This window comes from Pseudomonas sp. GM79 (assembly GCF_000282495.1).
Taxonomy (GTDB): Bacteria; Pseudomonadota; Gammaproteobacteria; order Pseudomonadales; family Pseudomonadaceae; genus Aquipseudomonas.
The window spans coordinates 1-115,343 of sequence record NZ_AKJE01000039.1 but is presented as its reverse complement, the minus strand read 5'-3'; the positions used below and the strand labels follow the sequence as shown (position 1 = coordinate 115,343).

Sequence of the window (115,343 nt, the reverse complement as noted above, 5' to 3'; positions counted from 1 at the left end):
CGCACGGGTGTACCGCAGCGGTGACCGGGTGCGCCGCAATCGTCAGGGCGCGCTGGAGTTCATCGGGCGTGCCGACGATCAGGTCAAGGTGCGCGGCTATCGGGTGGAGCCGGCGGAAGTCGCCCGCGTACTGCTGGGGCTGAGCGGCGTGAGCGAGGCCGCGGTGTTGGCCTTGCCGCTGGACGGTGATGAAGCGCGCCTGCAACTGGTGGCGTACTGCGTGGCCGCGCCTGACCTGGCGTTGAATGTCGACGACTTGCGCCAGCAGTTACAGGCCTGCCTGCCGGAGTACATGGTGCCGGCGCAGATCGTGGTTCTGGAGCGTCTGCCGCTGACCGCCAACGGCAAACTGGACAAGCGTGCCTTGCCGACGCCGGGCTTGGTCACGCAGCAATTTGTCGCCCCGGTGGGCGAGGTCGAACAGAAGCTTGCCGCCATCTGGGCCGATGTCCTCAAGCTTGAGCAAGTGGGTAGCACCGACAACTTCTTCGAGCTGGGCGGTGATTCGATTCTCAGTTTGCAAATCATCGCTCGAGCCAAACGCCAGGGCATCAAGCTGAGCCCCAAGCAACTGTTCGAGAAGCAAACCATCGCTCAGTTGGCGGCGGTGGCCAAGTTGATCGAGAGCAAGCCGGCGGCCAGCGTCGCGCAAAAAATCAGCGGCGAGTTGCCGTTGTTGCCGATCCAGGCACGCTTCTTCCAGACCGACATTCCCCGGCGCCATCACTGGAACCAGTCGGTGATGTTGCAACCGCAAATCCCCCTCGACGCGACCCATCTGCACAACGCGTTGATGGCCCTGATCGAGCAGCACGATGCGCTGAACCTGAGTTTCCAAGCGTCGGGCGAGATTTGGCAGGCGACATTCCAGGCGCAGCGCAACACGGACCTGTTGTGGGTGCGGGCACTGGACGACCTTGCCGATTTGCCCGCGCTGGCCTCCGAAGCCCAGCGCAGTCTCGATCTGCAACAAGGCCGGCTGGTGCGCGCGGTGCTGGTGAACTTGCCTGACGCAACACAACGTTTGCTGTTGGTGATCCATCACCTGGTGGTGGATGGCGTGTCCTGGCGAGTATTGCTGGAGGATTTGCAGCAAGCCTATACCGCGTTGGCGGCTGGCAAGGCGATGGTCCTGCCGGGCAGAAGCAGTTCGCTCCAGGCCTGGGCGCAACACCTGCACCGTTACGGGCAAAGCGATGCCTTGAAGGCCGAGCGCGATTACTGGCAGCGCACGCTGGAGGGCGGTAACAGCGACTTGCCGAGGGATTTTCCCGAGACCGTCCAGACTCGTCGTCAGGCCGCTCGGGCCACTTCACGCCTGAACAAGACACTGACCCACGCGCTGCTCAAAGTGGCACCGGCCGCCTATCGCACCCAGATCAACGATTTGCTGCTGACGGCCCTGGCGCGGGTGTTGTGCGACTGGAGCGAACAGGATTCGGTGCTGATCCAGCTCGAAGGTCACGGCCGCGAAGACCTGTTCGACGACCTCGATTTGAGTCGCACCGTGGGCTGGTTCAGCAGTTTGTTTCCGGTGCGGCTGACCCCACAGGCAGAGCCGGGCACTTCGTTGTGCGCGATCAAGGAACAACTGCGAGCGGTGCCGGGCAAAGGCATCGGCTACGGCGTGCTGCGTTATCTTTCAGGCTTCGAACCGCTGCGTGAACTGGCGCCACCGCGCATCACCTTCAACTACCTGGGCCAGTTCGACGGTGCGTTCGATGCGGCTGACGGCGCGCTGTTGGTGCCGACTGCCGACAGCACCGGTGAGCATCAGGATGACGATGCGCCCTTGGGCAACTGGCTGAGCGTCGATGGCCAGGTCTACGGCGGTGAGCTGGAATTGAGCTGGACGTTCGGCCAAGGCATGTACCGCCCGCACACCATTCAGGCGCTGGCCGATGCTTATTGCCATGAGCTGGAACGGCTGATCGAACATTGCACTGCCGGTGAGCATGCCGGGGTCACGCCGTCGGACTTCAATCTGCTGAGCCTGACGCAAGCGCAACTGTCGGCGCTGCCGGTACCGGCGCGGGATATCAGCGATCTCTATCCGTTGTCACCGATGCAGCAGGGCATCCTGTTCCACAGCCTCAACGAGCCGGATGGCCCGGCCTACACCAACCAGTTGCGGGTTGATGTGCGGCAGCTGGACGCCGAGCTTTTCCGTCAGGCCTGGCAGCAGACGCTGGAGGCCCATGAGATTCTGCGCACGGTATTCGTCTGGCCCGAGGACGCCGATGCGCCGGTGCAGATTGTAAGGCAGACGGTGCAGATGCCCATGACCGTGCAGGACTGGCGCGGTCGTGATGACCTTCACGCGTCGCTCGATCAGTTGGCCCGGGAGGATCTGGCCGCCGGTTTCGAACTGGACCAGGCGCCGCTGTTGCGCGTGTTGCTGGTGCGAACCGCTGAAGCGCAGCATCACTTGATCTACACCAGTCATCACATCCTGATGGACGGCTGGAGCACCTCGCAGTTGTTCGGCGAGGTGTTGCAACGCTATGTCGGTATGACCCCGGCGGCGGCTCCGGGTCGTTATCGTGATTACATTGAGTGGCTGGGCCAGCGCGATACTCAGGTCAGTCGCGAGTTCTGGACGTCGGCATTGGCTGACCTTCAGGAGCCGACCCGCCTGTCCAGCGCCATGCCGGTCAGTCAGACGTTGGCCAGCGGTTATGCCGATTACCAACATGTGTTCAGCGAACAACAAACCGGCGACCTGAACCGCTTCGCCCGCGAGCAGAAGGTCACCCTCAATACCCTGATGCAAGCCGCGTGGCTGGTGCTGTTGCAGCGCTATACCGGCCAGGACACGGTGGCTTTCGGCGCGACTGTGGCCGGTCGGCCGACGGACTTGCCCGGCGTCGAACAGCAGATCGGCCTGTTCATCAATACTTTGCCGGTGGTGGCTTCGCCGTCCGCCGAGATCCCGGTCGGGCAATGGATTCAGCAGGTGCAGAGCCTCAACCTGGCCTTGCGCGAACATGAGCACACGCCGCTCTACGATATCCAGCGCTGGGCGGGGCAGGGCGCGGGCGCGCTGTTTGACAGTATTCTGGTGTTCGAGAACTACCCGATGGCTGAAGCCCTGGCGCAAGGCTCTGCCACCGGGCTGGAGTTTTCCGCCATCGTGCGTCAGGAGCAGACCCATTATCCGCTGACGCTGGTGGCGGTTACCGGTCGCGAGTTGACCCTGGGCTTGAGCTTCGACCAGGCCTGTTTCGATCACGCCACCATCGCCAACCTGAGCACCCAGCTCGAAGGTCTGATGATGCAATTCATGGCGGATGCCTCGCAGCCTCTAGGCGCGTTGCAACTGCTGGACGGCGCTCCGCGTCAAGCGGCTGTCGACTGGGGCAAGGCTGCGATCACGGCGCTGGATTCGCGCAACGTGGTTGAGCGGATCGACGCGCAGGTACAACGCCAACCGCAGGCTGCAGCGGTGTTGTTTGCCGAGCAGGCACTCGATTACCGCACCCTCGACGCCCGGGCCAATCGTCTGGCGCACAAGCTGCAAGCGCTGGGTGTCGGGCCGGAAGTGCGGGTCGGCGTGTGCATGCGCCGCACCCCGGACATGCTGGTCGGGCTGCTGGCGATCCTCAAGGCCGGCGGTGCTTACGTGCCGCTGGACCCGGAATATCCGCAAGAGCGCTTGCTGTACATGCTCGAGGACAGTTGCGCAGCGGTGCTGCTGACCGAAGCCGCGTTGCAGGCGATGCTGCCCGAGGCGTTGCCGTCGCAAGTGCTGTTGGTCGAAGAGGGCGCCGAGTGGCTTGCCGGGTATCCGTCCACGGCGCCGGTCAGCCGGATCGTGGCGCAGAATCTGGCCTACGTGATTTACACCTCCGGCTCCACCGGCAAACCCAAAGGCGTGGCGATCACCCACGCTAACCTCGCGGCGCTGATCCAGTGGTCGCAGGGTGTTTACCGCGATGAGCAGTTGCGTGGCGTACTGGCCTCGACCTCGATCTGCTTCGACCTGTCTGTGTGGGAGATTTTCGTCACCCTGGCCAGCGGCGGTTGCATGGTGCTGGCGGACAACGCCCTGGCGCTGCCCGAGTTGCCGGCCCGTGAGCGGGTGACGCTGATCAACACCGTGCCGTCGGCGATTGCCGCGCTGCAACGGGCCGGGCAGATTCCGGCGTCGGTCACCACCATCAATCTGGCCGGCGAGCCGCTCAAGCAGACGCTGGTCGATACGCTGTACGCCAGCACATCAGTCAAGCAGGTTTATGACCTGTACGGGCCGTCAGAAGACACCACCTATTCGACTTTCACCCTGCGCACCGCCAATGGCCGAGCGAACATCGGGCGGCCGCTGGACAACACCGTGGCTTATCTGCTCGACAGTCAGTTGCAGCTGTTGCCGGCAGGGCTGGCGGCCGAGTTGTACCTGGCCGGTGCCGGTGTGACCCGAGGTTATCTGTTGCGTCCCGGCCTGACCGCGGAACGCTTCGTGCCGGACCCGTTCGCCACTAATGGTGAGCGGCTGTATCGCACCGGCGATCTGGTGCGCCAGGGGCCAGACGACACGATTGAGTACATCGGCCGTGCCGACCATCAGGTGAAGATTCGCGGCTTCCGCATCGAGCTGAGCGAGATCGAAGCCCGATTGCTGGAGCAGCCCGAGGTGCGCGAAACCGTGGTGCTGGCGCAGGAGGGCGCGGCGGGTAAACACCTGCATGCCTACGTCGTAGCGAGCCAGCCGGGCAGTTTATCGTTGGTGGAAAGCCTGCGGGCGGCCCTGGCCAATCGTTTGCCGGCGCACATGGTGCCAAGCCATCTGCACGTGATCGACGCGCTGCCGCTGACCCCCAATGGCAAGCTCGATCGCAAGGCCCTGATGGCGCTGGGCGGCCATCCGACGCTGCAGCGTTACGAAGCGCCGCGCACCGATCTGCAATGGGAAGTGGCGACCGTCTGGCAAGAGGTGCTGGAAGTCGAGCGCGTCGGTCTGACGGACAACTTCTTCCAGTTGGGCGGGCATTCGTTGCTGGCGACGCTGGTGGTGACCCGGATCAAGGAGCGCCTGGGTGACAAGGTGCCGCTCAAGGAGCTGTTCGAAGCCGACACCCTGCAAGCGTTCTGCACCCGCATCGAAGCGTTGCGCGTCGATTTATCACCGGTTCAGGACGAATTGGCTAAATCCCTGGAGGCCCTCAAACGTCTATCCCTCGATGATCTGGAAAAACTGATTTCTTGAGGGGAACAACGCGTGCAAGAGTTAATCGAGTCGGTAGGACAACTTTCGGCTAAGCAAAGAAAGGCTCTGGCGGTTCTGCTCAAGCAGAAAGGCGTCAACCTTTTTGACATTGCCCCGGTTTTCAAGCGCACGGCTGAAGAACCGTTGTTGCTGTCCTACGCTCAACAGCGCCAGTGGTTTCTCTGGCAATGGGCGCCGCACAGCGCGGCCTACAACATCCCCACGGCCCTGCGCTTGCAGGGCCCGCTGGATGTGGCCGCGTTGCAGCGCAGCGTCCAGGCGCTAATTGAACGTCACGAAACCTTGCGCACGGTGTTCACTCAAGACGCCGGGCAACCCTTGCAAGTGATCCTGCCCGCCGGATCGTTTGCCCTGGATATTCACGAACTGAGCCCTGAGCTGGCGGCAAATCCGCAGGCGTCGATCCAGGCCTTCGTCCAGACCCAGAGCCAGCAAGCTTTCGATTTGCAGACCGGCCCGCTGTTGCGCGCGGCCCTGCTGCAAGTCACCCCGCATGAACATGTGCTGGTGCTGACCTTGCACCACATCGTGTCGGACGGTTGGTCGTTGCAGGTGATGATCGAGGAACTGGTGCAGTTGTATGCCGGTTTCAACCTCGGGCATGACGCCGGGCTGCCGGCCTTGCCGATTCAATACGCCGACTACGCCCTGTGGCAGCGGCAATGGATGGAGGCTGGCGAACAGGAACGTCAACTGACCTACTGGCAACAAAAGCTCGGCGGCGAACAACCGGTGCTGGAGCTGCCCACCGACCGCGCGCGTCCGGTGGAGCAGAGCTTTGCCGGGGCCAGCCATAACCTGATTCTGGACCCTACGCTGAGCGACAGCCTCAAGGCCTTCGCCCGACGGGAAAACGTCACGCTGTTCGTGCTGTTGCTGGCCTCGTTCCAGGCCTTGTTGCACCGCTACAGCGGCCAGGCTGACATCCGCGTCGGTGTGCCGGTGGCCAACCGCGGACGCGTGGAGATCGAGCGTCTGATCGGTTTCTTCGTCAACACTCAAGTACTCAAGGCGGACGTCGACGGGCAAGCCAGCTTCGTCGATCTGCTACGCCAGGTTCGGCAAACCGCCCAGGAAGCCCAGGCACACCAGGACCTGCCGTTCGAACAACTGGTAGAAGCCCTGGAGCCGGGACGCAGCCTGAGCCACAGCCCGTTGTTCCAGGTGATGTTCAATCACCAGGCCGAAAGCCGGATCAGTGTCGAAACCCGCTTGAACGGCTTGAGCATCGAACCGCTGGAATGGCAAAGCGAGACCGCGCAGTTCGACCTGGTGCTGAACACCACCGAGCAGGCCCATGGCATTGAAGCGGTGCTCAAATACGCCACCGATTTGTTCGAGCCAGCGACCATCGAGCGCCTGGCGCAGCACTGGCGCAACCTGTTGCGGGCGATCGTTCAGGACCCGACCCAGCGCATTGCCCAGCTGCCGGTGCTCGATGACGCGCAGCAACAACAACTCCTCGCGCGCTGGAACCCGAGCCCGGTGGTGCACCCGGTCAGCCAGTGCATTCATCAGTTGATCGAGGCTCAGGCCGAGCGTCATCCGCAGGCGCCAGCGGTGGTGTTCGCCGGGCAACGGCTGACGTACGCCGAACTCAATCGCCAGGCCAACCAATGGGCGCATCTGCTGATCGCTCGTGGCGTCGGCCCCGATGTTCGGGTGGGCGTGGCGGTGGAACGTTCGCTGGACATGATCGTCGCCATTGTCGCCGTGCTGAAGGCCGGTGGCGCTTATGTGCCGCTGGACCCGAGCTACCCCGACGACCGTTTGCGCTACATGATCGAGGACAGCGGTATCGAGCTGCTGCTGACCCAGGGCCACCTGTTGGCGCAGCTGCCGATTCCACCGGGGCTGGCTTGCCTGGATTTGAATCAACCTCTGCTGGACAGCAGCACGACCAATCCGCCGTGCATGACTACGGCGGACAACCTCGCGTATGTGATTTACACCTCCGGTTCCACCGGCAAGCCCAAAGGCGCGTTGCTGCCCCATGGCAATGTCATTCGCCTGTTCAGCGCCACCGATCACTGGTTCGGTTTCGGCCCTGAGGACAGTTGGACGCTGTTCCATTCCTACGCGTTCGACTTCTCGGTCTGGGAAATCTTCGGTGCGTTGCTTCACGGCGGCAAACTGGTGGTGGTGCCCCACGACGTCACCCGTTCGCCGGAAGAGTTCTACACCTTGCTCTGCGATGAACAAGTCACCGTTCTGAACCAGACGCCGTCGGCGTTCAAACCGCTGATGCAAGTGGCCAGTGCCTCGTCGCGCAATCATGCACTGCGTTACGTGGTGTTTGGTGGCGAAGCGCTGGAAGTGCAGAGCCTGCGCCCCTGGTTCGAGCGTTTCGGCGACCGCGCGCCGACCCTGATCAACATGTACGGCATCACCGAAACCACCGTGCATGTGACCTACCGCCCGCTGTCCATGGCGGACTTGCAGCAGACCCACAGCAGCCCGATCGGCGAGCCGATTGTCGACCTGTCGTGGTACTTGCTCGATGACGCGCTGAACCTGGTGCCCCAAGGGTGCATCGGCGAGTTGTACATCGCCGGGGCCGGGCTCGCGCGGGGGTATCTGAACCAGTCAGGCATGAGCGCCACCCGGTTCGTCCCGGATCCGTTCAACCCTGTGGCCGGCGAACGCCTGTACCGTACCGGCGACCTGGCGCGGCTGCGCGGTGACGGGGTGATCGAGTACATCGGTCGTATCGACCATCAAGTGAAAATTCGCGGTTTCCGTATCGAGCTGGGGGAAATCGAAACCCAATTGCTCAAGCATGACGCGGTGCGTGAAGCCGTGGTGCTGGCGGTCGATGGGCTCAGTGGGCAGCAACTGGCGACCTGGATTGTGCCGAGCGAGGCACTGGACGCACAGGCCCATGCCGGCTTGCGCGATTCGATCAAGACGCAATTGCGTGAAAGCCTGCCGGACTACATGGTGCCGGTCAGCTGGGTGTTCCTCGATCGCCTGCCGCTGACGGCCAACGGCAAGCTCGATCGCAAGCAACTGCCCAACCCCGATGTAAGCCTGGTGCAAGAAGCTTATGCGGCACCGCGCAGCGAACTCGAACAGCGTTTGGCCGAGATCTGGCAGGACGTGTTGAAAGTCGAGCGGGTCGGGCTCAACGACAACTTCTTCGAACTGGGCGGCGATTCGATCATCTCGATTCAGGTGGTCAGCCGGGCGCGTCAGGCGGGCATTCGCTTCTCGCCCAAGGACATCTTCCAGCACCAGACCGTGCAACGCCTGGCCACCGTCGCGCAGCAGAGCGATGCGGTGCAGGCGATGCAAGGTGATGTGCTCGGCGCTGCCGTGCTGACCCCGATTCAACAGTATTTTTTCGCCACCGAGATTCCTCAGCGTCAGCACTGGAACCAGTCGATCCTGCTGACCCCGGCCGCGCCTCTGCAAGCGGTTGCGCTGGAGCAGGCCTTGGAACATCTGCATCGGCATCACGATGCCTTGCGTCTGCGCTATCGCCAGACCGCAGGTGGCTGGGCGCAGGAGCATGCCGCCGTCGATCAGCCGAACGCACTGTTGCGCAGTGTCGCGTTGCCAGACAGCGAGGCTTTGCCGGCGCTGTGCCTGGAACTGCAGCGCAGCCTGAACCTCAGCGATGGCCCGTTGATCCGCGCGGCCCTGGTGGACTTGCCCGACGCCAGCCAGCGACTGCTGTTGGTGATCCATCACCTGGTGGTCGATGGTGTGTCGTGGCGGATCCTGCTCGAAGACCTGCAAACCGCTTATCAGCAACTGAGCGCTGGCACGCCGTTGCGCCTGCCGGCCAAGACCACGGCGTTCAAGGATTGGGGCGAACGCCTGCAAGGCTATGCGCGCAGCGCCGGGCTGGAAACCGAGCTGGATTACTGGCGCGAGCAACTGGCCGAAGCGCCGGCGGACTTGCCGCTGGACAACCCTGATGGACAACTGCAGAACCGTTTCGAGCGCAGCGTCGATACCCGTCTGGATGCCGAACGCACCCGGCAATTGCTGCAACAGGCACCGGCGGTGTATCGCACCCAAGTCAACGATTTGCTGTTGACCGCACTGGCCCGGGTTTTGTGTGAATGGACCGCCTCCGACAGCGCCCTGGTGCAGCTCGAGGGACATGGCCGCGAAGACCTGTTCGACGACCTCGACCTGAGCCGTACCGTGGGCTGGTTCACCAGCATGTTCCCGGTGCGCCTGACTCCGCAGGCCAGCCTCGAAGCGTCCATCAAGGGCATCAAGGAACAACTGCGCTCGATCCCCAACAAAGGCATCGGCTTTGGCTTGCTACGTTATCTGGGCAACGACGCTGCGCAAGCGGCCCTGAGCGGCGTGTCCCAACCCAAGGTGACGTTCAACTACCTGGGGCAGTTCGATAACAACTTCGACGAAGGCGCCCTGTGGGTGCCGGCCACCGAAAACAGGGGCGCCGGGCAGGACGAACAGGCGCCGATGAGCAACTGGCTGACCATCGACGGCCGCGTTTACCAAGGGCAATTGAGCCTGACCTGGACCTACAGCGGCGACGTGTTCGAAGAGGCGACCATCAACGCCCTGGCCCGCGCTTATGAAGTCGCGCTGGGCGAGTTGATCGACCATTGCCTGAATCATCCGAGCGGCGGCCTGACGCCGTCCGATGTGCCATTGGCCGGGTTGTCCCAGGCACATCTGGACAGCTTGCCGATTACGGCGCAGCGGATCGAGGACATTTACCCGCTGGCGCCGATGCAGCAGGGCATTCTGTTCCACAGCTTGTACGACGCCGATGCCAGCGCTTACGTCTATCAGATGCTGCTGGATATCGACGGTCTGGACGTACCGCGCTTCCAGCAAGCCTGGCAGCGAGTGGTGGATCGTCATGAAGTGCTGCGCGCTGGTTTCATCTGGGGCCGCGACGGCCTCGATACACCGCTGCAAGTGATCAATCGCCAGCTGACCCTGGAAATGCCGGAAGTGGATGTGCGTGGCGAACCGGACCTGCAAGCCGTGCTTGAGGCCCGTGCCTTGGCTGATCGCGAACGCGGTTTCGACTTGCAGAATCCGCCGTTGCTGCGCCTGTGCCTGCTGCGCACCGCCGATGATCGTCATCGCCTGATCTTCACCTGCCACCACATTCTCATGGACGGCTGGAGCAACTCGCGGATGTTTGGCGAAGTGCTGCAGGATTACGCCGGGCATCCGGTGCCGAGTGCTCAGGGCCGTTATCGCGACTTCCTGGCCTGGCTGCAACGCCAGGACAAGGACGCGGCGCAAGCCTTCTGGCGCGGGCAGTTGACCGAACTGGACGAACCGACGCGGCTGGCCTCGGCCTGCCACGGACAAACCGTGCCCGGCCCTGGCAAAGGCGTGCACAAGCTCATCTTTGATGCAGCTTTCACCCAGCGCCTCAACGGTTTCTCGCGCCAGCAGCAAGTGACGCTCAACAGTTTGGTGCAAGCCGCGTGGCTGTTGGTGCTGCAGCGCTACACCGGGCAAAGCAGTGTCGCGTTCGGCGCGACGGTGTCCGGTCGCCCGGTGGACCTGCCGGGTATCGAGCAACAGTTGGGCCTGTTCATCAATACCCTGCCGGTGATCGCCAGCCCGCAAGCGACCTGCAGTGTCCGCGACTGGGTGCGCAGCGTGCAGGACAAGAACCTGCTGCTGCGCGATTACGAACAGACGCCGTTGCAAGACATTCAACGCCTGGCCGCACTCAACGGCGAAGCGTTGTTCGACACCTTGCTGGTGTTTGAAAACTATCCAGTGTCCGACACCCTGGAGGCCAATCCGGGTGGCTTGCGTTTCAGCGGTCTCGAACATCGCGAGCAAACCAACTACGGCCTGACGCTGATTGCCGGTGCCGGCGAGGTGTTGAGCCTGGACTTCAACTACCTCACCGAGCACTTCGCCGAGCGCAGCGTTGTCGGCCTGGCCGCTCATCTGGAAGAAGTGCTGCGCCAGTTCCTCGACGCGCCGCAACGCTTGCTGGGCGAGATCGGCCTGTTGCCGGCGAGCGAGCTGCGCACCCTGGCCGAATGGAATGACCATCACGCCGCGTACCCGGCCCAGGCGTTGATCCATCAGGGCTTCGAAGCCCAGGTCGAAGCGCGGCCACAGGCGATTGCCTTGCGCCATGCCGGCGTTGGGTTGACCTATGCCGAACTCAATCGCCGCGCCAACCAATTGGCCCGTCATCTGCAAACCCTGGGTGTCGGTGCGGAAATCCGCGTGGGCGTGGCGATGCCTCGTTCCGCCGAACTGGTGATTGCCTTGATGGCGGTGCTCAAGGCCGGTGGCACCTACGTGCCGCTGGACCCGGACTACCCGGCGGATCGCCTGGCCTACATGCTCGACGACAGTCAGGCGCGGGTGTTGCTGACCCAGCCACATTTGCTGTCGCAATTGCCCGAGACCCAGGCCCAAGTGGTGTGGGTCGAGGCGGGCGGTCAGGCCTTCGCTGACCTGGCATCGCACAACCTTGAGGGTGGGATTGATTCTGCCAACCTGGCGTATGTGATTTATACCTCCGGTTCAACCGGTAAACCGAAGGGCGTGGCGATTGCTCATCGCAACGTGCAGGCGCTGATTCATTGGTCGCACGAGGTGTACAGCGAAGAGGACCTGCAAGGCGTGCTGGCCTCGACTTCGGTGTGCTTCGACCTGTCGGTGTGGGAGATTTTCGTCACCCTGGCCCGCGGCGGCTCGATCATCATGGCGCGCAACGCCCTGGAATTGCCGGACTTGTCGGAGCGTGATCAGGTGCACCTGATCAACACCGTGCCGTCGGCCATCGCGGCCTTGCAGCGCGCCGGGCAGATCCCTTCAGGCGTGCGCATCATCAATCTCGCCGGGGAACCGCTCAAGCAAGCGCTGGTGGATACGCTGTACCGCGAGACCTCGGTCGAGCACGTTTACGATTTGTACGGCCCGTCGGAAGACACCACTTATTCGACCTGCACCCGCCGCGAAGCCGGCGGCCAGGCCAACATCGGCCGGCCGCTGGTGAACACCACCGCGCACTTGCTCGATGCCCAATTGCAGGCCGCGCCGATTGGCGTTGCCGCCGAGCTGTACCTGGCCGGCGACGGCATTACCCGTGGCTATCTGCTCCGCCCGGGCCTGACCGCCGAGCGCTTTGTGCCCAACCCGCTGGCCAGCAATGGCGAACGGATGTACCGCACCGGCGACCTCACCCGTTTGAGTGAAGACGGTGTGATCGAGTACATCGGCCGCATCGACCATCAGGTCAAGGTGCGCGGGTTCCGTATCGAACTGGGTGAAATCGAAGCGCGATTGCTGGCCCACGACAGCGTGCGCGAAGGCGTGGTGTTGGCGGTGGAAGGCCATAGCGGCCAGCAACTGGTGGCCTACGTGGTGCCGACGCAGTCTGACCTGAGCCCGCAACAGCAGGACGATCTGAGCGAAGCACTCAAGGCCGGACTCAAGGCGCATCTGCCGGATTACATGGTGCCGGCGCAATGGCTGTTCATTGAACAATTGCCGCTGACCCCCAACGGCAAACTCGACCGCAAGGCCTTGCCGACTCCGGACGCCAACCAGCTGCAACGCGATTACGTGGCACCGCGCACTGCACTGGAGCAGCAGATTGCCGGGATCTGGCAAGACATTCTGAAACTCGAGCGGGTCGGCGTGACCGACAACTTCTTCACCCTGGGCGGCGATTCGATCATCTCCATTCAGGTGGTGAGCCGGGCGCGCCAGCAGGGAATCAGCTTCACGCCCAAGGATCTGTTCCAGCAGCAGACCGTCCAGGGGCTGGCCACTGTCGCGCAGCTCGGCAAAGCCCTGGCGCCAACCGATCAAGGCCCGGTGACAGGTGAGACACCGTTGCTGCCGATTCAGCAATGGTTCTTCGAACAACCCTTGCCGCAGCGTCATCACTGGAATCAGTCGGTGCTGCTCAAACCGTTGAACCCTCTGCTGGCCGCGACGCTTGAGCAGGCCTTGCACGCGCTGATCGATCATCACGACGGCCTGCGCCTGGGCTTTACCCAAACCCCAGGCAGCTGGTCGGCGAGCTATCGGACCGTGGAACAACAGCGCCTGTCACCGTTGTGGCTGGAATCGGTCAGTGATGCCGCCCACCTGGAACGCGTCGCCGAACAAGCCCAGCGCAGCCTGGATCTGCAACAAGGCCCGTTGTTGCGCGCGGTGTTGTTCGATTTGCCTGAGGGCGAGCAGCGCTTGTTGTTGATCGTTCATCACCTGGTGGTCGATGGTGTGTCGTGGCGGATCCTGCTGGAGGATTTGCAGGGCAGCTACCGCCAGTTACTGGCCGGCGAACCGTTGGCATTGGCGGCCAAGACCACGTCCTTCAAGCATTGGGCGGAGCAGTTGCAAACTCATGCCCGCAGTGAATCGCTGCTGGGACAACTGCCTTACTGGCAGGCGCAGCGCCCGGACGGCGCGCCGCTGCCGCAAGATAACCCCCAGGGCAGCCTGCAGAGCCGTCATGCCTTGACGCTTTACAGTCGCCTGAACCCGACCTTGACCCGACGACTGCTGCAACAGACCCCGGCGGCTTACCGCACACAGGTCAACGACCTGTTGCTGACGGCGCTGGCACGGGTGATCGCCCGTTGGAGCGAACAGTCGTCGGTGCTGATTCAGCTCGAAGGCCATGGTCGTGAAGATTTGTTCGACGGCCTCGATCTGACCCGCACAGTCGGCTGGTTCACCAGCCTGTTCCCGGTCAAATTGACCCCGACCCAGGAGCTGGCCGGCTCGATCAAGCAAATCAAGGAGCAACTGCGCGCGATTCCGGATCGTGGCATTGGTTACGGTGTGCTGCGTTATCTGGGGGACGAGGCTTGCCAGGCGTCACTGCGAACCCTGCCGACACCGCGTATCACCTTCAACTACCTGGGCCAGTTCGACGGTAGCTTCGATAGCCAGAGCGGTGCCTTGTTCGTGCCGGCCGATGAGGTCAAAGGCGCAGAGCACAGTCACGATGCGCTGCTGGGTAACTGGCTGACGCTCAATGGCCAGGTGTACGGCGGCGAGTTGAGTGTCGGCTGGTCATTCAGCACGCAGATGTTCAACGCCTCGACCATCGAACGCCTGGCCGAGGAGTACACCCGGGAACTGGAGCTGCTGATCGAGCATTGTTGCCAGCCGGACAGCCACGGCGTCACGCCGTCGGACTTCCCGTTGGCGCATCTGGATCAGTCCCGACTGGACGCCTTGCCGATAGCCCCGTCCCGGATCGAAGACATTTATCCGCTGTCGCCGATGCAAGAGGGCATGCTGTTCCATACCTTGTCGGACAATGGTTCCAGCCTGTACGTCAATCAGATCAGTTTGCCGGTGGGCGGTCTGGACGTTGAGCGTTTCCGCAAGGCCTGGGAGGCGGTCATCGAGCGTCAGGCCATCCTGCGCACCAGCTTCCATTGGCACGATGGCTTGGCCAAACCGCTGCAAATTGTCCAGCGTCAGGCGACGCTCGATTTGCAGGTGCTCGACTGGCGCGATCGCGACGCCAGCGAGGCGGACATCGCCGCGCGGGCCGCCGAGGACCGCGCGCGAGGCTTCGAGCTGACCCATGCGCCACTGCAGCGAGTGTTGTTGATTCGCAGCACTGAAGATCAGTATCAGATGGTCTGGACCAGTCACCACATCCTGATGGACGGCTGGAGCAGCTCGCGACTGTTTGGTGAGGTGATCCAGCATTACGCCAAGGGTGAAATCAGCGCTGAAAACGGCCGCTACCGCGACTTCATCGCCTGGTTGCAAGCCCAGGACCAGGACGCCCGGGAGCTGTTCTGGAAAGCCCGGCTGGCCCCGGTCAACGAGGCGACGGCGTTGAGCCAGGCCATCCATCCCCGGCATGTGTCCGATGAACCCGGCCACAACGCCATTTACTCCCATTGGGACGCGCAACAGACCGGTCGTCTGCTGCAGTTCTGCCGCGATCTGCGGATTACCCCGAACACCTTGATCCAGGGCGCATGGTTGCTGCTGTTGCAGCGTTACACCGGGAAAAACACCGTGACCTTTGGCGCCACGGTATCCGGGCGTCCCGAGAGTTTGCCCAATGTCGGCAACATGCTGGGGCTGTTCATCAACACCTTGCCGATCATTCAGACGCTGGAACCGGATCAGCCCCTGGCAGACTGGCTGAACCGGATCCAGGCTTACAACCTGGATATCCGCGACCATTCCCAGGCCCCGTTGGCGGACGTGCAACGCTGGTCCGGCCTGGGCGGGCAGGCGCTGTTCGACAGCATCATCGTGTTCGAGAACTACCCGATCGACGACCGCCTGCAAGAGGACAACGATAGCGGCTTGAGCTTCGGCAAATCCATCGGCCATGACGTGACGAACGTGCCGATGGACCTGGCGGTGACGCTCGGCGACGAATTGTCGATTGAATACCTGTACCTGCGCAGCCACTTCAGTGCCGAGGCGGTGGAGGGTATTCGCCTGACCCTGGAAAACACCCTTGAAGCGATGATGCGTGCGCCTGACGAACGCCTGGGTAACCTGCAGCGCCTGTCGCTTGAACAATGGCAGGCGATGCAAACCTGGAGCGCCGAGCCGCCAGCGGATCATCAGCCGCAACTGTTGCCGGAGCTGATCAGCCGACACGCCTTGAGTCAGCCCGAGGCCATTGCGGTGCAATGCGCCGGGCTGAGCCTGAGTTACGGCGAACTGGAGCGACGGGCCAATCGTCTGGCCCATTGCTTGATCGAGCATGGCGCGGGGCCGGAGGTGGTGATCGGCGTGGCGCTGCCGCGTTCGCTGGAAATGGTCGTCAGCTTCCTCGCCGTGCTCAAAAGCGGCGCGGCGTATGTGCCGCTGGACATTGATTATCCGCCGGAGCGTCTGGCGTACATGATCGAAGATTCCGGCATGGCGCTGCTGCTGACCCAGAGCAGCCTGCGGGCAACGTTACCGGCGCCTGAGGGCCGGTTGCGCCTTGAACTGGATCAGCTCGACGAATCCCGTTATGCCGATGAGGCGCCGGTGTGTCGCGTGCTGGAGCAAGGGCTGGCCTATCTGGTTTACACCTCGGGTTCCACCGGCCGGCCAAAAGGCGTGGCGGTCACCCAAGGGCCGCTGAGCATGCACTGTCAGGCCATCGCCACACTGTATGAAATGGACACCCGCAGTTGCGAGCTGCACTTCATGTCGTTCGCCTTCGACGGTGCCCATGAGCGCTGGTTGAGTACGCTGTACAGCGGCGGCCGGCTGGTGGTGCGGGACGGTTGCCTGTGGACGCCGGAGCAGACTTATCAGGCGCTGCACGAGTACGGCGTGACCATCGCCTGCTTCCCGCCGGCCTACCTCAAGCAACTGGCCGAGTACGCCGCGGCCAGCGCAATTGCACCGCCACCGGTGCGCATCTATTGCTTCGGTGGCGATGCGGTGCCGGACCAGACCTTCGAACAGGTCAAGGCGGCGCTGCGTCCCGAGTACTTCACCAACGGCTACGGCCCGACGGAAACCGTGGTCACGCCGATGTTGTGGAAAGTGCCGGTGAGCCAGCAGTGTGAAGCGGCCTATGCGCCGATCGGCCGGGCAGTGGGGGCACGTTCCCTGTATGTGCTGGATGAAGAACTGAATCCGCTGCCGCCCGGTTTTGCTGGCGAGTTGTACATCGGTGGCTACGGGGTTGCCCGTGGTTATCACGGTCGGCCAGACCTGACCTGCGAGCGCTTCGTGCCCAATCCGTTTGCCGGCGGCGAGCGGTTGTACCGCACCGGCGACCTGGTGCGCTTGCGCCAGGACGGCGTGGTCGATTACGTCGGCCGCATCGACCATCAGGTCAAAGTGCGCGGGTTCCGCATCGAGCTGGGTGAAGTCGAGGCCAGCCTGCGGCAACTGGCGCAGGTCAGCGACGCCCTGGTGATCGCCCGGGACAATGCCTCCGGCAAGCAACTGATCGGTTATGTCGTCACTGATGCTGGCCAGCAGTTGGGTGATGAACTCAAGGCCGGTCTGCGCAGCACTTTGCCTGAATACATGGTGCCGGCGCAGATCGTTTGCCTCAGTGCCTTCCCGATCACCCCCAACGGCAAGCTCGACCGCAAGGCATTGCCCGAGCCGGAGTTCAAAAGCGAGGAATACGTCGCCCCGCGCAATCAACAGGAGCAACTGCTGGCGGACATCTGGGCGCAGGTGTTGCAGGTGGAGCAGGTCGGTATCAGCGACAACTTCTTCGAACTGGGTGGCGACTCGATCCTGAGCCTGCAAGTGATTTCCCGGGTCAGGAACCACCCGACCCTGCAGATGGACCTCAAGCTGCGCGATCTGATGCGCTACCAGACCATCGCCGGCATCGTCGAACAGGACGTGGTCAAGGCGGGCACCGCACAACCGGCGGTGGACCTCACCCATGTGGCCAGCGAGGGGCTGTTCAATCTGCTGCCGATTCAGGAGTGGTTCTTTGCCGAGGGCATGGCCGAGTCTCATCACTACAACCAGTCGTTTTTGCTGAGTGCGCGTCAGACGCTGGATCTGGATGCCCTGGAACAGGCACTGGGCTGGATCGAAAACCACCACGACACCTTGCGCCTGCGCTTCTGTCAGGAAGGCGGGCGCTGGTTGCAGCGCTATGCCGCACCGACCGAGCGCCGCGAGCCGCTGCTGTGGCGCCGCGAGGTCGAGAGCAGTGAGCAGGTCGAAGCCTTGGCCAACCTGACTCAGCGCAGCCTCAAACTCGACGATGGACCGGCCTGGCGTGTGGTGCACATCGCCTTGCCGGACGGCCAGGCGCGGCTGTTGATGGTTATCCACCATCTGGTGGTCGACACCGTGTCGTGGCGGATTCTGCTCGACGACTTGAAGGTGGCCTATGAGGCCTGTGTGATGGGCATCGAACCGCAATTGCCGATCCGCACCAGCAGCTATCGCGCATTTGCCGAAGCGTTGCAGGCGCAGGCGCCGGTGATTGCCGAGCAGGAATTGGCCTACTGGCTGGAACAACTGGATCAGCCGGGTATCGACCTGCCGTGCGACAACCGTCGCGGCAAGAATCAGGTGCGGCACCAGGCTCAGACGCGGCTCAAGTTGTCCCGCGAGCACACCGAACAGTTGCTCAAGCAGGCGCCAGCGGTCTATCGCACGCAGATCAACGATTTGCTGCTGTCGGCCCTGAGCCGGGCGTTGTGCCGCTGGAGCGAACAGTCGTCGGCGCTGATTCTGCTGGAAGGGCACGGCCGCGAGGACCTGTTCGAGAACATCGACCTGAGTCGCAGCCTGGGCTGGTTCACCAGCATGTTCCCGGTCCGGCTCACCCCCGACAGCGCGGACATCGGCGCGTCGATCGTCAACGTGCAAGCGCAGTTGGCGGCCATCCCGCAGAAGGGCATCGGCTACGGCGTGTTGCGTCACCTGGCCGGCCCGCAACTGGCTCGCCAGTTGGCTGACCTGCCGCAGGCACGGGTGACGTTCAACTATCTGGGCCAGTTCGACCAGAGCTTCGACGAGCAAGCCTTGCTGGTGCCGGCGCTGGAAGAAACCGGCGACAACTACAGCCTGCAGGCCAATCTGGGCAACTGGCTGGAGATTGTCGGCCAGGTGTACGACGGTCAGTTGGCGCTGCGTTGCATCTACAGCACCCAGCGTTATCGGGCCAGCACCATGGAGCGGCTCATGCAGGATTATCAGCGCGAGCTTGAGGCGTTGATCGAGCATTGCATGGCGCGGGTGGGCTGAGAGCCGGGGTTTTAATCATTGCTGGGGGGCGTTGCTCAGGCGCGCCCCTTTTTTACGGACATAAGGATTCTTTCGATGTCGTTACACCCTGATCTGGAAGCCTTCCTCGACCTGGCGCAAGACGGCCAGGACGCAGGCCAGCCAGCGCTGCATCAACTGACCCCGGCCGAGGCGCGGGCGATCTTCGAGCAAACCACCGCGCAATTGCGTTGGAATGCCCCTCAGGATATTGATGTGCTGGAGGTCAGCACCACGGCCCGGGACGGTGCGCCGATGGCGTTGCGTTTGTATCGCCCGAGCGGGGCGGCGGCACCGATGCCGGTGCTGGTGTATTTCCATGGCGGTGGTTTTGTAGTGGGCAGCCTGGACTCCCATGACGGTGTCTGCCGCGAATTCTGCCGGCGTACGCCGTGCGCGGTGTTGTCGGTTGGCTATCGGCTGGCGCCGGAGCATCGTTTCCCGACAGCGCTGGAGGACGGTGAAGACGCCTTGTCCTGGCTGGCGGAACAGGCGCTGGCCCTGGGGCTGGATGCCGGTCGCGTCGCGTTCGGCGGTGACAGTGCCGGTGCCACGCTGGCGACGGTGCTGGCCTTGCAAGCAGTGGTTCAGCCACACACCGTGGCCATCGTCCCCAAGGTGCAGTTGCTGTGTTATCCGGTCACTGATGCGTCGCGCACCCACGATTCGCGTTTGTTGTTCAGTGAGGGGTATTTGCTGGAGAACGACACGCTGGACTGGTTTTACCAGCACTACGCCCGCAGCCCCGAAGATTTGCTGGACTGGCGCTTCTCACCGTTGCTGGCTGAGGACTTGCGCGGGGTTGCGCCGGCGATTGTCGTCCTGGCCGGGTTCGATCCGTTGCTCGATGAAGGCCAGGCTTACGTCGATAAACTGCGTGCGCAGGGGGTGAGTGTCGAACTCGAACATTGCCCGGGGCTGACTCATGACTTGCTCAGATTGGCCTCGGTCATGCCGGATGTGCTGGGTGTGCATGAAAGCTTGAGTCGGGCGCTGAGTCGGCATTTGGGTTGAGCGTAAAGCTTCAAGATCAAAAGATCGCAGCCTTCGGCAGCTCCTACAGGTTCGGTGTTCGCCGTGGAGGTAGTTGTCGAGGTTCGTGAAAACACCGCAAAACTTTGCAGGCAGCCACGCTGTTGTGGCGAGGGAGCTTGCTCCCGCTGGGCTGCGAAGCGGCCCCAAACCCGGCAGTCACGGTTTTTCAGATGCACCGCACGCTCAGGTTTTGCGACTGCTGCGCAGCCGAGCGGGAGCAAGCTCCCTCGCCACAGGTTCTTCGCTAGCCTCGTGGATCGAAGTTATCCAGCACCCGGTTCACTGCCAGCTCCCCGAGCATGACCACCGATTGAATCCCCAGCATCATGTTGCGATGTGGCATGTCCATCAACCCGGCGAACTCACTGAGCATCATGCTTGCTGACGCCAGGGATTCGCAGGCGTTGACCAGCAGGGTTTCGTTATCGACCTCGGCGCCGACATGGTAAATGGTGCTGGGTTTGCGCTTGGTGTCTTTGGGGATGGGCGGCTTGAGGTAGTAATCGAGGGCACGATCGGCGGCTTCGTTGAGTTTTTTGGAATCGAGGGATTCGTAGGGGGATGCCGGATCGGTTTCCGGGGGATTGGGTGTGGCTTTGAACATATGACGCTCCTAGAGTTATGGAGCCGCTACACATCGCTGCTAAACGAAAAAGAGGTGGCGGCTATACGCGGGTTAGCAGACCAGGACTCTAGAACCCGGCGCACCGAAGTGCCCCACGCAAAGCCGCCATAACATGACCGGCGAACGTTGTGCGTCTAGAGATGACCCGGGCTGCTAAACCCGATCGCTGATTGGTCAGCGACCCGGAAACGATAGAGTCCGGCCTCAAGGCGCACAAGCCGGCGGATTCTGGCGTAGTCGTAGGCAGCGGCGCAAGGCTGTGTAGCCTGAGTGAGTGTCTGGAAGTGTCGTTTAAACAGTGCCTGTTTATTGGTCTGACTGTGGATTTTGTGGTGGATGGGCTGGCCCCTTCGCGAGCAAGCCCGCTCCCACAGGGGATCTTCGGTGAACACACTATCTGCGTACGCCTGGGATCAAATGTGGGAGCGGGCTTGCTCGCGAAGAGGCCCGCTGGAACACCCTCGAACTTTCAGTTAAACCAAAAAAGAAGTCATCGTTCAAAATTTGAATGATTCTGTAAGTTGACCTGACTCCTGCCTGAGTAGAGGCCACGCTGTCGTCCACCCCTTGGACTTCAAGCGCTCTTGGTACATCGCTGTTTTTTCTTCAGTAAATCTCCAAGTGGGTCTGATGATCAGGTTGAAAAGATCATCCAGTCCCAAGGGGGCAGATACTTCACAGGTGTTTTCTTCGCGCAATCTGACGGCTATTGCCGTTGCTGTCTCTGGCCAGTAACGCATTGCATCCGTAGTGCAGATGTAAGGTTTATCGCCGTTCTGAACATGCATCCTCGCCTGGTTTTTTACTGACCAGAGGACTGTCGGGTCCAAATCTCGCAGAGCTGCTTCTAAAGCCCTGTCATCTGAGAGGGTGCAGTGACATGGATCAAACCAGATTACATCGACGTCGCTCGAGATAGGGGACGGGAAGCGTCCGTGTAAGTGATCCCAAACCGCGTTCCGGACAAAACCTGCACCGATCCAACAATCCGGCAACCCCAGGGAATGAACAAGCTGGAGTAGACGCCATCGAGCGGGGACTTCTGAAATGATTGTCTGGACTCTTGAAGCGTTATTCACTGACACCTCCAAGCTCGTTGGGTAGAAAGATTTCCCGCGCTACAGCCTATAGGGTGTGCGGGAGATGTCGATTAAACATCGCCTGTTTATTGGTCTGACTGTGGATCTTGTGGTGGCTGTACCGGCTCCTTCGCGAGCAAGCCCGCTCCCACAGGGGATCTTCGGTGCACACACTATTTGTGTACGCCTGGGATCAAATGTGGGAGCGGGCTTGCTCGCGAAGAGGCCCGCTGGAACACCCTCGAACTTTCAGAACCACCGTCCTTTTCCCGCACAAAAAAACGCCCCGCAATTGCGGGGCGTTTTCATTGAGGCTGCAATCAGAAGTCAGCCTTGACCGACATCACGAAGTTGCGCGGTTCACCGTAGAAGTTACCCCAGCCTTCGGAACCGATCGTGGCGTAGTAGCGCTTGTCGAACAGGTTGTTGCCGTTCAGAGCCACGGACCAGGTGTCGTCGATGCGATAGCCGATGCGACCGTTCCAGACGGCGTAGCCTGCCTGGGTGATGTTCTTGCCGCTGCTCGCCGAAGTGCGGTAGTTGCTGCTTTGGGCATTGACGCCGGCACCGACGGTGACGCGTTCCAGCGGGCCGCTGAGCGCATAGTCGCCCCACACGCGCAGCAAGTGGCGCGGGACATAGGTGTTGTACGACACGCCATCCTGACTGACATCGGCGTCTTCCAGAATCTTGGTCTGGGTGTAGGTGTAGCCGGCGAGCAATTGCAGACGGTCGATGACTTCACCGCTGACTTCAGCTTCGAAGCCCTGGGCGCGGACTTTGCCGGAGTTCAGCGAGCAGCTGCTGTCCGGGCAGGCCGGGTCATCCTGCGCTGCATCTTTCTGGACGGTGCGGAACAGGTTGACGGCGCTGTTCAGGCGACCGTCGAACCATTCACCTTTGATCCCCAGTTCATAGCTCTGGCCGATCAATGGCTTGAGCGTCGAACCGTTGATGGTCTTGTAGTTGCCTTGCGGGGTGAAGATATCCGCGTAGCTGGTGTAGACGGTCAGGTTGTCGTTGATGTCGAACAGCAGCGCGGCGAACGGGGTGACTTGCCCGGTTTCCTTGGCCTCGGAGCTTGTCGGTGTGCCTTCGCCGCGCCAGAACGAGACGGAGTCGGTTTCGGACTTGTACCAGCTGACGCGGCTACCCAGTACGAAGGTCAGCGGATCGGCCAGTTTCAGGCGTGCCGTGGAGTAGGCGCCGTATTGCTTGATCCGCATGTCCACCGGCCCCCCTCGGGTGGCGTTGGCCAGGTAAAAACTTTCATCCGGCTGGGGCAGGTGATGGTTGGGGTTCAGCACATTCTGGCTCTGAGGCAGGAGGGCCACGGCGTAGAAGTCGTCCTTGTGGGAGCGGCTGGCGTTGGCACCGACGATCAGCTCGTGCTCTTGGCCGAATGCGTCGAACTTGCCGTCCACATAAGCGTCGAGGCCGTAGTCGACCTGATCGTAGTCAAAGATGCTGCCGATCATCGCGGTACTGGTGCTGGTGGCGCCAAGCGGTACCGAACCACTCGGGAAGGCGTATTCCATGTCCTGGGTGTTTTTCGAGTAAACCCCCGCGACCTTCAGCGCCCAGTTGTCGTTGAACTCGTGTTTCAGGTCGCCAAAATAAGTGGCCCGCTTGCTGCGCTGGTTGTTCCAGGCGGTATTCAGGCACGTGGAGCGAGAGAGCTTCAGGTCGCTGCCATCGGCGTAGCGCGGCAAGCCGCCCCAGCATGGAGTGGCATCGACGTCTTCATAGGCCATGCCCAGGCCCAGGGTGGTGTAGTCGCTCAGGTCGAAATCCAGCGCTGTGTAGTAGATCTGGTCCCTGCGTTCGGCCACGTCATAGAAATACTGACGGGTCTGCTGGGTCACCACGGCCCGGCCACGGATGGTGCCGGCGTCGTTCAGCGGGCCGCCGGTGTCGACCTGGCCACGGTAGTTGTCCCAGGTCCCGGCAGACAACGACAGTTGAGTGTGCGGGGTGTCCTGGCCGCGCTTGCGCACGAAGTTCACACCGCCTGCGGTGCCCCCGGCGCCCTTCATCATCCCGGCCGCACCGCGCAACACTTCGACCCGATCATAGATCGCCATGTCGCTGTTGAAGGCATCGGCCTGCACGTAGCTGCTGCCGATGTCCAGCGGCACGCCGTCGTACTGGTACTGGCCGGTCATGCGGAAACCCCGGGAGTAGAAATACTTGCCACCCATGGGCGAATCGTAAACGGTGATGCCCGGGGTCTTTTCCATGACCTGTTCGATGGTGTTCAGGTTCTGGTCATCGAGCATCTTGCGCGTGATGACGGTGATCGACTGCGGGGTTTCCCTGAGCGAGTGCTCGCCCTTGCCAATGGTCACCGCACCGGTGGTGTAGGAGTTGCTGCCTTCGGTGGTCGCGCCCAACCGCTGACCGTTGATGCTGGTCGGTGCCAGTTCCATCGCGCTGCCGGTGGCCGGCGCCAGCAGGGTGACCGTGTTGCCGTCGCGTTGATGGCGGATCCCGGTGCCCTTGAGCATCGCGTTCAGCGAATCATCTTCCTGGTAGCGGCCGTTGAGGGCACTGGAGCGTAGGTTCTGAATGCTCTCGGGGCTGTAGATGATTTGCAGATTGGTCTGTTGACCAAGAGTCTGCAGCGCCTGAGCCAATGGCTGGGCCGGGATGTTCAGGGTCCATTCCTGGGCCTGGACATACGGCGTCATCGCCAGGGTCATTGCCAGGCCGAGGCCGGTGGACGTCATGCGCGAGCGAGTGGTGCTGCTCATTAACAGGGCGCGGGTCAGAGGTCGAAGCATGAAACGGGATGCGGACATGAGGTTAAGACCTTGGCAGGTATAGTTGGTAATGGTTCTTATTCATCTCATTAAGACGAGGAGGCCGCGGCAAACCGGAAAATTATTTTTCCGGTCCAGGGGCAATGCCGGTCATGTAGGAGCCAGCGGTGCGGCGATCCGACTTGCCGGCGAAGGCACTTTCAAGGACGCCTTCGCCGGCAAGCCTGGCTCCTACACGGCCTTCGTCAGTCAGGCGGGTTGCAGTTCGCTTTTGACCTTGCCGGCCTCCATGCGCACCAGTTGATCGGCCACGTCGAAATAGCGGTCATCGTGGGAGATGACGATGATGGTCTTGCCCAGTCGCTTCAGGTCGGGCAGCAGTTCGGTGTAGAAAATGCGGCGGAAGGTCGGATCCTGATCGGCCGCCCATTCGTCGAACACCAGCACCGGCCGTTCTTCGAGCCAGGCATTGACCAGCGCCAGGCGTTTGCGCTGGCCGGTGGAAAGATCGGTGGTGCTGAACGCGCCGTCGCGCACGCTGACCTTGTGCGCGATCTCCAGCCGTTCGAGGTAGCGCGTGGCATCCTGCGGCACTTGTCGGTCGCCCTGAATCAGGTCGTCGAACAGGTAATAGTCGGCAAATATCGTGGTGAAATTCTGCCGGTAGTCATCGCGGTTGAGCGCGGTGATCGGCTGGTCGTTCACGCGGATTTCGCCTTCGGTGGGCGCATAAAGACCCAGCAGCAGTTTGATCAGCGTGGTTTTGCCACACCCGTTCTCACCCACGATGAAGACAATGTCGCCTTGCTCGATGCGCAGGTTGACCGGGCCGAGGCGGAAGGGCTCGCTGCCTTCCACCGGCGGGAAGGCGTAACGCACGTTGCTCAGTTCCAGGCTGTGGACCGGGCCGGGTTTGTAGCCCTGGTCTTCCAGCAGCAGGTGCGGTTCCGGGGAGGAAAATTGTTCGCTGAGCTCGGCGATCCGGCGAAACGCAATCTGCGCACGGCTGATGATCGGCAGGGTGCTGACCAGGTGTTCCAGCGGTCCTTTCATGTACAGCAGCACCAACACAAAACCGCTCATCACGACCTTGTCGGCACTGGGCCAGAACGATTGCAGGGCCAGCGCCAGGCCAATGACCACGAAGAACAGCATCGAGCCGAACGACTTGGCAATGACGAAGGTATTGATCGAGCGGATCTGGGTATCACAGATTTTCTCGGCGGTTTTCTGGATGCCGGACACGAACATCCGCTGACGCCGCGGGCGGTGGATGCGCAACTCCTTGGCCCCTTCGGCGATGGCGTTGTAGTGCTTTTGCAACTCGTCTTCGGAGTCTCGCGCCGCGTAGAAACCGCGCATGCCTTTGGCCCGTGCGATGGCCTGGAGGGTGGTGCCGATGGCGATGGCCACCAGCATCATCAGGAACATCGGCCACGACAGCATGGCCAGGTAGCCGAGGCAACCGAGGGTCACGGTCAGGGAAATCGCCAACGGCGCGAAGGCGAAGGCGAAATCGCTGATGGTGTCCACGTCATGGGTCAGCACCGGGATCAACCGGTGGCTGCGGTAGCGCTCGATCTGGTCGATTGGCGCCGACAGCACTTTCTCCCCCAGCTCTTTGCGCAGCCTGGCGATGATGTGCTGACCGACGTAGTTGGTGCCGATGTCGGACACAATCGTGGTCAGTAGCGCCAGCACGCAAAGCCCGGCGAAAATCATCACCACGGTGCGGGTCAGGCCGTCAGCGGAATGCAGGGCATTGTTGATGGTCGCCAGCAACACGGTGACGCTCAGGCCACCGATCATGCCGAGCACGATGGACACAGAGACGATCAGGCGGAAGGGCTTGAGCAGGGCGAACAATTCGTTGATCGCCCCACGCGTTGGCTTGGTCATGGAGGATTCCTGCTTCGATGCGGAGGGAGTGCCGGTACTTAAGGAAAACGAATGGTCGGGGACTTTATTTAAACGGTCGCGGACGGTAATTGCCGGTTAGTCACAAGACCTGTGGTGAGCGAAATTCCTGTGGGAGCGGGCTTGCTCGCGAAGACGTCGGCACAGTCAACATTGATGTCGCCTGACACACCGCTTTCGCGAGCAAGCCCGCTCCCACAGGTTCCGCGCCCCTCGCCACAGAGGATTCAGAGCTCACGCACTACACGAAACCCCAGCCAGTCACCGCTGCTAGTGGGCAGGCTGCTGTTGCGATTGCCGGAGCGGGAAAACACCGGTGCCTCGCCCCAGTCGTTGCCGCGCATGACCTGGCGTTTGCAGTTCTGCTCCAGCCACGGGCTGCCGTCGCTGGGTACACCGACATAGTCTTCGCGGTAGCAGTCGGCGACCCACTCGTAAACGTTGCCGTGCATGTCGAACACACCAAAGGCGTTGGCCGGGAAAGTGCCGGCCGGGGAGGTGAAGTTGTAGCCGTCGGCGGCGCCGTAGGTGTTGGCGTTTTTGGAGATCTGGTAATCGGCGCCTTCATCGAACGCAAATGGGAAAGCCCCGCTACTGCCGGCGCGGGCGGCGTACTCGCGGATCGACTCGCTGGGCATGCGATAGGCATGACCGGTTTTATTCGACAGCCAGGCGATGTAGCCCTCGGCTTCGGCCGCGTTCATGCACACGGCCGGGTGGCGCGCGGTCTGTTTGAAGCTGGGTTTGCCGGCGGTGCAGCGACGTCCCGGGCGATCATCGAAGTCGGCGGGGGTGTTGCCGGTGGCGCGCACGTAGGCGTCCCATTCGCCGGCCAGTACCTGGAAGCGGCTGATGGCGAAAGGGCGGGTGAAGGTCACTTCATGCAGCGGACCTTCATCGGGCTGGTGGCCGACTTCATCCGCTGGCGTGCCCATGGTGTAGCGGCCGGCGGGCAGCACGACCATTTCCGGACAGTCCTTGCAGTCCTTGAACACCTTGCCGGGGGCGGGCGGGTTCGCGGCCTGGGCGGTGCCGGGCAGCAGACCGGCGAGCAGTGCGGTCAGCGCCAGGGCCGATAGGGTTCGCAGGGAAGAGGGCATATGGAGCGTTTTCATAAGTCGTCTCGGTTAAAGGAAAACTGTGCCTCGCAGCGAAGTTTCACGCGGAGCGCTTCTTGCCCAGCACGTCGATGAAGCGGTCCACCTCGGCTTCGGTATTGAGCAGGCCGGGCGCGGTGCGGATCACCGGGCCGACGTCGCGGCTGACTGCATCGCTGACAATGTGGTTTTGAACCAGGTGGGCAGCCACGGCATCGCAATCCTGACCCTTGACCCGGAAGAAGCTGAACCCCGCCGAAAACCTCGGATCGACCGGGGTGACCAGCTCCACGCCCGGCTGTTCCAGCAAGCGCTGTTTCAGGTAGCTGTTGAGCTGATGGATACGTGCCTGGACGTCGGCCTTGCCCAGTCCCAGGTGCAATTTGAACGCTTCGTCCACGGCCCAGCGATGTTCGAAGGCGTGATAGCCGCCCGGGGACATGGTGGTGGAAAAGCTCGTGGCTTCGGAGAAGGTTGGCACGCTCGGGCTGACGTATTTCAGCTCTTCGCTGCGGCTGCAAACGATGCCGGTACCGCGAGGGCCGAACATCCATTTGTGGGTGCCGGCAATGAAAAAGTCGCAGTTCATCGCCGGGAAGCTCAGGTCTTCGACGCCGAAACCGTGTACGCCGTCGACCACGTAAACAATCCGGTCCTTGTCGTCGCGCTGGCGATTGTGTTCATCGACGAGTCGGCCGATGTCGCTGATCGGCAGCTTCACGCCACTGCCCGAGTGCACCCAGGTCATGCCCAGCACGCGGGTCTCGGGGCGGATGTTGCGGTTGATGGTATCCAGCACTTGGTCGGCCGAGATCGACTGTGGCTGCTCGAACAACTGAATCTTGCGCACCCGGGTGCCATCGCGCTGGTTGCGAAAGTTCAGGATGTTGTTCGTGGAATAGTGCTCGTGAACCGTGGTGAGGATTTCCTGATCGGGGCGCACCTGCACGCCGCCATAAATCATCGCCAGGCCTTCGGTGGTGCTGCCGGTGAGGGCGATCTGTGTCGGCTTGGCCTGCAAATATCGACCGGCCCAGAGCCGTACATTTTCTTCGCGCTGGTGGGTCACGCCCAGGTCCCAGTCCATGGCCAGCCCGGGATTCTGGTCCAGCGCGGCACGGTGACGGGCGATGGCCTCGCGCACCGGTTTGGGGTGGGAGGTCACCAGAAAGTTGGCGAAGTGAATGTAGTTCGGGTCTTGGTCGAACAACTGGCGCAATTGCACCCACTTGTCCCGGGGCAGCGCTTGCGATTGCGCGGCAGCGACCGGTGAGCCGAGGCTGGCACCCAACGGCAGGCCAGCGGCGAGGATCCCGGCCTGTTTCAGAAAAGTACGACGGTCATTCATGGCTTGACTGGTTCCTGGCGAGAAATCAGCGTGGGCTTCGCGGCTTTTTGCACCTGCTCCCAGACCCGCAGGAAGTTGCCGCCCCAGAGCTTGGCGATATCGGCTTCGGAGTAACCGCGCTGGATCAATTCGGCGGTGACGTTGCGGATTTCGCCGACATTTTCCCAGCCCTTGATGCCGCCGCCGTCGTTGAAGTCCGAAGCGATGCCGACGTGGTCGATGCCGACCTTGCGCACGGTGTAATCGATAGCGTCGCCGAGGTCCTTGAGCGTGGCCTTGGGTTCTTCCTCAAGAATGGCGTACAGACCGCTGGCGTATTGACCGAGCTTCTGTTCGGACCAGGCGGTGATGATCGGATCGCCAGGCATCAGCGCCATCGCCAGGTTGGGCAATGGCGGCAAATCGAAACGTGTGCGCAGGGCGTTGAGTTTGTCCTGTGTGCCTTGGGTCAGCGGTTTGAGGTATTGCGAGAAACCGACCACCTGCACCACGCCGCCGCTGTTCTTGATCAGCTGCAGCTCCTTGTCGCTGAGGTTGCGCGGGATGTCCACCGAGGCCCGTGGCGCCGAGTGCGAGGCCACCATCGGCGTGCGGCTCAGCTGCGCCACTTGCTCCAGGCCCTTGGTCGACATCTGCGACACATCAATGATCACGCCCAGATCGTTGAGTCGCTGCACCGCTTGTTTGCCGATGTCCGACAACCCGTCGAGGGCATCGGGGGAGTCGTTGAAAAATGGTAGCGGTCGTGACGAATCGGCCCAGCTGTTGTTGCCGATGTAGCTGAAACCGAACATGCGCATGCCGCGAGCGGCCCATAGGTCCAGTTTGCTCAGGTCATTGCCCAGCGGGTAGGCGTTGAGCATGCTGATGAAAATCGCAAACTTGCCTTCGCCGTGCAGGCGTCGGAAGTCGTCGGGGGTGTAGGCGATGCCGACCTGATTGGGAAAGTCGCGCACCAGTCCGGAGATGATTTTGTAGCGCACTTCCTGCTGGTTGCGCGCTTCTTCGACGAAACCGTCGGTGGGCCTGTGCGGTGCGTTCGGGCCGTTCCACATTTCCGGCCAGCCGAAAACCGTCAGGGCCGCGCCGGACAGTCGGCCACGGTTGGCCTTGATCAAATCGAACTGGCCGGAACCGTCCTTGTCGGCCTCGTTGCCGTGGGCGCCGAAACTCAGGGGAACGGTGATGTGACTGTCGAAGGAAAGGATCCGCTCCTGCAGTTCGGTGGCTTGTTTCATGACCTTGACCGGGTAGCCGGGGTTGTCCTTGAACCCGTAATCCCAGACCAGCCAGCCTGCGCCGGCACTGATGGCCAGGGCCAGTGGCAGGCCGAGGTACAGGGCCTTTTTCGAACGTGTTTTTGTCATCGCCATCTCAGTCAGGTTCGCCGTTGAGTTGCAGGCGCAGGGGCCTTTGCTATCTGGGAAGAACGATTGACCGGCACAGGAATTTAGGTGGCCCCGAAAAGATCGCCTTTCAAATGTAGGAGCTGGTGCAGCCTGCGATCTTTTCGGGGGCGCCCAAGATGAAGATCAAAAGATCGCAGCCTTCGGCAGCTCCTACAGGGGATCGCATAAATTTGTCGGGGCTACAAACGTTCTAGCTTGGATAAAGCCTGCTTCAAGGCTGACACAGGTAGGGCAATGACGATTTCTCGACGCTGGTTCATGGCGGGCCTGGCGCTCACGAGCGCTGCGATGCCTGCCGCTTTTTATGCACATCGTGAGTTGACCCGGGAAAAGGAACCGATCACGCCGGGGGAGGCCACGGTCGACCTGGCGAGCACCGCCGGGCAGCAACTGGCGGACAGCTTGCGCGGAGTCTGGGACATTCGTTTTGTCGGCAGCGATGCCGGGCTTGAGGGCTTGCCGCAGGACGGGCTGGAGCTGTTTCTCGACATCGCTCATCGCGGACGAGGGTTGCGCGGCTACCTGGACACCGGCACTCATCTGCGTGGGGAAGGGGTGCCGCACTATCAGTTGATCGGCGATCTGGCGCCGGCTAATGGCGCCGAACTGTACTGGCGGCTGATGCGCACCGACGCCCCGTTGGTGGCGCCAGTGTATGAGTTCAAGGCCAAGCTCGATGAGGTTTGGGCCGCTTTCGGCAACGCTGGCAGCGGCACGTTCAGCGGCCAAGTGCTGAGCCTGAATCGCCCATTGGGTTTACCCGAACTCGACAACCGCTTTATCGCCATCAAGCGCCGGTTTCCCGAAGCGCGGGAGCGAACCGCCCTCAACCCGACATTTCTGGCGTGGCTGGTGTCCCCCGAGCATCGATTGTTTCATCAGCTCTGGCACGCCTCCCGAGACAAATGGCACAAGCTCTCGGAGAAAAAACGCGAGGCGTTGCGCGGTATCGGCTGGCAACCCGGCCCACGGGACAAGGAGCGTGACGCTCGTGGACCGCGCAAGGACCGCAACGGTTCGGGCATCGATTTCTTCTTCATGCACCGGCACATGCTCGGCATCGCCCGGTCCATGCAGGAGTTGCCGTCATGGTCGGCGTTCCCCCTGCCGCAGCCGGAACTTGAGCGTGATCGCCAGGGCTTCGCGCGCTATTTCGACAATCACGATGGCAATGCCTTGCCGCCAACCTGGTTGACCGAAGGCGATGACGAATACACCAAGTGGGTCAGTGACATCAAAGCCGCAGAGACCTATCACAGCAACTTCCAGGTCTGGGAGTCGCAGTACCGGGATCCGCGTTACCTGTCGAAACTGACCCTCGGCCAGTTCGGTTCGGAAGTCGAACTGGGCCTGCACGACTGGCTGCACATGCGCTGGGCGTCGGTGGCTCGGGATCCGTCCAACGAGATACCGGTGCCGATGGCCCGGGATCAGGCCGACTTCGCTGCGCGCTGGTATGCCCCGGAAAATGACTTTCTCGGCGATCCGTTTTCGTCCCACGTCAACCCGGTGTTCTGGCGCTTCCACGGCTGGATCGACGATCGCATCGAAGACTGGTTCCGCGCCCATGAACGTTTTCACCCCGGTGAGCTGAGCCGCCTGGAGGTCAACGGTGTGCCGTGGTTTGCGCCGGGGCGTTGGGTGGAAGTGAGCGATCCGTGGCTCGGCCCGGACACCCACGGTTGCAGCACGACGCCGGGTCTGCAGGTGGGGCGTTCGGTGGAAATGGATCCGGAAACCATGAAGCTGGCGTTGCGCATCACCTTTGGCGATGAAGACAACATGAGTGACCTGTTGCGCAAAGTGCCGCGACGGCCGTGGTATGCGCGGCATTTGAAGGTCAAGGGATGGCCGGTTTAATCGGATAGACCGCGTTATCGTTCTTCGCGAGCAAGCCCGCTCCCACATTTGATCTCCATCGAGCACGAGGTTTGTGTACGACGCAGATCCAATGTGGGAGCGGGCTTGCTCGCGAAGGCGGCCTCAAGAACGACGCTGTTCTACAGGGCTTGCCACCCCCCACCCAACGCCTTGTACAGCGCAATACTGGCCTGCAACCGCGACAATCTCAGCTGCACATTCAGATCCTGGGCGGCATACAGCGTGCGCTGGGTTTGCAGCACCGTGAGCAGGTCTTCGGCGCCGGCCTGGTAACGGCTCTGGGCGATGTCGAAAGCGCTCTGCGCCTGGCTCAGTTCCTCCCCTTGCCACTGACGTTGTTCGTCCAGCCCGCGAATGCTGTTGAGGGCTTTTTCCACATCGGCGAAGCCATTGATGATTGCCCCGCGATAGGTTTCCAGCAGTTCCTGTTGACGCGCCGTGGCCTTGTCGCGCTCGGCGCTGAGGCGACCATTGTTGAAGATCGGTGCCACCAGTCCTGAGGACAGGTTGTAAAAAGTGGTGCGCAACAGGTCCGAGGCCAGGTCGGCGCCCGTGCCCAGGCTGGCGGTGAGCGTCAGCTTGGGCAGCATCGCCGCGCGGGCGACAGTCACGTCGGCCTGGGCGGCGGCGAGTTTGGCTTCTGCGCTGGCGATGTCCGGGCGGCGACTCAACAATTCACTGGGCACGCCGCTGGCAATCTCCGGCCAGTGCAGTTGATCGAACGGCTGCTCTGTCAGCGTCAGTGCCTGCACCGGTTGGCCGAGCAGGGCGGCGAGGGTGATCCGCGCTTCCCGTGCCTGTTGTTGCACCAACGGCAGTTTGCGTTGCTGTTCGGCCACCAGGCTTTTTTGCTGCGCCAGTTCCAGTGAGGTGGCGCTGCCGGCGTCATAACGGGTCTGCACCAATCGCAACACGCTTTGGGCGTTGGCCAGGTTCAGCTCGGCGATCCGTTGCTGTTCACGCAACGACAAGGCCTGGGTGTAGCTGTTGGCCACGCCGCTTTGCAAGGTCAGTTCCACGGTGGCCCGATCGAACTCGCTGGCCTGCAAGCCGAGCAGGGCGCTGTCCCGGGCCGCGCGTTTGCCGCCCCAGAAATCGATTTCGTAACTGGCGCTCAGTTCCGCATCGTAATAATTCAGCGAGCGATTATCAGGGCTGACGTCCAGTTGGCTGTAGCCCTTGCCGTGCAGCAAGCGTTGGCGATTGGCGTTGAGGCCGGCCTTGAGTTCGGGCAGCAGCGGGGCGCCGGCGATGGTGGCGCTGGCCTGGGCTTGCTGCACCCGGGCGACAGCGGCGGCCAGGTCGTGGCTGCCCACGCTGGCCTGTTCGATCAGGCGATTGAGTTGCGGGCTGCCGAACTGCGTCCACCATTGCCGGTTGCTGTGTGCAGCGGCGGCGGTGTTCGGCGATTGCCAGGCGGCGGGTGGTTGCAGGCCGCTGTCGGGGCGTGGCGCAGGGTTACTGCAGGCGGCCAGCAACAGGCTGGCGGCCAGAAGGGTCAGGGGCACTTTCATAGGTCGATCATTCACTGGTAAGGGCTGTGACCGGATCGAGCCGGGCAGCCTTGCGGGCAGGCATGAAGCCGAAGATGACACCGGTGACCAAGGCGCAGCCGAAGGCGCCGAGCACGGCGAACAACTGGAACGCAACCGCGACATTGCCGAGCAGCAGCACGCCACCGACCAGCAGCGCCAGACCGATCCCGGCGACACCGCCGACCACCGAGAGCATCACCGCCTCGGTGAGAAACTGGCGCAGGATGTCGCGCTGACGGGCGCCGGTGGCCATGCGAATACCGATTTCCCGGGTGCGTTCACGCACGGTCATCAGCATGATGTTCATGACGCCGATGCCGCCGACCAGCAACGAAATCGCGGCAATCGAACCGAGCATCAATGACAGCGTGCCCTGGGTGCGGGCCTCGGCCTGGATCATGGCGGCGTTGTTGGTCAGCTCGAAATCGCGCTTGCCCTTGTGCTCGCGCAGCATTGTTTGTTCGATCGCTTGCTCGGCTTCCTTGACCTTGCGTGCATCCTTGGCGGCGATCACCACGTACTCGGGATTGCGACTGCCAAACAACCGCACGCTGGCGGCCGAATAGGGCACGGCGATGCGGTTGTCGCTGTCGGAGTCGCCGGAACTGGAGCCTTTTTCGGCCAGCACGCCAAGCACCTGAAACGGCACGTTTTCGATCAGGATGTACTGGCCAATCGGGTCGGCCAGGTCTTTGAACAGCTTCTCCCTGACCTTGTGGCCGATCACCGCAACGGCGGCAGCACTGTCTTCATCGGCTTGGGTGAAGTAGCTGCCCTGAACCACCGGCCAATTGAAAATGCTCGGGAAGTTGGTGTCGTTGCCGCCCACATAGGCGGTGTGATCGGCGTTGCCGAAACGCACGCCGGCCGTCGAGCCGTTGACCGGCATGATCCGCTGCACCTGGGGCAGGTTGGCGAGCGCGGCGACGTCGTCGAGGGTAATGATCCCGGGCGGCGTACGCGGATTGGGCGCCGCGCCGCTCAGGTAAATGATGTTGGAGCCGAAGGCGCCCATCTGCGCCATCACCTGGCGCTTGCTGCCTTCGCCCACCGCCAGCATCACCACCACTGACGCAACGCCAATGACAATCCCCAGCAGCGTCAGGGCAGTGCGGAAGCGGTTGATCCACATCACGCGCCAGGCCGCCTGAACCGCGTCCATCAGCTCGCCTTTCCAGGCGCCATTGGCTTCGCTGCCGGCGCTTAATCGCTGGCGCAGGTCCACGGCTTGCAGCGCACCGGGGCGTGCCGCGCTCGGGGTGGCCGAAGGATGTGTGGCGGTGTCGCTGATGATCAGGCCGTCGCGGATTTCGATGACCCGGTTGGCACGCCTGGCCACTTCGCGATCGTGGGTGATCAGGATCACCACGTGCCCCTGACTGGCTAGTTCGTCGAGCAGGCTCATGACTTCGGCGCCGCTGTGGCTGTCGAGGGCGCCAGTGGGTTCATCGGCGAGAATGATGTGGCCGCCGTTCATCAAGGCGCGGGCGATCGACACCCGTTGCTGCTGACCACCGGAAAGCTGATGCGGACGGTTGCCGGTGCGCGAACCCAGGCCGAGGCGCTCGAGCAGGGCCGCCGCGCGGGCATGGCGTTCGTCTGCCGGAGTGCCGGCATAAATGGCGGGCATTTCGACGTTTTCCTGGGCCGATCCGGACGGGATCAGGTGGTAACCCTGAAACACGAAGCCGAATGCCTCACGCCGTAGCCACGCCAGTTCGTCGCTGCCAAGGCCCGCGACGTTTTCCCCGGCGAACAGGTAGTCGCCGCTGGTGGGGCGGTCGAGGCAGCCGAGAATGTTCATCAGGGTCGATTTGCCGGAACCGGAAGCGCCGACGATGGCGACAAATTCGCCAGCGTGGATCGACAGGTCAATGCCGCGCAGCACTTCCACCACGGGGCTGTCGCCACCGCCGTAGGCTTTGCGGATCTGTCGCAGGTCAATCAGGGGCGTTTGCATTCAGCCTCCGCTGCCGGTGAGCGGGGCGCTCAGCACGTGATCGCCTTCCGCCAGCCCCTCGAGAATCTGCGTGCGCAGCCGATCGCTGATCCCGGTGCGAACCTCGCGGCGCTGAACCTCGCCGTTGGCCGCCACCACTTGTGCCACTTGGCGATCCGCCGCGGTGCCGTTTTGCAGGGCCGCGGTGGGCACCGTCAGCACGTTCTGCGCTTGCTGGGCGACGAAAAATACCTGGGCGGTCATGTCGGTCATCAAGGCGTTGTCGGCGTTGTCGACATCCAGCAACACGGTGTAGAGCACCACCCGTTCGCTGCCGCTGCGACCGCTGGTGGGGCTGCCCTGCGACTGTTCGAGCGGGCGCGGCGGCACCGGCAAAATCTGCCGCACGGTGCTGCTCCAGCGCCGGCTGCCACCGCTGAGGGTGGTGAACCAGGCGGTCATGCCGGGTTTGACCTGGCCGATATCGGCCTCGGACACCTCGGCCCATACGGTCATCGGTGACAACTTGGCAATGCGCAATATCAGCGGCGTCTGTTGTTGGGCATTGAGCGTCTGACCTTCCCGCGCACCGACGGCGACCACCGTGCCGGACATTGGCGCGTAGATCCGTGTGTAACCCAGCTCTGCTTCATCGCTGCGCAAACTGGCCTGGGCTTGACGAATCTGCGCCTGGAACATGTCGATACGCGCTTGTCTCGCCCGGACTTCGGCGCGGGCGGTCTGCACATCTTCTTCGCGGGTCGCGCCGCCAGCCTTGAGGTTCTGCTGGCGCTGATACTTTTGTTGCGCCAGATCGTGCTGGGCGCGCTGCTCTTGCAACTGGGCCTTGAGGTTGTCGATGGAAAAGCGCCCGGCGTCGAGTTTGGCTTTCTGGGTCGAGGGATCTATCTCCACCAGCAATTGGCCTTCCTTGACTTGATCGCCGGCCTCGACATGAATCTTCTGGATCTGCCCGGACGCCTGGGCGCCGACGTCGACATAACGTCGCGGTTGCAGGGTGCCGAGGGCGGTCACGCTGTTTTCGATATCGGCGCGGGTCACGGTGGCGGTGGCAAGTTTTTCACGCCCCGGCGGGATCACTTGCCAGGCGGCCAGGGCTGCGGCGGGGATCAGGCACAGAGCGACAAACAGGGCGCGTCGGGTAGGGCGGGGACGTTTCATGCGGGGTTCCAGCCGGTAAAAATCGGCCCGTCGCTCGGCGTGCGCGGCAGTGACCGGCGCCGCTGAACGCTGTCGGTGGACCGACAGACACGGGAAGCTGTCCTGTAAACGAGAACCCCGGAGCAGAATTTAAGCCTTGAGACATGGGGTTACAGCACGACAAATGAGGTTATTTCTCAAGTAAATGGATCCAGTGCTTTAAATCTATATGAGAATTACTATAAATTACGCCTCTTGCGCGCTGCCATCATCGTGCCGCCATCTCTTTTATGGCGCAGATCTGGCTCAAGGACTGGGAGTCATGTTGGAAAACTACTATCGCGAGCTGGTGTATTTCCTGAACGCCAAGCTAGGCAACCGTCAGGTGGCCGAAGATGTGGTACATGACGCTTATCTGCGGGTGCTGGAGCGTTCCAGTGACACGCCGATCGAACAACCCCGGGCGTTTCTTTATCGCACCGCGCTCAATCTGGTGATCGATGACCACCGACGCAATGCCTTGCGGCAGGTCGAATCCCTGGACGTACTCGACAGCGAAGAGCGCTACTTCACGCCATCCCCCCACAACAGCCTCGATCATGGCCAGCGCCTGGACATGCTTCAGCGCGCACTGGCGGAGTTGCCAAAGCTGTGTCGCGAGAGTTTTCTTTTGCGCAAGATCGACGGCTTGTCGCACCCGGAAATCGCCGAGCACCTGGGGATTTCCCGGGCGCTGGTGGAAAAGCACATCGTCAATGCCATGAAGCATTGCCGGGTGCGCATGCGCCAGTGGGACGCCCATTGATCGGCACCGTTTAATCAGGCCTCGTTAAATTTTTTTTCATTGTCCTCGTTCCTATTCAACAGACGATCTGCTGCCGCACAAGGCCGGTCAGGTCACCCAGGCTTTATCCCCGCTGGTCCGGGGTTCATCCAGAGGACACTGGAAATGACACAGGCAATTGCATCGCCCATCGTTCACGACCTGATCGGCGTCGGTTTCGGCCCTTCGAACCTGGCTCTGGCCATCGCCTTGCAAGAGCGCGGGCCGAGCCAGGGCGAGCTGGATGTGCTGTTTCTCGACAAGCAGGCGGACTACCGCTGGCACGGCAACACCCTGGTCACCCAGAGCGAACTGCAGATTTCCTTCCTCAAGGACCTGGTGACGCTGCGTAACCCGACCAGCCCGTATTCTTTCGTCAATTACCTCAAGCATCACGGTCGTCTGGTGGATTTCATCAACCTTGGCACCTTCTATCCGTGCCGCATGGAGTACAACGACTACCTGCGCTGGGTCGCCGGGCAATTTACCGAGCAGAGCCGCTATGGCGAGGAAGTGTTGGCCATCGAGCCAGTGCTGCACCACCAGCAGGTGGAAGCACTGCGAGTGATCTCGCGTGATACGCAAGGTCAGCAGCATGTGCGCACCACCCGTTCGGTAGTGGTCAGCGCCGGCGGTACACCGCGCATTCCCGAAGCGTTCAAGGCACTCAAGGATGACGGCCGGGTGTTCCATCACTCCCAGTACCTGGAGCGCATGGCCAGGCAGCCGTGCGTGAACAACCAACCGATGAACATTGCGATCATCGGCGGCGGGCAGAGTGCGGCGGAAGCCTTCATCGACCTGAACGACAGCTTCCCGTCGGTGCAGGTGGACATGATCCTGCGTGGCTCGGCCCTGAAACCGGCCGATGACAGCCCCTTCGTCAATGAAGTGTTTTCGCCGGAGTTCACCGACCTGGTGTTCCAGCAGGCCAGCAGCGAACGCGAACGCCTGGTCAACGAGTACCACAACACCAACTATTCGGTGGTGGACATCGACCTGATCGAACGCATCTACGGCATCTTCTACCGACAGAAAGTCTCGGGCATCGCGCGCCATGCGTTCCGCACCCTGACCACTATTGAAAAAGCCACCGCCACCGAGCGCGGTATCGAGCTGGCAGTACGCAACAACGCCACCGGCGAAGTCACGGTTCGCCATTACGACGCCGTGGTGCTGGCCACCGGTTACGAGCGCCAGATGCACCGCAAATTGCTGGCGCCGCTGGAGCAATACCTGGGCGATTTCGAGGTCGATCGCCACTACAAACTGATCACCGACGAGCGCTGCAAGGCCGGCATCTACATGCAGGGCTTCTGCCAGGCCAGCCACGGTTTGAGCGACACCTTGCTGTCGATCCTGCCGATCCGCGCCGATGAAATTGCCGGCTCGCTGTATGACCATGGCAAGTCGCGTGGGCATGGCCGGTCGGTGATGGATTTGTTGTTGGCCACAGCGAGCTGAGATTGGTGGCGGCTGTGAGGCCGCCTTCGCGAGCAAGCCCGCTCCCACATGGGACCTGTGTTCGCAGGACTAATGTGGGAGTGGGCTTGCTCGCGAAGAGGCCCGAAAGAACACCACAAATCTTGAATCCTGAACCCTCCTGAAGAACCCTGCGCTGCAACGGCGCGGTGAAACCCGACCCGTTCCGAGAGCCATGTGTTGAAAGGATAAATGGCGCAGTTTTTAGGAAACGTCCTACAGAACGCTTCCTCGGTCTTGCGTAGCCTTGCCGCCTCACTCATCAGTCATTGATTGACCTGGAGGCACGCGATGATCAACAAAAACTTGCGTATCCTGATCGCCGACGAACAGCATTTTCACCGGATGAAAACCGAGCGGCTGTTCAATCAGCTCGGTTATTACCGGGTGGCCCCGGTACAAAGCCTTGTGGAGATGCTGACCCTGGTCGAGTACGGTTGCGAGCCATTTGATCTGGTGGTCATCAATGCCTCGCTGGCGGATGGGGCATTGAACCTGCTCGGGTTCTTCCTCGATAGCGGCCAGGTTCACCACGCCTTGATCTACGATGGCCGGCCGGCACAGTTGTCGCCGATCCCGGCCGTCGGTGTTAAACAGACGGTTCAGCAAAAGGTTCAGGTGAGCCACGGGGCGCGGCCTGATCTGGTGTCCATTCAACGGCTGATGGCGCTCATCGATCCGCCTGCGGGTGAAGCTTCACAGTCCCCCGTGCATGCGCGATATCTGCATCGAATTGCTTGATTCTGGGTTACCGCTCGTCGGAACTATCATTTCTGACAGGTACCTCCTTCCTGTCCGTCATGCAAAAGTCTTAGCGCAGCCGTTGCGTGCGGTTCGTCGTTCTCCGGCGTGCATTGGTGCGCAATCGTCAGATCTTTGCACAGGGAATTACCATGAAGTCAGTGCTGATTGTGGACGATCATCCGGTGGTACGCGCCGCAGTCAAAATCGTATTGGAGAAGGAGGGTTTCAAACGGATTTATGAGGCGTCCAGCGGTAGCGAGGCGTTGTCGATGCTCCGTGAGCACTCACCCACGCTGGTGGTGCTGGATCTGGTCATGCCCGAGGGCGATGGGCTGGATGTGCTGGACCGGATCAGGGCCAGTGATTGGTCATGTCTGGTACTGGTTTTCACCTCCCTGGATCCGCTGTTTTTTCAAGAGCGTTGCATGCGCGCCGGAGCCATGGCGTATGTCGCCAAGACCAACGTCCTGAGTCAATTGCAAAAGGCTGTGCATGCGGTCATGACCGGTTACACCTATTTTGCGCGGCTGCCTTCGGGATCGCAGGACGCCCTGCAACGCAGCGAAAAACAGATGATCGACAAACTCTCCAACCGCGAACTGACCATCCTGCAATACCTGGCCCGGGGCACGAGCAACAAGGCCATCGCTGAGCTTATGCACCTGAGTCACAAGACCGTCAGCACCTACAAGACCCGCTTGATCGAAAAGCTTGGCGTGAACGCGGCGGTGCACCTGCGGGACTTCGCCAAGCGCAATCATCTGATCTGAATGAAACCGACCGTGCGCATCGTCCTGTTGGCCTTGATGTTGAGCCTTGTGCCGCACGTTTCAGCGGCACTGGCTGACGAGCCGCAGCGGTTGCATCTGCTGGGGCGCTCCACCGTGGAGGGCTTTGAGGTCAAGCTGGATGAAAAGGACTGGCAATGGCTACGCGATAAACGAGCCCTTCGCCTGGGAGTAACGGGGGCGGATTACCCGCCGTTCGAAGTGACGCGTCACCGCGATGAACTGGAGGGCATCACGGCCGATTACGCCGAGCTGCTGGGGCAACTGCTGCATGTCAAAATCGATGTGCTGCGTTATGCCACTCGTGAGGCCGCCATGGACGCCCTCAAACGACATGAGCTGGATCTGCTCGGAACCTCGAACAACTTCGAAGCGGCCGACCCCGCGCTGACCCGGTCCCGAGCCTATGCCGAAGATCAGCCCATGCTGGTCACCCGACTGAACGAGCGAATGCCCGTCGACCTTGCCGGCAAACGCATCGCCATGGTCGAAGACTATTTGCAGGCGCAGACCGTTGAAGATTTTTATCCCGATGCAAGTTTGCAACTCTATCCCTCGGCACTCGATGCGCTCGGAGCGGTAGCGTTCGGGCCAGACGATGTGTACCTCGGCGACTTCATCAGCGCCAATTATCTGATCAACAATAACTACCTCAACAATGTTCATCTGGCGGGGCCTTCCGGTCTGGATGCCAATCCATTCGGCTTTGCTTTGGCGAAGGACAATCCGCGTCTCAAAAGCATCATCGACAAGGCTCTGGCGGCGATTCCGATGGAACAACGCGTGGTCATCGAAGTGCGCTGGAGTGCCGGCAGGGCTAATGCGGCGGGTCAGGAGCAGGTGCGTTTGAGCCCCAGTGAACAACGCTGGCTGGACCGGCATCCGGCGGTCACTGTCGGTGCGATCGACAATTTTGCCCCGCTGACGTTCTACGATGCCCAAGGCCGGTTCAACGGGTTGACGGCGCAGTTGCTGACGCTGATCAGCCAGCGCAGCGGTTTGACCTTTCAGGTGCAACGCGGGCACTCACTGGACCGGCAGATTGAGCAACTCCAGGGCGGCGAAATCGACCTGTTGCCTGTGGTCACTCCCAGTACCGAGCGTGAAGACGCATTGCTGTTTACCCGCGCCTACCTCAGCAATCCATTTGTGCTGGTCAGTGCAACGACGACGGGCAGCCCAAGGACGCTGGACGATCTGGCCGGTAAACGCCTGGCGATTTATCGTGGTCATCCGTTGTTCGGGTTCCTGCAGGCCCGGGTGCCGCAGGTGCGCCTGGTCGAAGTGCAAAGCCCGGCCGAGGGCATGGAACGGGTGATCAAGGGGCAGGCTGATGCGACGCTCAGTTCATTGATCGTCGCCCGTTACCTGATCGCTCGGCACTACCCGGATCGTCTGCGCGTCAGCAGCACCGTCGGCGACCAACCCGCCCGTATCGCCCTGGCCACGCACCGCGGCGCGCTGGAGTTGCATTCGATTCTGAACAAGGCGTTGCTGAGCATTTCGCCTCAGGAAATGGACGATCTGGTGGCCCGCTGGAGCAATGATGTGGTGCTGGATGACAGCTATTGGCTACGCCATCGTCAAGGCATTCTTCAGGCGTTTGCCGTGGCTGGCGCCCTGTTGTTGCTCGCCCTGGGCTGGATCGCCTGGCAGCGCCGGCAAATCCGTCAGCGCCAGCACTGGTTAAGGCAATTGCAGGAGGCCAAGAACGAGGCGGACGATGCCAACCGCGCCAAAACCACTTTTCTGGCCACCATGAGTCATGAGATCCGCACCCCGATGAACGCGCTGATCGGCATGCTCGAACTGGCCCTCAAACGTGCGGACGAGGGCGTCACCGATCGCTTTGCCATTGAGGTGGCGTCCGGTGCCGCACAACAATTATTGGCGCTGATCGGTGACATTCTGGACATCGCCCGTATTGAGTCCGGACATTTATCCCTGACACCTGAACGCGCCAATCTTCGGGAGCTGGTGGAGTCGGTGTGCCGGGTTTTCGAAGGCCTTGCACGGCAGAATGAGCTGGCGTGGCGAATCGATCTGGATGAACACAGTGACTGCGACGTGTTGATCGACCCCACCCGTTTCAAGCAGGTGCTGTCCAATCTGCTGAGCAACGCCATCAAGTTCACCCGTGAGGGCGAGGTGAGCCTGACGCTGCGGGTGACGCCCGTGACGCCGGAGCATCTGGCGGTCAGTGTGCGCATTGAAGACACTGGCATTGGCATCAGTGACGTCGATCGGCAACGGTTGTTCAGCCCGTTCGCCCAAGCCAGCAATAACCAGCAGTCAACTCGCGGCGGCTCCGGGTTGGGCCTGGTGATCAGCCGCACCCTGTGCGAAATGATGGGCGGCCGGTTGCAACTCGGCAGTGTCCTCGGGCAAGGCACACAGGTCGACATCAACCTTGAGCTTATCGCACTGCAACCGTTGCCTGCCATTGCGCCAGTGGATAGCGGGGTGCAGGTGCCGACGCGACCACTGACGATTCTGGTGGTCGACGATCACCCGGCTAATCGTTTGTTGCTTTCATGGCAACTGAGCCACCTGGGGCATCGTGTGATGGAGGCTGAAGAGGGCGCACGGGGGCTTGAGCTGTGGCGCGAACATGAGTTCGATCTGGTGGTTACCGACTGCAATATGCCCAGGCTCAGTGGTTATGAACTGGCGGGTGCAATACGCGACGAAGAGCGCGTCCAGGGATTACCGTCGACGCTGATTCTGGGCTTTACCGCCAATGCGCAGCGTGAGGAAAAAGTCCGCTGCCTGGAGGCAGGTATGGACGACTGCCTGTTCAAACCCATTCTGCTGGCGGATTTGAGCGCATGGCTGGCGTCCAGGTTTGCAAACGAAGCACCCGAGACGCTCGAAAAGCAACCCCCGCCCGAGATGGACTTGAGTGGCCTGGAGCAATACGTCGGTGCGGACCGCACACTGCTCGATCAGCTGGTGCGCGAACTGGCGGTGACCAACCGGGTTGATCGGGATGATCTGCTCGAGGCGCACGCCAGAGGCAATCGCCATGACCTGCAAGCCCTGGCGCACCGCATCAAGGGCGGCGCGCGCATGGTCCGGGCGGTGCGTTTGATCGAACGCTGCGAACAACTGGAGCGCGTCATGGAGGCGGGGGAGCTGGCGCTGATCGACGAAGCCGTCGATCAGTTGCAGCACGCTATGTCATTGCTGGACAAACACTTGAGCCCGGATTTGAGTCAAGGCTGAAACTCAATCCCACTGCGGCGCAATGCCTTTGGGGCTGGTCAGCCGCTGGCCGCGATCAAGGGCTGCGATCAGCGCCATGTCGGCGTCGCTCAGGGTCAGGGCGCAGGCTTGCAGATTGCCTTGCAGGTTGGCGCGTTTGGTCGAGGAAGGAATCACCGCATACCCAAGCTGCATGGCCCACGCCAGCGTGACTTGGGCCGGTGTCGCCTGAAGGCGATCGGCGATCTGCTGGATGAGCGGATCCTTCAGCACTTCGCCGTAGGCCAGGGTCATGTAAGAGGTGATCCGGATGCCTTGGCTTTGGGCAAATTCGACAACCTTGCGGTTTTGCAGGTACGGGTGCAGCTCGATCTGGTTGGTGGCGATGTTCTCGGCACCGATGGCAGTAATGGCCTGTTGCATCAGGTCGACCGTGAAGTTGGATACGCCGATCTTTCGGGTCAGGCCCAGTTGTTTGGCTTGGAGTAAGGCGCCCATGAATTCTTCGACCGGAACCTGATCTTCCGGCGACGGCCAGTGGATCAGCGTCAGGTCCAGGTAATCGGTTTGCAGCTTGTTCAGGCTCTCTTTGAGGCTGTCGATCAACCGGTCTTTGGCAAAGTTGGCCACCCAGATTTTGCTGGTGATGAACAGCTCGTCACGAGCAATGCCGCTGGCAGCGATGGCCTGGCCGACCTCGGCTTCGTTTTCGTAGATTTGCGCGGTATCGATGACCCGGTAGCCCAGCTCAAGACCGGTGCTCACCGAATCGATGACCACTTGGCCTTGCAAGCGAAAGGTACCAAGACCGAATGCGGGGATAGACATCAATAACTCCAGGGTTGCAGTGGGAATGAGCGGGAGTATCCCCGGCTGGTCCCTTGAGAAAAACCGCTGGTTGGGCAAAGCACTGTTTACCGTAAGTCATGAATGGGATGTTTCAGTGGCATTGATGGTGTTTGGTCCGACGCCTTCGCGAGCAAGCCCGCTCCCACATTGGATCTGTGGTGTACGCAGATCCAATGTGGGAGCGGGCTTGCTCGCGAAGGGCGCGACTCGGTGCTGGAACTTGACCCCACCCCTAAGCAATATCGCTATGGCTGAATTCCTCGCCCAGAAAGTCGATCAAGGTCCGCACCGACGGCAGCAATCCACGTCGTGAGGGGAAGATCGCGTGCACGATTCCGCACTTGGGTGTCCAACCCGGCACCAGTTCCACCAGTCGGCCGGCGGCAATCTCATCGCGCACCACCACACTGGGCAGGTGGGCGATGCCGATGCCGGCGAGTACCGCGTGACGCAAGGCCAGCAAGTCGTCGGTGACCATTCGCGGGGTATGACGAATCAGCGCGCTGGCGCCATCGGCACCGAACAATTCCCACTGATATTCACGCTGCGCGCCACCCCAATGCACGCTCGGCAGACCGCTGAGGTCAGCCGGTGTGGCCGGTGATGACAAGCGCTGCAAAAACGCCGGACTCCCCACCAGGCATTGGGTGCTGTTGCCCAGTACCTTCATCACCATGTCGGTGTTTTCCAACGGCGGAAAGCGCACGCGCAGCGCGATATCGAACCCCTCGTGGATCAGGTCGACCCGGCGGTTGGTGCTTTCGATGAACAACTCCACCAACGGGTATTTGAGCATGTAGCGGGTCAGCATCGGCCCGACCCAGGTGTTCAGCAGCGCGGTCGGGCAACTGATGCGCACCAGGCCCTGAGGTTCGGAGCGATTGCGTTCGATCAGTTCGGCGGCGCTTTCGGCTTCGACCCGCATGGCCAGGCAACGCTGGTAATAAGCCTGGCCGATTTCGGTCAACGAGCAGTGCCGACTGCTGCGGTGCAGCAGGCGCACACCGAGGCGTTCTTCGAGCTCGGCAATGCGTCGGCTGAGCTTGGATTTGGGCATGTCCAGCGCGCGTCCGGCCGGGGCGAAACCGCGGTGCTCCACCACTTGGGTGAAGTAGTACAGGGTGTTGAGGTCTTCCACCATCGTTCTCCAAATAGAACGCTAAGGCTGATTTTTGCAGTCTAGCGCACCAAAGGCGCCGGTTTTAAGCTTTGTCCATCGCGTCACACAACAGATTTGGAGGAAAAGATGAAAAACATCATCGGTATCTACACCAGCCCACGACCTCACTGGGTCGGCGACGGTTTTCCGGTTCGCACGCTGTTTTCCTACGACAACCTGGGCAAACACATCAGCCCGTTTCTGCTGCTGGATCACGCCGGCCCTGCTGAATTTACCCCGACCACCGAGCGTCGTGGCGTTGGTCAGCATCCGCACCGCGGTTTCGAAACCGTGACTATCGTCTACAAGGGCGAACTGGAACACCGCGATTCCACCGGCAGCGGCGGCAAGATCGGCCCCGGCGATGTGCAATGGATGACCGCAGCGTCGGGCATTCTCCATGAAGAGTTCCACTCCGAAGGTTTCGCCAAGAGCGGAGGCACCCTGGAAATGGTGCAGCTGTGGGTCAACTTGCCGGCCAGGGACAAGATGGCCGAGCCCGGTTACCAAACGATTCTCGACGCTGACATTCCGAGCATTCCACTGAAGAACAACGCTGGCAGCCTGCGCTTGATCGCCGGTGAGTTCGAAGGCCATCGCGGCCCGGCGCGCACTTTCACGCCGATCGACGTATGGGACGTTCGCTTGAACGCCGGCAAGTTGCTGACCCTGGATCTGCACGAAGGGCGCAACACGGCACTGGTGGTGCTGCGCGGCACGGTTCAGGTCAACGGTGCGGAACTGGTGCGAGAAGGGCAGTTGGCGTTGTTCGAGCGCGACGGTGATCAGCTCAGTCTGCAAGCCCATAACGACGCCGTGGTGTTGCTGCTAAGCGGCGAGCCGATTGACGAGCCCATTGTTGGCCACGGCCCGTTCGTTATGAACACCGAGCAAGAAATTCACCAGGCCTTTGCCGACTTCCAGTCGGGACGCTTTGGCCGGATGAGTGATTGAAATCATTGTTGTAGCGCTGTGGCGTGCCGGGTTTGGCTGACTACGCTTGCCTGGCCACGTTTAAACGAAAAATCAGAGTTCACTTCCGCCGGCCCGTTCGGCATCGATAAAAAGCGAGGATTACCCTATGACTACTTCCTACAAACGTCTCGACAAGGATAACGCCGCCGTTCTGCTGGTCGATCATCAGGCAGGTTTGCTTTCTCTGGTGCGCGACATCGATCCGGACCGTTTCAAGAACAACGTGCTGGCCCTGGCCGACCTGGCCAAGTACTTCAAGCTGCCAACGATTCTGACCACCAGTTTCGAAACCGGCCCCAATGGCCCGCTGGTGCCGGAGCTCAAGGCACTGTTCCCGGACGCGCCGTACATCGCTCGCCCAGGCCAGATCAATGCCTGGGACAACGAAGATTTCGTCAAGGCGATCAAGGCCACTGGCAAGAAACAACTGATCATCGCCGGTGTGGTGACCGAAGTCTGCGTGGCGTTCCCGGCGCTGTCGGCACTGGCCGAAGGTTTTGAGGTGTTCGTGGTGACCGACGCTTCCGGCACATTCAACGAACTGACCCGCCAATCGGCGTGGGATCGCATGTCTTCGTCCGGCGCCCAACTGATGACCTGGTTCGGCCTGGCCTGTGAGCTGCATCGCGACTGGCGTAACGACGTGGAAGGTCTGGCGACTTTGTTCTCCAACCACATCCCGGATTACCGCAACCTGATGACCAGCTACAACACCCTCACCAACAGCAAGTAATTAATGTGGGAGCGGGCTTGCTCGCGAAAGCGGTGTAACAGTCAACATTATTGTTGAATGTGAAGCAGCCTTCGCGAGCAAGCCCGCTCCCACATTGGTTTTGTGGTGTTTTGCCGATCGCAGGCTTCGCCAGCTCCTACAATCTGTGAGATCTTCGCGCCATTGGCCCTTGCTGGAGTTGCTTGATGCTGTCACTGCTTACCGATCACCCGTTGCTCAGCGCGCTGATTCTGATCCTGATCGATCTGGGATTGTGGCGTTTGATCACGGCCAGCGGCAGCAACTGGAAACTGGCGGTGCGGCTGGTGATTTTCGCGCTGTTCAGCATGCTGCTGTTCAACGAAGGCTTGAACCCCATGGAGCCGGCGCCCTGGGCCGACAACGTGCCGTTGCACCTGGCGGCAACCGGTTTGCAAATTGGCTGGTGGCTGTTCGCCGCGCGCACCCTGACGGTGTTGATCGGCGCGGTGATGATGCAACGGGTCGGGCACACCGGGCGTTTGTTGCAGGACTTGCTCGGCGCGGTGATTTTCCTGATCGCGGTCATCGCCGCCCTGGCTTACGTGCTCGAGTTACCGGTCAAGGGGGTGCTGGCAACCTCTGGTGCGTTGGCGATCATCGTCGGCCTGGCCTTGCAAAGTACCCTCAGCGACGTGTTTTCCGGGATCGTCCTGAACACCACCAAACCCTATCAACTGGATGACTGGATCTCCATCGACGGCACCGAAGGCCGGGTCATCGACATTGACTGGCGCGCCACGCGCCTGCAAACCGCGCAAGGTAGCATGGCGGTGATTCCCAACTCCCTGGCGGCCAAAGCCAAGATCATCAACTTCAGCCGACCCAGTGACATTTTCGGGGTGTCGATCAGCTTGCAAGTAAGCCCCCATGCTCGTCCGCAAAAGGTGATCGATGCGCTGGAGCGGGCCATGCAGGGCTGTCGCCTTCTGTTGAACAAACCGGCGGCGAGCGTGGCGTTGAAAACCTCCTGCGGCACCGGCGCGGAATACGAAATCAGCGGTTTCGTGGTCTCCATGGATCAGAAGCGCGTGGTGCGCAATCAGCTGTTCGACTTGGCATTCCGGCACTTGCAGGCATCGGGTATCAACTTGCTGTCGAGCGCTGAGCCCAACTCGCCCGCTGCCCTGTCACGGCCACTGGCATTGCTGGAAAGCTCGAGCATTTTCTCGACCCTGCGCCAGGAAGAGAAGGAAGCCTTCAGCCAGAACATGACCCTGCAAACCTTCCGCGCCGGGGAAATGATCTTGTCGGCGGGGGAGGTCAGCGATCATTTGTTCATCATCGAATCAGGCGTGGTGTCGGTGGAACTGAGCCGTGGCGGGGTCAAGTTCGAGTCCGGGCGCATGGGGCCGGGAGAGGTGATTGGCGAGGCCGGGATACTGTCTGACTCGTCAGTGCCGGCGGACATCAGCGCCAAGACTTTTTGCAGTTTGTACCGGATCGAGAAGGAATACCTCAAACCGTGCCTGGAGGCGCGGCATGACATCAGCGAAGCGATGAAGACTTTGCTCGATTTCCGTTTGCAAAAGGCCCAGACGTTTGCTCAGGAAACACCCAAGATGGTGGAGAAAAAAAGTTTTTTGCAGTGGTTGCGCAAGCGTAGCGGCTGATGTGTTGGTTGCCTGTTCGGGCCCCTTCGCGAGCAAGCCCGCTCCCACATTAGATCTTCAGTGAACACAGGTTTTGTGTCCGGCGAAGTCCAATGTGGGAGCGGGCTTGCTCGCGAAAGCGCCGGTACAGTCACTGAAAATCTTCTGATCTATTGGCATCCTCAACTTCCCAATAATTGGCTATTTGTACAACCTCAGGTCGGCATTAACGTAGCGCCAACCCCACCTGTTATTGGAGCTCACCATGCAACCTCGTATCGATTTCTATACAGCCTCCCCAGACGCCCTGAAAGCCATGATGGCCCTGGAAGCCGCCGTCTCGAAGCTGCCGCTGGAAAAGTCGCTGATCGAACTGGTCAAGCTGCGCGCATCACAGATCAACGGCTGCGCCTTCTGCATCGACATGCACACCGCCGATGCCATCAAGGGTGGGGAAACGCCACGCCGGCTGTTTGCCGTGACGGCCTGGCGCGAGGCACCGTTCTTCACCGATCGTGAACGCGCCGCACTGGCCTGGACCGAATCCTTGACCCAACTGAGCCTGACCCACGCGCCGGACGAAGACTATGCGCTGCTCAGCGCCGAGTTCAGCCCCAAGGAAATGGTCGACCTGACCGTGGCGATTTCCACCATCAACAGCTGGAACCGCCTGGCCGTGGGTTTCCGCAAAATGCCTCAAGAGTAAGACTCGGGCTCAATGCGCATCGGCACTCGGCGCGGCCGGTGGTTGCACCTTGCGCATCAAGGGCACCATCGCCGTGGCGAGGATGAAGCAGACCATGATCATCAGGAACGTGTCGCCATAAGTTTGCGTCTGCGCTTCGCGGTAGGTCAGCAGCCACAACTGACGCAGGCTGGCGGTGACGCCGATGTCACCGCTCTGGCCGAGGGCGGCGAAGTTATTGCCGACCTGGGACAGCCACTGGTTGAGTGCTTCGTTGGTGCTGTTGAGGTTCTCTGCCAACCGGGTGAAGTGCAGGTTGGTGCGGTCATTGAGGATCGTGGCGCACGCGGCGATACCCATCGCGCCGCCGAGGTTGCGCATCAGGTTGAACAACCCCGAAGCATGTTTGAGCCGCGCGGGCGCCAGTCCGCCGAGGGTCAGGGTCACCGCGGGCGGCACTGCCAGTTGTTGAGCGATCCCGCGCAAGGCTTGCGGCAGCATCAACTCTTTAGCTCCCCAGTCATGGGTGATCGGGCTGAAATCCCACATCGACAAGGCGAACAGCCCAAGGCCGGTCATCATGATCCAGCGCAGGTCGATGCGGTTGGCCAGAAAGGCGTACAGCGGAATCGCCAGAATCTGGAACACCCCGGTGGAAAAAACCGCCAAGCCAATGTCCAGCGCGCCGTAACCGCGCACCCGGCCGAGAAACAGTGGCGTCAGGTAAATCGTCGCGAACAGGCCGATCCCCGTGACGAATGAAAAGAAACAGCCGAGGGCGAAGTTGCGGTCTTTCAAGGCACGCAGATCGACGATCGGATTGGCTACGTGCAGGGTTCGACCAATGAAGGCCAATCCGGCCAGGCCGCTGATCCAGGCGGTGGTCAGAATCGTGCTGTCGCTGAACCAGTTCCAGCGCGGTCCTTCTTCGAGGGTGTACTCCAGGCAGCCGAGAAACACCGCCATGAACAGCATGCTCAGGTAGTCGGCGCCCTTGAGCAGCGACAATTCCGGCTGGTCGATTTTCACCAGCATCGGCACCGCCACCGCGACGAAAATCCCCGGCACCAGGTTGATGTAGAACAGCCAGTGCCAGGACGAAATGTCGGTGATCCAGCCACCGATCACCGGCCCCAGCGTCGGTGCCAGCGAGGCCACGGCGCCGATGGTCGCGGCGGCGATCACCCGTTGTTTACCGGTGAAGAAAAAGAACGCGGTGGTGAACACCAGCGGGATCATCGAACCACCGAGAAACCCTTGCAGGGCGCGGAAGGCGATCATGCTCTGGATGTTCCATGCCGCGCCGCAGAGCAGGCTGGCCAAGGTGAAACCCACCGCCGAAGCGCAGAACAACCAACGGGTCGAGAACACCCGGGACAGCCAGCCCGACAGTGGAATTACGATGATTTCGGCGATCAGGTAACTGGTCTGCACCCACGCGGTTTCGTCGGTGCCGGCCGAGAGCCCGCCACCGATGTCACGCAGCGACGCCGAGACGATCTGGATATCCAGCAGCGCAATGAACATGCCGATGCACATGGTGGCGAAGGCGAACACCTTGGTCGCCGTCGCCATGTTGGCGGCGTTGAACGGCTGCGTGGGGGCGGCGAGGGCGCGGTTCATGGCGCGCTGGCCACGGTCGGGGTTTCAGGTTCGGCGCGGGTGTCCACTTCGGCCGTCACCGACAGACCGGGACGCAGATGACCGAGCACGCCGTCGGCCGGATCGAGCAGGATTCGCACCGGCACCCGCTGAACGATTTTGGTGAAATTGCCGGTGGCGTTTTCCGGTGGCAGCACGCTGAACTGCGAACCGCTGGCCGGCGCGAGGCTGTCCAGATGACCGTGGAATTCACGTCCCTTGAGCACGTCCGCATGAACGATCACGCGCTGGCCTGGCGTCATCCGCGACAGCTGATCTTCCTTGAAATTGGCATCGACCCATAGTCCGCTGGCTGGCACCACCGACAACAGCTGCGAACCGGCCTGGGCATAAGCACCGACCCGTGCCCGACGATTGCCGATCACGCCGTCGACGGGGGCTTTCAACTCGGTGTAACCGACGTTCAACTGCGCCAGATCACGCTCGGCCCGCGCCTGTATCAACGCGGCGCGCGCTTGCTGTTTTTGGGTTTCAATCACGTTCAATTGGCGTTGCGCGGCCAGCAATTCGGCCTGGGCCCGGGCACTCTGCGCCTGTGCAGTCTTGAAGGTGGCGTCGGCCCGTTGTGCGCTTTCCACCGAGACGGCATTGCTGTTCACCAGGCGTTTGTAGCGGGCGTTATCGTCCCGCGAGCGGGCCGTTTCGGCGCCGGCGGCATCGATGCCGGCGCGGGCCTGGCCGATCACCGCGTGTTGCAGTTGTTCGGTGGCGTCGAGGTTGGCGAGTAACGCTTCTTCGGCAGCCACCGCACCCTCGGCCTTCGCCAGGTTGGCGCGATAGTCGCGGGCGTCGAGCCGAATCAGCACATCGCCGGCCTTGACCTTCTGGTTGTCGGTGACCAGCACCTGTTCGATATACCCCGCGACCTTCGGCCCGATCACCGTGACGTCGCCACCGATGTAGGCATCGTCGGTTTCTTCGATGAAACGGCCGGCGGTCCACCAATGGGTTGCGTACAGCCCGATGATCACCAGGGCCGCAATAGCTGCCGTCAGCGAGAGCAACCTTTTAAGCAGGGGAGGCTTGGGTGTGGTCACTGCGACAGCAAGGTCGGGTTCAAGGCTGGGCATGCTGGTCATGGACAAATACCTGCGGGAGCTTATTATGGGCGTAATATGACGCAGGTAATATTTGGTGGCAATGAGTTTTCCCTACCAGTCGTCAGGTGCTCTTGGGTAAACAAAAAGGGCCAAGCAATTGTTTAAGAAATGTAAGCGTTGTAGGACGCGTCTTGCATTTGCGTAGGAACGATCTGACTATCACTCGCATTAAGGGAGTGGCATTAAGCCATTTAATGACCGCAAGGATGTTGAGTGCCGTATTCGCTTCGCGCTGTTCCTCGTCGTAGTCCCACGCCTTGCACGCTGTTGTCGGCCTTGCTGCTGAGCCTGAGTGTTTCCTCGCTCAAGGCGGCCGAGCCTTCCGCTCCAGGCCAGGAAGTGCTGCGCCAGCAGCAACAACAACAGCGCGACCTGCAACAACTGCAACTGGAACAGCGCCGCCGGCAACTGGAGCGCGGCAGTTTTGGTGCGGCGCCGGTCACGCCTGTCGTTCCTGCCACGGTGCCTGCCGATGAGCGCTGCTGGCCCCTGAGCGGAACGCGCATTGGCGGCGTGACGCTGATCAGCAGCCAGACACTCAATGAGCGAATCAAACCGCAGCTGTCGTCGTGCATGGGCGTCGGTCAGATCAACCATTTGCTGGCGACCATCACTGGCCTGTATGTCGAGGCGGGTTACATCGCCAGTCGGCCGTACCTGCGCAGCGCGCCAGCGGCGGGGCAGTCGCTGGATATCGTGGTCGATGAAGGCTACGTCGAGTCCATCGAGTTGGCCGACCAGAGTCTGCCGGTGTCCCTTGGCGGTGCATTTCCCGGAATGCTCGGCAAGCCGCTGAACCTGCGGGACCTGGAGCAAGGCCTGGATCAGTTGAACCGCTTGCGCTCCGTAGATTTGACCGCCGACATCGCCCCCGGCAGCCAACCCGGCGCCTCTCGGCTGATCCTGCGTTCGCGCACCCATGGGCAGTCGCGTTGGGCGTTGGGCCTGGGCGTGGACAACCTCGGCAGCGCCAGCACCGGGCGCGATCGCGACACCTTGAACCTGAGCCTGGACAGCCCGCTGGAGCTCAACGACGCGCTCAATCTGAACGTCAGCGACACCCTCAATCAGGGCGACCGCTACAGCCGCAATGCCAGTTTGTACTACGCCATTCCCTACGGTTACTGGACTTACAGCCTGTTCGCCAGCCACGCCGAATACCGTGCGCCGTTCAAACTCAGCACGCTGACATTCCACAGCACCGGCATCACCGACCAACTCAGCCTGCGCGCCGACCGGGTGCTGTGGCGCGACCAAAGCCATCAACTGAGCGCCAACCTGCAACTGGCCCACAAGGACGTCGACAGTTACCTGGAAAACATTCGCCTGGGCATCCAGAGCCCGACCCTGACCGTGGCCGAAGCCGGGCTGAATCTGTTCTGGCTCAACAGCGCGGTGTGGAACCTGGACATCAATTACGCCCAAGGCTTGCGCTGGCTCGGTGCCGATGACGATGCCCAACGTCAGGTCAACAACCTGCCCAAAGCGCAGTTTCGCAAATACCGCGCCGGCCTCAGCCAGTGGCGCAACGGCCAGTTCGGCCAACAGGCCTGGCAATGGCAGAGCCAGCTCAACATGCAGTACAGCCCCGGTCCGCTGCCGGCCATCGAGCAATTGCTGGGCACTGACGATTCTGCGGTGCGCGGCTATCGGGTCAGCAGTGCATCCGGTGCCAGTGGCGCGATCTGGCGCAATACCTTGCGCCTGCCATTGCGCAGCGCTTTGCCAGTGCAGATCACCCCACGTTTGGGCCTGGACAACGGCTGGATCAAGGCCGACCACGGCGCTCAAGGGCAACGTCTGAGCGGCGCGAGCGCCGGGGTCAACCTGAGCTGGAAAAACCTGCAAGTCGACGTCGATTACCAACGCAGCCTCAACACCCCCAGCGGTTTGCAGCATGAGCCAGAGACCTGGCTGATGCGCGTGGGGTTGCAGATATGAACACCAACAAACAGCCGTCGGACCTGAGCGCCACAGCCACGGCCAACAACTCAGCGCGCAACGTGATGCCGCACTTTAATTGAGAGGTTTTTATGCCTGCACAGACATTTGCGTTCCATCTTTCCCCTCGGGGCAAACTGCGCTGGGCGATTGCCAGCCTGTTCCTGATTGCTCACCTGCCCAACGCTTTGGCAGGGGGCGTAGTGGTCGCGCCGGGCCCCGGCGGCACCGCGCAATTGCAAACCCAGGGCGGCGTGCCCATCGTCAACATCGTTGCGCCTAACGGATCCGGCCTGTCCCACAACCAGTTCCTGGACTACAACGTTGACCGTCAGGGCCTGGTGCTGAATAACGCGCTGCAAGCCGGGCAGTCGCAACTCGCCGGGCAACTGGCAGCCAACCCGCAATTCCAGGGGCAGGCCGCGAGCGTGATCCTCAATGAAGTGATCAGCCGCAATGCCTCGGCCCTCAACGGCGCCCAGGAAATCTTCGGTAAATCCGCCGATTACGTGTTGGCCAACCCCAACGGGATTTCGGTGAACGGCGGCAGTTTCATCAACACCCCGAACGCCAATCTGGTGGTCGGTCGCCCCGAACTGAATGACGGCAAGCTGCAAGCCCTCAGCACCCGCGACGCCACCGGCACCTTGCAGATTCAAGGCGCGGGCCTGCAAAACCGCGAAGGCTCGCTCAACCTGATCGCCCCCCGCATCGACAGCCAGGGCCGCCTCAGTGCCCGGGATCAGTTAAACCTCACCGTTGGCCGCAACCAGGTGGATTACGCCAGCGGCCAGGTGAAAACCGTGGACCCGGCCGGTAACACTCAAGACCAACGCATCGACGCCAGCCTGTTCGGTGCGATGCAGGCTGGGCGCATCAACATCGTCAGCACCGCTGAGGGCGCGGGTGTGCGGGTCGGCCCGGTACAGGTCGACGGTCGTGATGGCGTACAGATTCGTTCCGCCGGTGACCTGAGCATTAGCGGTCAGGCCGTTCCCGACAGCCTCGATGTCATCCGCGCCGGCGTGCGCAGCAGTCAGGGTGATGTCGGTCTGCACAGCGGCAAGGACCTGCTGCTGGCTGCTGCTGATGTCAGTGGCCGTGACGTCAAGGTCGATGCCAAACGCAACCTGACCTTGAGCACCGTCGAAAGCCGCAAGCTTCAAGAGAAACGCGAAAACTGGAACAACAGCACCATCGGCATCACCTGGGAAACCTACGACCGGACCCAGACTGACAGCGACTCGCGCCAGCACGGCAGCCAGATTCTCGCCCGACGTGACGCGCAGTTGTCGTCCGGTGGCAACACCGAACTCAAGGCGGCCAAGGTCGACGCTGCCAACACTCTCAGCGTCCAGAGCGGCGGTGATCTGCGCCTGACCGCCGCCACCGAAAGCCGCACCCAAACCGATCAGGGCAACCATCGCAAACACCTGTGGAAAGCCAACTGGGACACCAGCAGCGAAGAGCAGCGCAGCATCACCACACAGTTGAAGGGCGGCAATATCGCTTTGGCCACGGCGGCGTTGTTACGTGCCGAGGGCGCGGAGTTGAGCAGCAAGGGTGATATCCAGCTCGCCGGCAAACAGGTCGAGATCACCAGCGCCAGCCGCACCCAGCGCAACAGCGACAACCGCTATTCCGGTGATCTGGTGGGTGGCGGTTTCTTCGGCAAGACCGGCGATGCGGATCAGGGCAAGACCCTGAACCAGGGCAGCAAGGTCAATGCCGGCGGCAAACTGATCGTCAAGGCCGACGATGTGCGCATCAGTGGCAGTCAGGTGCGCGGCGGCAGCGAGGCCAGCGTGATCAGCGACAAAGGCTCGCTGGTCATCGATGGCGTGCAAGACACCTCCCATGCCAACAGCCACGACAAGGACAGCAAGTTTTTCGGCATCACCAAGGATGAAACCCGTCAGAACGCCAAGGACAGCACCACGGTGCGCAGCGAACTGACCTCCGACAGCAACCTCAAGCTCAAGAGTGCCAAAGACATCGAAGTGGCCGGCTCCACGGTCAAGGCCAATGGCACCCTCAGCGCCGAGGCGACGGGGGACGTCAATGTGCATTCCGCGCAGAACACCCATGAGTCCGGCAACACTACCGAAACCCGTGGCTTCGATGCCTATGCCAAGGAAAACACCCCGGGCGCCGGGCAGTACCGCGCCGGTGTGCATTACGAAGACAAGCAGCAAACCGCGAGTACCCGTGATGTCAGCCAGCAAGGCTCCAGCCTCAGCGGCGCCAACGTGCAACTGGCGGCAGGCGGTGATCTGACCCTTAAAGGTGCCGAGGTCAAAGCCACAAACGGCGACGCGACCCTGAGCGGTAAAAACGTGTCGCTGCTGGCCGAGCAGGACAGCCACAGCACATCGACGGACACCACCGGCACCAGCGGCGGTTTCTACTACACCGGCGGCCTCGATCGTGCCGGCAGCGGAGTGGACTTCACCCACAGCACCTCCCAGGACACCACGAACAAAACCACCGCACAAACCACCAGCGTCCAAAGCAGCGGCAACCTGAATATAAACACCGGCAAACTCACCACTGAAGGCGCGCGTCTTGATGCCGGCAAAGGTCTGAATGTCGCCGCCACCGAAGTCGACAATCGGGCCGCGAGCAACACCGACAGCAGCACTCATACACAGAGCAACTGGTCGGCAGACGTCGGTGCCAACGTCGAATACAAAGACATCGCCCGACCGATCGCCAAAGCCGTCGAAGGCGTACTGGACGGCAAGGTGCCGGACAAGGACGCACTGGCCAACCTCGGCCAGCCGAATGTCGGCATCGACGTGGCGATCGGACATCAGAACGGCAGCCATACCGAGCAGAAAAGCAACGCCGTGGTCAGTCAGTTCAAGGGCGGCACGGTGGACGTGAACGTCGCCGGCACGTTGCAGGATCAGGGCACTCAGTACCAGGCGAGTGCGGGCAAAGTGAACATCAGTGCCGACACGTTGGTGGCGAGCGCCGCGCGCAATACCCACGGCAGCACCGATCAGGCGCTGGACGCCAAGGCTGACGTGCGGGTCTACACCAAAACCGGTGAGGACGTGAACGTCGCCGGCAGCGGTGCGGGCGGCAGCAGCCAGACGCGTAAAGACAGCTCCACCGCTGTGGTCGGCGGCTATGCCGGTAGCCAAGGCGTGAACATCAACCTGCGTAATGACGGCCAGTTTGAGGGCAGCCATTTCGATGGCGGGCAGGGCGGTGTTTCGATTAAAACCGGTGGTGAGCTGGCGTTGAATCAGGCCAATGACAGCCAGAGCAGCGACAGTTCCAGCCTGCGTGGCAACGGTTCGCTGAGCGTCGGCACGGCTCCTGGCACCGACGGCACCAACGTCAATCTCGGTGCTGGTTTCCAACTCGATCACAAAGGCAATCAGACTCAGGACAGCCAGGCTCGCGTGGCAAGTATCGAGGGCAAAGGCCCGGTGCAATTGAGCAGCGGCGGCGACCAGACCCTGCAAGGGACGACAGTCGATACCGACGGCGCCATCGACCTGAAGGCCGGCGGCAAACTCGACCTGCAAGCGGCCACCGACACCCATCGCGCCACGGGCAGCAATCTCGGCGGCGGTTTGAAGGTGGGCGGCAGCAAAACCAGTACCGAGAAAAGCAGCGATCAGGGCGGCAACCTGAGCGCCAACTTCAACATCGGCCGGGTCAATGAAAGCAGCCAGACCCTGACCGGCGGCAAGCTCAACAGTCAGGACAAGATCCAGCTCAGCGGCGATTCAATCCATCTGCAAGGCACTCAGGTCAGCGCGTCGAACGTTGCCCTCGATGCGCAGAACGGCGGGGTCTATCAAGAGTCGGCCCAGTCCACGCAAAACCGCACGAACTGGAACGTCGCCCTGAATGCCGGCGGTAATCTGAGCAACAGCACACCGACGGCCACCAACGAAAAAGACGTGGCCAAGAGTGATCATGGCTTCAATGCCGGGGCCAAGGTGGGCGTGGATTACCTGCAAGGCACGACTCAGCAGAACAGCCAGATCAAGGCTGACAGCGTGGTATTGAACAGCGCTGGCGATGCGCATCTGGCGGGGGCGCGGATCGATGCGACGACGGTCAGCGGCAAGGTCGGTGGCGACCTGACCGTGGAAAGCCGTCAGGCCAGCCAGACCAGCGCCAAGGTCGATCTTGACCTCGGTTTGACCGGCAAAAAAGCAGCGCCAGTCGACAAGGACAAAGTGGCCGACAACAGCAAACCGGGCGGGACGGACTACACGCCGACCCTGAAGCTGGATGCCGGTTTTGCTCACAAAGACAGCGTCGGTCAGGCCTCGGGCATCAACGGCACGCAAGGCGTGAATCTCAAGGTTGGCGGTGCAACGCAATTGACCGGCGCACGGGTTGCTTCATCTGAAGGTCGTGTGGATTTAGGGGGCTCCAAGGTCAGCACCACCGACCTGAGCAACCGCGATTACGGCGTCAAGGCAGGACTCGATCTGCCAGAAAAGCCGCAAACCGAGGGCAGTAAACCCGACGTTTCCACCGCTGGGGAGCACAGCGTCAAACTCGGCCCCGTGACCCTTGGCGGTCATTACGACAGCCAGTCGCTGCAAGCCGGCATCGACGAGAAAAACATCTAAGCCCACATGCATCCCTCTGTGGGAGCGGGCTTGCTCGCGAAAGCGGTGGGTCAGTCGACATAGTGTTGCCTGATACACCGCTTTCGCGAGCAAGCCCGCTCCCACATTGGAGTACCGCCGTACACATATTTTGTGTTCACAGAAGATCTACTGTGGGATCACCTATTCTGATGGGGCGAGATTTACCCAGTAGGTGGAATGCATTGCTTCTGCTTAATAGGAAGCATTACTATTCACGCCTCCTCTCCACAGCACACCGCAATGACCCCCAAGCTGCCCCGCAGACACGGCTTTTTCGAGCATTACGAAGAGTTGATCGGCACCTGGACCCGTCGCCTGAGAAATCGTCAGCAGGCCGAGGACCTGGCCCACGACACCTTCGTGCGGGTGCTTGAGTCCGATTCGGCGGCGGTGCAACAACCTCGGGCGTATTTGCACCAGACCGCACGCAACATTGCGGTGGACGGGTATCGGCGTGAGGATCGGCGGGGCGCCATGGAGTCGGAGGCGATTGATCACAGTGTGTCGTCGTCCGGCGACCCGGAGCATTTCATGCACGCGATCCAGTTGGCCGATTCCATCGAACGAGCGCTCACCGAGCTGCCGGTCAACTGCCGCAAGGTGTTCGTCTGGCAGAAGATCGAAGGCCTGACCCAGGCCGAAATCGCCGAACGCCTGGGGCTGTCCAAGAACATGGTGGAAAAGTATATGATCCGCACCCTGCGGCACCTGCGTGATCGTCTGGACGGCTTACAACCATGATTCGCCACCGCCCCGAAAAGATCCCCGGCTTCTGTAGGAGCTGCCGCAGGCTGCGATCTTTTGATCTTGATCTCCAGCGGTTTCAAGACTGTCAAAAGATCGCAGCCTGCGGCAGCTCCTACGAAAGGCAGATGCGGTGCGCCTTTTCATCCCCGGCCAAACAGGACTTTCCATGATGGATACTCGTGATTGTGCGTGCGGGCAAACAACGGTTCGCGATGAAGCGGCGCGGTGGTTTGTGCGTTTGCAGGACCCTGCCGTCAACGCCGAAGAGCAGCGGGATTTCGAGGTCTGGCGGGACGAACACCCGCAGCATCGCGACGAATATCAAATGCTCCAGAGCCTGTGGGCGGCGGCCGATCTGTTGCCGGCCAAGCGCTTGCACGCCTTGTGCGAGACCCCGCCGGCACGCCGCACACGTTATCCACGGGTGCGTTACGCAGTGGCCGCCAGTGTATTGGCGGTGGCGCTTGGCCTGGGATTGTTCAGTGGCTTGAACCATCCGGCGACCTACACGGCTGAATATTCCACAGCCCTTGGCGAGCGTCGTCATGTGGCATTGCCGGACGGTTCGGTGATCGACCTGAACGGCCGCAGCCGGGTGCAGGTGCGCTATGAAAAGGATCGTCGCGGCATCGAGTTGACGCAAGGCGAGGCGATGTTCAGCGTCGAGCACGACAGCAGCCGACCGTTCGTGGTCGAGGCGGGCAGCGGTAAAGTGACTGTCACCGGCACCCGTTTCGACGTGCGTCGCGACAGCATCGGAACCCGCGTCGTCGTAGAGCAGGGCACGGTCAAGGTTCAAGGTAACGGCGCTGATTTCATCAGCCTCACCGCCGGCCTCGGTACTCGCGTCGATGCTCTGGGGAAGGTGGCCGCCGCCTATACGGTCAACCCTGCAGAACTGACCGCATGGCGCAGCGGCAAACTGGTGTTCAACAATGCCAGCCTCAGCGAAGTGGCCGAAGAGGTGTCGCGCTATCGGCAAAAACCGCTGACGGTCGGCAGCGCCAAAGTGGGCAATTTGCGCCTGACCAGTGTGTTCAAATCCGACAACACCGACGCACTGCTCAAGGCCTTGCCGAGCATTCTGCCGGTGGCCATTCGCACCCTCGATGACGGCAGTCAGGAAATAATTGCCCGATAGATTCAGGTTTTTTTCGAGTTCTTCGTCTACTTGTCCAACTGCAACTGGTTTGCATTAACAGCCGCACACTCTTGCGATCCACAGGACAATGTTCGACGTGAAGAAAACCACCGCTAAAAATAACAAATCATCCTGGCTGCCCCTCGCTCTCGCCCTGGCAGTCAGCTCGGCGCTGCCCCAGGCGTTCGCTGCGGATACCATTCATATTCAGGCGCAGCCGCTGGGCCAGGCCTTGAGTCAGCTGGGCCAGCAAACCTCGCTGCAGGTTTTTTTCAGCCCGGAACTGGTAGCCGGCAAACAGGCTCCGGCAGTCGACGGTAATCTCTCGCCGGAACAAGCTTTGCGCCAATTGCTGCAAGGCAGCGGTCTGGAATACCGGATCGATGAAGGCTCGGTGACCCTGATGCCAGCTCCGACTTCCGCCGCCAACGGCCCGCTGGAGCTGGGCGTGACCGACATCAAAGTGGTTGGCGACTGGCTCGGTGATGCCGACGCCGCCGTGGTGCAAAACCATCCCGGCGCGCGCACGGTGATCCGTCGTGAAGCCATGGTCGAGCAGGGCGCGATGAACGTTGGTGATGTGTTGCGTCGTGTACCCGGCGTGCAAGTGCAGGACGCCAACGGCACCGGCGGCAGCGACATTTCCCTGAACGTTGGTGTGCGTGGCCTGACCTCACGCCTGTCGCCACGCTCTACCGTGCTGATCGACGGCGTGCCGGCTGCCTTCGCCCCTTATGGCCAGCCGCAGCTGTCCATGGCACCGATTTCCTCCGGAAACCTCGACAGCATCGACGTGGTGCGTGGCGCCGGTTCCGTGCGTTATGGGCCGCAGAACGTCGGTGGCGTGATCAACTTCGTTACCCGTGCGATCCCGGAGAAAGCCACCGGCGAAATCGGCACCACCCTGGAAACCACCCAGCGCGGTGGCTGGAAACACATCGACACCGCGTTTCTCGGCGGCACCGCCGATAACGGCATGGGCGTGGCGCTGTTGTATTCCGGGGTGAACGGCGACGGTTATCGCAAAAGCAACAACAGCAATGACATCGACGACGTGATCCTCAAGACCCATTGGGCACCCACCGATCAGGACGATTTCAGCCTCAATTTCCATTACTACGACGCCAGCGCCGACATGCCCGGTGGCCTGACGCAGAAGCAGTACGACGCCGATCCGTTCCAGTCCGATCGTGACCATGACAACTTCAGCGGCCGCCGCAAGGACGTGTCCTTCAAGTGGATTCGGCAGATCGACGACCGCACCCAGGCCGAAGTGCTGACCTACTATTCCGACAGCTTCCGTGGCAGCACCATTGCCGCTCGCGACCAGAAAACCCTCAGCTCTTATCCGCGCACTTACTACACCTTCGGCATCGAACCGCGGGTGTCCCATGTATTCGATCTGGGCCCGACCACTCAGGAAGCCAGCGTCGGTTATCGCTACCTGAAAGAGGGCATGCATGAAGAGGCGAGCCGCCTGGCGCTGGTGAACAATCAGCCGGTGGTTACCAAAACTTCCGATGGCCATGTGTTCCAGGATCGTACCGGCGGCACCGAAGCCCATGCCGTGTACATCGATGACAAGATCGACGTCGGCAACTGGACCGTGACCCCCGGCATCCGTTTTGAAAGCATCAGCACCGAATGGCACGACCGGCCGGTTCTCGACACCGCTGGCAAACCTGTGCAGGAAAAGCGCCGCAGCATCGACAGCAACGAACCGCTGCCGGCCCTGAGCGTGATGTATCACATGTCCGAGGCCTGGAAGCTGTTCGCCAATTACGAAACCTCGTTTGGCAGCCTGCAATATTTCCAGCTCGGTCAGGGTGGTTCGGGTGACAACACCGCCAACGGCCTGAACCCGGAAAAGGCCAAGACCTATGAGATCGGTACGCGCTACAACGATGACGTGTGGGGCGGGGAAGTGACGCTGTTCTACATCGACTTCGATAAAGAGTTGCAATACATCAGCAACGATGTGGGCTGGACCAACCTCGGCGCCACCACGCACCAGGGCCTTGAAGCCTCGGTGCACTATGACATGGCGGCGCTGGACCCACGGCTCGACGGCCTGACCGCCAACGCCGGTTTCACCTACACCCGTGCCGTTTATGAAGGCGAGATTCCAGGCTTCAAGGGCCGCGACCTACCGTTCTACTCGCGTCAGGTGGCCACCGCCGGGCTGCGTTATGACATCAACCGCTGGACCTACAACCTCGATGCCTTTGCCCAGTCCAAACAGCGCTCGCCGGGCACCGCGGTGAACGCTGATGGCAGCTTCAGTGGCAACTACATCACCGAAGGCAGCGCGGACGGCCAGTACGGCGACATCCCGGGTTACGTCACCTGGAACGTGCGTGGGGGGTATGACTTCGGTTCGCAACTGTCGAACCTGAAAGTTGGCGCCGGGGTGAAAAACATCTTCGACAAGCAGTACTTCACCCGCTCCAGCGACAACAACTCGGGGATGTACGTCGGCGCGCCACGTACGTTCTTTGTGCAGGCCAGCGTCGGGTTCTGATCGACCGAGTTAACTTCATCGCGGGCAAGCCCGCTCCCACAGGACTTTTGGCGTACACAAATGCTGTGTTCACTGCAGATCCTTGTGGGAGCGGGCTTGCCCGCGAAGACGGACATCCAGCCGATAAAGCCGTCGCCTGGCACAACGCTTTCGCGAGCAAGCCCGCTCCCACATTTGGTCTGCGTCGTGCACAAAATCTGTGTTCACTGAAGACCTATTGTAGGAGCGAGGCTTGCCCGCGAAGACTGACGTCCAGCCGATAAAGTCGTCGCCTGACACAACGCTTTCGCGAGCAAGCCCGCTCCCACATTTGGTCTGTGTCGTACACAAATGCTGTGTTCACTGAAGATCCTTGTGGGAGCGGGCTTGCCCGCGAAGACTGACGTCCAGCCGATAAAGTCGTCGCCTGGCACAACGCTTTCGCGAGCAAGCCCGCTCCCACATTTGGTCTGTGTCGTAAACAAATGCTGTGTTCACTGCAGATCTATTGTAGGAGCGAGGCTTGCCCGCGAAGCTTTTAAACCTTCAACACCTTCCCGCCAATCGCCACGGCCACCAGCAACACTGCCATCAACCCAAAGGCAAAGCTCAAACTGCTGCCATGGGCGATAAAGCCGATCACCGCAGGCCCGGCGAGAATCCCTGCATAGCCCAACGTGGTAATGGCCGGCACGGCGATGCTTTCCGGCATGACGGTCTGTTTGCCGACGGCGGTGTACAGCACCGGCACAATGTTCGAGCAGCCAGCCCCCAGTAACGCATAACCCACCAGCGCCGCCTCCCACGCCGGTGCGAAAGTCGCCAGTGCCAGGCCCGCCGCGGCCGTCAGCCCACCGAATACAATCACCCGCGTATAACCAAGACGCCGAACAATCCTGTCGCCGGTCAAGCGCCCGACGGTCATGGTCAGCGCAAACGCCGCATAACCCAGCCCGGCATACGCCGTGTCGATCCCGCGCTCCTGCGCCAGGAACACCGCGCTCCAGTCGAGCGCCGCGCCTTCGGCCAGGAACACGATGAAGCACATCCCGCCGATAAACAGCACGATGCCATGGGGCACGGCGAATGCCGGGCCGGAGCTTTCACTGCCGTAAGGCAGCAGGTGCGGCGCGGCTTTAAGCAATGCCAGCACTAGAATCACGATCACCACCAACATCGCCCCCAGCGGCGAAAAACCCAAGCCGAGCAACGCGCTGACACCCGCCGCGCCGACGATCCCGCCGAGGCTGAACAGCCCATGAAACCCCGACATCATGGTCTTGCCGCTGGCCCGCTCGACGATCACCGCTTGCAGGTTCACCGTCGAATCCACCGTGCCCAGGCCCGCGCCGAACATGAACAACGCCGCGATCAACGCCGGAATCGTAGACACCGTCGCCAACAGCGGCAGTGCCGCACAGATCAACAAGGTGCCGCCGCTCAACACCCGACGGCAGCCGAAGCGCGTCGCCAGAATCCCGGCCATCGGCATCGCCAGAATCGAGCCCACCCCCAGGCATAGCAGCAACAGCCCAAGGGTCCCTTCATCCAGCCCGGCCCGCGCCTTGGCGTAAGGCACCAGCGGCGCCCAGGCCGCGATGCCGAAGCCTGCGATGAAAAAGGCGATGCGGGTGGACATCTGTTCCAGACGCCCGGGGACGAAGGTCGCTTGGGTGTTGAGGTTGGTCATATCGATCCTTGGCAAAAAACGTCGCGTCCCCAAGGGACAGTGAACAACCACAAAGGGTTCGATCATCACGTCCGGGCGGAGGAGCAGTCAGGCAGGGTGACATCCTTGCACAGCCAGCCGCTGTTTCGCGATATCGTCGACACATCAATTGTTCATAGAGGGGGGCGCCATGACGCGGATGTACGATGCTCGGGGCAATATCTATGCGGTGGTGACGCCTGACACCCTGCGCGGTAACGGAATCGAATTGCCTGCGCTGGCCAGCGATGCCGCGCAGACCCGTGAGGCCTGGGCAATGTCGGCCATCGAGGCGTTCTGCGCTTGGGCCCCGGGTACACAACCACCCGGCAGCAAGGCGCATCGTTGCGATGGTCTGCTGGTGGGACCGTTTCAATCGTCACCGCCGTTTGACCTGCTGATCGTCAACACCGACGGCACCCTGGCCGAGCGAAGTGGCAATGGCCTGACGATTGTTTCCCAGGCCCTGAGTGAACAAGGGCTGATGGCGGAAGAGGCCTGTCAGCTGCGGGTTCATCACGACAAGAGCGACGCGGTTTCGCCGGTGGAGACTTCAGTGAAACCCGCTGAAATCGATGGTGTGCAAGGGTTCTGGCTGGATTTGGGCAAACCTTCGTTCGGGCCGCAAGCGGTGGGTGCGCGCGAGGTTGAACGCGTGACGCTGAATGATCGTGAAGTCAGCCATGTGCAGTCGTTGTCAGCGCTTGATCCTGCCTGGAACCGGAGCCAGTTTGTGCGCATCGGCAATCCGCATTGCGTGACGCTGCTGGCGAATGCCGACGCGTTGCCGAGCAATGAGCAGATGCGTGAGCCGCCATTGGCGCAAGGCTTGATGCGTATTGCCTATGCCATGCCGACCGGGGCTGGGCAGCCGTGTCCGGCGGGTGTGAACCTGCAATGGGCGATGCTTGAATCCGAGGGCCGAATCGTTGCGCGGGTGTTCGAGCGCGGCGAAGGGCCGACCGCCTCGTCGGGCACCAGCGCCAGTGCGGTGGCGTGTGCGGCGTGGCGCGTGGGTTGGGTGGCGGCCGGGGCAGTGAAGGTGGTCATGCCTGGCGGCACGGCGCCGATTTTGCTGGAGGAATTGGATGGTGAATTGAGTCGGGTCAGATTGTTTGGTACGGCGCGGTTGATGGGTTGAATTCAAGATCGCCTTCGCGAGCAAGCCCGCTCCCACAGTGGATTTGTGCTCGACGCAAAACTACTGTGGGAGCGGGCTTGCTCGCGAAGGGGCCATCACATTCAACGATGTTTCAGCTCAGACCACTGAATTCAACCACCGGCATCTGCCGCTTCATCAACACCTTACCCTCGCGAACCGAATACAGCGGCAAACCCTGGCTGCGAATCACCTCATAATCGCTGTCCGCCGACAGAATCAGCAGATTCGCCGGCCGTCCCTGTTCCAGCCCATAGCGATCACCCAGGTTCATGGCCTTGGCACTGTTATCGGTCACCAGATCCAGCGCGCTCTGCAGATTGCGATAACCGAGCATGTGGCAGATGTGCAAACCAGCCTCGAGCACCCGCAAAATGTTGCCGTTACCCAACGGATACCACGGGTCGACGATCGAGTCCTGGCCGAAGCACACATTCATCCCCGCCTCGAGCAACTCATTCACTCGGGTCACGCCGCGGCGTTTCGGGAAGCTGTCGAAGCGTCCTTGCAGGTGAATGCTTTCGGTGGGGCAGGAGACAAAGCTGATACCCGAATGCCCGAGCAGCCGAAAGAGCTTGGCGCAGTAGGCGTTATCGTAGGAGCCCATGGCCGTGGTGTGGCTGGCGGTGACGCGCGAACCCATGTCGCGGCTGCGGGCTTCTTCGGCCAGCACTTCAAGGAAACGTGAGTGCGGGTCGTCGGTTTCGTCGCAATGCACGTCCACCAGGCAACCGGTGCGCTCGGCCAGGTCCATGAGGAACTTCACCGAACTGACGCCCTGATCACGGGTGTACTCGAAATGCGGAATGCCCCCGACCACATCGGCGCCCAGGTGGATCGCTTCTTCCATCAGCTCCCGGCCGTTGCGGTACGACTCAATGCCTTCCTGAGGGAACGCGACGATTTGCAGGTCGATCAGATGACGGCTTTCCTCGCGGACTTCAAGCATCGCCTTGAGCGCCGTCAGCTCCGGGTCAGTGACGTCGACGTGGGTGCGCACATGCTGGATGCCGTGGGCGGCGAGGGTCTGGATGGTCTTCTTGGCGCGGGTCTTGGTGTCTTCGTGGGTGATGGTCGCCTTGCGCTCGCCCCAGCACTCGATGCCTTCGAACAGCGTGCCGCTCATATTCCAGCGCGGCTCGCCGGCGGTCAGGGTGGCGTCGAGGTGAATGTGCGGCTCGACGAAGGGCGGCACCACCAGATTACCGCCGGCGTCCAGGTCGTCAGGCCCCAGTGATGGGGCTTCGGTTTGCCGGGCGATGCTGTGAATCAGGCCGTTTTCCAGGTGCAACTCATGCAGGCCTTCTTGGTTACGCAGGCGGGCGTTGATGATGTGCATCAGGCAATCCTTCTTATAGATCTTGGAGTGGCGCGTCGGCGGTACGGGCACCCAGTACGCCGGTCAATAACACATACGTTAGCGCGGCAGCGGTAATCCCTACCAGCGGCGCGACCCATGGCGAGTTGAAGGCGGCGACCGTGCCGACCGCATAGGCAGTCAGGCCAGACCAGTTGAACGCGGGCAATTGCGTATCCGCCAGGCGGGGATAGTGACCCCGATAGCGGAAGAAAAAGTCCGCCATGATCACCCCGCCAATCGGCGGAATAACCGTGCCCAGCAGAATCAGGTAAGGCACCAGCATGTCGTACATGCCCAGCAGGGCCAGCAACGTGCCGATCACCGCGCCGGCCAGGGTCACGGTTTTGCGGCGGTCGGTGCGCAGCAGGTTGCAGCCAGCGACGGCGAAGTTGTAGATGGTGTTGTCCTGAGTACTCCAGATGTTGAGCAGCAACATCGCCATCGCGGCCATGGCGAAGCCTTGCAACAGCAGCACTTCGACCACGTCCGGTTGCTGATAGACGATGGCGCCGTAGGCACCGATCAACACCATCAGACCGTTGCCGACGAAGAAGCCGATCAGGCTCGCCAGCACCGCCACCCGCGCCGAACGGGAGAAGCGTGTCCAGTTGGTGGCCTGCGTCGCACCGCTGACGAATGTGCCGAACACCAGGGTAATCGCGGTCGACCAATCCAGCGTTCCTGTCGGAACCACAGCGAGCAAGCCCTCGAGCCCGCCGACCTTCACCGTCGCAACCCACATCGACAGCATCAGCAGCAACATCATGGCCGGCACGGCGATGTACGACAGAATCTCCAACCCGCGATAGCCGATGTAGGCCGTGGCACAGAAGCCCAGGCCGAACAGCACCATCAACCCGAGAACCGTGCCCTCGCTCAGTTCGAAATATTTTCCCAGCACCACTGCCGCCGTCGCGGTGCCCCAGGCGTACCAGCCGATCTGGGTGAAGCCGAGGATCAGGTCGCTGAGTTTGCTGCCCACTTCACCAAAGCAGAAACGTCCCATCAGCACCGAGTTCAGGCCGCTTTTGAAGGCGATGTAGCCCAGCCCCGCGGCGTAGATCCCCAGCAGCAGATTGCCGACGATAATCACCGCCATCATCTCGCCGAAACTGAACGCCACACCGAGCTTGCCGCCGGCGAACATGGTCGCGGTGAAGAAGGTAAAACCCAGTAGCACCATGGCGGTGGAGGCAAGTCCTTTGCGGGCATGCATCGGGACTTCGCTGAGGGGGTAATCGTTGCCCGAATCGTTCTGCGTCATGTGGCGTTCCTTGCTGGATGGAGGACGCGGGGGGTGTTGCAGTGCTCGTGCCAATGGCGCGAGGGTGTTGTTATTTATAGACGAGCAGGCGGATTTGGCCCGCAGAGAGGCACGAAAGCGGTGCACCTGAAGAAACACAGCACCCATGTGGGAGCGGGCTTGCTCGCGAAAGCAGCCTGACATTCAACAATGATGCTGGCTGACACACTGCTTTCGCGAGCAAGCCCGCTCCCACAATGGATTCGGTTTTTTCAGGGGGAATTGTGCAGGGGCAAAAACCGCAGCAGCGCCGCCACAATCACCTCCGGCGCATCCTCCTGAACCAGATGCCCGGCATTCGCAATGGCATGAAACTGCGACCCGGCAATCATCTGTTGCAGCGCCCGGCCGCGCTCGATGGGAATCCACTGATCGTCCTCTCCCCAAAGAATCTGCACCGGGCAGCGAACCGTCGGATACAGCCCTTCGACCTCGCGGGTATAACGTTCATCCATCTGCGCGATCTGCCGATAGAACGCTGCTTGCCCAGGCTCCCCAAGCCATGGCCGCACATAGGGCGCCAGCTCTTGATCGGGAATCTCGCGCTTGATCGCGCCGCGAATATAGGCCGGTACAATCGCCTGCTGAATGTAATCGGGCAATCCGCTGAATGCGGCTTCATGCTGACGCACATGCTGCACGAATGGCGAACCCCAGGGCGACAGCGCCACCGGGTCGATCAGCGTCAGGCTGCGGTAATCCTTGCCATTGAGCAGATGCGCGCGCAACGCGGTGGCGCCGCCGAAATCGTGGGCCACCACGTCTGGCCGTTGCAGGCCCCAGTGCTCCAGCAATTGCGCCAACAGTTGGTTTTGTACGCCCAGCGACACATCGCCGTCCGGTTGTGTGGATTGCCCGTAACCCAGCAGATCGAAGTAGTGCACCCGGTGCGTGGTGATGAAGTGCGGCGCAATCCGGTGCCACACATAAGAAGAGAAGGGTGTGCCATGCACGAACACCAACGGTGGACCGTCGCCACGCACGGCGTAGCGCACGGAATGCCCGTTGAAGCGATAGGTCTGAGCCAGCGGCCAGTCAGCCATGGGAGCGTCCTCTTGGCATGTGCGAGCCAAGAAGCATAAGCATAAAAAAACAGCCATTGAAGGCTGTTTCTCTATTCACTGACGAAACGCAGTTCCACCTGTGGGAGCGGGCTTGCTCGCGAAGACGTCGTGTCAGGCGACATTGATGTTGACTGTGCCGCCGCCTTCGCGAGCAAGCCCGCTCCCACAGGGGATTCTCGTTGTCTTTAGATCGGTTTATTCACCGCGATAGATGCAACCGCTGGTGCAGGTCTCGTGGATGCGAATCGCGCTGAGTTCCGGCAGCAGGGGCTTCAATTCATTCCAGATCCACTTGGCCAGCACTTCGCTGGTCGGGTTTTCCAGGCCGGGAATGTCGTTCAGGTAGTTATGGTCCAGACGCTCGTAGAGCGGCTTGAAGATCGCCTTGATTTCCGAGAAGTCGCGGATCCAGCCCGTGTGCGGATCGAGATCGCCGCTCAGGTGAATCGCCACTTTGAACGAGTGACCGTGCAGGCGACCGCACTTGTGGCCGTCCGGCACGTGGGGCAGGCGGTGGGCAGACTCGAAGGTAAACTCTTTGAAGATTTCCACAGTGATGTTCAGCTCTGTCAGGTGGCGATCGCCGCGGCGATATGGGCAGGTGGCGAGTTTACCAGCTTGTGTTTGGCGATGCGGGAAAACACTGACCAGTGTCCTGTCTCACCAATACGTTCCTCTTTTGGCGAGTGGCTGTTGTCGTCAGGCAAGGCGCCGCGACGAGTCATAGCCCGCTATGGCGAGGAGCGGCAACGCAGCATGGCGACAACAGCCACCGTCAAAAAGGAACAGTATTGGCGAGACAGGGCACTAGAGGGTCAGCAAGCGCTCGCCGAGGCGACCGTTGGCGGTCAGTTCGAGAAACTCGTCACCTAGCCTGCGGCTTTCATCCATTGTCGCGCGCCAGTATTTCTGCCGGCTTGGGGCGTCGCCCATGAAGCGCTTGAAGTCGTTACGGTCCGGCAGTTTGCCGTAGGGCAGGCGCGACAGATATTCCTTTGACGGCGCCAGCAACAGAACATCCTGCAAGCGCGCAGGACAGGCACGACGCCACGGCAGGGTCTTGTCGAACCAGCCGGGGATCACTCGATCAGTGAAGTGCGGATACAGCACAATGTCATTGCCGCTGTAGGGCAAGTCGAGGTGATAGTCCAGCAGTCCGCCATCGCGAAACGTCCCGGCGCCGGCACCCGGGAGGTCGCGCACGCCTTGCATGACCATCGGGATCGAACCCGAGGCGAGCAGGGCCTGGCGCAGGTTGCCGGCATCCAGCGCAACGAAGCGCGACGGGAAGTCATTCAGCGCGTTGACGGGTGGCGCCAGGCGCGGGTCGTGGATGATCAGCCGTTCGAAATGCCGCGACAGCCGCGCGCGCCCGCGCAGGTTGTCGGCGATCACCGATGACAGGCCCAGCCCCAGCCGACCGCGATGATCGTCCGCCAGCAGGCCGTGACTTTTGACCACCATGATGTTCAGTCGGTAGTGGGCGTTGTCCAGAATCGAGGCATCGCGGCCGTCGAGCAAGTCATCGAGCATGCGCCGGGAACTCTGGCTGATCTGCGCCATGGTCACGCCCTTGGCGAAATTCTGCTCGGTATACAGATGACCGAGGCGGCGGATGCCTTCGGCGGCATCCGGCAGGCAGGCGCTGGCGAACCGCCAGGAACCCACCGAGGCGCCGATCAGCGAACGCTCCCGGGGCGCCGCCGGCAGCCATTCGCCGAACAGCGCCAGATCCAGCCCCTGAATTCCCAACGCTTTCGGGCCACCGGCGGCGCCCGGCAGCGTGCCCACATCGGCGGCGCTCAAGCCATTTGCACGGATGCGCGCCAAGGCACGCGGGCCGGCCTTGATAGTCAGGGAAGGGAACTTGATGTGGATCGCGGTCATACCGGGCTCGATGTTTAGCAGGCGTGGGATTATGTGGGAGCGGGCTTGGTGTATGGCTGCGATATCGTGGTGCCAGCCCCAATGATGGCAATTCAGTTTCAGTTAAGTTCGAATCACTAAGGTAGCTCTTGTAGCAACACATAAAAAAATACGGAGACACCCCATGAAAATCCTGACTGCCATATTCACCGCATCCCTTATCAGCCTGACCGCCAGTATCGCCCACGCGCGCGACCTGGGCCCCGACGAAGCCCTGAGACTGCGCGACGCTGGTACCATTGTGTCCTTCGAGAAGCTCAACGCCACGGCATTGGCCAAACACCCCGGCGCCAAAATCAGCGAAACCGAGCTTGAAGAAGAGTACGGCAAGTACATCTACCAGGTGGAACTGCGCGACCCGCAGGGCCTTGAGTGGGACCTGGAATTGGACGCTGTCAGCGGGCAGGTTCTCAAGGATCATCAGGATACGTAATGAAGGTGTTTTGTTTAAATCGACGCGCCAGCAGTCGGATGGCGCTGGCGCTCCTGGCATTTTGCTCGGTGGTCATGGCCCGCGACCTGGATCAGGACGAGGCCCTGCGCCTGCGCCAACAAGGTGTGATCCTGCCGCTGGAGCAGCTCTTGCAGCAAGCGCTGGACCTCTATCCCGGGGCCAAGTTGCTGGAAGCCGAGCTTGAGGAGAAGCACGACGTCTACATTTACGAGGTCGAGCTGCTGACCGCCGAAGGTATGGTGCGCGAGCTAGACCTCAACGCCACCACCGGCCATTTACTTAAAGACAAGGAAGACTGACCGATGCGTTTGCTCCTGGTGGAAGACCATGTGCCGCTGGCCGACGAATTGATGGCCGGCCTCAACCGGCAGGGTTACGCGGTGGATTGGCTGGCCGACGGCCGCGATGCGGTGTACCAGGGCAGCAGCGAGCCTTATGACCTGATCATCCTTGACCTGGGACTGCCGGGTTTGCCGGGGCTCGACGTGCTGGCGCAATGGCGGGCCGGCGGCTTGGCCACACCCGTTCTGATCCTCACCGCGCGCGGTTCCTGGGCCGAGCGGATCGAAGGTCTCAAGACCGGCGCCGACGATTACCTGACCAAACCGTTTCACCCCGAAGAGTTGCACCTGCGAGTCCAGGCATTGTTACGCCGCTCCCACGGTCACGCCAATCAGCCGACGCTCAAGGCCGCCGGTTTGCATCTGGATGAAGGTCGCCAGTGCGTGACCCGCGACGGTGCGGACATCCAGCTCACCGCCGCCGAGTTTCGCCTTCTGCGTTACTTCATGCTGCACCCTGAACAGATCCTTTCCAAAAGCCACCTCGCTGAACACCTCTACGACGGTGAAACCGAGCGCGATTCCAACGTGCTGGAAGTTCACGTCAACCACCTGCGACGCAAGCTCGGCCGCAGCGTGATCGAAACCCGTCGCGGTCAGGGTTACCTGTTCGGCGGGCAAGCCCAGTGAGGTCGATCCAGCGCCGCTTGAGCCTGGGCCTGATCAGCGTGATGGTGATCGTCGGCCTGGTGCTGGCGCAAACCAGCCTGTGGCTGTTCGAAATGGGATTGCAACGCTACCTCGAAGACGGGTTGCGCAACGACAGCGAAAACCTGCTGGTTGCGCTGGTGCGTGGGCCGCAGGGTTTGCAACTGGATGAGCGGCATTTGTCGCCGGCCTATCAGCGACCGTTCTCCGGGCATTACTTTCGTATCGATTTCGCCAACAGCCATTGGCGTTCCCGCTCGTTATGGGATCAGGAGCTGCCGCAGCTTGAACACCCTGGCCTGCATAGCAATCTGCAATTGGGGCCAGAAGGCCAGCAGTTGTTGGTGTTGCGTTCGGACTATCGCCGGTTGGGCCAGGCGATTTCCATCAGCGTCGCCCAGGACTACACCCCGGTGCGCGAGAGCTTTCGGCGCATGCAGCAGGTCGGTCTGGGGTTGGGGCTGGCGGGGCTGTTGTTGATTTTGCTATTGCAACGGATCACCGTACGCCGCGCCTTGCGCCCGCTGGAAAAAGCCCGCGAGCAAATCGCCCAGCTACAGCAGGGCCAGCGTTCACAACTCGACGAAGAAGTACCGCTGGAGCTGGAACCGCTGGTGGCGCAGATCAACCATTTGCTGGCCCACACCGAAGACAGCCTCAAGCGTTCACGCAACGCCTTGGGCAACCTCGGCCATGCCTTGAAAACCCCGCTGGCGGTGTTGTTGAGCCTGGCTTGCAGCGAAAAACTCGATGCTCACCCGCAGTTGCGCAAAGTCATGCAGGCGCAACTGGAACAGGTTCAGCAACGGCTCAATCGCGAACTCAACCGCGCCCGGCTGTCCGGGGATGCACTGCCGGGAGCGTTGTTCGATTGTGATGCCGAGCTACCGGGGTTGCTAGCCACGTTGAACATGATCCACGGCGAACACCTCGACTTGAGCTACCGCGCGCCTGCCGGTTTGCAACTGCCGTGGGATCGCGAAGATCTGCTGGAGTTGCTCGGCAACCTGCTGGACAACGCCTGCAAATGGGCGGATGCCGAGGTGCGGCTGAGCGTGGTCGAAACGGCTGAAGGGTTTGAGTTGAGCGTGGAAGACGATGGGCCGGGAATTCCCGAAGACCAGCGCGCTCAAGTGTTCAGTCGCGGTACCCGGCTTGATGAACAGACGGATGGGCATGGCCTGGGATTGGGCATCGTGCGCGACATCGTCGACACGTGGGGCGGGTTGTTGAAGTTGCAGGAAAGCGAGTGGGGCGGGTTGAAAGTGACGATCGAGCTACCTAAACGCTGACTCCAAACGCAAGGACGCCGCTTAACCTGTGGGAGCGGGCTTGCCCGCGAAGACGGCGGCACAGTCAACATCGATATCGCCTGAAACAACGCCATCGCGGGCAAGCCCGCTCCCACATGGGATCAGTATTGCCTGCAAATTTTGCGGACAACCACTACCCCTGTGGGAGCGAGCCTGCTCGCGATAGCGGCGGTACAGTCAATATCAATGTCGCCTGACACAACTCATACCCTTATGACACTGATTCACATCCAGAAGGCTGCGATCTTTTGATCTTCTGGCGTCATCGAGGTCGTTGAAAATCAAAAGATCGCAGCCTTCGGCAGCGCCTACAGGTGTTGGCTTTGACAAGGCGGCAGCGGTCCGGCACAGTGCGCGCCCTCTAATAAAACCCATTTCTCCTAATCCGCTGGCGGCGCTCATACAGACTGCCGGCCGGACTCATTCCGTTTGGCGGTGATTGCCTCACCGCGCTGCTTTGAGGTAACAACAATGAATGCAGTAATTGCCGCGGTCGGCATCATGCTGATACTCAGCCTGTCCCGCGTGCATGTGGTGATCGCGCTGATTGTGGGCGCGCTGGTCGGTGGCTTGACCGGTGGCCTGGGCATCGACGCGACCCTTAAAGCTTTCAACAGCGGCCTCGGCGGCGGGGCGACGGTTGCGTTGTCCTATGCCTTGCTCGGCGCGTTCGCGGTGGCCATTGCCAAGTCCGGCCTGGCCCATGCGCTGGCCGACAGGGCCCTGGCCATGGTCGATCGCCAGCACGCCAACGGTGGCGGAAACGTCAAATGGCTGCTGATCGGCCTGCTGTGGGTGGTGGCCATCGCCTCCCAGAACATATTGCCGATTCATATCGCCTTTATCCCGTTGCTGGTGCCGCCACTGTTATACGTGCTGACCAAACTGCAACTGGACCGTCGTTTGATTGCCTGCGTCATCACCTTCGGCTTGATCACGCCGTACATGTTTCTGCCCGTGGGCTTCGGCAACATCTTTCTCAATGAAATCCTGCTGGCCAACGTCGCCCGTAGCGGGGTAGACATCAGCGGTATCAACGTCACCCATGCCATGGGCATTCCGGCGCTGGGCATGGTGTTTGGCCTCGCGGCAGCCTTCATCAGCTATCGCAAGAAGCGCGTTTACGATCTGGAAAAGATCGAGCAGGTCGAACAGGTCGCGGTGCAATACAACCCCATGAGCCTGGTGATCGCCGGTCTGGCGATTGCCGCTGCGTTCATTGTTCAGTTGCTGCTGGACTCGATGATTATCGGGGCGCTGGCGGGCTTCCTGATCTTTTCGGTGTCGGGCATCGTCAAATGGCGCGACACCGATGATCTGTTCACCGAAGGCATGAAGATGATGGCGATGATCGGCTTCATCATGATCGCCGCGTCCGGGTTTGGCGAAGTGATCAAAGCCACCGGGCAGGTGCAAACGCTGGTCGAAACCTCGGCCTCGTGGATCGGCCACAGCAAAGCCATTGGCGCGCTGCTGATGTTGCTGGTGGGCCTGTTGGTGACCATGGGCATTGGCTCGTCGTTTTCCACCGTCCCGATTCTGGCGGTGATTTTCGTGCCGTTGTGCGTGCAACTGGGCTTCAGCCCGATCGCCATCGTGTGCATCGTCGGCACCGCCGGCGCATTGGGCGATGCCGGGTCACCCGCGTCGGACTCGACCCTGGGCCCGACCTCCGGTCTGAACATCGACGGCCAGCATCACCACATCTGGGACACCGTGGTCCCGACCTTCCTGCACTACAACCTGCCATTGCTGGCGTTTGGCTGGGTGGCGGCGATGGTCCTGTAAAACACCCCCGGATCAAATGTGGGAGCGGGCTTGCTCGCGAAAGCGGTCTGTCAGGCACATCAATGCTGGATGTGCCGCCGCCTTCGCGAGCAAGTCGAATCGTCGCACCGCCGCTCCCACACTTGATTGCTTTGCCCTTCGCTCAACTTTTGATCCCGCGTGCCGTTATAGCCTTTAACCACGCCAACAAAATCAAAAGAGTGAACGTCATGCGCATGAGCCTGAAGGCTAAAGTCCTGTCCCTTGCCGTCCTCCCGGTGCTGCTCTTTGCGCTGGTCATCAGCCTGACCACGTTGTTCATTCTGCAGGAGCAGGCCCGCAAGGAAGTCGAGCAAACCCGTCAGCGCCTGCTCAGCGATGCCAAGGCGACCCTGCAAAGTTACGTCGCCGTGGCCATGACCACGATCAAACCGCTCTACGACGCGGCCGCTCCCGGCGATGACGCGGCACGGGCGCAGGTGGTCAAGTTGCTGTCGAGTATCACCTACGGCAAGGACGGCTACTTCTTCGGCTACGACTCCAACACCGTGCGCCTGTTCAAGGCCAACAGCCCCGAAGGCGTGGGCCAGAGCTTCAAGGACAACCGCGACCCGAACGGCGTCTACGTCAACCGTGACCTGGTGAAAGTCGCCAAGGACGGTACTCACTACCTGCAATACAGCTCGACGCTGCCCGGCAACACCCAAGTGCTGGTGCCCAAGCTCGGCTACACCGAATACCTGCCGAAGTGGGACATGGCGGTCGGTACCTCGGTCAACCTCGACGGCATTGAAGCTCAAGTGGCGGTGGTCGAGGCCAAGGTCCAGGAACGCATGCAAGGCGTGGTGCTGAGCATTGTCGGGATTGCCGTGGTGGTGCTGCTAATGATCGCGGCTGCCGGAATGCTGTTGGCCAACACCATTCTGCGTCCACTGAACCTGATGAAAGCCAACCTCGACGACATCGCGGCGGGCGAGGGCGACCTGACCCGGCGTCTGACCATCACCAGCCAGGATGAACTCGGCGAACTGGCCGGCTCGTTCAACCGTTTCGTCGACAAGATCCACGGTCTGGTACGGCAGATCACTGAAATGACCTCGCAACTGACCGGGCTGGTGAATCAGGTCTCCGATCAGGCCCAGCGCTCGGATCAAGCCATGGAGCGCCAGCGTCACGAAACCGATCAGGTGGCCACGGCGATCAATGAGATGTCGGCGGCGGCCCAGGAAGTGGCCAAGAGCGCGCAAAACGCGGCGGTCGCTGCCCAGCAGACCGACGAAGAAGGTCAGGCCGCCAAGCGCGTGGTGGCCGGCAGCATCGTGAAGATTCATGCGTTGGTGAATGACATTCGCAGCAGCGGCGTGTCGCTCGACAGCCTGCAGAAAGACGTGTCGTCGATTGTCAGCGTTCTCGGGGTGATCCGTTCGATTGCCGAGCAGACCAACCTGCTGGCGCTCAACGCCGCTATTGAAGCCGCCCGCGCCGGTGAGGCCGGGCGTGGTTTTGCGGTGGTCGCCGACGAAGTGCGTGCATTGGCCAGTCGCACGCAAATCAGCACCCAGGAAATCCAGGGCATGATCGACCGCTTGCAGGCCGGCACCCAATCGGCAGTCGAGGCCATGCGCCGCTCCAGCGAGGCCGGCGACGGCACGTCGGCCCAGGCCAACGAGGCGGGGGCATCTCTGGACGCCATGGCCCAGTTGATCGGCACCATCAACTCGATGAACGCCCAGATCGCCAGCGCCGCCGAAGAGCAAACCGCCGTGGCCGAAGAGATCAACCGCAGCGTGCACCAGATCGCCGTGGCCGTAGACAGCGTCGCCGACGAAACCCAGCTCGGCGCCCAGACCTCGCGCAGCCTGGCCGACCTCGGTCAGCGCCTGGGCAAATTGGTCGGGCAGTTCCGTATCTGATTGAAAGTGCTTTTGTGGCGAGGGGGCTTGCCCCCCAATGCCGGTAAGTCAAGAAATTTGAGCGACGGAAATCCTGTGGGAGCGTGGCTTGCCCGCGAAGGCGTCGTGTCATTCAACATTGATATCGACTGACACTACGCTTTCGCGGGCAAGCCACGCTCCCACAGGTTCTGCGCCTTGACTTACCTGCATTAGGGTTTCCCCCTCACCACACGGCAGTGTTCATTCATGAGTAGCTGCATCGCGACTATCTTCATTAGTAAGCAAACACCGTCCAAGGGTTTGTTTGAACCCGTTTGGGGAACGAGCGGTCATTTGCTTCAGGTGTCGCGCACCCGCGGCACCTTGACGACCACAACAATGGAGTCAGACTCATGATCGACAGTGAAAGTATCTGCGACTGCCCCAAATGTTCCTGCAAACTGGGCGAACATCCGATCGCGCGTCACGGCAAGCACTATTGCTGTGAAGCCTGCGCCAAACATCACGAACACGGCGAAGCATGCTCCACCAAAGGCTGCAAGTGTGCTCAACACTGACCGTTCAGCCAAAAAAGTGGAGCCGTTCAGGCTCCACTTCGGTTTGAATCTTTCTTTTTGACGCTCAACTGGCGGGTCGCCAGGTCACATTCTCGATGCCGAATTTCTCTGCCAGCGGTTTGCTGGTCTTCTGCACCCTCTCACGGCCAAAGCGCGGGATCCGGCCTACTCCGGCATCGCAACTTGCCCAGTGCCAAGCCTCTGCATTGTCCATTTTGTCCAGGCGGATAATGAAAGACTTGGGCTGGCCATGAAGGGTGTATTCAATAACGAAAAGTTTTGCGTTGTTCATAAAGCCTGTATTCCTCCCTGTAGTTATAGAGGGATCGCGAGGCGCGGCGAAAATTCAGTCGAATTGTCGGACGGTGACAGTGACTGGCGACAGCCGGGCGTCTCGTGATCCTGGAGCGTTCCTGACTCCCGATGATCCTGGCGTAAGGCTACGCCGCCTGACTTGAACATGCCTGGGGTGGTTGCCGTAATGCTACTAAAGTGGGAGCGGGCTTGCTCGCGAAGGCGGCTTCACATTCAACATCCACGTTGACTGTCAGTTCGTCTCCGCGAGCAAGCCCGCTCCCACATGGGTTGTGTTTTGTCAGATCAAGCTTCGGGAACACCTTTCTCCCAAGCCGACCAGTTCTGCAAAATCTCCTGCACCAACGGATTCCCCGTGCGGTACAGGTTCTCCAGCGCCGGCACAAACCCACCTTGATCGGCATATTTGAGCAGGTTATCCACCTCGCTCTGGCCCGGCGCCGGCCGGTCGAAGTCAGAACCGGCGCGCACTACTGCCAGGCGCCGGACATCCACCAGCCCCTCGCGGCTGGCGCGCAGCAAAGCTTCATAGGTGGAATTGTCTTCCTGCTGAGTCGTGCAATAGACCCCTTCGTTATTGGTCAGCAGTTTGGTCCAGACTTCCGCCCGCTCACTCAACCGCGTTCCGGAAAACCAGGTATTGCCCGCCAGCGTGTCGCACTGGGTCACTACCGGTGGCTGATTGGCCGGGGCCGACGGATATTTCAAGCGCCATGCCGCGGACTCCTTGCTCTCGCTCAGCTGAACCTTGTGGCTCAGGGCGAACGCCTTGGCCTGCAACTTCGGATTGAGTTCGAACACTTCGGTCTTGTAGTCCAGCGGCGGCTTTTCGTTCGGCCCTTTGGTGTTGATGCCCAGGTAGCCGGTCGGCCAGTCTTTCGGCGCGTCGCGGGAGTCCAGCTCCCACTGGGTGCCAAATTCCACCAGATAGTGCGCCCACGCGGTGGTGCCGATGGTGCCGTGGTGCGGGCTGATGCCGGCAATCCCGGCGATCAGGAAGTAACTTTTGCGCAGGTCGAATTTCGGTGACAGCGCCAAAGCCAGGGTGGAGGCCGCGGCATTGGTCTGGCCCATGCCGGTGACCATCAGGCACACCTGTCGGGTGTTGCAGCGAATATTCGGGTACTCGGCGGACAGGCCCGGTACGCGCACTTCTTGCTTGAGCTCCAGGCGATCGATCCAGTTCTGCGCCTCGGGGGCGAACATGGTGATCAGCATCACTTTCGGCTGGATCGGCGCGTCGCTAGCCCACGCGGCGCAAGAGAGCAGGGCGCCGCAGGCCAGGCCCACGCGCAGGGACAGACGGTTTATTGCCTTCATAAAATCTCCTTATTCACATGAGCCTTAAAACTGATAACCGACACCGGCGTAGTAGCCCCAGCCGTTGGAACGGGCGCGGAAGTCGCCATCGCCGAAATTCAACTCACTGCCGTCGTCCCAGTTGCCGCCGTTGTGGAAGTAACGGCCGACCAGGGTGAAACGCAAGTGGGTGAAGGCGTAAAGCAACACGTTGGTGGCCACGGTGGCGTTGGCGGTGCGGGCCGGGTTGTCTTTGTGCAGGTCGGAGCCGAAGTCGAAGTTGGTGAAACCGATGTAGGTCAACGAAGCGCCGTTGCTGAAACTGCTGATGGGCACGATGTACTTGAGCTGGGCGCGGTAGCCGTCCCACGAATATTCATTACTGGCGCCGTAGTTTTCCCACTGGTAGCGGCCGTAGAAGTTGGCCGACAGGTTGACCCGCGAATGGGTGTCGATGTCGGTGCCCAAGCCGCTGTACAGCGTGTTTGCGCGGTTGGCGCTGTTGCTGCCATGGTCGTAGATCCAGTCGAACGCCACGTACCACTCCTTGAACGGCCCGACGGCCAGGCTGCGGCCGGCCAGGTAGTCGATGGAGATCCGTGGTTCGTGCTCCATGAACACCGGCGAGCCGTGGTCCCAGACACCTTTGTCATGGCTGTTGCCGATGTCGAAGATCTTTGGAATATCGATGTAGCCATACAACTCGAACGGCCCCTTGCGGCCGAAGTATTCATATTCCAGGTAGATGTCGTCGGCCGGTTGCGGGCCGAAGCTGATGTCTTTGCTGCCGATGACGGTCAGGTCCTGGTTGAACCAGTCCGACAGGTAGGCGCCTTTTTTCGGCGGACTGGCTTCAGGGCTGAGGGCTTCGCCCTGGGCGGATTCTTCGGCGGTGGCCGGTTGGGCCAAAACGTGGCTGCTGAGTAGTCCTGTAACGCTGGCCAGCAGCAAGGAAACAGCCAAAGTGCGCGAGCAAGTCACGCGGCTGGAGGTGCAATGCATTAAAAGTCCCTTTTCGTGCGGATCGAAAGCCCGCTGGTGCGGGTTTTACGCGGTTAAGTGGCGAACAGGCCGGTATCGGCGACTCGCAAACGTTTGCACAAGGCATACCAGTTTTGTTCAATATTCTGAAAAATAGAGGGAATTGGTAGTTTTACTGTCCTTTTGGTCAAGGATTTCGGGGCGATGAGCAGAAGGAGTGGTTTTCAGGGCGAAGGGGATCTGGCGGGGATATGCACCAAAGTGGTGTCGACTGTCAGATGTTTAACCCGATCTGTGGCAAAGAGCTTTTGTGGAGAGGGGACAACCCTAATGCCAGTTAGTTTGCGCAATTCATGTGGGAGCGGGCTTGCTCGCGAAGGCGTTGTACCAAACAACATTAATGCCGACTGACACGCCCTCTTCGCGAGCAAGCCCGCTCCCACAAGGTCAGTGCCAGGCGGAGCGCCTTGTCGCACCAGTGCTCTGCTAGAATCGGCGGCATTGACTTCATGAGGTACCCCGATGAGCGAGCCGATTCGTCTGACCCAATACAGCCATGGCGCAGGCTGTGGCTGCAAGATTTCGCCCCAGGTGCTGGAGGTGATTCTGGCCGGCAGCGGCGCACAAAACCTGGACCCGAAACTCTGGGTCGGCAACGCCTCGCGCGATGACGCGGCGGTGTATGCCATCGACGAAGAACGCGGCGTGGTCTCGACTACCGACTTCTTTATGCCGATCGTCGACGATCCCTTCGACTTCGGCCGTATCGCCGCCACCAATGCCATCAGCGATATCTACGCCATGGGTGGCGATCCGTTGATGGCGATTGCGATCCTCGGCTGGCCGGTCAATGTGTTGGCGCCGGAGATTGCCCGGGAAGTGATTCGTGGCGGGCGTTCGGTCTGCGACGAGGCGGGGATTCCACTGGCTGGCGGCCATTCCATCGACGCGCCAGAGCCGATCTTCGGCCTGGCCGTGACCGGACTGGTGGAAAAACGCCACATGAAGCGCAATGACACCGCCACCGCCGGTTGCTTGCTGTACCTCACCAAACCCTTGGGCATCGGCATCCTCACCACGGCCGAGAAGAAGGGCAAGTTGCGCCATGCCGACATCGGCCTGGCCCGCGACTGGATGTGCACCCTGAACAAACCCGGCAGCCGTTTCGGCAAACTCGACGGTGTAACCGCGATGACTGACGTCACCGGTTTCGGCCTGCTCGGGCACTTGGTGGAAATGGCCGACGGCAGCAACGTGACGGCACGCATCGAATATGACCGTGTGCCGCGCTTGCCGGGTGTCGAGTATTACCTCGATCAGGGCTGCGTGCCGGGCGGCACGCTGCGCAATTTCGACAGCTATGCCAGCAAACTGGGGCGGCTTCAGGAAATGCACAAGCGCGTGCTCTGCGATCCGCAGACCAGCGGCGGCCTGCTGATTGCGGTCACGCCTGAGGGCAATGAACAGTTTCTGATGGTAGCAGCCGAACTCGGTCTGGCCCTTGAGCCGATCGGCGAACTGGTTGAGCGACAGACTAACGCGGTAGAGGTGATTTGATGTCTATCGACTTCACCGATTACCGCGACATCTTCCTCAACGACCGGCCGATGATGGATACCCGCGCGCCGGTCGAATTCCTCAAGGGCTCATTCCCCGGGGTGGTCAACCTGCCGCTGATGAATGACCTCGAGCGGCAACGGATCGGCACTTGCTACAAGCAGCAAGGTCAGCAAGCAGCCATCACGCTGGGACATCAATTGGTGGCCGGTGAGATCAAGGCCGAGCGCATCCAGGCCTGGGCCGATTTTGCCCGGGCGCATCCAGATGGGTATTTGTATTGTTTTCGCGGCGGTTTGCGTTCGCAGATTGTTCAGCAATGGCTCAAGGACGAAGCAGGTATCGACTATCCGCGGGTCGGTGGCGGCTACAAGGCCATGCGCACCTTCTTGCTCGACACGCTCGATCAGGCCATTGCCCAGTGCGATTTCGTTTTGCTGGGCGGTATGACCGGCACCGGCAAGACCGAGGTACTCACGCAATTGAGCAACGGGCTGGACCTTGAAGGCCACGCCCATCATCGCGGCTCCAGCTTCGGCAAACGCGCCACCGGCCAACCCTCCAACATCGACTTTGAAAACCGCCTGGCCGTGGATGTGCTGAAGAAGCGTGCCCGTGGTATAGAACAGTTCGTGCTGGAAGACGAGAGCCGCATGGTCGGCAGTTGCGCCTTGCCGTTGCCGCTGTATCAGGGCATGCAGCAATTTCCGATGGTTTGGCTGGAAGACAGCCTGGAAGGGCGTGTCGAACGGATCCTGCGTGATTACGTGGTGGACTTGTGCGCCGAGTTCATCGAAGTGTATGGCGATGAAGGCTTCGCGCTGTTTTCCGAGCGTTTGCTGGCGAGCCTGAACAATGTCCAGAAAAGGCTGGGCGGCGAACGTCATCAGCGGATGTTGACCTTGATGGAAGACGCGCTGGCAGAACAGGCGAACAGCGGCGCGGTGGATATGCACCGGGGGTGGATCGAAGGGTTGCTGCGCGAGTATTACGACCCGATGTATGCGTTTCAGCGGGAGAAAAAGGGGACGCGGATCGAGTTTGTCGGGGAGCGGGGGGCGGTGCTTGAATACCTGCGGGAGCGGGGTAGTCAGCCAAGGTGATGTCGTTTGTTCAGGCCTCTTCGCGAGCAAGCCCGCTCCCACATTTGATCTTCAGTGAACTCTGGTTTTGTGTACCGCAGAGATCCAGTGTGGGAGCGGGCTTGCTCGCGAAGAGTCCCAGACAGGCCGCCCCGATCAACCGTCGCGACCGAGTGTAGGAAGCAGTCGACAACTTAAGTCGGACAGGTCTCCTGACCGTTATCCAGACCTTGCTTGTAGCTGTGGCTCTTCAGGCTGGCCTTGCCGTTGTGCCAGGTCAGTGTGAGCACGTACAGCGAGTCGTAGTCGCTGGATGCCCAATCATCGGTGATGTTCTGTTTCTCGCCGACGGCTTCCCCGGCGACCTTGTTGATCAGCTCGGGCAGGTAGCCGTGGGACCAGGCCGTATAAATGACCGAGTTGTGATACTTGTCGTGCAGCAGTTCATCCGCCAGGTCGCTGGTGTCGTTGGCCGAGAAGTTGATGTTCACCGGCAAACCGAGCTTGATCGCGCTGGGACTGATGGTCATCAGGGGGCGGATGTAACTGTAGGAGTTATCGAATTCGCCTTCCTCGACATTGCGTGTCGGGTTTGCGGCGAACACGTAGTTGGCCTTGCCGAATTTTTCCGGCAACAAGGTGGCCAGGTCGATGGCGCGATTCAACCCCTGACAATTGAGCTGACCCAGTCCGCCCGCGGGTTTTTCCGCGTGGCGCAAGAAGACCAGCGTCTGGGTGCCGTCCGCCGGTTGGGCGCGGCTTTCACTGGACTCAAGCGACAAAAACAACGCGCTGACCGCCAGCAGGGAGGGCAGGAAGATATAGGCGCGATGTTTGAAGCGGTGGGCGAATTTCAATGGATTCATCATCGAATAGGTCATCTTCAGCGTATTCGGTTAAGGCTGACAAACCTTGACACCGCGAGCTCCCAGCATCGGGTGTTTTCCATGTCGTTGACCCGGTCCGTTTCCTACAGGGCAATGCTCAGAGTCCTCTGAAGCCCTTTGGTTCGATCCGAACGAGGTGCCCGGCACTTTAGCGGCAACCTTTAATGGATTGGGGGAAAGGTTATCGACAGGATGTTGCGGATTTATGGACACGGCACACACCTTACTCCTTGTAGGAGCTGCCGAAGGCTGCGATCTGTTGATCTTTCTCTTCGGCGCCCCCCCTGAGGACGCCAAAAGATCGCAGCCTTCGGCAGCGCCTACATTATGATCTTCACTCCGTTTTTCCCGTGGATGCCCCTTATGACCGATTTGTCTGCATTCCCCATCACTCGAAAATGGCCGGCGCAATACCCGGAGTGGATCCAGCTCTATTCCTTGCCAACGCCCAATGGTGTCAAGGTTTCGATCATGCTCGAAGAGATCGGGCTGCCCTACGAGCCGCATCGTGTGGGCTTCGACACCAACGATCAGCTGTCCCCCGAATTTCTTTCACTGAACCCCAACAACAAGATCCCGGCGATCCTCGACCCCACGGTCCGGGGGACCAACCGCTGGCGCTGTTCGAGTCCGGGGCGATTCTGATTTACCTCGCCGACAAGAGCGGGCAACTGCTGGCGCAGGAATCGGCGGCGCGTTACGAGACCCTTCAGTGGCTGATGTTTCAGATGGGCGGTATCGGGCCGATGTTCGGCCAGCTCGGTTTTTTCAACAAATTCGCCGGCAAGGACTACGAAGACAAGCGCCCTCGCGATCGCTACGTCGACGAAAGCAAGCGCTTGCTCAGCGTTCTTGAGGGCCGTTTGCAAGGACGTGACTGGATCATGGGCGAGCGTTACACCATCGCCGACATCGCGACCTTTCCGTGGGTGCGCAACCTGATCGGCTTCTATGAGGCCGGCGACCTGGTCGGCATTCAGAATTTCCCCAACGTCACCCGCGTGCTGGAACGTTTCCTGGCACGGCCTGCGGTGATTCGCGGGCTGGAAATCCCCAAGCAAGCCCTTTGAACCCCCTCATCACCAAGGCAGGCAATGAGCTCATTCGATTTCAAGCAAGTAGATGTCTTCAGCCGCGTTGCGCTCAAGGGCAACCCGTTGGCGGTGGTGCTCGGTGCAGACCGGCTCAGCGATGAGCGCATGGCGGCGTTCGCGTCCTGGACCAACCTCAGTGAAACCACTTTCGTGCTCGAACCCCGGGACCCTCGGGCCGACTATCGAGTACGCATCTTCACCACGCTTCAGGAGTTGCCGTTCGCCGGTCACCCGACGCTCGGTACCTGTCATGCCTGGCTCGAGGCCGGAGGGGTGCCCAAGGGCGAGGAGATCATTCAGGAATGCGGCGTCGGCCTGGTGCGGGTGCGTCGACAGGGTGCGGAGCTGGCGTTTCTCGCACCACCGCTGCTCAGGTCCGGCCCGGTGGACGCCGAACTGGTCGAGCGCGTACGGCGGGGCCTCGGCTTGGCGCCGGGCGCGATTGTGCGGGCGCAATGGGTCGACAACGGTGCCGGCTGGCTGGCGGTAATGGTCGAGGATCGTCAGCAGGTACTGGACTTGCAGCCGGATCATTCGCAGATGCTGGGCCTCGCCGTGGGTGTCATCGCACCGTGGTGCGTCGAGCGCGATGGCGCTGAGGCGCAGTTCGAAGTGCGTGCGTTCATCTCCGGCGACGGCATGCCAGAAGACCCGGCCACCGGCAGCTTGAACGCCGGGATTGCCCAATGGTTGTTCAGCGAAGGGCTGGCGCCGGCGTCTTATGTCGTCAGCCAGGGCCTGACCATGGGCCGCGGCGGGCGGATTCAGGTCGAGCAGGTGGGGGATGAGATCTGGATTGGCGGCGCAGTGGTGACGTGTATTACAGGAATACTGGCGATTTAACCTGTGGGAGCGGGCTTGCTCGCGAAAGCGGTGGGGCAGTCGACATCAATATTGAATGATAGGCCGCCTTCGCGAGCAAGCCCGCTCCCACAGGGTTCTGTGCTGGATGCGGGGATTGTTGCCGCCACGGTAACGCAGTCTTGAGCGATCGAGGTTTGTGCCCCGCGCCTTGCAGGGCATAAGCTTCGCTCCCTATGACTTTTGTCTCATCCGCCGTTTTTCAGGAAGACCCATGCCCAGTCAGTTCCCCGAAGCACGTCCACGCCGTCTGCGCCGCAATGCGAGCCTGCGCAGCCTGTTCCAGGAAACCGAGTTCAGCTTGAATGATCTGGTGCTGCCGATTTTCGTCGAGGAAGAAATCGACGATTTCGTGCCGATCAAGAGCATGCCCGGGGTGATGCGCATTCCCGAGTCGAAGCTGGCCGGCGAGATCGAGCGTTACGCTCGGGCCGGGATCAAGTCGGTGATGACGTTTGGTGTGTCCCATCATCTGGACAGCAGTGGCAGCGATACCTGGAACGACAATGGTCTGGTATCGCGCATGTCACGCATCGCCAAGGACGCCGTGCCGGAAATGATCGTGATGTCCGACACCTGTTTCTGCGAGTACACCGACCACGGCCACTGCGGCGTGCTGCACCACCACGAAGTCGACAACGACCAGACCCTGATCAACCTCGGCAAACAAGCCGTAGCCGCTGCCCGCGCTGGCGCTGATGTGATCGCACCGTCGGCGGCCATGGACGGGCAGGTCCAGGCCATTCGCCGGGCGCTTGATGCAGCGGGTTTCAGCCAGACCGCGATCATGGCCTATTCGACCAAATTCGCCTCGGCGCTTTATGGTCCGTTCCGCGAGGCCGGCGGCAGTGCGCTGAAGGGCGACCGCAAAAGCTATCAGATGAACCCGATGAACCGCCGCGAAGCCGTGCGTGAATCGCTGATGGACGAGCAGGAAGGCGCCGACGCGCTGATGGTCAAACCGGCCGGCGCGTACCTGGACATCATCCGCGACATTCGCGAAGCATCGCGTTTGCCGCTGTCGGCGTATCAGGTGAGTGGCGAGTACGCGATGATCAAATTCGGCGCCCAGGCTGGGGCAATCGATGAAGACCGAGTGGTGCGTGAGAGCCTGGGGGCGATCAAACGCGCCGGGGCGGATTTGATCTTCACCTACTTCGCGATGGACCTGGCTCTGGCCGGGATCTAAAGACCACCACATAATCACTGTGGGAGCGGGCTTGCTCGCGAAGGCGGCGTGTCAGTCGATATTTATGGTGACTGACACGCCGCCTTCGCGAGCAAGCCCGCTCCCACATTTGATCTCCGCCGTTCTTGGGGTCAGCCGAAGAACTGCCGAATCCCGTGATCCCGGAAATAGCGCTCGATCACCTTCGGATCGGCGCTGTAGTCGGCAATCGCCACATAGGTATCCGGCCGCAGCAGGTAAAACCCGTTGCGCGCCAACCCCGCGGTTTCAAATGCCGGTCGCCAGTCGAACACCTGCAACGGCAGGTGATGCTCGGTGCACCAGGCAATCATTTCGTCGCTGGTGTCGCCATACACATGCACCTGCCAGGTCGGGTCCTTCAGCGATTCGAAATTGTCCCCTTCACCGTCGTGGGCCCAAGGCAGGCGATCACCGCCGTGAACATGGCCAGCAACACCTTCGCTCAACGGCATGCCGCGATAGTTGAGGGTGGTCTGCGACACCGTGCGAAACAGGAATTCCCGGGCCGCCTCAAACGAGATCATTTTCGGGATCAAAAAGGGTGCCACGCGAATACGCACCAAGTCGGCTATTGGCCCATCGGCCGTAACGAAACTGAAGACCCGGTCGGTGGTGGCCACCAGTCGCCGGGCAAAGGCGATGCGTTCGGTTTCATAACTGTCGAGTAGTTTGGTCGTGGCTCCACCGCTTAAGACCGTTGCGAGTTTCCAGGCCAGATTGATCGCATCGCCAATTCCGGTATTCATGCCCTGGCCACCCGCCGGGCTGTGGACATGGGCGGCGTCCCCCAACAGAAACGCGCGCCCGGTGCGAAAGTGATCCGCAACCCGGTGATGCACGCGGTAAGTCGAGAACCAGTTCACCTGATCGATCTTCAGCTTTAAATTCTCGATGGCCCGGCGGCTGACGTCTTCAAACTGGAGGGTTTCGGCACGGTCGGCGCGTTCGTCGCGAACCGTGCCGATCAGTCGGGCGCGACCTTCGTCGGACAAGGGAAAAACGGCGAGGAAGTCGGCTTCGTCGAGATCCACATGCAGTTCACCGTTGAATGTGGGGCCGCGAGCCTGCACATCCGCCACGTAGAAAATCTGCTGGTAAGTGCCACCCGGAAAACCGGTGTCCAGCGTCTTGCGCACAATCGACCGGGCACCGTCGCAGCCTGCGAGGTAACAGGCCTGGCAGGTTTCCTGCTGACCATCGGGCAAGCGCAGCCGGGCGGTGATGCCGTCGCCGGTTTCCTCGAAGCTTTGCAGTTCGGTATCGCGCTCCACTGTAATACCGAAGGCCTCCAGGCGTTCGATCAGCAGGCGTTCGTGCTCGTCTTGCGGATAGATTTCCAGAAACGCGTAGGGCGTCAGACCCTCGCCGATGGTGCTCAGCGGCAGGCGTGCGACGGGTTCGCCCTTGACCCAGAAATTCGCTGCGGCCACTTTATGGCCGTTTTGCACAACGGCGTCGCTGAGGTCGAGCTGGCTATACAGTTCAAGCGTTCGCGCCTGTACCGCCAGCGCACGTGAAGTGGTGCCGGGTGTCGACGTCTTGTCGATAATCCGTACCCGAATCCCCAGTTTGCTCAACCACAGCGCCAGTACCAGCCCGGTAGGGCCGGCGCCGATGATCAGTACGTCGCTACGGTTCATGAGCCTGTCCTCCACGGTGTGTGGATCAAGTATGGTTCAGCCCGAATGCACAGGCCTCCCGGCTGCCCAACGGAAAACCACGCGTGTAGCAGCTGTCGAGCTTGCGAGGCTGCGTTCGGCTGCGAAGCAGTCGTAAAACCAGAGACTGCGGTGCGTCAGGTAGACCGCGTCAATCGGATTCACGACTGCTTCGCAGCCGAACGCAGCCTCGCAAGCTCGACAGCTGCTACAGCGCTACAGCGCTACAGCTACGGGGGAACAGTCCGCGACTGCCACAGTCATAGCCTGCGCCATGCCATTGATCGTATGGTTAACCCGGCTCAACGGATTTTGATGGAGCACCATGCAAGCTAATCGATTGATCATGAGCGTCGCGGCACTGTTGGTCCTGGCCGGTTGCGGTACCCAGCGTACTCAGGAGCCGCCGGCCCGCAAGCCTGCCGAGGTCAAAGCCGAGATCATGCGTCTGCTCCCGGCCAAGACAGCCGACCGCCAGGGCTGGGCCACGGACATTTACGCGGCATTTGCCGCGCAAAAGATTTCACCGACCACGCAAAACCTGTGTTCGGTACTCGCGGTCACTGAGCAGGAATCGACGTTTCAGGCTGATCCGCGGGTGCCGGGCCTGGGCAAGATTGCCCGGGACGAAATCGACCGTCGCGCCGCCAAGGCTCACATCCCTGGCCTGCTGGTGAGCGGTGCCTTACAGGTCAGTTCACCCAATGGTAAAAGTTACAGCGACCGGCTGAATGCTGCGCGCAGTGAAAGAGAACTCAGCGCGATTTTCGATGATTTCATCGGCATGGTGCCAATGGGGCGGACGTTGTTCGATGGTTTCAACCCGGTGCACACCGGCGGGCCGATGCAAGTCAGCATCGATTTTGCGGAGCAGCAGGCGCGGGCTTATCCCTACCCGGTGGACGGCTCGATTCGCCGCGAAGTGTTTACGCGTCGCGGTGGCCTGTATTTCGGTATTGCCCACTTGCTCGGTTATCCAGTGAGCTACGAGCAGCCGCTGTATCGCTTCGCCGATTTCAACGCCGGTTGGTACGCCAGCCGCAATGCGGCGTTTCAGAACGCGGTAAGCCGCGCGACCGGCATCCCGCTGGCGCTGGATGGCGATCTGGTGCGTTATGGCTCGATCATGCCGGGTACCACGGAATTGGCGGTGCGTACCCTCGGCAAGCAATTGGACATGCGTAATCCGTCCATTCGGGATCAATTGGAGGAGGGTAAAAGTCTCGAATTCGAGGACACCAGGCTCTATCGACGCGTCTTCGCCCTGGCCGAACAGGCCGAAGGCCGGCCATTACCTCGGGCGGTATTGCCGGGAATCGTTCTGCAAAGCCCAAAAATCACCCGCAAACTCACCACGGCATGGTTCGCCAAGCGGGTCGATGAGCGTTATCAGCGCTGTATGAAGCGCGCGGGGATGTGAACGAGCCAGACTGAGAAACCCGGCTGGGGAGGCTAATGCCGGTCAGTTAAGACGCAGAACCTGTGGGAGCGGGCTTGCCCGCGAAGGCGGTGTTACAGACCACATTGATATCGACTGACACACCGCTTTCGCGAGCAAGCCCGTTCCCATAGGGATTGCGCTTACTGACTGGTATTGTTGATGAGGTATTCGAGCGCAATCTTCGGCAACTGCTACAAAGAGAGAGTCGCAGAGGAGATTTAGTCATGTACCAGCTCTACGGGCATCAGAATTCGGGTGCGGCCGCCATCGAAGCCGCGCTGGAACTGTGCGAGGTCGCTTATCGCTTCATCGATGTTTCTGCGTCCCCGGAGGCGTTTCAGGCGCTGGAGAAGCTCAACCCGCTCAAGCAGGTTCCCACCCTGCTGCTGCCCGATGGCGGCGTTCTCACCGAGAGTGCGGCCATTCTTATTCATCTGGGCCTCACGTTCCCGGAGTCGAACCTGTTGCCGGAAAACCCGATCAAGCGTGATCAGGTGATTCATGGCCTGGTGTATATCGTCAACAATTGCTACGCGGCCATTGGCATCATCGATTACCCCGAGCGCTGGCTGGCCAAGGTTGATGAGTCAGCCCGGCAAAACCTCATGGCCGGTGCCCGCCAGCGGCTGCATTGGAGTTGGGAGGTGTTTGCCGATCAGTTCGCCGGCAAGTTGTACCTGGGCGATGGAAAACCGGGTGCGCTGGATATTCTGGCGGCGGTGGTGACGCGGTGGGCGGGCACCCGGGAACACTTGCGTGTTGCGCGGCCCGGGTTCTTCGCCTGGCTCGAACGCTTCGACCGCCACCCGGCATTGGCGCCGGTCTTCACTCGGCATTGGCCGTAAGAACACCGCCAATCAAAATGTGGGAGCGGGCTTGCTCGCGAAAGCGGTGTATCAGTCACCATAACTATTGACTGACACACCGCTTTCGCGAGCAAGCCCGCTCCCACAAGGGGATTTGCGGTGTGCCGCAATCACTCGCCGCGAATGTACTGCTCCAACTGGCGAATCAGTTCAGCCTGTTCGGCAATGGCTTCCTTGACCAGGTCGCCGATGGACAGCAAGCCGATCAACTCGCCGTTTTCCACCACTGGCAAGTGCCGCAGGCGCTTTTCGGACATGATGCCCATGCAGGTTTCGACGGTTTGATGGGTGTCCACGGTGATGACCGGCGCCACCATGATGTCGCTGACCGGTGTGCCGACAGAGGAGCGCCCCTTGAGCACCAGTTTGCGCGCATAGTCACGCTCGCTGATGATGCCGACGACCTTTCCCTCTTTCAGCACCGGTAACGCGCCGACGTTTTTTGCAGCCATCACCATCAGCGCTTCCAGCACCATTTGATGCGGTGCAATAGAGTGGACTTGCTGATTCTGTTGGGCCTTTAACTTGAGCAGTTGGGCGACGGTTTTCATGGCGGTTTCTCGGGTGTTGTCGTTGTTCTTGAAGAATCGTAGAGACGCGCTCGCAGAGCAAGGCAGAAAGCGGCAGATACCGCGCAAAAAGCGTCATTCAGCGATTTTTCTTTGTAAAAGCCCGCACCTGATGCCGGTAAGTTGAGGCGCAGAACCTGTGGGAGCGGGCTTGCTCGCGAAAGCGGAGTGGCAGGCGACTTCCATGTTGACTGTGCCGCCGCCTTCGCGAGCAAGCCCGCTCCCACATTGGATTGCGCATCCACTTGGCAATGAGCCTATCACCGTCGATCACGCGTAGAATTACCCCTTGAATCAGATCGTTGAGGTTGCAGTGGTGGATTTACAGCAGGGCTTCGTCCTGACCCGGCATTGGCGCGATACCCCGGCCGGCACGGAAGTCGAGTTCTGGCTGGCGACCGATGCCGGTCCCCGGCGTGTCCGCCTGCCGCATCAACCGTCGGTAGCGTTCATTCCGGCAGCCCAGCGTGAGCAAGCCGAAGGGCTGCTGCACGGCGAAAAAAATGTCGAGCTGAAACCCTTGGCCCTTCTGGACTTCGAACACCGCCCGGTGCTCGGCCTGTATTGCCAGCAGCACGGTCAGTTGATGCGCCTTGAAACCGCGCTGCGCAAATCAGGCGTCGAGGTATTCGAAGCCGACGTCCGCCCGCCGGAACGCTACATGATGGAGCGTTTCATCACCGCCCCCGTTTTGTTCGGCGGCACACCCAGCGCGGAAGGTCTGCTGCTCGACGCGCAAATGAAACCCGACCCCGGCTACCGACCGAACCTGCGGCTGGTCTCGCTGGACATCGAAACCACCGCTCAGGGCGAGCTGTATTCCATTGCTTTGGAAGGCTGCGGCGAGCGGCAGGTGTACATGCTCGGGCCGCCCAATGGTGATGACCGTGGGGTGGATTTCCAGCTCGAATACTGCGATTCGCGAACCCTGCTGCTGAAAAAACTCAATGAATGGTTCGCCCGGCACGACCCCGACGCGATCATCGGCTGGAACGTCGTGCAGTTCGATCTGCGCGTACTGCACGAACATGCTCGGCGCTTGGCGGTGCCGCTGAAGCTGGGGCGTGGCGGCGAAGAAATGCAATGGCGCGAGCACGGCAGTCGCAATCATTACTTCGCCTCGGCTGCCGGCCGGTTGATCATCGACGGCATCGAGTCGCTGCGCTCAGCGACCTGGAGCTTCCCCTCGTTCAGCCTGGAAAACGTCGCACAAACCCTGCTGGGCGAGGGCAAGTCGATCGACAACCCGTACCAGCGCATGGACGAAATCAATCGCATGTTCGCCGAGGACAAACCGGCCCTGGCGAAATACAACCTCAAGGACTGCGAACTGGTGACGCGGATCTTCGCCAAGACCGAACTGCTGACCTTCCTGCTCGAGCGCGCCAGTGTCACCGGTTTGCCGGCGGACCGTAGCGGTGGCTCGGTGGCGGCTTTCACTCACCTGTATATGCCGTTGATGCACCGTCAGGGCTTCGTCGCGCCGAACCTTGGCGGCAAACCACCGCAGGCCAGCCCCGGCGGTTTTGTCATGGACTCGCAACCCGGGCTGTACGAATCGGTACTGGTGCTCGACTACAAAAGCCTCTATCCGTCGATCATCCGCACCTTCCTGATCGACCCGGTGGGCTTGATCGAAGGGCTCAAGCATCCCGACGACAGCGAGTCGGTGCCGGGCTTTCGCGGTGCACGTTTTTCAAGAACCCGGCATTGCCTGCCGGCCATTGTCGCCCGGGTCGCCGAAGGTCGCGAAACCGCCAAGCGCGAACACAACGCGCCGTTGTCCCAGGCGCTGAAGATCATCATGAATGCGTTCTATGGTGTGCTGGGCTCCAGCGGTTGCCGCTTCTTCGATACACGGCTGGCCTCGTCCATCACCTTGCGCGGGCACGAGATCATGTTGCGCACCCGCCAGTTGATCGAAGCCCAAGGCCACGCGGTGATCTACGGCGACACCGACTCCACCTTCGTCTGGCTGCGCCGCGCCCACGGTCAGGCAGAAGCCGCGCAGATCGGCCATGCGCTGGTGGATCACGTCAACCAGTGGTGGCGCGAGCATGTGAAACAGGAATACGGGCTGGAAAGTGCCCTGGAGCTGCAGTTCGAAACCCACTACAAACGCTTTCTGATGCCGACCATTCGCGGCGCCGAGGAGGGCAGCAAGAAGCGCTATGCCGGATTGGTCACCCGCGCCGACGGCACCGATGAAATGGTCTACAAGGGCCTGGAAACCGTGCGCACCGACTGGTCGCCGTTGGCCCGGCAATTCCAGCAGGAGTTGTACCTGCGCATCTTCAATCGCAAACCCTATCAGGACTATGTTCGTGACTATGTGCGCAAGACCTTGGCCGGCGAATTCGACGAACGCCTGATCTATCGCAAACGCCTGCGCCGTACCCTCGACGACTATCAACGTAACGTGCCGCCCCATGTGCGGGCCGCGCGAATCGCCGACGACTACAACGACCGGCAGGGACGACCGCGGCAATATCAGAATGGCGGCTGGATCAGTTATGTAATCACCGTCGCCGGCCCCGAGCCGCTGGAAATCCGCAGCGCGCCCATCGATTACGACCATTACGTCACTCGGCAGCTGCAACCGGTGGCGGATGCGATCCTGCCGTTCGTGGATGACGATTTCTCAACGCTGATTGGGGGGCAGCTGGGCCTGTTTTGAGTCCAGCAGCGACAACGTCCAGTCATCCGGTATGCCGTGAAAATACTGATCCAGCGCCTGATGGAACAGGCTGCCTTTTGGCGAAACCTGGGCGAACAGTGTCATCGATGAGTGAAATTTGAGGTTGTCGGGATGGCCGAAAATCTTGGCGATCGAGCTTTGAGGAATGTCCAGAACCAGTTGCGTGCACATGCGCAAGCGAGGCCCCAGTAATGGATGCTTCAGGTACGCCGTGGCTTCTTCACTGGAGCGAATGGCGAAGTAACGGGACATCTCGCTGTCGCCCAACCCGGAAAACTGCGGAAAGATAAACCACATCCAGTGTCGGCGCTTCTGGCCGGCGCGCAGCTCTTCCTGCACCCATTCGAACACAGGGTCTTGCGCCTGAACGAAGCGTGGCAAATTGAAAGCGTCGAGCTGATCGGTACTTCTCATGCCGATGCCCTCTGACAAACCGCGATGGCTCAGACCATGGCCAACCGCTGCTTACGTTGTGGCGCGCGAAACGCTTGGTCCAGCGCCTCCAGATCCCCGACTTCAAGCCGCAACTGCGCCGCTTGTGCATTGAGCTGCACATGCTCGGGTCGGACCGCTTTGGGGATGGCGATCACGCCGTTCTGACGCAGAATCCATGCCAGCGCTACCTGCGCCGGTGTCGCCTCGTGACGGGCGGCAATCTGCTTGAGCGTCGAGTTGGCCAGCATGTGCCCGCCCTGGCCGATCGGACAATAAGCCATTACCGGCATCCTTTGATGTTGGCTCCAGGGAAGCAAATCGAACTCGATGCCGCGTTCTTCCAGGTTATACAGCACCTGATTGGTGGCGCAGGCCGGGGAGGCCAGTTCTTCCAGGTCATCCAGGTCGAAATTGGACACACCCCAACGGCCGATCTTGCCATCTTCGCGCAGGCGTTCGAAGGCTTCGACGGTTTCCACAAGGGGATAGTCGCCGCGCCAGTGCAACAGGTAGAGATCGATGTAATCGGTATTCAACCGCCGCAGGCTGCGCTCGCAGGCCTGGGGGATGCCTTTGCGGCTGGCGTTGTAGGGGTAGACTTTGCTGACCAGAAAAACCTGGTCGCGCCTGCCTGCGATGGCTTCACCCACCACCTCTTCAGCGCCTCCTTCTGCGTACATTTCAGCGGTGTCGATCAGGGTCATGCCCAATTCGATGCCCAAACGTAGCGCTGCAACTTCCTTTGTGTGTCGGGAGCGTTCCTCTCCCATGCGCCAGGTTCCTTGGCCAATGACCGGCACTTGGCTGCCGGCCAGCTCAAGAGTACGCATGCATCCTCCTTTCTAAACTCCGATCGATACTTCAGTTGGCAGCAAAATGGCCCGGTGGTTCCGTGGCGATCTCGAAAGATCGCAGCCTCCGTAGGCGCTGCCGAAGGCTGCGATCTTTTGATCTTCTGACCTACAGGGTAGAAAACTTGTACACCGCAGTCTGGGTATAGCTCTTGCCCGGATCCAGCCGTGTGGACGGGAAGTTCGGCTGGTTCGGCGAATCCGGATAATGCTGAGTCTCCAGAGTAAACGCCCCCCAATGCGGATAAACCTTGCCGGCCTTGCCCTTGACCGTGCCATCGAGGAAGTTGCTGGTATAGAACTGCACACCCGGTTCAGTAGTGTAGAGCTGCAAGCGGCGGCCGGATTGCGGATCGCTGACATCGGCAGCGAGTTTGCCCAGATCACCCTTGGCGTCCAACACCCAGTTGAAATCGAAACCGCCTTGTTTCGGTTCGGCGAACTTCAGTTGCGGGTGATCAGCCTTGATGTGTTGACCGATGGCGGTCGGTTGGGTGAAGTCCATGGGGGTGCCGGCGACCGGGGCCAGTTCACCGGTCGGGATCAGTTTGCCGGTGACCGGCGTGTAACGGGCTGCATGCAACGTCGCAAGCTGCTTCAGTACGTCGCCGTTGCCCGCGCCGGCCAGGTTGAAATAACTGTGGTTGGTCAGGTTCAGCACGGTGGGTTGGTCGGTGCTGGCCTTGTACTCGATGCGCAGTTCATTGCTCTCGGTGAGGCTGTAGGTGACTTCGGTTTTCAGGTTGCCCGGGAAACCCATTTCACCGCCCGCCGACAGATACGTCAGGGTCACGCCCACCGAATCCTTGCCTTTGCTCGGTTCGGCTTTCCACACCCGTTTATCAAAACCCTGCGCCCCGCCGTGCAGTGAATTGCTGCCGTCGTTGAGTGGCACCTGATAGCGCTTGCCGTCCAGCTCGAAGGCACCGTTGGCCAGGCGATTGCCGAAGCGGCCAATGGTCGCGCCGAAGTACGCGGTGCCGCTTTGGTAACCCTGCACGTCGTCGAAGCCCAGCACCACATCGTCAAGCTTGCCGTTTTTGTCCGGCACTTTCAGCGACTGCAGAATCCCGCCGTAGGTAATGACCGTGGCTTGCAGTCCATGGCTGTTGCGCAAGATGTATTGCTCGACGGGCGTGCCATCATTGGTTTTGCCGAAGGCTTTCTGTTCGCTGGACAAGCCAGCGGCGTGAGCGGGGAGGGTGGCGATCATCAGGGACAGTCCAAGGCCGGAGAGCAGGTATCTAGATTGAAGCATGGTTGACCTTCCTTTTTGTTGTTTTGTGAGAAGTAGTCATACTAATAATCGAGTTTTAACGCGATCAAGGAAGGATTTATAGCTTATTTATGCGGGGTTGCAATTATAAAGTATGACTAATAAAGATCCGTTTTCACGGTGATCCGCGTTTACGGACCACCGGCACTGCACTTTTTCGGCTTTCGCGGTTCTATCCTTGGCCAGCCCGCGGCGATCCCCACCGCCGGCCCATGCCCAAGTTCAAGAACCCATGGCTCGAGTTTTACCCCGCTTTACCCCGCACATTCGCCGTTATTGCTGGCTGCTGACTGGCTTGTCGATGCTCTTCGTCAGTGGCTGCAGTCATCAGCCGGGCAACGATATCGTCAGCCAGTTTCGCAACGGCCAACCCCAGGAATTCCTCCAGACCAGCGTCGACCGCATGGCGACCCTGACGATGCGTGACAACCTCGAAAGCCTTTACCTGTTAATGAACAAGCTCTACCTGCGCAATCCGGAGGAGCTGAAAAAGTCCGGCTTCCTCGATGTCGGCACCGCGGAAAAACAAGTGCGCATGGCCATCGAACAGCAGGAGCCGCTACCCACTCTCGGTGGCAAAAAAGACCTGGCTGCGCTGAGCTACGCCATGAGCCCGGAATTTCTCGGCGACCGGGTCGGTGCCTTCATCTATGCCATCGGCAGCATGCTGGTCACCGCCCACGGCAATCGGCTGGAGTTCTACATGACGGATGCGATCAACCCGACCTTCGTCAGCAATGCCGCGCGCAACATCGAGAAGGCCACCTGGATCTTGAGTCAGCGACAAAACAAGCAAGGCGAGCCGTTGCTGTTTTCCAACGAAATCTCGGAGGAGGGCAGCAACCTGAGCTTTGCCGTGGAGTTCGGCAAAATCGTCGCACGGCTGGACCTGTTGACCCAGATGCTCGACGAACGCTACCGGCGGATCGGCCTCAACTATGCCCAGAGTTTGCTGTTCCTGAATTTCTTGCCAGTGCAGTAATTCGAGTGCTGAACCCAAACCCCCTGTGGGAGCGGGCTTGCTCGCGAAGGCGTCGTGCCAGTCACCATGAGTATCGACTGATACACCGCTTTCGCGAGCAAGCCCGCTCCCACAAGGGGGATTTGGTTGGGAGGGAAAACTGTGTTCCGGCTCAATGAGTTGGCATAACGATAGACCGCATCGATATAAGTGGTTATAAGAAAAATCGCTATGCTGCGAGCCGGTTATTCTCCTGCGATTCTCTGGGCGTATTAATGGAATTCGGTAATTTCGGGTTGGTCGTTGCAGGTCTGGTGGTCGGCTTTATTGTCGGCATGACGGGCGTCGGGGGTGGTTCATTGATGACCCCCATTCTGTTGTGGTTCGGCGTCAACCCGGCTACGGCGGTGGGCACGGACTTGCTGTACGCGGCCATTACCAAATCCAGTGGTGTGCTGGTTCATCGCAAGAACAAGAACATCGACTGGGCGATCACCGGTTGGCTGACCCTCGGCAGTGTGCCGGCAGTAGCGCTGACACTGTGGTTTTTGAGCAGTTTGCAGACCTCGCCCGACGCGATGAACGCCGTTATCAAACAAGCCTTGGGCTTCGTATTGTTCGCCACGGCGCTGGCAATTTTCTTCAAGAAACGCTTGCTCGATTTCGCCCACAAACGGGCGGGCGGCCACTACAACCCTAGCGGCCCCCGCTTGAATGCACTGACCGTTATCACCGGATTGGTCCTTGGCACCATGGTGGCCCTGACCTCCATCGGCGCTGGCGCCCTGGGCACAGTAGCGCTGTTCATTCTGTACCCGATGCTGCCTACCCGCCGGCTGGTCGGCACCGAAATCGCTCACGCCGTGCCCCTGACCCTGGTCGCCGGCCTGGGCCATGCGAGCATGGGCAATATGGATTGGCACGTTTTGGGCTACTTGCTGGTCGGTTCGCTGCCGGGGATTTACCTGGGCAGCCATTTGACCGGGCGGATCTCCGACGAACTGCTGCGTCCATGCCTGGCCACGATGCTGGTGCTGATCGGCTACAAGCTGGCGTTCTGATCCGGCACCGTATAGATCACTGAATTTAGCGGAATCATGCCCTCACTGGCGTAGTCAAAATTATGACCACGTTCAGATGAGGTCATGACGTCCATGAACAGCCCCGTAAACGATCTTCTAAGACGGTTCCGCCGCCCCCGCGGCGAGCCACCCGGCAACGCGGCCGAGGTGCTACGCCGTCATGCCGAGCCGTTGCCTGCACTCGACTCACCTGAATTCGGCAAACTCTTCGACCGCTTTGGCGATGCCAGCGTGGTGCTGATCGGCGAAGCCAGCCACGGCACCCAGGACTTCTACCAGACCCGAGCGGCGATCACCCGCCGCCTGATCGAGCAGCATGGCTTCGGCATCGTCGCGGTTGAAGCCGACTGGCCCGATGCAGGGCAGATCGATCGATGTGTCCGCGACCTGGGCCGCTCTGCCTGGAAAAAACAGGCCTTTGCCCGATTCCCCACCTGGATGTGGCGTAACACGGCCGTGCAGACCTTTACCCGTTGGCTGCACCACCATAATCGCGGCTTGGCGTTTGAGCAGCGGGTAGAATTTCGGGGGCTGGATGTTTACAGCATGCGTCACTCCATCGACGAAGTACTGGGCTATCTCGATAAGACCGACCCGCAACTGGCGAAAGAGGCCCGCCATCGCTACAGCTGCCTGACGCCGTGGCATGACGACCCGGCGCTGTACGGTCATTTCGCTGAGCGGGGCAACATGGCCACGTGCGAGGACGCAGTGGTCGAGCAATTGAATGTGCTGCTGGGCGAACGGCTTGATCCGATGGTCGCCGACGACGAGGCGTTTTTCAGCGCCACCCAGAACGCCCGCGTCGTGCGGGCCGCCGAGCAGTATTACCGCGCCATGTACCGCGGCTCGACCGCCTCGTGGAACCTGCGTGACCTGCACATGTTCGACACCTTGCAAACTCTGATGGAGCATCGCGGGGCAGGCGCCAAAGCGGTGGTGTGGGCGCATAACTCACACATCGGCAACGCCGCCGCCACGCAAATGGGCTGGGAGGGACAGTTCAACATTGGCCAGTTGTGCCGCACGGCCTACGGCTCACAAGCGGTGCTGATCGGCATGGGCACCGACCACGGCACCGTCGCCGCCGCCGACGACTGGGATGAGCCGATGCAGGTCAAACAGGTGAACCCGGCATTGGCCGACAGCTGGGAACAACTGTTTCTCAAGGCCGGCGTCCCCGCAGCACTGCTCGACTGGCGGACGTCACCGAGCGAGGAGTTGCTGGACGTGCTGGCCGGGTCGTTACTTGAACGCGCCATCGGCGTCATCTATCGACCCAGGACCGAGCGCCAGAGCCATTACTTTCAGGCAGTGCTGGCGGAGCAGTTCGACGCTTTTGTCTGGATCGAAAAAACCCATGCGGTCTCGCCATTGCCGGCGCCTGAATTCATGGAGCACGAGGAAGACACCTTTCCGTTCGGTATATGACACGCGAATCACGGCAATGCTGTTCACTTAAGAGTCTTGAGTCAGTGAATAACCTGTGGCGAGGGAGGCATGCTCGCGCTTGAGTGCTTAGCACTCACAAAAACCGGCGATTGTTATCAGATTTTTGGGGCCGCTACGCAGCCCAACGCGAGCAAGCTCGCTCGCCACAAAGGTTGGCATGACTGAGAGTCGCGCTTAAGTGAACAGCATTGCGCTAATAACGGGTCTCTATTCCCGGGTAAAAATCTCCAGCAGATGCCCGTCCGGGTCATCGAAATACACCCGCCGGCCACTGCCGTAATCATTGATCTCATTCGGCCGTTGTTTGCCAGGATCTGCCCACCAGGGCTGCTTGCGCGCTTGCAGGCGAGCGAAGGCCGCATCGAAGTCTTTGTCGCCAATCAGGAACGCATAGTGTTGGGAGGCAATCGGCGGGTCGTTGTTGTAGAAATCCAGCGACACGCCATTATCGAATTTGACTACCAGCATCGGTCCGAACGGCTCGGGATCGGGCAGGCCAAGGAGGTCGGTCAGGTAGCGGGCCGACACCTGTTTGTCACGGCACCAGACGATGGTGTGGTTCAGCTGAGCGCTCATGGAAAAATCCTCACGGCGAATCAGGTCGTGCGAGTCGTGCTATGAGATTAGCTCAGGCTGTTGCGCAATGACCGCCCTGACCTAAGCTTGGGGCAAGGCGAACATAAATACGCCTCACCCGGAACGTTCGCCGCGATGCGCAATCATTAGAGCGTGGATATCAAAAGGAGATGCGCATGCTCATCAGGTCTTTGACCCTGGCTACTCTGCTGGCTTTCGTAGGCCCCTTGTTCGCCGCCGATGACGATTCCCCTCTGGTTAAAGACGTGGGCAGGGCCCGTCCCTTGATTGTCATCGCGCCCAGTTCGGTCGACCCTACTTGGATCAGCCTGAAAAAATCGCTGGATGAACCTGCCAGTCGCAAGGGCTTCACCGAGCGCAACATGGTGCTGTACACCGTGATCAACACGATGGGCCAGCGCGACGGCAAAGACCTCGACCCGCAAACAACGATGGCGTTGATTCGCTCGCTCAAGTTGGGCGCCGGGGCGAAGAGCAAAATCATCCTGGTCGGCAAGGACGGCGAAAAGAAGCTTGAAAAGGATGCGGTCGAGCTGAAAGAGATTTTCAGCACCATCGACGCGCTGCCAGCCGCCGAGAAGGAAGCGACAGTACCGGTGCCAGCGCCGGTGGCTGAGGTTGCGCCGGCCAAAGGCGCAAAGGGCAAACCGGCGAAACCCGCCAAACCACCTGAAATGCCGGATGATTGAATATTGCGCAACACTATTGCGGTGAGAGGCATTACCTCAATGCAGGACAGTTAAGCGCAATCCCTGTGGGAGCGGGCTTGCTCGCGAAGGCGGTGTGCCAGGCAATATTAATGTCGACTGACATGCCCCCTTCGCGAGCAAGCCCGCTCCCACAGGTTTGCGTGCCTTACTGACTGGCATTGACCTCAAGAGGTCGCCCATTTTGTTTGCCACCCGATACTTGGAATCCGATCAACCATTGTGGTGAGAGGTTGCCCAGCTTCAATGGGTTGTCGGGATCATTCAGTCAGCGCACTCAATATCTTGTAAGCGATTTTGACTCGCTCGGGGTTCGGGTAGTTTTTGTTGGCCAGGATCACGATGCCGATGTCCTTCGCCGGGATAAAGGCTACATAGGCGCCAAAGCCGCCGGTTGAGCCGGTTTTGTTGATCAGCGCCGTATTGTGTTGAGGTTGGGGCGGGTTCAGCCACTTGACTTCATGAGCCTCAAACGCCATCTGCGACGAGTTGCCCGCCAGCAATGTATCGAGCGTTACCGGATAGTTGTAGAACTCCCACCCCAACCCTTGAGTCATCTCGCCAACGGTGTAGTAACCGGTATGAGTGGTGGCGATGGCTTGCTGCAAGGGCTTTTCCAGCGACGTCGGATTCATGTTCGCCTCAACATAGCGCAGTAGATCCGAGGCACTGGTTTTAACGCCATAAGCTTCGGAATCCAGCGCGCCCGGTTCGACCCGCACAGGCTTGTCGTCCTTGTTGTAACCCTGGGCGTAAAGCGCCATCTGATCCTGCGGCACCTTGAGGTAGCTGTGCTTGAGGTCGAATTTCGGCAGCAAGGTTTTTTCCATCAGCTCATCGAACGGCGCTCCCATGCTATGGGCTGCCAGATAGCCGAACAACCCAATGCTGGGGTTTGAATACAGGCGATGAGTGCCGGCGGCGTAGGCCGGTTTCCACTGTTTGAAATAGCCGAGCATCTTGTCCTGATGGTCCGCATCACCGGGGAATTGCAGGGGCAAACCACCGGCGGTGTAGGTGCCGAGTTGCAGCACGCTGATGTTGTCGAACGCGCTGCCACGTAATGTCGGTAGAACCTGGCTGGCGTTGTCCGACAGGGCCAGTTTGCCTGTCGCGTGGGCATAGGCGGCAAGGGTGGCGGTGAAGGTTTTGCTCACCGAACCGATCTCGAACAGGGTGTCTTCGGTAACGGCTTTGCCGTTTTCTTTCGAGGCCACGCCGTAGTTAAAGTAATGCGGTTTGCCGTTGACTGTAATCGCGACCGCGACACCGGGGATCTGCTGTTGCTGCATCACCGGTTCAACGGCGGCCTTGACGATCGCTTCGATGCGGTCGTCAGCAAAGCTGTGACTGACGCCTAGCAGAAGTGCGAAAGCGCTGTAAGACGCGAGTTTTCTCTGATTTTTTATACGCATGATTGAGTCATTTTCCATGAGTTTCTATTGTGTTAACCGCTACACTCCGAGCGGTTTTTCAAGCCGGTCCGTTGCTGGGCGAGCCAAATCTATGCAGTTTGGCGAATACCCACAAACGACGATATTTCAGATGAGCCATTAGAAAATTTTGGGAGTGGGCATGATTCGACCTCATCTGCCGCTGAATGCGCTACGCGCCTTCGAGGCTTCGGCACGCCATCTGAGTTTTACCCGGGCGGCGGTGGAGTTGTGTGTCACGCAGGCAGCGGTGAGTCATCAGGTCAAAAGCCTTGAAGCCCAGCTTAACGTGACCTTGTTCAAACGCCTGCCCCGAGGCCTGATGCTGACCAGCGAAGGTGAAACCCTGCTGCCGGTATTGCGCGACTCTTTCGACCGGATAGCCGAGACGCTGGAGCGCTTCGAGGGCGGGCATTTTCGTGAGGTGCTGACGGTGGGCGTCGTGGGGACTTTCGCGGTCGGTTGGCTGTTGCCGCGATTGGCGGACTTTCAGAAGAAACATCCGTTCATAGATTTGCGCCTGTCGACCAATAACAACCGGGTGGATGTGGCCGCCGAAGGCCTGGATTACGCCATTCGCTTTGGTGCGGGGGCGTGGCATGGGATCGAAGCGGTGCGGTTGATCGAGGCGCCGCTGTCAGTGCTCTGCGTTCCCGAGATTGCGCGCCAATTGCACACCCCGGCCGACCTGTTGCAGCAAACGTTGTTGCGCTCCTATCGCACGGATGAGTGGCCGGAGTGGTTTCAGGCGACCGGTCTCTCGACCCATGCCGCACCGCCCCGGAGCATCGTCTTCGATTCCTCGCTGGCGATGATGGAAGCGGCGTTGCAAGGGGCTGGAGTGGCATTGGCGCCGCCCTTGATGTTCTCTCGACAACTGGCGGTGGGCGCAATCGAGCAACCGTTCGCCATCGGGATCACCACGGGCAGCTACTGGCTGACCCGCTTGCAGTCGCGCCCTGAAACGTCGGCGATGGCCGCGTTCAAGGACTGGTTGCTGCAAGCTTCGCATTAATACAAAACACTGTGGGAGCGGGCTTGCTCGCGAAGGGGTCATTACATTCAACATTGATGTTGACTGACACACCGCCTTCGCGAGCAAGCCCGCTCCCACAGGGATTGAGGTGTTTTCAGAGGGTTACCGCACCAGACACGGCCGCTTGTTATCGAATTTCCACCCCGGAATCAGAAACTGCATCGCCACGCTGTCATCCCGCGCGCCCAGTCCCATGCCTTTGTACAGCTCATGGGCCTTGGCCAGCTGATCCATGTCCAGCTCCACCCCCAGGCCAGGTTTTTTCGGCACCTGCACGCAGCCGTCGACGATTTGCAGCGGCGCTTTGGTCAGGCGTTGGCCGTCTTGCCAGATCCAGTGGGTGTCGATGGCCGTGATCTCGCCCGGCGCAGCCGCCGCGACGTGGGTGAACATGGCCAGGGAAATATCGAAGTGGTTGTTGGAATGCGAGCCCCAGGTCAGGCCCCATTCGTGGCACATCTGCGCGACTCGAACCGAGCCTTGCAGGGTCCAGAAGTGCGGGTCGGCCAAAGGAATATCCACAGACTGCAACTGGATCGCATGGCCCATTTCCCGCCAATCGGTAGCGATCATGTTGGTCGCGGTTTTCAGGCCCGTGGCACGACGGAACTCGGCCATGACTTCACGGCCCGAGTAACCGTTTTCCGCACCGCATGGGTCTTCGGCGTAAGCGAGAACGTGATGCTGATCCCGGCACAGGCGGATCGCTTCTTTGAGCGACCAGGCGCCATTCGGATCAAGGGTGATGCGTGCATCGGGAAAGCGTTCGGCGAGGGCGGTGACCGCTTCGATTTCCTCGTCGCCACTCAACACGCCACCCTTGAGTTTGAAGTCCTTGAAACCATAACGGGCGTGGGCGGCTTCCGCCAGACGCACCACGGCGTCGGCGCTCATGGCTTTTTCGTGACGCACACGGAACCAGTCGTTGTCGGCGTCCGGTTCGCTGCGGTAGGCCAGATCGGTTTCATTGCGATCACCGACATAAAACAGGTAGCCGAGCATCTTCACTTCGTCGCGCTGCTGGCCTTCGCCGAGCAGGGCCGCGACCGGTACGTCCAGGTGCTGACCGAGCAAGTCGAGCAGGGCGGCTTCAAGGCCAGTGACCGCGTGAATGGTGATGCGCAGGTCGAAGGTCTGCAGGCCGCGACCACCGGCATCGCGATCGGCAAAGGTCTGGCGCACTTGATTGAGGATCTTCTGGTAAGTGCCGATCGGGCTGCCGACCACCAGTGCGCGCGCATCCTCCAGCGTCTGACGAATACGCTCGCCACCCGGCACTTCACCGACTCCAGTGTGACCGGCGTTGTCCTTGAGGATCACAATGTTGCGGGTGAAAAACGGACCATGGGCGCCACTCAAATTGAGCAGCATGCCATCGTGGCCGGCCACCGGCACAACCTGCATGCTGGTGATGATCGGGGCTTTTGCGGCTTCTTGTGGGTTCATTTTCTTGTCCTTAAAACCAATGTTCAGGCGTGATTAGGTGTTGGTTTGCCCAGGGCAACCACAGGTGCAGATTTCGGTTTATTGCGCGCGGCGAAGACGATGATCGCGGCGATGATCGAGGTGGCGGCCAGGCCGTACAGCCCGCCCTGAATCGACCCGGTGTGTTGTTCCAGCAGACCGAAGGTGGTAGGCGCAACGAAGCCGCCGAGGTTGCCCACCGAGTTGATCAGTGCGATCACGCCTGCAGCAATCCGTGCATCCAGGTACGCCTGGGGAATTGGCCAGAACAGCGACGATGCCGACTTGAAGCCCAGCGCGGCGAAGCAGATGGCGACGAAGGCGAAGATCGGCCCGCCCGTGGTGGACATGAACATCCCGGCGGCAGCGATCAGCAGCGCAGCGGCGACCCAGGCTTGCTGGTGTTTCCATTTGGCCGACAGCGTGGCGAAGGCGTACATGCCGACGATCGACAGCAACCACGGAATCGAGTTGAACAGCCCGACCTGGATGTCGCTCAGGTCGCCCATCTTCTTGATGATGCTCGGCAGCCAGAAGGTCGCGGCGTAGATGGTCAACTGGATGAAGAAGTAGATCAGGCAAAACAGGATGATCTGACGATCCTTGAGCAGTGTGCCCAGCGACGGTTTGATCGGCGTCGCGGCTTCGCGGGCCAGTTGTTCGTCATCGATGGCTTTGACCAGTGCGTCCTGCTCAGGAAGGGTCAGCCATTTGGCGTCGTGGGGCTTGGAGTCCAGCCAGAACCAGACAAACACGCACAGCCCGACCGAGAACATCCCTTCAATGAAGTACATCCACTGCCAGCCGTGCATGCCCAAACCACTGATTTGTAGCAGCAGCCCGGACAGCGGGCCGGAGATCAGCGACGCTATGGCTGAGCCGCTGAGGAAGATCGCAATCGCCTTGCCGCGTTCGACGCCAGGCAACCAGCGGGTGAAGTAATAAATCACCCCGGGGAAGAAACCGGCTTCGGCGACGCCGAGCAAAAACCGCAGAATGTAGAAGTGGGTTTCGTTCTGGATGAACGCCATGCAGGAAGCCACCAGGCCCCAGGTCAGCATGATGCGGGTCAGCCAGATTCGTGCGCCGACTTTTTGCAGGAGGATGTTGGAAGGGACTTCAAACAGTGCGTAACCGATGAAGAACAGACCGGCACCGAAGCCGTAGGCGGCAGCGCCAATGCCCAGGTCATGCTCCATGTGCGCGCGGACGAAGCCAATGTTCACACGGTCGATGTAGTTGACGATGAACATGATCACGAACAGCGGCAGAACGTGGCGTTTCACTTTCGAGATGGCGGACTTCAGGACCGAATCGGCGCCCTCGGTCATCCCGGATATGGATGTATTCACTGCTTTTTCTCCCACTCGTTATTTTTATGCGGGGTGTGGCTGGATGCTGCGTTGTTGATAGACATCATACAACTAGGCTTTTTTGTCCTACAAGTACCGTCACTCAACAAAATGGTGCTAGGCGGAAGGGTTTTTATTCGTTTTACGGGTTTGTGTGGCGTATTTGTTGGGTTATTCACGGATGTGTTCAGCCGATAATTTTCCCTTTGTCTCGGCGGAGCGCTTGGGTGCGATGGTGTAAATCGTCTTTTGTGCAGTAAATATTGAGTGTTGTCATACAAGTTGAGCGGCGTTTTATTGAGATTCCCGTCATCGAAAAGCGCACACGGTGATACGATCCGGATACCCGCTTTACGGATAAATCACCATGCAAGAAGACATCGACGCACCTGCCCGCAAGCGTGCCCATAACCTGGCCCATGATCTGGTGAGCAAACTGACCCAGAGCATCCTGCTCGGCCAGATGGTGCCGGGGGACAAGCTGCCGTCGGAAAACTCGATTGTTCAGGAGCATGGCGTCAGTCGCACAGTGGTGCGCGAAGCGATCTCGAAGTTGCAGGCTTCGGGGCTGGTTGAAACCCGTCACGGCATCGGCACTTTTGTTCTAGAGCGCGCACCGGATCAGGGGCTGCATCTGAATGTCGATACGGCGCTGGGCGTGCGCAGTATTCTGGAGTTGCGCATGGGCCTGGAAACCCAGGCTGCGGCGCTGGCAGCGGTTCGTCGCACGGACAGGCAGTTGGCGCAGATGCGTGAAGCGCTGGATGACTATCAAAGCCTGTTGGCCAACAACGACAGTTGCGTCGAGGCGGACAAACGCTTTCATCTGCTGATCGCCGAAGCTACTGGCAACGCGTGTTTCACCGAGATCATGCAGCACCTGGGCAGCGCCATGATCCCCCGGACCCGCGTTAATGCCGCCGAGCGCGGGTCGGCGGATTTGAGCAAGCTGGGGCAACTCGCCAACCTCGAACACGAGGCGATTCTCAACGCCATCAGACGCCAGGATCCGGATGCGGCGCGGGCGGCAATGTGGTTACACCTGACTAACAGCCGCGACCGCTTTTCGGCTGATCGGTAGCCGCCGTTGGTCTCCTCGATAGCACCCCTTTTGCAGATTGTCCGACGACAGGCGATAAACGAAACCCGGCCGATGGGCCTGATGCCGGTAAGTTAAGAGATTTGAGCGACGAAAATCCTGTGGGAGCGTGGCTTGCCCGTGAAGAATGCACCGCGGTTTTTCAGGTACTACGCGTCATCGTTCTTCGCGGGCAAGCCCGCTCCCACAGGTTCTGCGCCTTAACTGACTGACATTGGGCCCATCGGCCGGGTTTTTTGTGGGTACAGGTTTATTACGTCATCGTTCTTCGCGGGCACTATTGGCCTCAATCCCCCTTCGGCAACTCAATCACAAACCGCGTCCATCCCTTATCCGATTCGCAACGAATCTGCCCGCCATGGGCGCGGATGATTGACTGGGTGATGGCCAATCCCAACCCCGCATGTTCACTGCTGCCTTCACGGCGCGCCGGGTCTGCCCGGTAGAAGCGGTCAAACAAACGCGGCAACAAGTCTTCAGAAATCACTTCCCCGCTGTTTTCAACCGTCAGGCTCAAGCCTGTCGGCTGTTCGATAATCTTCACCCGAACCTCGCCACCGCCCGGGGTAAACCGCAGTGCATTGTCCAGCAGATTGGACAGCGCCCGACGCAACATGCTGCGGTCGCCCTGCATGCGCGCGCTGCCGTCACGACTCAATTTCACCTGAGCGTCCTCGGCCAGCGGCGCAAAAAACTCCAGCAGCACATCGGCTTCTTCCGCCAGTTCCAGCGCTTCGCGCTTGGGCATCAGCAAGCCGTGGTCAGCCTTGGCCAGGTACAACATGTCATTGACCAGTTGCGCCATCCATTGCAGTTCTTCGAGATTGCTGTGCAGTGCTTCGCGGTAATCCTCGATGGGGCGAGGGCGGGTGAGGGTGACCTGGGTGTGGGTCAGCAGGTTCGACAGCGGTGTGCGCAGTTCATGGGCGATGTCGGCGGAAAACGCCGAGAGCCGCTGAAAAGAGTCGTCAAGGCGTCCGAGCATGGCGTTGAAACTGTGGGCCATTTCCGCGAGTTCTGGCGGCATGTCTGCTTCCGGCAGGCGTGCGTTGAGCGATTGCGCCGAAACACCGCTGGCGACCGCACTCATGCGCCGCAGCGGGCGCAAGCCACTGCGCGCCGCCCAGGCACCGAGCAGGGCGGTGGCCAGCGCCGACAAACCGACCGTCAGCCAAATCAGGTGCTGCATGCGTTGCAGAAAGTGTTGGTGATGGGTGATGTCCAGTAGCAGGGTCAGTTGTGGTGAATCGGGTTTATCGAGGAACAGCGGTGCATTCAGGACGCGGTAGTCAGTACCGTCATCACTCACCGTCGATAGGCCCAACTGGCGCGGCAAGTCTTTGGGTAAGCGGGCTGAGCTGTCGTACAAGCGTTGGCCGTCACTGCCGATGATGCGCAGCGAAAGATCGGCTTGTCGGCTCAATTCATCGGCCAGTTTGGTCTCGCTTTCGCTGGACGGAATGTCATCCAGAGCCCGGCGCAAGCCAATCAGTTTGCCGTCGAGCAACTGCTGGTCCAGTTCGACAAAGTGCGCCTCGCTGGCGCGGCTGAACAACACCCCGGCGAACAACGACACCACTGCGGTGCAGGCCGCAAACAGCAACGCCAGACGGTTGCTTAGAGAGAGTCGGCGCATCAGGCAGGACGCTCTTCAAGGACGTAGCCCATGCCGCGCACGGTGTGGATTAACTTGTTCGGGAAGTCGTCGTCGATCTTCAGGCGCAAACGGCGGATCGCCACTTCGATAACATTGGTGTCGCTGTCGAAATTCATGTCCCACACCTGGGAAGCGATCAGCGACTTGGGCAGCACTTCGCCTTGGCGCCGTAGGAGCATTTCCAGCAGAGCGAATTCCTTGGCGGTCAGGTCGATGCGCTGACCGTTGCGTTCAACCCGGCGACGAATCAGGTCCAGGCGCAAGTCGGCCAGTTGCAGGCTGGTTTCCTGAGGCAGGGTGCTGCCGCGGCGCAGCAGGCTGCGAACCCGCGCCAGCAGTTCGGAGAAGGCGAACGGTTTGACCAGATAGTCGTCGGCACCCAGTTCCAGGCCGTGCACCCTGTCCTCCACAGCGTCTCGGGCTGTAAGAAACAGTACCGGTGTGTCGAGGCCCGCGCCGCGTACCGCTTGCAGAATCTGCCAGCCATCGCGACCGGGCAGCATCACATCGAGGATCAACAAGGCGTAATCGCCGCTCAACGCCAGTTGCTGGCCGGTGTTGCCATCGGCCACCAGTTCGGTGGTGAAACCGGCCTCGGTCAGGCCCTGACGCAGGTAATGGCCAGTTTTCGGTTGGTCTTCGACAATCAGCAGTTTCATGGGCGACTCGGGCAGTTGGAACAGGTGCGTTATACCGTGGGCAGCGGCGATACAGGCCAACCTGACAAAGTTGTAATCTGCCTGTCAGGTGGCTGGCAGAGCCCGCGGGTTAAGTTTCCCACAAGCTGAACCTCATCTTGTTGGAGTGCGACTATGTTTTTGCAAAATCGTCTGGTACTGACCGCTTGCTTGCTGACTCTGAGCTTGGGGCTGGAGGCTTCACCGGCGCATTCCTACGACTTCGGTCAACCGGCGGCAGCGACCAAGGCTACCCGTAGCGTTGAAGTGGTGATGGGCGATATGTCCTTCACTTCCAAGGCGATTGATATCAAGGCCGGAGAAACCGTTCGCTTTGTACTGGTGAATAAAGGCCAGTTACTGCACGAATTCAACCTCGGCGACGCGGCGATGCATGCCCGGCATCAGCAGGAAATGCTGCAGATGCAGCAAAGCGGCATGCTGATGCCTACAGGCATGAAGGCCATGGACCACGGCTCCATGGCCACAATGGACCATTCCTCCAAAGGGCATGGGATGAAACACGATGACCCGAACAGTGTGCTGGTGGAGCCGGGCAAAACCGCCGAGCTGACCTGGACCTTCACCAAGGCCACCAACCTGGAATTTGCCTGCAATATCCCAGGCCACTATCAGGCCGGTATGGTCGGCAAACTGACAGTCAGTCAGTAAGCACTCAAAGGCGGGAGCAAAGGCTGGTAGAATCCGCTGATTCTTCAGTCAGGTTTCCGCCATGCATCCCGCAGCCGAACATTCGCCGCTGGGCAAGTCCAGCGAATACATCGCCACCTACACGCCGTCCCTGCTGTTCCCGATCCCGCGCACCGCGAAATGGGCGGAGCTGGGCCTGACGGCTGAAACCCTGCCGTACAAGGGCGTGGACTTCTGGAACTGCTTCGAGCTGTCGTGGCTGTTGCCGTCCGGCAAGCCCGTAGTGGCGATTGGCGAGTTCAGCATTCCGGCGGATTCGCCGAACATCATCGAATCGAAGTCGTTCAAGCTGTACCTCAACTCGCTAAACCAAACAGCGTTTGCCGATACCGCAAGCCTTGAAGCGACGCTGGCAAAAGACCTTTCGGCCGCTGCCGGCAAACCGGTGGGCGTGCGGATTCGCAGCCTGAAAGAGGTTGAGGCAGAAGGCGTCGTGGCGTTGCCGGGTGTGTGCATCGATGACCTGGACATCAGCGTCAGCAACTATGAGCATCCGCGCCCGGAACTGCTGCGGTGCGATGAGTCGCTCATTATTGAAGAGTGCGTACACAGCCATTTGCTCAAATCCAACTGCCCGGTTACCAGTCAGCCGGATTGGGGCAGCGTGGCGGTGGAGTATCGCGGCGCGGCGCTGGACCATGCGAGTTTGCTGGAATACATCGTGAGCTTCCGTCAGCACTCGGACTTCCATGAGCAGTGTGTGGAGCGGATTTTCCTCGACCTGCAGCGGTTGCTCAAGCCAGAGAAGCTGACGGTGTATGCGCGGTATGTGCGTCGTGGCGGGCTGGACATCAACCCGTATCGCAGCACCGAAGAAGTGCATTTGCCGAACCATCGGCTGGTTCGTCAGTAATACAATATCGATCACCATGCAATCCCCCTGTGGGAGCGGGCTTGCTCGCGAGTGCGGTGGGTCAGCTGACATCAATGTTGAATGATATGCCGCCTTCGCGAGCAAGCCCGCTCCCACAGGGGGATTGCATTTCAGGTCGCAGAAACGAAAAAGCCCCGCTATCGATAGCGGGGCTTTTTTTGTATATGGCGGGTTCAGATCCCCATGTTGCCCAACGCTTGCACGATGTTGCGCAAGGTGCCGGCAAGGGTTGGGTGTTCAAGTTCGAAGCGATCGACGGCCAGATTCACACTGTCGGCGAGGTTGGTGTCCTGGGTTTTGGTTTCCAGCTCAAGTTCGAGTTCGATCTGTTGCATCAGCGCGTGCAGGTCAGCGCGCTCTTCTTCGGAAAGCGGTGGATTCTGTTCCAATTGCTCGCGCAGTTTGTTGAGCTGTTCTTGCAGTTCGCGGGCAGGCATGGCGTTCTTCCTTTTATCGATAGGCACTGGCATAGACCGCAGCGGCGCGCCAAAGGTCTATGGCTGACCTGTAGATTAATCCACTCCCGGGCAACCTGCATGCCTTCATAGGTGAGAGGCGGCGATCAGGGCTTTTCGCCCTTGAGCCGGCGCAGGCTGATATCGGCCAGGCAAGTGTCGAGTTCGCCCAAATGATCGATCACCGAATGCACGCCCAGGCCGAACAACTGCATCGTCGCCTTGCCGCGCAGATGTTCCCGTTCCTTTTGGCTCAAGACCTGCCATTCGCTGGGGGCCAGCCCGCACAGCGAGCCGCAGGACGCCAGGCCAATGGTCCACAACCCGGCATTCAGGCCCGATTGCAGGAGTCGCGGTTCGCCGCTGACCAGCACACAACCGTCCAGACGTTCGACATTCAACGCCATCAACGCTTGCCAGCAGGCGTTCGGGGCCGGCCATGGATTGATTGTTGCCAGGTGTTGCGAAGGTTTAATCCAGTCCGGAAGTGCCGCGGCCAGAGAGTGGCTAAGGGCGGGGGGCAGTTCGTCGAGCCAGGCGCAAGGAATCTGTTGGTGCTGCAAGCTGGACAGGCTGTCCAGAGCGCCAAGCGTGACTTCGGCATGCTCGGCAGTCAGTTTGCCGGCTTGGCGAGTACGTGCGCCGAAATCCACCAGGCATCCGCTGAGGCCGAACAGTACAGCGGTCAGGCTGGGGGCGACGAGAGGTGTGTTTTCGGCGCGTGGCATATCAACATCCTTGAAATAGTAACAAGGCTATTCGTGGACGGTGACAGTTGAGTGACACTGATGTGAATCGCTTCCAGCCAGGAGAATCATCCGGGGGCCATCGCGCACGATGCTGCCTAAACCGGGTTTTCCGTCATATACTAGCGGCCTTTGCGCCTGGGCCAAGCCCCCGCGCCAGTACGAATCCAAGGAGTTTCTCTATGCGCTGGAGCAATCAGCTCGCTCAGCTTTGTATGTGTGCCAGTGTATTGCTGGTTCCGTTCGCGGCCCAGGCGGCCACGGAAGAAGACCCTTGGGAAAGCATTAACCGCCCGATCTACAAGTTCAACGATTTCGTTGACACTTATGCACTGAAGCCATTGGCTCAGGGCTATCAATTCGTCACGCCGCAGTTTCTGGAAGATGGCATCCACAATATGTTTCGCAACGTCGGCGACGTGACCAATCTCGCCAACGACGTGTTGCAAGCCAAGCCCGCTGCGGCAGGCGTCGACACCGCGCGTTTGATCTTCAACACCACCTTCGGCCTGCTGGGCTTCTTCGACGTGGGCACCCAAATGGGCCTGCATCGCAATGATGAAGACTTCGGCCAGACCCTCGGTTACTGGGGCGTGGGCAGCGGTCCGTACCTGATGTTGCCGCTCATGGGGCCAAGCACCTTGCGTGATGCGCCTTCCAAGTATGTCGACGGCTATACCGGCCCGTACCGCTATATCCACGACGTGCCGGTGCGTAATTCGATCTTCGGCCTGAACATCGTCGACACCCGCGCCAATCTGCTGTCGGCCGAAAAACTGGTCAGCGGCGACAAATACACCTTTATTCGCAATGCATACCTGCAAAACCGCGAATTCAAAGTCAAGGACGGCCAGGTCGAAGACGATTTTTAATCTCGACCGGTAAAACGAAGAAGGCGGCCATTGGGCCCAATGTCAGTCAGTTCAGGCGCAATCCATGTGGGAGCGGGCTTGCTCGCGAAGTCGGCGGCACAGTCAACATTGATGTCGCCTGATACACCGCTTTCGCGAGCAA

At 60.7% G+C, this 115,343-nt stretch carries 79 protein-coding genes and 2 pseudogenes (1 of these 81 running past the window's edge); 44 read left to right on the top strand and 37 right to left on the bottom strand.

Features of this window, described 5'->3' with window-relative positions; genetic code table 11:
• The 3 genes from PMI36_RS17320 to PMI36_RS17330 all read left to right on the top strand — a co-directional run.
• Positions 1 to 5,206, top strand: partial view of a non-ribosomal peptide synthetase gene (locus PMI36_RS17320; protein WP_008071249.1) — the 3' portion only. It extends 2,624 nt beyond the left edge of the window; the window shows 5,206 of its 7,830 coding nt (coding positions 2,625-7,830); the start codon falls outside the window, past its left edge; it ends in the stop codon at positions 5,204 to 5,206.
• 12 nt (positions 5,207 to 5,218) lie between these two features.
• Entirely contained in the window at positions 5,219 to 18,877 is a 13,659-nt protein-coding gene (locus PMI36_RS17325) for a non-ribosomal peptide synthase/polyketide synthase (protein ID WP_008071248.1), read from the top strand.
• Between the two features lie 75 nt (positions 18,878 to 18,952).
• The gene (locus PMI36_RS17330) at positions 18,953 to 19,909 is read left to right on the top strand and encodes an alpha/beta hydrolase (protein WP_008071247.1); all 957 of its coding nucleotides are present in this window, start codon (positions 18,953 to 18,955) and stop codon (positions 19,907 to 19,909) included.
• Between the two features lie 265 nt (positions 19,910 to 20,174).
• Here the strand turns inward: PMI36_RS17330 and PMI36_RS17335 are convergent, their stop codons facing one another.
• The 7 genes from PMI36_RS17335 to pvdM form a co-directional block, all read right to left on the bottom strand.
• The gene (locus PMI36_RS17335; RefSeq protein WP_008071246.1) at positions 20,175 to 20,534 is read right to left on the bottom strand and encodes a DUF6124 family protein; all 360 of its coding nucleotides are present in this window, start codon (positions 20,532 to 20,534) and stop codon (positions 20,175 to 20,177) included.
• 518 nt (positions 20,535 to 21,052) lie between these two features.
• Positions 21,053 to 21,634, bottom strand: a complete 582-nt coding sequence (locus tag PMI36_RS30490; RefSeq protein ID WP_008071245.1) for a nucleotidyltransferase family protein — start codon at positions 21,632 to 21,634, stop codon at positions 21,053 to 21,055.
• A gap of 320 nt (positions 21,635 to 21,954) precedes the next feature.
• On the bottom strand, positions 21,955 to 24,435 hold the full coding sequence (locus PMI36_RS17340) for a TonB-dependent siderophore receptor (protein ID WP_008071244.1): 2,481 nt from the start codon (positions 24,433 to 24,435) through the stop codon (positions 21,955 to 21,957).
• A 210-nt stretch (positions 24,436 to 24,645) separates the two neighbouring features.
• Complete coding sequence (locus tag PMI36_RS17345) at positions 24,646 to 26,295, bottom strand: cyclic peptide export ABC transporter (RefSeq protein WP_008071232.1); 1,650 nt, start codon at positions 26,293 to 26,295, stop codon at positions 24,646 to 24,648.
• A gap of 245 nt (positions 26,296 to 26,540) precedes the next feature.
• Positions 26,541 to 27,428 (bottom strand): dihydropyoverdine dehydrogenase, encoded by an 888-nt coding sequence (gene pvdO / locus PMI36_RS17350; RefSeq protein WP_008071230.1) that lies wholly within the window; start codon positions 27,426 to 27,428, stop codon positions 26,541 to 26,543.
• A gap of 43 nt (positions 27,429 to 27,471) precedes the next feature.
• The gene (gene pvdN, locus PMI36_RS17355; protein WP_008071229.1) at positions 27,472 to 28,758 is read right to left on the bottom strand and encodes a pyoverdine-tailoring periplasmic protein PvdN; all 1,287 of its coding nucleotides are present in this window, start codon (positions 28,756 to 28,758) and stop codon (positions 27,472 to 27,474) included.
• The gene (gene pvdM / locus PMI36_RS17360) at positions 28,755 to 30,125 is read right to left on the bottom strand and encodes a pyoverdine-tailoring dipeptidase-like protein PvdM (RefSeq protein WP_008071217.1); all 1,371 of its coding nucleotides are present in this window, start codon (positions 30,123 to 30,125) and stop codon (positions 28,755 to 28,757) included. Before pvdM ends, pvdN begins: the two co-directional genes overlap by 4 nt.
• 276 nt (positions 30,126 to 30,401) lie before the next feature.
• Between pvdM and pvdP the strand changes: the two genes are divergently transcribed.
• Positions 30,402 to 32,027, top strand: coding sequence for a pyoverdine maturation tyrosinase PvdP (gene pvdP, locus PMI36_RS17365; protein WP_008071216.1), 1,626 nt, complete (start codon positions 30,402 to 30,404; stop codon positions 32,025 to 32,027).
• Between the two features lie 140 nt (positions 32,028 to 32,167).
• On the opposite strand, the gene PMI36_RS17370 is transcribed toward pvdP, so the two are convergent.
• Genes PMI36_RS17370 through PMI36_RS17380 form a run of 3 tightly spaced genes read right to left on the bottom strand, consistent with a single transcriptional unit; the run spans position 32,168 to position 36,704 of the window.
• Positions 32,168 to 33,562 carry an efflux transporter outer membrane subunit gene (locus PMI36_RS17370; protein WP_008071215.1) on the bottom strand — a complete coding sequence of 465 codons (1,395 nt, stop codon included), beginning with the start codon at positions 33,560 to 33,562 and terminating at the stop codon, positions 32,168 to 32,170.
• A 7-nt stretch (positions 33,563 to 33,569) separates the two neighbouring features.
• Positions 33,570 to 35,543 carry a MacB family efflux pump subunit gene (locus PMI36_RS17375; RefSeq protein WP_008071214.1) on the bottom strand — a complete coding sequence of 658 codons (1,974 nt, stop codon included), beginning with the start codon at positions 35,541 to 35,543 and terminating at the stop codon, positions 33,570 to 33,572.
• Entirely contained in the window at positions 35,544 to 36,704 is a 1,161-nt protein-coding gene (locus tag PMI36_RS17380; RefSeq protein ID WP_008071208.1) for an efflux RND transporter periplasmic adaptor subunit, read from the bottom strand. It abuts the gene before it with no gap.
• Between the two features lie 301 nt (positions 36,705 to 37,005).
• On the opposite strand from PMI36_RS17380, the gene PMI36_RS17385 reads away from it, so the two are divergent.
• The 5 genes from PMI36_RS17385 (at position 37,006) to PMI36_RS17405 (ending at position 43,745) form a co-directional block, all read left to right on the top strand.
• On the top strand, positions 37,006 to 37,488 hold the full coding sequence (locus PMI36_RS17385; RefSeq protein ID WP_008071207.1) for a sigma-70 family RNA polymerase sigma factor: 483 nt from the start codon (positions 37,006 to 37,008) through the stop codon (positions 37,486 to 37,488).
• A 144-nt stretch (positions 37,489 to 37,632) separates the two neighbouring features.
• The gene (locus PMI36_RS17390; RefSeq protein ID WP_008071206.1) at positions 37,633 to 38,970 is read left to right on the top strand and encodes a lysine N(6)-hydroxylase/L-ornithine N(5)-oxygenase family protein; all 1,338 of its coding nucleotides are present in this window, start codon (positions 37,633 to 37,635) and stop codon (positions 38,968 to 38,970) included.
• A gap of 309 nt (positions 38,971 to 39,279) precedes the next feature.
• Positions 39,280 to 39,729, top strand: coding sequence for a hypothetical protein (locus PMI36_RS17395; RefSeq protein ID WP_008071205.1), 450 nt, complete (start codon positions 39,280 to 39,282; stop codon positions 39,727 to 39,729).
• 152 nt (positions 39,730 to 39,881) lie between these two features.
• Entirely contained in the window at positions 39,882 to 40,502 is a 621-nt protein-coding gene (locus PMI36_RS17400; protein ID WP_008071204.1) for a response regulator transcription factor, read from the top strand.
• Entirely contained in the window at positions 40,503 to 43,745 is a 3,243-nt protein-coding gene (locus PMI36_RS17405) for a transporter substrate-binding domain-containing protein (RefSeq protein ID WP_008071203.1), read from the top strand. It begins immediately after the preceding gene.
• Positions 43,746 to 43,748: 3 nt separating this feature from the next.
• Here PMI36_RS17405 and dkgB read toward each other — a convergent pair whose 3' ends face one another.
• Both dkgB and PMI36_RS17415 read right to left on the bottom strand, forming a co-directional pair.
• Complete coding sequence (gene dkgB / locus PMI36_RS17410; RefSeq protein ID WP_008071202.1) at positions 43,749 to 44,552, bottom strand: 2,5-didehydrogluconate reductase DkgB; 804 nt, start codon at positions 44,550 to 44,552, stop codon at positions 43,749 to 43,751.
• 253 nt (positions 44,553 to 44,805) lie between these two features.
• Complete coding sequence (locus tag PMI36_RS17415) at positions 44,806 to 45,714, bottom strand: LysR substrate-binding domain-containing protein (RefSeq protein ID WP_008071201.1); 909 nt, start codon at positions 45,712 to 45,714, stop codon at positions 44,806 to 44,808.
• Positions 45,715 to 45,819: 105 nt separating this feature from the next.
• Here PMI36_RS17415 and PMI36_RS17420 point away from each other — a divergent pair, with 105 nt between their 5' ends.
• The 4 genes from PMI36_RS17420 (at position 45,820) to PMI36_RS17435 (ending at position 49,756) form a co-directional block, all read left to right on the top strand.
• The gene (locus tag PMI36_RS17420) at positions 45,820 to 46,686 is read left to right on the top strand and encodes a pirin family protein (protein WP_007907675.1); all 867 of its coding nucleotides are present in this window, start codon (positions 45,820 to 45,822) and stop codon (positions 46,684 to 46,686) included.
• 127 nt (positions 46,687 to 46,813) lie between these two features.
• On the top strand, positions 46,814 to 47,440 hold the full coding sequence (gene ycaC, locus PMI36_RS17425; protein ID WP_008011497.1) for an isochorismate family cysteine hydrolase YcaC: 627 nt from the start codon (positions 46,814 to 46,816) through the stop codon (positions 47,438 to 47,440).
• A gap of 185 nt (positions 47,441 to 47,625) precedes the next feature.
• On the top strand, positions 47,626 to 49,071 hold the full coding sequence (locus PMI36_RS17430; RefSeq protein WP_008071200.1) for a mechanosensitive ion channel family protein: 1,446 nt from the start codon (positions 47,626 to 47,628) through the stop codon (positions 49,069 to 49,071).
• A 244-nt stretch (positions 49,072 to 49,315) separates the two neighbouring features.
• A complete protein-coding gene (locus PMI36_RS17435; protein ID WP_008011502.1) occupies positions 49,316 to 49,756 on the top strand; it encodes a carboxymuconolactone decarboxylase family protein in 441 nt (146 codons plus the stop codon).
• Between the two features lie 9 nt (positions 49,757 to 49,765).
• Here the strand turns inward: PMI36_RS17435 and PMI36_RS17440 are convergent, their stop codons facing one another.
• Entirely contained in the window at positions 49,766 to 51,358 is a 1,593-nt protein-coding gene (locus PMI36_RS17440; RefSeq protein ID WP_008071199.1) for a DHA2 family efflux MFS transporter permease subunit, read from the bottom strand.
• Complete coding sequence (locus PMI36_RS17445; protein WP_008071198.1) at positions 51,355 to 52,476, bottom strand: HlyD family secretion protein; 1,122 nt, start codon at positions 52,474 to 52,476, stop codon at positions 51,355 to 51,357. The genes PMI36_RS17440 and PMI36_RS17445 overlap by 4 nt, the downstream gene beginning before the upstream one ends.
• Positions 52,477 to 52,710: 234 nt before the next feature.
• On the opposite strand from PMI36_RS17445, the gene PMI36_RS17450 reads away from it, so the two are divergent.
• The 5 genes from PMI36_RS17450 (at position 52,711) to PMI36_RS17470 (ending at position 63,472) form a co-directional block, all read left to right on the top strand.
• Complete coding sequence (locus PMI36_RS17450; protein WP_008071197.1) at positions 52,711 to 54,438, top strand: ShlB/FhaC/HecB family hemolysin secretion/activation protein; 1,728 nt, start codon at positions 52,711 to 52,713, stop codon at positions 54,436 to 54,438.
• 92 nt (positions 54,439 to 54,530) lie between these two features.
• Entirely contained in the window at positions 54,531 to 59,042 is a 4,512-nt protein-coding gene (locus PMI36_RS17455) for a hemagglutinin repeat-containing protein (protein ID WP_008071196.1), read from the top strand.
• Positions 59,043 to 59,303: 261 nt separating this feature from the next.
• Positions 59,304 to 59,804: a sigma-70 family RNA polymerase sigma factor gene (locus PMI36_RS17460; RefSeq protein WP_007907700.1), complete on the top strand. Its 501-nt coding sequence runs from the start codon at positions 59,304 to 59,306 to the stop codon at positions 59,802 to 59,804.
• A 172-nt stretch (positions 59,805 to 59,976) separates the two neighbouring features.
• The gene (locus PMI36_RS17465; protein WP_008071192.1) at positions 59,977 to 60,951 is read left to right on the top strand and encodes a FecR family protein; all 975 of its coding nucleotides are present in this window, start codon (positions 59,977 to 59,979) and stop codon (positions 60,949 to 60,951) included.
• Between the two features lie 97 nt (positions 60,952 to 61,048).
• Positions 61,049 to 63,472, top strand: coding sequence for a TonB-dependent siderophore receptor (locus tag PMI36_RS17470; protein WP_032830333.1), 2,424 nt, complete (start codon positions 61,049 to 61,051; stop codon positions 63,470 to 63,472).
• Positions 63,473 to 63,989: 517 nt separating this feature from the next.
• Here PMI36_RS17470 and PMI36_RS17475 read toward each other — a convergent pair.
• Entirely contained in the window at positions 63,990 to 65,141 is a 1,152-nt protein-coding gene (locus tag PMI36_RS17475; protein WP_008011521.1) for an MFS transporter, read from the bottom strand.
• 169 nt (positions 65,142 to 65,310) lie between these two features.
• Here PMI36_RS17475 and PMI36_RS17480 point away from each other — a divergent pair, with 169 nt between their 5' ends.
• Positions 65,311 to 66,300, top strand: coding sequence for a diaminopimelate epimerase (locus tag PMI36_RS17480; protein ID WP_008071188.1), 990 nt, complete (start codon positions 65,311 to 65,313; stop codon positions 66,298 to 66,300).
• 112 nt (positions 66,301 to 66,412) lie between these two features.
• Here PMI36_RS17480 and codA read toward each other — a convergent pair whose 3' ends face one another.
• From codA to PMI36_RS17505, 5 genes are all read right to left on the bottom strand, one after another.
• Complete coding sequence (gene codA / locus PMI36_RS17485; protein WP_008071186.1) at positions 66,413 to 67,657, bottom strand: cytosine deaminase; 1,245 nt, start codon at positions 67,655 to 67,657, stop codon at positions 66,413 to 66,415.
• Positions 67,658 to 67,670: 13 nt separating this feature from the next.
• On the bottom strand, positions 67,671 to 68,942 hold the full coding sequence (gene codB, locus PMI36_RS17490) for a cytosine permease (RefSeq protein WP_008071184.1): 1,272 nt from the start codon (positions 68,940 to 68,942) through the stop codon (positions 67,671 to 67,673).
• A 251-nt stretch (positions 68,943 to 69,193) separates the two neighbouring features.
• Positions 69,194 to 70,024, bottom strand: a complete 831-nt coding sequence (locus PMI36_RS17495) for an alpha/beta fold hydrolase (protein ID WP_008071182.1) — start codon at positions 70,022 to 70,024, stop codon at positions 69,194 to 69,196.
• A gap of 216 nt (positions 70,025 to 70,240) precedes the next feature.
• On the bottom strand, positions 70,241 to 70,597 hold the full coding sequence (queD, locus tag PMI36_RS17500; RefSeq protein ID WP_003173033.1) for a 6-carboxytetrahydropterin synthase QueD: 357 nt from the start codon (positions 70,595 to 70,597) through the stop codon (positions 70,241 to 70,243).
• A 255-nt stretch (positions 70,598 to 70,852) separates the two neighbouring features.
• Complete coding sequence (locus PMI36_RS17505; RefSeq protein WP_008071179.1) at positions 70,853 to 71,932, bottom strand: patatin-like phospholipase family protein; 1,080 nt, start codon at positions 71,930 to 71,932, stop codon at positions 70,853 to 70,855.
• Positions 71,933 to 72,095: 163 nt separating this feature from the next.
• Between PMI36_RS17505 and PMI36_RS17510 the strand changes: the two genes are divergently transcribed.
• From PMI36_RS17510 to PMI36_RS17540, 8 genes and pseudogenes are all read left to right on the top strand, one after another.
• A complete protein-coding gene (locus PMI36_RS17510; protein WP_008071177.1) occupies positions 72,096 to 72,404 on the top strand; it encodes a PepSY domain-containing protein in 309 nt (102 codons plus the stop codon).
• Positions 72,404 to 72,724, top strand: coding sequence for a PepSY domain-containing protein (locus PMI36_RS17515; RefSeq protein WP_008071175.1), 321 nt, complete (start codon positions 72,404 to 72,406; stop codon positions 72,722 to 72,724). Before PMI36_RS17510 ends, PMI36_RS17515 begins: the two co-directional genes overlap by 1 nt.
• Positions 72,725 to 72,727: 3 nt before the next feature.
• A complete protein-coding gene (locus tag PMI36_RS17520; protein ID WP_008071174.1) occupies positions 72,728 to 73,396 on the top strand; it encodes a response regulator transcription factor in 669 nt (222 codons plus the stop codon).
• On the top strand, positions 73,393 to 74,706 hold the full coding sequence (locus tag PMI36_RS17525) for a sensor histidine kinase (RefSeq protein WP_008071173.1): 1,314 nt from the start codon (positions 73,393 to 73,395) through the stop codon (positions 74,704 to 74,706). Before PMI36_RS17520 ends, PMI36_RS17525 begins: the two co-directional genes overlap by 4 nt.
• Positions 74,707 to 75,198: 492 nt before the next feature.
• The gene (locus PMI36_RS17530) at positions 75,199 to 76,515 is read left to right on the top strand and encodes a Na+/H+ antiporter family protein (protein WP_008071172.1); all 1,317 of its coding nucleotides are present in this window, start codon (positions 75,199 to 75,201) and stop codon (positions 76,513 to 76,515) included.
• A gap of 62 nt (positions 76,516 to 76,577) precedes the next feature.
• Positions 76,578 to 77,549 (top strand): annotated as a pseudogene (locus PMI36_RS32460) (cache domain-containing protein); the annotation flags it as partial.
• A 36-nt stretch (positions 77,550 to 77,585) separates the two neighbouring features.
• Entirely contained in the window at positions 77,586 to 78,407 is an 822-nt protein-coding gene (locus PMI36_RS32455) for a methyl-accepting chemotaxis protein (protein ID WP_404943049.1), read from the top strand.
• Between the two features lie 374 nt (positions 78,408 to 78,781).
• Positions 78,782 to 78,946: a metallothionein gene (locus tag PMI36_RS17540; protein ID WP_008071170.1), complete on the top strand. Its 165-nt coding sequence runs from the start codon at positions 78,782 to 78,784 to the stop codon at positions 78,944 to 78,946.
• Between the two features lie 64 nt (positions 78,947 to 79,010).
• On the opposite strand, the gene PMI36_RS17545 is transcribed toward PMI36_RS17540, so the two are convergent.
• The 3 genes from PMI36_RS17545 to PMI36_RS17555 all read right to left on the bottom strand — a co-directional run bounded on the left by PMI36_RS17545 (position 79,011) and on the right by PMI36_RS17555 (position 81,562).
• Positions 79,011 to 79,238: a DUF6555 family protein gene (locus PMI36_RS17545; RefSeq protein ID WP_008071169.1), complete on the bottom strand. Its 228-nt coding sequence runs from the start codon at positions 79,236 to 79,238 to the stop codon at positions 79,011 to 79,013.
• A 308-nt stretch (positions 79,239 to 79,546) separates the two neighbouring features.
• Positions 79,547 to 80,581 (bottom strand): purine-nucleoside phosphorylase, encoded by a 1,035-nt coding sequence (locus PMI36_RS17550; RefSeq protein WP_008071168.1) that lies wholly within the window; start codon positions 80,579 to 80,581, stop codon positions 79,547 to 79,549.
• Between the two features lie 24 nt (positions 80,582 to 80,605).
• Positions 80,606 to 81,562: a nucleoside-specific channel-forming protein Tsx gene (locus PMI36_RS17555; protein WP_008071167.1), complete on the bottom strand. Its 957-nt coding sequence runs from the start codon at positions 81,560 to 81,562 to the stop codon at positions 80,606 to 80,608.
• A gap of 501 nt (positions 81,563 to 82,063) precedes the next feature.
• Between PMI36_RS17555 and selD the strand changes: the two genes are divergently transcribed.
• Both selD and mnmH read left to right on the top strand, forming a co-directional pair.
• Positions 82,064 to 83,098, top strand: coding sequence for a selenide, water dikinase SelD (gene selD, locus PMI36_RS17560; RefSeq protein WP_008071166.1), 1,035 nt, complete (start codon positions 82,064 to 82,066; stop codon positions 83,096 to 83,098).
• Positions 83,098 to 84,201: a tRNA 2-selenouridine(34) synthase MnmH gene (gene mnmH / locus PMI36_RS17565; RefSeq protein ID WP_008071165.1), complete on the top strand. Its 1,104-nt coding sequence runs from the start codon at positions 83,098 to 83,100 to the stop codon at positions 84,199 to 84,201. Before selD ends, mnmH begins: the two co-directional genes overlap by 1 nt.
• Positions 84,202 to 84,374: 173 nt before the next feature.
• Here mnmH and PMI36_RS17570 read toward each other — a convergent pair whose 3' ends face one another.
• Positions 84,375 to 85,049, bottom strand: coding sequence for a hypothetical protein (locus PMI36_RS17570; RefSeq protein WP_032830332.1), 675 nt, complete (start codon positions 85,047 to 85,049; stop codon positions 84,375 to 84,377).
• 381 nt (positions 85,050 to 85,430) lie between these two features.
• Between PMI36_RS17570 and PMI36_RS0129505 the strand changes: the two are divergent.
• From PMI36_RS0129505 to hemB, 3 genes and pseudogenes are all read left to right on the top strand, one after another.
• Positions 85,431 to 86,137 (top strand): annotated as a pseudogene (locus PMI36_RS0129505) (glutathione S-transferase family protein).
• A 24-nt stretch (positions 86,138 to 86,161) separates the two neighbouring features.
• Complete coding sequence (locus tag PMI36_RS17575) at positions 86,162 to 87,004, top strand: PhzF family phenazine biosynthesis protein (protein WP_008071158.1); 843 nt, start codon at positions 86,162 to 86,164, stop codon at positions 87,002 to 87,004.
• 232 nt (positions 87,005 to 87,236) lie between these two features.
• Positions 87,237 to 88,211, top strand: a complete 975-nt coding sequence (hemB, locus tag PMI36_RS17580) for a porphobilinogen synthase (protein WP_008071156.1) — start codon at positions 87,237 to 87,239, stop codon at positions 88,209 to 88,211.
• Between the two features lie 131 nt (positions 88,212 to 88,342).
• On the opposite strand, the gene PMI36_RS17585 is transcribed toward hemB, so the two are convergent.
• Entirely contained in the window at positions 88,343 to 89,872 is a 1,530-nt protein-coding gene (locus PMI36_RS17585) for an FAD-dependent oxidoreductase (protein ID WP_008071155.1), read from the bottom strand.
• A gap of 343 nt (positions 89,873 to 90,215) precedes the next feature.
• On the opposite strand from PMI36_RS17585, the gene PMI36_RS17590 reads away from it, so the two are divergent.
• The gene (locus PMI36_RS17590; protein WP_008071153.1) at positions 90,216 to 91,310 is read left to right on the top strand and encodes a DUF1615 domain-containing protein; all 1,095 of its coding nucleotides are present in this window, start codon (positions 90,216 to 90,218) and stop codon (positions 91,308 to 91,310) included.
• Positions 91,311 to 91,555: 245 nt separating this feature from the next.
• Entirely contained in the window at positions 91,556 to 92,176 is a 621-nt protein-coding gene (locus tag PMI36_RS17595) for a glutathione S-transferase N-terminal domain-containing protein (protein WP_008071152.1), read from the top strand.
• Between the two features lie 131 nt (positions 92,177 to 92,307).
• Here the strand turns inward: PMI36_RS17595 and PMI36_RS17600 are convergent, their stop codons facing one another.
• Positions 92,308 to 92,748 carry a CBS domain-containing protein gene (locus tag PMI36_RS17600; RefSeq protein ID WP_008071151.1) on the bottom strand — a complete coding sequence of 147 codons (441 nt, stop codon included), beginning with the start codon at positions 92,746 to 92,748 and terminating at the stop codon, positions 92,308 to 92,310.
• 334 nt (positions 92,749 to 93,082) lie between these two features.
• Between PMI36_RS17600 and PMI36_RS17605 the strand changes: the two genes are divergently transcribed.
• Entirely contained in the window at positions 93,083 to 95,443 is a 2,361-nt protein-coding gene (locus tag PMI36_RS17605; RefSeq protein ID WP_162130624.1) for a DNA polymerase II, read from the top strand.
• Here PMI36_RS17605 and PMI36_RS17610 read toward each other — a convergent pair.
• From PMI36_RS17610 to PMI36_RS17620, 3 genes are all read right to left on the bottom strand, one after another.
• Positions 95,408 to 95,878 (bottom strand): DUF1810 domain-containing protein, encoded by a 471-nt coding sequence (locus PMI36_RS17610; RefSeq protein WP_008071147.1) that lies wholly within the window; start codon positions 95,876 to 95,878, stop codon positions 95,408 to 95,410. The two genes, PMI36_RS17605 and PMI36_RS17610, sit on opposite strands and share 36 nt — an antisense overlap.
• A gap of 29 nt (positions 95,879 to 95,907) precedes the next feature.
• A complete protein-coding gene (locus PMI36_RS17615) occupies positions 95,908 to 96,729 on the bottom strand; it encodes an aldo/keto reductase (RefSeq protein ID WP_008071146.1) in 822 nt (273 codons plus the stop codon).
• 130 nt (positions 96,730 to 96,859) lie between these two features.
• Entirely contained in the window at positions 96,860 to 98,008 is a 1,149-nt protein-coding gene (locus tag PMI36_RS17620) for an aldose epimerase family protein (RefSeq protein WP_008071143.1), read from the bottom strand.
• Between the two features lie 250 nt (positions 98,009 to 98,258).
• Between PMI36_RS17620 and PMI36_RS17625 the strand changes: the two genes are divergently transcribed.
• The 3 genes from PMI36_RS17625 to PMI36_RS17635 all read left to right on the top strand — a co-directional run bounded on the left by PMI36_RS17625 (position 98,259) and on the right by PMI36_RS17635 (position 101,500).
• On the top strand, positions 98,259 to 99,008 hold the full coding sequence (locus PMI36_RS17625; RefSeq protein ID WP_008071142.1) for a hypothetical protein: 750 nt from the start codon (positions 98,259 to 98,261) through the stop codon (positions 99,006 to 99,008).
• A gap of 254 nt (positions 99,009 to 99,262) precedes the next feature.
• Entirely contained in the window at positions 99,263 to 100,048 is a 786-nt protein-coding gene (locus tag PMI36_RS17630) for a sulfite exporter TauE/SafE family protein (RefSeq protein ID WP_008071140.1), read from the top strand.
• Positions 100,049 to 100,141: 93 nt separating this feature from the next.
• Entirely contained in the window at positions 100,142 to 101,500 is a 1,359-nt protein-coding gene (locus PMI36_RS17635) for an erythromycin esterase family protein (protein WP_008071138.1), read from the top strand.
• Positions 101,501 to 101,728: 228 nt separating this feature from the next.
• Here the strand turns inward: PMI36_RS17635 and PMI36_RS17640 are convergent, their stop codons facing one another.
• Complete coding sequence (locus PMI36_RS17640) at positions 101,729 to 102,097, bottom strand: VOC family protein (RefSeq protein ID WP_008071133.1); 369 nt, start codon at positions 102,095 to 102,097, stop codon at positions 101,729 to 101,731.
• A gap of 176 nt (positions 102,098 to 102,273) precedes the next feature.
• On the opposite strand from PMI36_RS17640, the gene PMI36_RS17645 reads away from it, so the two are divergent.
• Positions 102,274 to 102,807, top strand: coding sequence for a DUF4174 domain-containing protein (locus PMI36_RS17645; protein ID WP_008071131.1), 534 nt, complete (start codon positions 102,274 to 102,276; stop codon positions 102,805 to 102,807).
• A gap of 278 nt (positions 102,808 to 103,085) precedes the next feature.
• Here PMI36_RS17645 and ampC read toward each other — a convergent pair whose 3' ends face one another.
• Positions 103,086 to 104,240, bottom strand: a complete 1,155-nt coding sequence (gene ampC / locus PMI36_RS17650; protein ID WP_008071129.1) for a class C beta-lactamase — start codon at positions 104,238 to 104,240, stop codon at positions 103,086 to 103,088.
• A gap of 160 nt (positions 104,241 to 104,400) precedes the next feature.
• Between ampC and PMI36_RS17655 the strand changes: the two genes are divergently transcribed.
• On the top strand, positions 104,401 to 105,273 hold the full coding sequence (locus tag PMI36_RS17655; protein WP_008071127.1) for a LysR family transcriptional regulator: 873 nt from the start codon (positions 104,401 to 104,403) through the stop codon (positions 105,271 to 105,273).
• A 123-nt stretch (positions 105,274 to 105,396) separates the two neighbouring features.
• Here the strand turns inward: PMI36_RS17655 and gudD are convergent, their stop codons facing one another.
• Together gudD and PMI36_RS17665 are read right to left on the bottom strand one after the other, a co-directional pair.
• On the bottom strand, positions 105,397 to 106,740 hold the full coding sequence (gene gudD / locus PMI36_RS17660; protein WP_008071124.1) for a glucarate dehydratase: 1,344 nt from the start codon (positions 106,738 to 106,740) through the stop codon (positions 105,397 to 105,399).
• Between the two features lie 23 nt (positions 106,741 to 106,763).
• On the bottom strand, positions 106,764 to 108,110 hold the full coding sequence (locus PMI36_RS17665) for an MFS transporter (protein WP_008071122.1): 1,347 nt from the start codon (positions 108,108 to 108,110) through the stop codon (positions 106,764 to 106,766).
• A gap of 367 nt (positions 108,111 to 108,477) precedes the next feature.
• Between PMI36_RS17665 and PMI36_RS17670 the strand changes: the two genes are divergently transcribed.
• A complete protein-coding gene (locus PMI36_RS17670; RefSeq protein ID WP_008071121.1) occupies positions 108,478 to 109,191 on the top strand; it encodes a FadR/GntR family transcriptional regulator in 714 nt (237 codons plus the stop codon).
• Between the two features lie 304 nt (positions 109,192 to 109,495).
• Here PMI36_RS17670 and PMI36_RS17675 read toward each other — a convergent pair whose 3' ends face one another.
• Positions 109,496 to 110,845 (bottom strand): heavy metal sensor histidine kinase, encoded by a 1,350-nt coding sequence (locus PMI36_RS17675; RefSeq protein WP_008071119.1) that lies wholly within the window; start codon positions 110,843 to 110,845, stop codon positions 109,496 to 109,498.
• Entirely contained in the window at positions 110,845 to 111,525 is a 681-nt protein-coding gene (locus PMI36_RS17680; protein WP_008071117.1) for a heavy metal response regulator transcription factor, read from the bottom strand. Before PMI36_RS17680 ends, PMI36_RS17675 begins: the two co-directional genes overlap by 1 nt.
• 153 nt (positions 111,526 to 111,678) lie before the next feature.
• On the opposite strand from PMI36_RS17680, the gene copI reads away from it, so the two are divergent.
• Both copI and queF read left to right on the top strand, forming a co-directional pair.
• Positions 111,679 to 112,215 (top strand): copper-resistant cuproprotein CopI, encoded by a 537-nt coding sequence (gene copI / locus PMI36_RS17685; RefSeq protein WP_008071115.1) that lies wholly within the window; start codon positions 111,679 to 111,681, stop codon positions 112,213 to 112,215.
• A gap of 61 nt (positions 112,216 to 112,276) precedes the next feature.
• Positions 112,277 to 113,107 carry an NADPH-dependent 7-cyano-7-deazaguanine reductase QueF gene (queF, locus tag PMI36_RS17690; RefSeq protein ID WP_008071113.1) on the top strand — a complete coding sequence of 277 codons (831 nt, stop codon included), beginning with the start codon at positions 112,277 to 112,279 and terminating at the stop codon, positions 113,105 to 113,107.
• 194 nt (positions 113,108 to 113,301) lie between these two features.
• On the opposite strand, the gene PMI36_RS17695 is transcribed toward queF, so the two are convergent.
• Together PMI36_RS17695 and PMI36_RS17700 are read right to left on the bottom strand one after the other, a co-directional pair.
• Positions 113,302 to 113,565 (bottom strand): DUF4404 family protein, encoded by a 264-nt coding sequence (locus tag PMI36_RS17695; RefSeq protein ID WP_008071110.1) that lies wholly within the window; start codon positions 113,563 to 113,565, stop codon positions 113,302 to 113,304.
• Between the two features lie 125 nt (positions 113,566 to 113,690).
• The gene (locus tag PMI36_RS17700) at positions 113,691 to 114,311 is read right to left on the bottom strand and encodes a hypothetical protein (RefSeq protein WP_008071108.1); all 621 of its coding nucleotides are present in this window, start codon (positions 114,309 to 114,311) and stop codon (positions 113,691 to 113,693) included.
• Between the two features lie 200 nt (positions 114,312 to 114,511).
• On the opposite strand from PMI36_RS17700, the gene PMI36_RS17705 reads away from it, so the two are divergent.
• The gene (locus PMI36_RS17705; protein ID WP_008071107.1) at positions 114,512 to 115,201 is read left to right on the top strand and encodes an MlaA family lipoprotein; all 690 of its coding nucleotides are present in this window, start codon (positions 114,512 to 114,514) and stop codon (positions 115,199 to 115,201) included.
• The last annotated feature ends 142 nt before the right edge of the window (positions 115,202 to 115,343 follow it).

Excerpts from the sequence above, each read along its gene's own strand:
- PMI36_RS17330 (WP_008071247.1), top strand. The coding sequence starts at position 18,953 with ATGTCGTTACACCCTGATCTGGAAGCCTTCCTCGACCTGGCGCAAGAC.
- PMI36_RS17335 (WP_008071246.1), bottom strand. The coding sequence starts at position 20,534 with ATGTTCAAAGCCACACCCAATCCCCCGGAAACCGATCCGGCATCCCCC.
- PMI36_RS17340 (WP_008071244.1), bottom strand. The coding sequence starts at position 24,435 with ATGTCCGCATCCCGTTTCATGCTTCGACCTCTGACCCGCGCCCTGTTA.
- PMI36_RS17345 (WP_008071232.1), bottom strand. The coding sequence starts at position 26,295 with ATGACCAAGCCAACGCGTGGGGCGATCAACGAATTGTTCGCCCTGCTC.
- pvdO (WP_008071230.1), bottom strand. The coding sequence starts at position 27,428 with ATGAAAACGCTCCATATGCCCTCTTCCCTGCGAACCCTATCGGCCCTG.
- pvdN (WP_008071229.1), bottom strand. The coding sequence starts at position 28,758 with ATGAATGACCGTCGTACTTTTCTGAAACAGGCCGGGATCCTCGCCGCT.
- pvdM (WP_008071217.1), bottom strand. The coding sequence starts at position 30,125 with ATGACAAAAACACGTTCGAAAAAGGCCCTGTACCTCGGCCTGCCACTG.
- pvdP (WP_008071216.1), top strand. The coding sequence starts at position 30,402 with ATGACGATTTCTCGACGCTGGTTCATGGCGGGCCTGGCGCTCACGAGC.
- PMI36_RS17370 (WP_008071215.1), bottom strand. The coding sequence starts at position 33,562 with ATGAAAGTGCCCCTGACCCTTCTGGCCGCCAGCCTGTTGCTGGCCGCC.
- PMI36_RS17375 (WP_008071214.1), bottom strand. The coding sequence starts at position 35,543 with ATGCAAACGCCCCTGATTGACCTGCGACAGATCCGCAAAGCCTACGGC.
- PMI36_RS17380 (WP_008071208.1), bottom strand. The coding sequence starts at position 36,704 with ATGAAACGTCCCCGCCCTACCCGACGCGCCCTGTTTGTCGCTCTGTGC.
- PMI36_RS17385 (WP_008071207.1), top strand. The coding sequence starts at position 37,006 with ATGTTGGAAAACTACTATCGCGAGCTGGTGTATTTCCTGAACGCCAAG.
- PMI36_RS17390 (WP_008071206.1), top strand. The coding sequence starts at position 37,633 with ATGACACAGGCAATTGCATCGCCCATCGTTCACGACCTGATCGGCGTC.
- PMI36_RS17395 (WP_008071205.1), top strand. The coding sequence starts at position 39,280 with ATGATCAACAAAAACTTGCGTATCCTGATCGCCGACGAACAGCATTTT.
- PMI36_RS17400 (WP_008071204.1), top strand. The coding sequence starts at position 39,882 with ATGAAGTCAGTGCTGATTGTGGACGATCATCCGGTGGTACGCGCCGCA.
- PMI36_RS17405 (WP_008071203.1), top strand. The coding sequence starts at position 40,503 with ATGAAACCGACCGTGCGCATCGTCCTGTTGGCCTTGATGTTGAGCCTT.
- dkgB (WP_008071202.1), bottom strand. The coding sequence starts at position 44,552 with ATGTCTATCCCCGCATTCGGTCTTGGTACCTTTCGCTTGCAAGGCCAA.
- PMI36_RS17415 (WP_008071201.1), bottom strand. The coding sequence starts at position 45,714 with ATGGTGGAAGACCTCAACACCCTGTACTACTTCACCCAAGTGGTGGAG.
- PMI36_RS17420 (WP_007907675.1), top strand. The coding sequence starts at position 45,820 with ATGAAAAACATCATCGGTATCTACACCAGCCCACGACCTCACTGGGTC.
- ycaC (WP_008011497.1), top strand. The coding sequence starts at position 46,814 with ATGACTACTTCCTACAAACGTCTCGACAAGGATAACGCCGCCGTTCTG.
- PMI36_RS17430 (WP_008071200.1), top strand. The coding sequence starts at position 47,626 with ATGCTGTCACTGCTTACCGATCACCCGTTGCTCAGCGCGCTGATTCTG.
- PMI36_RS17435 (WP_008011502.1), top strand. The coding sequence starts at position 49,316 with ATGCAACCTCGTATCGATTTCTATACAGCCTCCCCAGACGCCCTGAAA.
- PMI36_RS17440 (WP_008071199.1), bottom strand. The coding sequence starts at position 51,358 with ATGAACCGCGCCCTCGCCGCCCCCACGCAGCCGTTCAACGCCGCCAAC.
- PMI36_RS17445 (WP_008071198.1), bottom strand. The coding sequence starts at position 52,476 with ATGACCAGCATGCCCAGCCTTGAACCCGACCTTGCTGTCGCAGTGACC.
- PMI36_RS17455 (WP_008071196.1), top strand. The coding sequence starts at position 54,531 with ATGCCTGCACAGACATTTGCGTTCCATCTTTCCCCTCGGGGCAAACTG.
- PMI36_RS17460 (WP_007907700.1), top strand. The coding sequence starts at position 59,304 with ATGACCCCCAAGCTGCCCCGCAGACACGGCTTTTTCGAGCATTACGAA.
- PMI36_RS17465 (WP_008071192.1), top strand. The coding sequence starts at position 59,977 with ATGATGGATACTCGTGATTGTGCGTGCGGGCAAACAACGGTTCGCGAT.
- PMI36_RS17475 (WP_008011521.1), bottom strand. The coding sequence starts at position 65,141 with ATGACCAACCTCAACACCCAAGCGACCTTCGTCCCCGGGCGTCTGGAA.
- PMI36_RS17480 (WP_008071188.1), top strand. The coding sequence starts at position 65,311 with ATGACGCGGATGTACGATGCTCGGGGCAATATCTATGCGGTGGTGACG.
- codA (WP_008071186.1), bottom strand. The coding sequence starts at position 67,657 with ATGCACATCATCAACGCCCGCCTGCGTAACCAAGAAGGCCTGCATGAG.
- codB (WP_008071184.1), bottom strand. The coding sequence starts at position 68,942 with ATGACGCAGAACGATTCGGGCAACGATTACCCCCTCAGCGAAGTCCCG.
- PMI36_RS17495 (WP_008071182.1), bottom strand. The coding sequence starts at position 70,024 with ATGGCTGACTGGCCGCTGGCTCAGACCTATCGCTTCAACGGGCATTCC.
- PMI36_RS17505 (WP_008071179.1), bottom strand. The coding sequence starts at position 71,932 with ATGACCGCGATCCACATCAAGTTCCCTTCCCTGACTATCAAGGCCGGC.
- PMI36_RS17510 (WP_008071177.1), top strand. The coding sequence starts at position 72,096 with ATGAAAATCCTGACTGCCATATTCACCGCATCCCTTATCAGCCTGACC.
- PMI36_RS17515 (WP_008071175.1), top strand. The coding sequence starts at position 72,404 with ATGAAGGTGTTTTGTTTAAATCGACGCGCCAGCAGTCGGATGGCGCTG.
- PMI36_RS17520 (WP_008071174.1), top strand. The coding sequence starts at position 72,728 with ATGCGTTTGCTCCTGGTGGAAGACCATGTGCCGCTGGCCGACGAATTG.
- PMI36_RS17530 (WP_008071172.1), top strand. The coding sequence starts at position 75,199 with ATGAATGCAGTAATTGCCGCGGTCGGCATCATGCTGATACTCAGCCTG.
- PMI36_RS32455 (WP_404943049.1), top strand. The coding sequence starts at position 77,586 with ATGACCTCGCAACTGACCGGGCTGGTGAATCAGGTCTCCGATCAGGCC.
- PMI36_RS17540 (WP_008071170.1), top strand. The coding sequence starts at position 78,782 with ATGATCGACAGTGAAAGTATCTGCGACTGCCCCAAATGTTCCTGCAAA.
- PMI36_RS17545 (WP_008071169.1), bottom strand. The coding sequence starts at position 79,238 with ATGAACAACGCAAAACTTTTCGTTATTGAATACACCCTTCATGGCCAG.
- PMI36_RS17550 (WP_008071168.1), bottom strand. The coding sequence starts at position 80,581 with ATGAAGGCAATAAACCGTCTGTCCCTGCGCGTGGGCCTGGCCTGCGGC.
- PMI36_RS17555 (WP_008071167.1), bottom strand. The coding sequence starts at position 81,562 with ATGCATTGCACCTCCAGCCGCGTGACTTGCTCGCGCACTTTGGCTGTT.
- selD (WP_008071166.1), top strand. The coding sequence starts at position 82,064 with ATGAGCGAGCCGATTCGTCTGACCCAATACAGCCATGGCGCAGGCTGT.
- mnmH (WP_008071165.1), top strand. The coding sequence starts at position 83,098 with ATGTCTATCGACTTCACCGATTACCGCGACATCTTCCTCAACGACCGG.
- PMI36_RS17570 (WP_032830332.1), bottom strand. The coding sequence starts at position 85,049 with ATGATGAATCCATTGAAATTCGCCCACCGCTTCAAACATCGCGCCTAT.
- PMI36_RS17575 (WP_008071158.1), top strand. The coding sequence starts at position 86,162 with ATGAGCTCATTCGATTTCAAGCAAGTAGATGTCTTCAGCCGCGTTGCG.
- hemB (WP_008071156.1), top strand. The coding sequence starts at position 87,237 with ATGCCCAGTCAGTTCCCCGAAGCACGTCCACGCCGTCTGCGCCGCAAT.
- PMI36_RS17585 (WP_008071155.1), bottom strand. The coding sequence starts at position 89,872 with ATGAACCGTAGCGACGTACTGATCATCGGCGCCGGCCCTACCGGGCTG.
- PMI36_RS17590 (WP_008071153.1), top strand. The coding sequence starts at position 90,216 with ATGCAAGCTAATCGATTGATCATGAGCGTCGCGGCACTGTTGGTCCTG.
- PMI36_RS17595 (WP_008071152.1), top strand. The coding sequence starts at position 91,556 with ATGTACCAGCTCTACGGGCATCAGAATTCGGGTGCGGCCGCCATCGAA.
- PMI36_RS17600 (WP_008071151.1), bottom strand. The coding sequence starts at position 92,748 with ATGAAAACCGTCGCCCAACTGCTCAAGTTAAAGGCCCAACAGAATCAG.
- PMI36_RS17610 (WP_008071147.1), bottom strand. The coding sequence starts at position 95,878 with ATGAGAAGTACCGATCAGCTCGACGCTTTCAATTTGCCACGCTTCGTT.
- PMI36_RS17615 (WP_008071146.1), bottom strand. The coding sequence starts at position 96,729 with ATGCGTACTCTTGAGCTGGCCGGCAGCCAAGTGCCGGTCATTGGCCAA.
- PMI36_RS17620 (WP_008071143.1), bottom strand. The coding sequence starts at position 98,008 with ATGCTTCAATCTAGATACCTGCTCTCCGGCCTTGGACTGTCCCTGATG.
- PMI36_RS17625 (WP_008071142.1), top strand. The coding sequence starts at position 98,259 with ATGGCTCGAGTTTTACCCCGCTTTACCCCGCACATTCGCCGTTATTGC.
- PMI36_RS17630 (WP_008071140.1), top strand. The coding sequence starts at position 99,263 with ATGGAATTCGGTAATTTCGGGTTGGTCGTTGCAGGTCTGGTGGTCGGC.
- PMI36_RS17635 (WP_008071138.1), top strand. The coding sequence starts at position 100,142 with ATGAACAGCCCCGTAAACGATCTTCTAAGACGGTTCCGCCGCCCCCGC.
- PMI36_RS17640 (WP_008071133.1), bottom strand. The coding sequence starts at position 102,097 with ATGAGCGCTCAGCTGAACCACACCATCGTCTGGTGCCGTGACAAACAG.
- PMI36_RS17645 (WP_008071131.1), top strand. The coding sequence starts at position 102,274 with ATGCTCATCAGGTCTTTGACCCTGGCTACTCTGCTGGCTTTCGTAGGC.
- ampC (WP_008071129.1), bottom strand. The coding sequence starts at position 104,240 with ATGCGTATAAAAAATCAGAGAAAACTCGCGTCTTACAGCGCTTTCGCA.
- PMI36_RS17655 (WP_008071127.1), top strand. The coding sequence starts at position 104,401 with ATGATTCGACCTCATCTGCCGCTGAATGCGCTACGCGCCTTCGAGGCT.
- gudD (WP_008071124.1), bottom strand. The coding sequence starts at position 106,740 with ATGAACCCACAAGAAGCCGCAAAAGCCCCGATCATCACCAGCATGCAG.
- PMI36_RS17670 (WP_008071121.1), top strand. The coding sequence starts at position 108,478 with ATGCAAGAAGACATCGACGCACCTGCCCGCAAGCGTGCCCATAACCTG.
- PMI36_RS17675 (WP_008071119.1), bottom strand. The coding sequence starts at position 110,845 with ATGCGCCGACTCTCTCTAAGCAACCGTCTGGCGTTGCTGTTTGCGGCC.
- PMI36_RS17680 (WP_008071117.1), bottom strand. The coding sequence starts at position 111,525 with ATGAAACTGCTGATTGTCGAAGACCAACCGAAAACTGGCCATTACCTG.
- copI (WP_008071115.1), top strand. The coding sequence starts at position 111,679 with ATGTTTTTGCAAAATCGTCTGGTACTGACCGCTTGCTTGCTGACTCTG.
- queF (WP_008071113.1), top strand. The coding sequence starts at position 112,277 with ATGCATCCCGCAGCCGAACATTCGCCGCTGGGCAAGTCCAGCGAATAC.
- PMI36_RS17695 (WP_008071110.1), bottom strand. The coding sequence starts at position 113,565 with ATGCCTGCCCGCGAACTGCAAGAACAGCTCAACAAACTGCGCGAGCAA.
- PMI36_RS17700 (WP_008071108.1), bottom strand. The coding sequence starts at position 114,311 with ATGCCACGCGCCGAAAACACACCTCTCGTCGCCCCCAGCCTGACCGCT.
- PMI36_RS17705 (WP_008071107.1), top strand. The coding sequence starts at position 114,512 with ATGCGCTGGAGCAATCAGCTCGCTCAGCTTTGTATGTGTGCCAGTGTA.